Consider the following 113,161-nt stretch of genomic DNA (forward strand, 5'->3'; position numbering starts at 1 on the left):
TCCCTGCGCAGCCGGACGGCGGCGCCGATCCCGCCGAACCCGGACCCGATCACCGCCACCCGTACGTGCTCCACACGTTCGCTCCCGGCCATGCCGACGCCTCCCGAGGTGTGACTCTGCCAGTAAGTACTGGCGCAATGGGGAGAGTAGAGCAGCCTCGTACTCATGGGTAGGGGTTGGGAGCGAGAAAGTTACCGGCGGTACGCCCCCGGCGCGGCGACGCCGTCCCGACATAGGCTGCCCACGTGGCAGATCACACGGGAGACCCGGCAGAGGCGGCGGACGTACGCGAGTTCCGCATGGAGGAGCTGGCCAAGGAGGCCGGCATCACCGTGCGCACCGTCCGCTTCTACCGCGAGCGCGGGCTGATCCCGCCACCGCGCCGCGAGGGCCGCATCGCCTGGTACGACGAGCACCACCTGGCCCGCCTGCGCACCATCGCCGCCCTCCTGGAGCGCGGCCACACCCTGAACGGCATCGCGGAGCTGGCCGAGGCCTTCGAGCAGGGCCGCGACGTGGCCGAACTCCTCGGCATGGACGGCCCGTCGGAGGAGACCCCGGTCCGCCTCACCCCCGAGGAGCTGGCCGACCGCTTCGCGGGCGAGGTCACCCCGGAGAACCTGTCGGCGGCCCTCGACCTCGGCTATCTCGGCACCGACGGCGACGACATCGTCCACATCAGCCGCCGCCTCCTGGACGCCTCGGCCACCCTGGTGCGCAAGGGCATCCCGCTCGCCGCGGTCCTGGAGGCGGGCCAGCGCGTGCGCGAACACACCGACGCGCTGGCCGAGTTGTTCCTGACGGTCGTCCGCACGCACGCCCCCGACGACGCGGACGTCAGCGCCGAGATGCTGCGGCCCGTCGCCAAGGCCGTGGTGGAGGCGGAGCTTTCGCTGGCCCTCGACCGGCGGCTCGCGGGCGAGAAGCCGGACGAGGACTGATCCCCGGCGACCCGGGGCTCGGGCGGCTCCGCACCCAGCGCGGGCCCGTGCTCAACGCGGCCCCGTGCTCAGCAAAGCCCCACGCTCAGCGCGGCAGCCACCAACGCGCCTTGTAGATCCCCCCGTTGACCAGCGTGTACGTCCCCGTGGGCCGGTGCACGCCCACCTTCGTGGTCCACCAGGTCTCCTCGAGGCCCTTCTCCGGCACGGTGCTGAGGACCTGTCCGGTGCGCGGGTCGTTGCCGACGGCCTTCACCGACGCCCGGTCGATCAGCTCGTGTCCCGGGTAGTCGCGGACGAAGGTGCCGTGGCGCTGGTCGTACTGGAACACGGCCGCGTTCGTCGTCACCCACAGCCGCCCCGGCCGCCCCGCGACGGGGAACAGGTCGTGCCCGCCCGCCGTCTTTCCCGGCACCGCGACCGGCAGCGGGGTCACCGACCTGCGGGTCAGCGCGGGCCGCGCGGGGGTCCCGCCCACCTCGTACGCCACCAGGTCGTCGTCGCCGAGCGCCCACAGCACCCGCCGCGCGCGGTCCCAGTGCAGCCCGTGCGCGCCCTTCAGCCGGTCCTCGGCGTACCGCGTCGCGTCCGGGCCGAGCGAGGCGGCGTACAACCGCACGAGCGCGCCGGAGCTGCACGCCACCGCCACGTTGCCGTCCGGCAGGAGCTCCGCGCTGTGCGGGTTGAAGAGGTCGTCGCCGGGGCCGAGCGCCGCGCCCCAGTAGCGCCGCCCCGTCGGGTACTCGACGGCGGCCACGAACCCGAACGACGCCGTGGTCAGCACGAGGGTCCGCTTGCGGTGCACGCGCACCTTCGCCTCGCACGGGTAGACCCAGCTGGCCTCCGGCTGGAGGTCCCGGTAGCGGGGGTCGCCGAGGGGCGAGAACTGCCAGCGCACGACGCCCGGTTCGGCCGCCGGGTCCCAGACGCGGCGGCGCGGGTCGAGCACGAGGAGCCGCTTGCTCGCCTGCTCGGTGACGAGGACGGGCGGGGTGCCCGGGGGGACGCCGGGGCCGGTGGCGTACGGGGTCGCCGCGGCCGACGGGGAGGCCGCGTACGCCGCGGGCAGCACCCCCGCGAGCCCCGCGCCCGCCACCGCGCCCGCGGCACCGGCCAGGAGCCCGCGTCTGGAAAGACCTCCGGAAGGACCAGCAGACATGAAGTACCCCCGCACGAGCGACAGTTGGCGCGCCCATCATGAACGATGGGCGCGCCCGCAATCTGTCACGCCACGCGGCGGCCGGGACAGTCCTCTGCCGGACTTTTGGCCGCGGCTTCGCCCGCCGGTCGCCGGCCGTCCCACTCCCGGCCGACCGCGCACCGGCCCACGCCCGGCGGCCTGCTCTTAGCGGCCTACTCGTAGACGACGGTCACCGGCGCGTGGTCCGACCAGCGCTCGGCGTGCGTGGCGGCCCGCTCCACGTACCCCTTGACGGCGCGCCCGGCGAGGCCCGGGGTCGCCACGTGGTAGTCGATGCGCCAGCCCGTGTCGTTGTCGAAGGCGCGGCCCCGGTAGGACCACCAGGAGTAGGGGCCCTCGACGTCCGGGTGCAGCGCGCGCATCACGTCGTCGCCGAAGTCCTCGAAGACCTCTCCCATCCAGGCCCGCTCCTCGGGCAGGAAGCCGGAGTTCTTCTTGTTGCCCTTCCAGTTCCTGAGGTCGGCCTCTTGGTGGGCGATGTTCCAGTCGCCGCAGACCAGGACCTCACGCCCGTCGGCGGCGGCCCGCGCCTTGAGGTCCTTCAGGTACGTGAGGAACTCCCCCATGAACCGGATCTTCTCGTCCTGCCGCTCGGTGCCGACCTCGCCCGAGGGCAGGTACAGGCTCGCGACGGTGACGCCCGGCAGATCGGCCTCCACGTACCGCCCGCTGCCGTCGAACTCCTCCGACCCGAAGCCCACCCGCACCCGCTCCGGCTCGCGCCGCGTGTACAGCGACACCCCGGCGCGGCCCTTCGCGGCGGCCGGCGCGTGCGTGACGTACCAGCCCTCCGGGTCCCTGACCTCGTCCGGCAGCTGCTGCGGCTCGGCCCGCACCTCCTGCAGACACAGCACGTCCGCGCCGGTCCCGGCGAGCCACTCCACGAAGCCCTTCTTGGCGGCGGCACGCAGGCCGTTCACATTCACGCTGGTCACTGTGAGCATCCCGGCACGATACCGGCACACTGGTAGGCGCCCGGAATCCCGTCGCCACCCCAAGGCGCTGCATAGAAGTACGATGGAGAGCATGAACATACAGCCCGTCGCCTTCGACCACCCGGACGCCGTCAAGCTCAACGACCGCGTCCAGCTCGAGTACGCCGAGCGCTACGGCGACGAGGGCGACGCGACCCCGCTGGACGCGGCCATGTTCAAGCCGCCCTACGGCCTGTACCTGATCGCGTACGACGACGCGGGCACCCCGCTGGCCACGGGCGGCTGGCGCGCGATGGACCAGAACGGCGAGGGGTACTCCGACGGGGACGCCGAGATCAAGCGCATGTACGTCACCCCGGAGGCCCGGGGCCTCGGCCTCGCCCGCCGCATCCTCGCCGCCCTGGAGGCCGACGCCCGCGAGGCGGGCCGCACCCGCATGGTCCTGGAAACCGGCACCAAGCAGCCCGAGGCCATAGCCCTCTACACCTCGACCGCCTACGAGCCCTGCCCCAAGTTCGGCTACTACCGCGACACCCCCCTGAGCCTCTGCTTCGCGAAGCCGCTGCGCTAGCTATCCGGCGCCGCCCCGCACCACGGCCCCGGTCAGGTCCAGTTCCGCCAGAGCCCCGCCCTGGTCCGGATTGGCGAACCGCAAAGGCGCCCCGAGCACCTCCGCCTGCCCCACCGCAATCGTGAGCCCGAGCCCAAGACCGGTCCCCTCCGCCCCCGTGCGGAACCGCTGCGGCCCACCCGCGAGCAACCCCTCCGGAAACCCGCCCCCGGAGTCCCGCACCCGCACCACACCCCCGTCGACCTCCACCACCACCGGCTCCCGCCCGTGCCGCAGCGCGTTGCTGACGAGGTTGACCAGAATCCGCTCCACGCGCCGAGGATCGGTCTCCACGAACGCGTCCCGCACCACCTCCACCTCCACCCGCACCCCGCTCCCGGCGCCGTCCGCACCCCCGGCGACCCCCCGGACCCCCGAGACGGCCCGCCGCACCACCTCCACGACCCCGCACACCTCGGCCCGCACCTCCTCCCCCGCGCCGTCGAGCCGGGCAACCTCGATCACGTCGTCGACCAGCTCCCGCAGCCGCGCGGCGGACTCCCGCACCAGCTCGGCGGGGCGCCCGGGCGGAAGCAGCCCGGCGGCGGTGACCATCCCCGCGACCGGCGTGCGCAGCTCGTGCGCGATGTTGGCGGTGACCTCACGCTCGGCCCGCAGCCGCCCGGCGAGCGCGTCGGCCATGGTGTTCACGGCGGCGGTCAGCCTGGTGATCTCGTCCTGGCCGCGCAGCGGGAGGCGCGCGGTCAGGTCCCCGTCGGCGATGCGCTGCGCGGTGTCCGCCGACGCGGTGAGCCGCCGCCCGAGCCGGGTGGCGACGAGCAGCCCGGCGACACAGGCGAGCGCGGTCCCGATGGCGCCGGAGATCCACAGCACCCGGTCGAGGTCGCGGACGGTCTCGGCCTCCCGCTCGTAGGGCCGCTTCAGGGCGACGACCTCGTCGCGGTACACGCTGGCCGCCCACATCTGCGGCACCTTCCCGCCCCAGTCGAGATAGCTGCCCCACTTGCCCCGCCGCACGGCGTCGGCGAGCGGCTTCGGCAGGTCGGGCGGGTCGATCAGCGTGCGGTCGCCGTCGATCCCGGCGGCGTGGTCCTGGACGGCGGTCTGCAGCCGGTCCCTGGCCTGGCTGCGGGCGCTCGTGTACTGCGCCTCGACCGTGCGGTGGTGGACGAGGAGACCGATCACGACCGATACCACGGCGGCCGTGCCCGCGATGGCGATCCCGATCTTCGTCCGCAGTCCCATGGCGGCTCAGAACTCCGGCACCATCAGGCGGATCCCCTGGAACTGCACGTTCACCGCGGCGGGCGGCAGCGCCTCGGGCCGGTCCGGCTCGACGGTCGCCCGCCGGTAGGCGTACGCGGCCGCGTCCTGCCGCTCCACGCCGCTGAGCGTCAGGGTCGCGGCGTACGGCTCCCGCGAGCATCCGGGCAGACACCAGGTGCCGCTCAGCCTCCCGGTGGCGCGCGCGGTGGGCCCGCCCCAGTCCTTCCAGCGCAGCGAGGACATCGCGACGTCGTCGGTGAGCCCGATGACGGCCGGTTTCTGGAGCGGCGAGCTGAGCGCGTCGGCAACGTAGACGGGCCCGCTGATCCGCGAGGGCCGCAGCGCGGGCCCCTCGACGTACAGGCCGCCGTGCTCGGCGCAGCCACCGGCGAGCGCGGCCGTCAGGGCCGTGCCGCAGACGGCGGCGACGGTCCTGCCGGGGCTGCGGGGGCCGCTCCACATGTCTCAAATGTATCGATCACGACATTTCTCACATGTGGAGAGCGGCCGGGCGTCCGCTATGAGGACCTCGCGGCGAGCTCTGCCACCGCCGCCCGCGCCGCCGCGAGCGAGTCCGCCGCGAGGTCCTGGAACGGGGCGAGCCCGGGAATGTCCCCGGCCCGCGTCAGCTCGGCCCGCACGACGTGCACCTCCTCAGCGGCCACCCCGAGGGCACCGAAGTACGCCCGCAGGTAGGGCACCTGGAAGTCGCAGCCCTCGCGCGGCGTCCCCGGCCCGTAGCCACCGCCGCACGCGGCGACCACCACGACCCGCGTACCGCCGAGCAGCGGCCGCCCGCTGTCCGGGTCGGTGTACGCCCCCGGGAACGACACCCGGTCGATCCACGCCTTCAGCGCCGCCGGCACCCCGAAGTTGTACATGGGGACCCCGACCAGCACGGTCCCCGCCGCCCGCACCTCCTCGACCAGCGGCAACGTCAGTGCCCACTCCCGCTCCTCGTCGGCCCCCTCGGCCAGCGCGGCCACCTTCTCAAGCGGTACGACGCCCTGCCGCTCCGTGCGCGTGCCGAGCGCGACGTAGCCGGACCCCACCAGCGGCACCGGCTCGGCGGCCAGGTCCCGGTAGCGGTACCCGGCGTCCCCGTACCGCTCCCGCCAGCTCCGCGCGAACAGCCCGCTCAGCGTCCGCGTCACGGACTCCCCGCGCCGATCGGCACTGGAGTCCAGATGCAGAAGGCCGTCCCTGACCTCACCCATGTCGCTCACGTCGACCCCACTCCTGTCACATCCCCGTGGTCCGGTACGTCAAGGAGGTGACGGAACAAGCCGGGGAAAGGTGACCGATGGACGAGCCGACCGACCTCGCGGACCGCTTCGAGGCTCAGCGCGGGCGGCTGCGGGGCGTCGCCTACCGCATGCTCGGCTCGCTGCACGAGGCGGACGACGCGGTCCAGGAGGCCTGGCTGCGCCTGAGCCGCAAGGCCCACGGGGCGGGGCGCCCCGAGCCGACGGACCACGACGCCGGTCGCCCGGAGCCGAAGCCGGAGCCGGTTCCGGTGGAGAACCTGCCGGCCTGGCTGACGACCGTCGTCTCCCGCGTCTGCCTGGACATGCTCCGCACCCGCACGACCCGCCGGGAGGACTTCGTCGGCGGCCGGCTCCCCGAGCACATCGCCCACGCCGAGGCGCACACCCCCGAGGAGGAGGCGCTCCTGATCGAGTCGGTGGGCCGCGCCCTGCTCGTGGTCCTCGCCACCCTGGGCCCGGCGGAGCGGGTCGCGTTCGTGCTGCACGACTCCTTCGCCGTGCCGTTCGACCGGATCGCCGACATCGTGGAGCGCTCACCGACGGCCGCGAAGAAGCTGGCGAGCCGCGCCCGCGGCAAGGTGCGCGGCACCCCGGCCGTCCCGGACACGGATCCGGCCGGGCACCGGCAGGCCGTCGAGGCCTTCTTGGCCGCGGCCCGCGGCGGCGACATCGACGCCCTCCTGACGGTCCTCGCCCCGGACGTCGTCCGCCGCGCCGACCCGGCGGCCCTCCCAGCAGGCACCGCCGCCGAGATCCACGGCGCCGACGCGGTGGCCCGCGAGACGGTCATGCTCGCCCGCAACGCCCGGCACGCCGCCGCACTCCTGCTCGACGGCGCCCCCGGCATCGTCGTCGCCCCGCGCGGCCGCCTCCTCCTCGCCCTCACCCTCACGGTGGAGTCGGGCAGGATCACGTCGTACGAGGTCATCGCGGCGCCGTCCCGCCTGGAACGCCTGGCCCTCGCGGTGCTCCCGGACTGACGTGCCTCAGACCAGCTTGGGCAGCAGCAGCTCGACGTCCGCCGCCGACAGCTCGACCCCGAAGACCTCGGCGAGCACCCCGGGCACCTCGTGCGGCTCCAGCTCCCGGCTCTCCGGCGGGCCCGGCCGCCCCGGCGTGACCGTGGTCAGCTGCCGGTTGTCGAGGAGGTGCAGCCGGTCGGGGTGCAGGCGCTGCACGAAGACGCGGTCGCTGAAGGCGGAGTGGCGGCTGCTGGCGCCGAAGTGGTTCGTGACGCGCAGGTCGGTGGGGTACTGCGGGTGCGGCGTGAAGGTGTGCCGGACCATCCAGCCGTCGCCGGAGTTGTCGGGCTGCCCCTTGCCCGCGGGCTGGTAGAGCGCCCAGCCGTCGGCGCCGGGCGTGACCTCCCTCCGCCGCAGCCGGTACGCCCAGGTGCCGTCCGTCACGTCCGTAGCGTCGGTCAGCTCGATGGGCTCCAGCGGGCTGGCCCCGAACCCGACATCGCTGAGCCAGCGCTTCCCGTCGAGCTCCACGATCACCGCGGCGTGCGTCTCGGGCCTGATCCTGGTCTCGCCCATCTGCACCCGCCCCTGGACCACGGTGAACCGGAAGCCGAGGCGTTCCAGGGCGGCGGCGTAGAGGGTGACGTGCTCGAAGCAGGTCCCGCCGCGACGGCCGCCGATCAGCTTGGCCTGGACGGACTCCAGGTCGAGCGGCCGGTACTTGCGCAGCACGGCCTCGATGTTCTCCCAGCGCACGGAGAGCACATGCGCGCGGTGCAGGGCGCGCAGCGTCGCGAGCGAGGGCGAGCGGTCCCCCTCGTGCCCGAGGTGAGCCAGATAGGCGTCGAGGTCGAGTGCGTCGCCGTTCCACATGCGGGGGCCTCCTCGTGTCGTCACGTCAATTGCCGACGCGCGCAGGGCGCTTGGCCGGCGTACGTACGACACAACGCGAAGATCCCGCCCGATCTTTCGATCGGGCGGGATCTTCTTGTGCAGTGGACCTGAGGGGATTTGAACCCCTGGCCCCCTCGATGCGAACGAGGTGCGCTACCGGACTGCGCCACAGGCCCTTGCAACGAGTAAAACTCTAGCATCCCCATCCGGGTGCTTGGAAATCCGTTCCCGTGCTGGTCAGGGAGGCAGGTCCGGGCCGGTCGAGGAGGCGGGCCCGCGGCGCCCCACAGGAGGTCGCCGGGCCCGCCCGTCACTCGTTGGCGGCGCGCGGGCGCCCGTCGGCGCCCTCGTCGTACTGGTCGAACAGCGGGGTGCGGCCGCGCTCGCGGGAGCGGCGGGCGGAGGCCGCGCGGCGGGCGTCGCTGCGGCCGCCGTCGGCCCCGCTCTCGTCGCCCTCGCCGCCGTCGGCCCGCTGCTCGTCGGCGGGCGCCGCGGTCTCGGGCACGGACCCGCGGTCGGCGGCGGGCTCGGCGGTGCTGGACCGGGCCGAGCTCCAGGTGTCGGGCGCGCCCAGGTCGACGCTGCCGGGGGCGCGCGGGGCGACCGGCGCCGTCACGTAGGTCGGCAGCGGCACCGGGACCGGGTCCCAGCTGTCGGCGCGGCCGGGGCCGTGCTGACGTTCGCGCTGCTGGTCGACCCACTCGGCGTGGTCGGTCTGCTCGACGAGGGCGCGGCGGTCGGCGGCGAGCGCCGACAGGCCGGTCTCCGACTCTGGGGCGGGCTCCTCGGCGGCGGGCTCGGCGCTCGCCTCGCGTCCGCGCGACTGCCGCTCACGCAGCCGCCGCGCGGCGGCCTCGGCCCGGCGCCGGTCCATCGTGTACGTGAAGCGGCGGCGCTCCTGGCGACGGAGGTAGACGATGTACGCGCTCAGCAGCGCGGCCGGGACGGCGGGCGCCCACAGGAACGCGAAGCCGCCGACCGCCGCGACGATCGTGCCGACCGTGAACGTGAGGAACAGCATCACCGTGGTGCGGCGGCGACGCGCGAGCACCTTCGTGCGCCGGGCACGGGCGGCGGCGTCGGCAGCGGCGGCACGCCGGGCGGCCGCGGACGGCCCCTGGCTCTGACTCTGGCCGTGGCCCTGGCCGTGACTCTGGCCCTGACCGTGCGCCTGGCCCTGCCCCTGGCCCCGCTCCGCGCCGGAGCCCCCGGCCGTCCTGGGCCCTTGCCCGGACCCCGACTTGGCGGCCGGACGCGCGCCGACGCGCGCCTGCGCGCCGGGCTTGGCCTGTTCGGCGGCGGACGCGCGGCCCTGGGGCCTGCCGGCGGGCGGGCGGGCGCGGGAGTCCGTGGCGCACCCCTCGCGTTCGGCTCCCGGAGGCACGGCGAAGGCCCGGACGTCGACCGAGTCGGTCACGGCGTCCGGGTCGCTGCGCGACTCCTCCTCCTCAGGCGAGCGCGCTTGCAGGTCCTTGGCGTACCGGCGCTCCATTCCCGCCCGTCCGGACAGCAGCCGGATGGCGGTGCTGAAGCGTTCCGTCGGACGAGCTTCGTTGAGCTCGTCCTGCCTACGGAGCCACATCGGCACCAAGTAGGCGGCCCAGGCCCCGACGATGACTGCGTAGATGAGGCCGCTGCTGCTCACGCCTCACACGGTAGAGGGGTTTTGTCGAGGCCATCCGCCAATTGAGCCGGTGTGTCGCACGATCTGGCTGATATCTCGAACTTTTTTTGTGACTGATGCGATCAACAGGCCGACGAGGCCCCGAATTTAACGGTCACTCACCGATCAATTTCGAACAGGTATTTCATTTATGAGAGTGGCAGCATTGTGCCGCGTCGGGGGCGCGACGGTCCGTCAGGCGCCCGTTCCACGCTCCGCGGACGGCATCACGCGGTGTCACGGGGTGTTCTGCGGACATGCCTACGGGGTGTTCTGCGGACGTGCCTGCTGCCACCGGCGCAGCAGCCCCTCGGGCACCTCTTCCACGGTGAGCGCGAACACCAAGTGGTCGCGCCAGGCCCCGTCGATGTGGAGATAGCGGGGCCTGAGCCCCTCCTCGCGGAATCCGAGTTTCTCCACGACCCGACGGCTCGGCGCGTTCTCGGGCCGAATGCAGACCTCGATGCGGTGCAGCCCGACGGTGCGGAAGCAGTGGTCGACGGCGAGCGCCACGGCGGTCGGCATCACGCCGCGCCCCGCGACCGACTCGTCGACCCAGTAGCCCACATGGGCCGAGCACATCGACCCCCAGGTGATCCCGGCGATCGTCAACTGGCCGACGAGGCGGCCCTGGAACTCGATGACGAACGGCAGCATGCGGCCCGCGTTCGCCTCGGCGCGCAGGTGCCGGACCATCTGCCGGTAGGTGGGGCGGTGGGCGACCGGGCCGCTGGGGGTGGGCGGCGGGATCGTGGCCTCCCAGGGGCGCAGCCAGTCGCGGTTGCGCCGGTTGACCTCCCGCCAGGCACGCTGGTCGCGCAGTTTTATCGGCCGCAGGACGACGTCGCCGTCCGTCAGTTCGGCGGGCCAGCTGGGGCTGTTCAGCTCGCACCCCCGTCGGTTCTCGGATGGTCGCCGCCGCGCAGCTGGTCGACGGCGTGGATCAACAGGGGCGTCAGGACGGCGATTCCGTCGCGCACGCCGCCGCTGGAGCCCGGCAGGTTCACGATCAGCGTGCGCCCCGCGACCCCGGCGAGGCCCCGGGAGAGCACGGCGGTGGGCACCTTCTCGCGGCCGTACGCGCGGATCGCCTCGGAGATGCCGGGGACGTCGTGGTCGAGGACGCGGCGGGTCGCCTCGGGGGTGGCGTCGGTGGGCGAGATGCCGGTGCCGCCGGTGGTGAGGATGACGTCGTACCCGGCGGCGACGCCCTCGCGCAGGGCCCGCTCCACGGGGTCGCCGTCCGGCACCACGAGCGGGCCGTCCACGGCGAAGCCGAGAGCGGCGAGGCCCTCGGCGAGGATCGGGCCGCCCTTGTCGGCGTAGACGCCCGCGGCGGCGCGGTTGGAGGCGGTGACGACGAGTGCCCGGTACGCCGTGCCCCCGCTTCCCTCGGCCGTCGCCCCGGCGTCGGCGGGCGCGCGGTCCGTCATGCCCCCGCTCCCTGCCGGTTCCAGTCGCCGGACTTGCCGCCCGTCTTCTCCTCGACCCGCACGTCCGTGATGACGGCGCCCTTGTCGACGGCCTTGACCATGTCGATGACGGTGAGGGCGGCGACGGTGACCGCGGTGAGGGCCTCCATCTCGACGCCGGTGCGGTCGGTCGTCTTCACGGTGGCCAGGATCTCCACGGCGTCGTCGGCGACGCTCAGGTCGACCTTCACTCCGGAGACGGCCAGCGGGTGGCACAGCGGGATCAGGTCGGGGGTGCGCTTGGCGCCCATGATGCCGGCGATGCGGGCGGTCGCCAGGGCGTCGCCCTTGGGTACGCCCTCACCCCGCAGCAGCTCGATCACGCGGGGCGAGACCAGGACGCGGCCGCTGGCGCGCGCGGTGCGGGCGGTCACGTCCTTCTCGGATACGTCGACCATGCGGGCGGCGCCCGCCTCGTCGATGTGCGTCAGTCGCTGCTGCGTGCTCATGTGCTGTGGCGCTCCCGGTCCGGGCGCCGCGCGGTGCGGTGCGCGGGCCTGCTGTGCGCGACACAGTACCGCCCCGGCGGCGACCCGCCCGAGCCGCACGCCCGCCCGGACACGGGGCCCGTCAGCCGAGCAGCACCACGTCGACGTCCGTGCCCGGCTCCACGGACGTGGTGTCCTCGGGGACGACGATCAGCGCGTCCGCGTGGGCGAGGGCGGCGATCAGATGCGACCCGGAGCCGCCGACCGGCGTCACCGTGCCCGCGTCCGCGTCATGGCGTCCGCGCAGGAACTGACGCCTCCCGGCGGGCGAGGTCAGCGCCTTGTCGGCGGTGAGCCGGGCCCGGACGGTGGGCCGGTGCACGTCCGGCAGGCCCATCAGGGCGCGCACGGCGGGCCGTACGAACATTTCGAAGGAGACGTACGAGGACACCGGGTTGCCCGGGAGGGCGAGGAGCGGGGTGTGGTCGGGGCCGATGGTGCCGAATCCCTGCGGCTTGCCCGGCTGCATGGCGAGCTTGCGGAACTCCACACCGCCGCCCGCGCCCAGGCCCTCCTCGTCGTCGGGGTCGCCGATGGAGTCGAGTGCCTCCTTGACGACGTCGTACGCCCCCACGCTGACGCCGCCCGTGGTGACGAGCAGGTCGGCGCGGATCAGCTGGTCCTCGATGGTGGAGCGCAGGATCTCGGCGTCGTCGGTGACCGCCCCGACGCGGTAGGCGATGGCTCCGGCCTCGCGGGCGGCGGCGGTGAGGGCGAAGCTGTTGGAGTCGTAGATCTGGCCTTCGGCCAACTCCTCGCCGGGCTGGACCAGTTCGCTGCCGGTGGACAGGACGACCACGCGCGGGCGCGGACGCACCTTGACCGTGCCCCGGCCGATCGCGGCGAGCAGGGCGATCTGCGGGGCGCCGAGGACCGTGCCCGCGGTGAGGGCGCGGTCCCCGGCGCGGACGTCGCTGCCCCGCGCGCGCACGTGGGCGCGCGCTTCGGCGGGGCGGTGCACCCGGACCTCGCCGGAGGCGCCCTCGGGGGCCGCGCTGTGGGCACGCATGCCGCTGGCAGGGCCCTGGCCGAGCCCGCCGTCGGTCCACTCCACGGGCACGACGGCCTCGGCGCCGGGCGGCAGCGGGGCGCCGGTCATGATGCGGGCGGCCTCGCCGGGGCCGACCGTGGGCTGCTCGCCCTGGCCCGCGGCGACGTCCCCGATGACCGTGAGGACGGCGGGGAACTCCTCGCTGGCGCCCGCGACGTCGGCCACCCGCACCGCGTACCCGTCCATGGAGCTGTTGTCGAACGGCGGCAGCGAGACGGGCACCGTGACGTCCTCGATCAGGACACAGCCCTGGGCGTCGAGGAGCTGGAGCTCGATGGGCTCCAGGGGGCGGACGGTCGCGAGGACGTCGTCCAGGTGCTCGTCCACCGACCAGAGCCGGTCCCGCCCTGTGGTGTGGTGCGTCGTCGTGCCGCTGCTGCTCAAGTGCTACATCTCCTCGGTGACGTAACTGCGAAGCCAGGCCTTGAAGTCAGGGCCCAGGTCTTCACGTTCGCACGCGAGTCTGACAATGGCACGCAGATAGTCGCCGCGGTCGCCGGTGTCATAGCGGCGGCCCTTGAAGACCACGCCGTGCACGGGGCCGCCGATCTTCTCGTCGGCCGCGAGCTGCTGGAGCGCGTCGGTGAGCTGGATCTCGCCACCGCGGCCCGGCTCGGTCTTGCGCAGTATGTCGAAGACGTGGGGGTCCAGGACATAGCGGCCGATGATCGCGTAGTTCGACGGGGCGTCCGCCGCCTCCGGCTTCTCGACCAGGTCGGTGACCTTCACGACGTCGCCGTCGGCGGTGGGCTCGACGGCCGCGCAGCCGTAGAGGTGGATCTGCTCGGGCGCGACCTCCATGAGCGCGATGACGCTGCCCCCGTGCCGCTCCTGGATCTCGACCATGCGCGCGAGCAGCGGGTCGCGCGGGTCGATCAGGTCGTCGCCGAGGAGCACGGCGAACGGTTCCCGGCCGACGTGGGGGGCGGCGCACAGGACGGCGTGACCGAGTCCCCGGGGGTCGCCCTGGCGGACGTAGTGCATGGTCGCCAGGTCGCTGGACTCCTGGACCTTCGCGAGCCGGGACTCGTCGCCCTTCTTCGCGAGGGCCGACTCCAGCTCGTAGTTGCGGTCGAAGTGGTCCTCCAGGGGGCGCTTGTTGCGGCCCGTGATCATGAGGACGTCGTCCAGGCCCGCGGCGACGGCCTCTTCGACCACGTACTGGATCGCCGGCTTGTCGACGACCGGCAGCATCTCCTTGGGCGTCGCCTTCGTGGCGGGCAGGAAGCGAGTGCCAAGTCCCGCTGCTGGGATGACAGCCTTGGTGATCTTGGGGGGAGACTCAGTCATGAGCGTTACCTTAACCGGTGCCTATGTGTGGAATCTGTGGCTCCGGAATATAGGCCCACATGTGCGCACAATAGGAAGGATTTGTGAGTTGACCATGGATCAACCCGGCCCGGGCAAGGGAAACAAGCGCACATTGCGCGCGGAGATCCTCGCGGTAAGACGCGGGTTGACGCCCGGTGACACGCAGAAGGCGACCACCTCCCTCGCCGAGCGCGCCCTGGAGTTGCCCGAACTCTCCGACGCCCGCACGGTCGCGGCGTACGTCTCCGTAGGCACCGAACCCGGCACCCGTGCCCTTCTGGACACCCTCCACGCGCGCGGGACACGTGTCCTGCTGCCCGTCTTGCTCCCGGACAACGACCTGGACTGGGCCGCGTACGACGGACCCGACTCCCTCGCGCCCGTCCAACACGCGGGAAAGATGACGCTGTTGGAGCCCGCAGGCCCGCGCCTCGGCCCTGACGCCGTCCTGGAGGCCGACACCGTGCTGCTCCCGGGGCTCGCGGTGGACGCGCGCGGGATGCGGCTCGGCCGCGGCGGCGGGTCGTACGACCGGGTGCTCGCCCGCCTGGAGCGCGCGGCGGTCTCGCCCGCCCTGGTGGTGCTCCTGTACGACTCCGAAGTGGTCGCGCACGTCCCGGTGGAGGCGCACGACCGGCCGGTGCACGCCGTGGTGACGCCGTCGGCGGTGCGCCGCTTCACGTGACCGGCGGGTGTGCTCCCGGAGCTTCCGCAGGGCGTCCCGTACGGCGAGCAGGGCGTCCCGTACGGCGAAAGGGCCCTCCACGCGCGCGTGGAGGGCCCTTTCCGATGTCACCCGACCCCGAGGGGCCGCCGGTGCGTGCCCGTCAGGGCTTGAGCACCAGGGTGTCGTCCGTGCTGTCCTCGACGGCCTTCTCCGAGTAGGCCCACGGCAGCAGTTCGCCCTTGATCCACTTGCCGGTCTGGTCGGTGTAGTGGTCGCTGTAGGCGTGCCCGGAGGCGCCGGTGAGGTTGATCCAGCGGGACTTGTCGAGGTCCTTCAGGTTGACGACCATCCGCATCGACGGCACCCAGATCACTCCGTAGCCGCCGGCCGCGTTCCAGCCGGTGGCGTTGACCGTGGCCTCGCCGCCGCCGAGCTTCCAGGGGCCGCGGTTGAGCACCCACTGGAGCCAGCCGGGACCCTCGGTGCCGAGCGTCTGGTTCTTCAGCGTGAGGGTGTGCAGACGCCCCCAGCTCCAGGTGTCGATGTCCTTGCCGAGCTTCGCCGTCAGATCCCAGCGGGCGTCCTCCATGGCCCGCGCGAACAGCTGGTCGCGGTTCTTGGTCTCCTTGTCGAGGCGCGTGCCCGGCGTCTTCCACCAGTCGTTCTTCTCGTCGTCGAGGATCTTGCGGATGACCTCGAAGTAGCGGTCGCCGCCGTCGGGCTGGGCGGAGTCCGCGTCACGCTGGCCGCACTCGCGCACCCGGTTCTCCTCGTCGGCCGGGCGGGTGTTGCCCGTCGGCTCGACGGACAGGCACTGGCCCTTGACGCGCAGCTCCTTGGGCAGCTTGTTGCCGATGGCGAGCTGCAGGATGCTGCGCCAGACGGCGTTGAAGTACGCGGCGGCGGCCGAATCGGCGTCCTGGGTGTAGTCCCAGCCCTCGAGGAGCTTCTGGGCCTCACGGACGTGCTTGTCGCTGATGTCGATCTTGAGCAGCTTGGGCACGAGCAGCCGGGCGATCTCGCTGCTGTTGTCCGACTGCATCAGCCGCATGTCCTCCGTGGAGATCTTGCCGCCGTTCTTCGTCTTGGACTTGATGAGGTCCTCGATGCGCTGGCTGCGCGCGCCGTAGCCCCAGTCGGAGGTGAGCTTGTACGGGTACTTCTTGCCCCCGTCGTCGTCGATCACGGCCTGGTTGGCGGTGACGATGTAGCCGCGCTTGGGGTTGTACTCGTACGGCAGCGCGTCCTGCGGGATCGGGTCGCCCCAGCGGTAGTCGGGGTCCCAGCCGGGCGCGGGCAGCGAGCCGTCGCCCTTGCCGCGGGTGGGGATCTTGCCGGGCGCCTGGTAGCCGATGTTGCCCTCGGTGTCGGCGTAGATCAGGTTCTGCGAGGGCACCTCGAAGTCGGCGGCGGCCTTGCGGAAGTCCTTGAAGTCCTTGGCCTTGTTCAGCTCGAAGACGGCGTCCATGGACTTGCCGGGCTCCAGGGCGGTCCAGCGCAGGGCGATGCCGTAGCCGTCGCCGCGGTCCGGCGCGGAGGCGTCGACCTGGGCCTTCTTGCCGACCTTGACCAGTTCGTCGTCGCGGTCGGAGATCAGCGGGCCGTTGTTCGTCTCCCGGACGGTGATCGTCTTGGTCTTGCCGCCCGCGACCTTGATCTTCTCCTCGCGGGCCTTGAACGGCACGATCTTGCCGTCGTACTGGTAGCCGTCGGCGGTGAACTTCTCCAGGTACAGGTCGGTGACGTCGGCGCCGAGGTTCGTCATGCCCCAGGCGATGTCCTTGTTGTGGCCGATGACCACGCCGGGCAGGCCGGAGAAGGTGTAGCCGCTGACGTCGTACTGGCACTTGGCGGACACCGACTTGCAGTGCAGGCCCATCTGGTACCAGACGGACGGCAGCTGCGGCGCGAGGTGCGGGTCGTTGGCGAGGAGCGGCTTGCCGGTGATGGTGTGCGCCCCGGCGACCACCCAGCTGTTGGACCCGATGCCGTTGCCGTTCGAGCCGAGGCCCGCGTCCGGGATCTTGTCGAGGACGTCGGAGAGGCCGGAGAGCTGGGACTGCAGGCCGCTGCCGGTGTTCGGGGAGCCTCCGGTGCCCGCGGTGCCGGTTCCGGTGCCTGTGCCCGTACCGGTGCCTGTGCCCGTTCCTGTGCCGGTCCCGGTGCCAGTGCCCGTACCCGTACCGCTGCCGGTCCCCGTGCCGGTGCCCGTACCCGACTGCCCGCTCGTCGAGTCGTCACCGCTGAACTTCTCGGTGACCCCGTTGTAGCGGCCCTCCTGCACGATGGGCTTGTGCAGGTCGAAGGGGTACTCCGGGTACAGGTCCTTGATCTGCGACGGGCCGAGGCGGCTCGTCATCAGGGAGCGGTCGATCTCGTCCTGCATGTTGCCGCGCAGGTCCCAGGCCATGGCCTTGAGCCAGGCGATCGAGTCGACCGGCGTCCACCGCTGCGGCTTGTAGTCGTTCTCGAAGGAGAGCGCCGCGTACTCCACGGAGATCTCCTTGCCCTCCTTGCCGTCGAGGTAGGCGTTGACCCCCTTGGCGTACGCCTGGAGGTACTTCTTCGTCTTCGGCGAGAGCTTGGAGTCGTACTCCTTCTTGGCAACGCGGTGCCAACCGAGAGTGCGCAGGAACTCATCGGTCTTGACCTGGCTCTTCCCGAACATCTCGGAGAGCTTGCCGGAGGTCATATGGCGGCGTACGTCCATCTCCCAGAAGCGGTCCTGCGCCTGCACGAAGCCCTGTGCCATGAACAGGTCCTCGTCGGACTCGGCGTAGAGCTGCGGAATGCCGTTGCCGTCGCGCTTGACCTCGACCGTGCCCGACAGGCCCTTCAGGTCGATGGAGCCCTTGGTCTGCGGGAAGGAGGCGCGGACGGTGCTGATGCTCCAGTACGCGCCGAAACCGATGCCTCCTACGACGGCCAGGACCAGGACGATCACGATCAGTCGGGCTCGGCGCCCCTTCTTCCTACCGGACTTGCGACCGGAAGAGGCGTTGGTGTTGGAGGGCATCGCTGTCCTTGCTGTCCTTCGCGAGCGGCAGGGCGGGGCTTGTGCGGGTCCTGGAGTGCTGGAGCAACCATAGGCGCAGGGCGATACGGCCCCGGACGCGGAGTCGGAAACCGGCATCGAACGAAGGTTCGGAGATGCTAGGCGGAGTGCAGGGGCGCGCGTCAAGAGCGCGTTAAAGCTTAGGTAACGTAACGAAGCATCACGGCTCGCTCGACGGAAGGATCAGCCCCTGTCTGTCCACGACCTCAACCAGCTTCTGCTCATCAGCTCGCTCGTCCTGCTCGTCGCGGTCGTCGCGGTGCGCCTCTCCTCTCGCAGCGGGCTGCCGAGCCTGCTGCTGTACCTCGGCATCGGCGTCGCCATGGGCCAGGACGGCATAGGCAACGTCACCTTCAACAACGCCCAGCTCACCCAGGTCATCGGTTACGCGGCGCTGGTCGTGATCCTGGCCGAGGGCGGCCTGGGCACCAAGTGGAAAGAGATCAAGCCGGCACTGCCCGCCGCGGCCTGTCTCGCCCTCGTCGGCGTCGCGGTCAGCGTCGGCGTGACGGCCGCCGGAGCGCACTACCTGGTCGGGCTCGACTGGCGGCAGGCGCTCATCATCGGCGCGGTGGTGTCCTCGACGGACGCGGCGGCCGTCTTCTCCGTGCTGCGCAGAGTGCCGCTCCCGTCCCGGATCACGGGAGTCCTGGAGGCGGAGTCGGGGTTCAACGACGCCCCCGTGGTGATCCTCGTCGTGGCCTTCTCCACCGCGGGACCGGTGCACCACTGGTACGTCCTGGTCGGGGAGATAGCCCTGGAGCTGGCCATCGGAGCGGCCATCGGGCTCGCGGTGGGCTGGCTCGGCGCTTACGGGCTGCGGCATGTGGCGCTGCCCGCGTCCGGTCTCTATCCGATCGCGGTGATGGCCATCGCCGTCGCCGCCTACGCCGCCGGGGCCATCGCCCACGGCAGTGGATTCCTCGCCGTGTACCTGGCCTCCATGGTGCTGGGCAACGCCAAGCTGCCGCACTGGGCGGCCACCCGCGGCTTCGCCGAAGGCGTCGGATGGATCGCCCAGATCGGCATGTTCGTCCTGCTCGGCCTGCTCGTCACGCCGCACCGGCTGCTCGACGACATCCTGCCCGCGGTGATCATCGGGCTCATCCTGACCGCGGTCGCCCGGCCGCTGTCCGTCGTGGTGGGCCTGCTGCCGTTCCGGATGCCCTGGCAGGAGAAGGCGCTGATGTCCTGGGCCGGGCTGCGCGGCGCCGTGCCCATCATTCTCGCCACGATCCCGATGGTGAACGGTGTCGACGACAGCGAGAAGATCTTCAACATCGTGTTCGTGCTCGTCGTCGTCTACACCCTGGTGCAGGGACCGACCCTGCCCGGCCTGGCCAGGATCCTCGGCATCGGCAAGGGCACGGAGGCCTCCGACCTGGGCATCGAGTCGGCACCCCTGGAGCGGCTCCGGGGCCATCTGCTCTCGGTGCCCGTACCGGAGGGCTCCCGTCTCCACGGCGTCGAGATCAGCGAGCTGCGGCTGCCCACGGGGTCCGCCGTCACCCTGATCGTGCGCGACGGCAAATCCTTCGTACCGGGCCCGACGACCGTGCTGCGGAACGGCGACGAGCTCCTGGTGGTGGCCACGGACCCGGTGCGCGACGCGGCCGAGCAGCGGCTGCGGGCCGTCGCCCAGGGCGGCAAGCTGGTGGGCTGGCTGGGGCTGCCGGGCGGGCAGCGATGAGGGGGCCGACGGCCTGACGGTCGCGGCGGCGCAAGGCCGGGCGGGGCCCGGAGCAGGAAGACGCAGGAAGACGTGGGGGCGTCTCGGGGGCAGTGCGGGGGCAATCGCAGGTGGCGGGGGTCTCACTTCTCGTAATCCCAGGTGTGTCTTGCGTGGCACCTGTACGATGAAGGCACACTCTGAACGTACCGACTGCATCGAATCTCGATCACTCGGTACCGACACTGATCGAACCAACTCTGTCTGACGCAGAGCTGGCGCGACCGTATGGCGGCCGCGGCGCCCTCGCAGTGGGCGACCGGTATCTACCGCAGTTCTGCGCAAGAGGACAGCTCTCGGCGCCGTCGCCCTGGAAAGCGGCCGCGCTACCAGGCAGCAGAAAGGCAAGGGCCGTGGCGTCCACGGTCACCGAACCCCGCCCGGGCTACGGACAACTTCTGCGCACCCCTCGCGCCTGGACCTTCCTGCTTCCGGGATTCGCCGCGCGGCAGCCGTTCGCGATGCTCACCATCTCCATCGTGCTGCTCGTGCAGCACACCACCGGCTCGTACGGGGCCGCCGGTGCGGTGTCGGCCGTCACCGGCGTCTCCATGGCCCTGTTCGCGCCCTTCACCGGCAAGCTCGCCGACCGCTTCGGACAGCGCGCCGTCCTGCTGCCCGGCGTCCTCGTGCACACCGCGTCCGGCGTCACCCTGACCGTGCTCGCGCTGACCGACGCCCCCCTGTGGGCGCTCTTCGTGGCCGCCGTGCCGACCGGTGCGTCGACCCCGCAGATCGGGCCGATGGTGCGCGCACGCTGGGGCGTCAAGCTCCAGGGCACCCCGCTCGCGCAGACCGCGGCGGCCTTCGAGTCCGTCACCGACGAGCTGACCTTCGTCCTCGGCCCGCTGGTCGCCACCGCGCTGTGCACCGGCGTCGACCCCGCGGCCGGACTGCTCACCGAGGCGGGCCTCACCCTCGTCGGCGGTCTGCTGTTCGCCGCGCAGAAGAGCACCCAGCCGAAGCCCGCCGCCGCGGGCCACGCGCGCGTGGGGCACGATTCGGCGCTGCGGGTGCCCGGCGTACGCGTCCTGATCGTCGCGTTCCTCGGCATCGGCACCGTCTTCGGCGGCATGCAGGTCTCCCTGGCCGCCTTCACCGAGTCCATCGGGCAGCCCGGCCTGAACGGCGTCCTGTACGGCACGTTCGCCGCGGGCAACATGCTCTCCGGGATCGCCTGCGGCGCCATCGCCTGGAAGATCGCCCCGCAGCGGCGGCTCGTCCTCGGGTACGCCGGACTGACGCTGATGGCGTCCGGCCTGTGGGCCGCGCACTCCGTGCTGCTGCTCGCCGGGCTCGGCCTGCTCGTCGGCGTCTGCATCGCGCCCGCCCTGATCACCGGCTACACGCTGGTCGACAGCCTGGTCGCGCCGACCGCCCGCACGGAGGCCTTCACCCTGCTCACCGGCGCGGTCGCGCTCGGGCAGGCGGCGGCCGTCACGGTCGCCGGACAGCTGGAGGACCGCTTCTGGGACGGCGCCGGATTCCTGGTGCCCCTCGGCGGCACGGCGCTCGCGCTGGCCGTGCTCCTGTCGCTGCGCTCCCGGCTCACTCCGAAGAGCCAGGGCCGCACCGTCGCACGTGGCGTCGGTCACCGCGTGCCGGTGACGGTGGACTGATCCCGCGGAATACGTCACTATGGACCGTCGTTAGCACTCATCGAGTGAGAGTGCCAGGAGGAAGCAAGTGCCGACGTACCAGTACCAGTGCACCGAGTGCGGCGAGGGCCTCGAGGCGGTGCAGAAGTTCACCGATGACGCCCTGACCGTGTGCCCGAACTGCGACGGACGCCTCAAGAAGGTGTTCTCGGCCGTCGGCATCGTCTTCAAGGGCTCCGGCTTCTACCGCAACGACAGCCGCGGCTCGTCGTCCAGCAGCTCGCCCGCGTCGACGTCGTCCTCGACCTCCACGTCGAAGTCGTCGGACTCCTCGTCGTCCTCTTCCTCGTCGACGTCGTCCTCGTCTTCCTCCGCGTCCTCGTCGTCGAGCTCCTCCTCGTCGTCGACGAGCTCCTCGGCGGCCTGACCGGGCCCCACAGGGACCCCGGCCTCCCGCCGGACCCCAGCACTTCCCAGGACCCCGCTGTCGTACGACGGCGGGGTCCTCGGCGTATCCGGGCCCGGCTACTGTGCTGGCCATGGTGAATACGGCGAACGCGACTCAGGCCGAGATCGGCGTCATCGGCGGCTCCGGCTTCTACTCCTTCCTCGACGACGTCACCGAAGTGCACGTCGACACCCCCTACGGCTCCCCCAGCGACTCCTTGTTCCTCGGTGAGATCGCCGGGCGTCGGGTCGCCTTCCTGCCGCGCCACGGCCGCGACCACCATCTGCCTCCGCACCGCATCAACTACCGCGCCAACCTGTGGGCGTTGCGCTCCCTGGGCGTGCGCCAGGTGCTCGCCCCGTGCGCCGTCGGCGGGCTGCGGCCCGAGTACGGTCCCGGCACGCTCCTGGTGCCCGACCAGCTCGTGGACCGTACGCAGTCCCGTCCGCAGACCTACTTCGACGGCCTTCCGCTGGCCGATGGCAGCACGCCGAAGGTCGTGCACGTGTCGCTCGCCGACCCCTACTGCCCGACGGGCCGCGCCGCCGCCCTCAAGGCCGCGCGCGGCCGCGACTGGGAGCCGGTGGACGGCGGCACGCTCGTGGTGATCGAGGGGCCCCGGTTCTCGACCCGCGCCGAGTCGCGCTGGTACGCGGCGCAGGGCTGGTCCGTGGTGGGCATGACGGGTCACCCCGAGGCGATCCTCGCCCGTGAACTGGAGCTCTGCTACGCGTCGTTGACCCTCGTCACGGACCTCGACGCGGGCGCCGAGTCCGGCGAGGGCGTCTCGCACGACGAGGTGCTCCAGGTCTTCGCCGCCAATGTGGGCCGGCTGCGGACCGTGCTGTTCGACGCGGTGGCGGGGCTGCCGGCGAACGCGGAGCGGGACTGTCTGTGCGTGGGGGCGCTGGGTGGGCTTGAGACGGGGATTCGGTTGCCGTAGGGGGTTCCGCGCCGGTTTCGGCCCGGGTCGGCGCGGGTCGGCGCGGGTGGAACTTCCCCTTCGGGTGAGGGAGTTGTCCACAACCGGCAAGTAGTGCACGGGGCTCAGCGGGATCTGGCGGGGGCCTGCATCGTGAGAGCGGAATCCGGACCGGGATCAGGGTCCGGGCCTCTCACGGTGGGTGGTGGTCGTCATGCCGCAGGTCCCTTCACGTACACATACGTCTCCGCCCGGCCGGGGCAGCGGTGCGCCGCCGCCCTGCCAGGTGCCGCACTTCTCCCCGCTGCACGTGCGCGGTGGGCGGCAGCGACTGCGGCGCCTGCTGCGGCACCGACGGCGGGCGCTGGCCGTGGGCCTCGCGATGACGGCGGCGGCGCTGGTGACCGCGGGGCCGCGTGAGCCCGAGCGGCCCCAGCCCCAGGGGTCCGCGGCGCCCGTCACCGCCGGGGAGCACGGCGATGACCCGGCGCCGCACCGGACGCGGCGGGCCGCCCGGCTGGTGACGGCGCCGGTGCGCATCGCGGACGCGGCGACGGTGCGGCTCCTGCGGCCGGGCGACCGGGTGGACGTCGTGGCCGCGGGCGGCGCGGAGGTGGACGGCACGGGGGCCGGTGCGGCGAGTGCGCGGCCGGGCGGGGAGGCGCGGGTGGTCGCGGTCGGGGCGCGGGTGTCCGAGGTGCCGGACTCACCCGACGCGGTGGCCGAGGGCGGGGCCCTGGTCGTCCTCGCGGTGCCGCGCGCGACGGCGGCCAGGCTCGCCGGGGCGAGCGCGACGGCCCGGCTCGCGGTGACCCTGCGATGAGCTGGGTACATACCCGCCCGGCGGGCAGAAGTGCGTACGACACGGCTGACCGCCCGTCAAGTCGCTCGTTCGCGTTATGGAATTGGACAGGGCTGCCACGCCCTGCCGTAGGTTGCGAGGCGGTTTGCCGCACAATCCGCACATGCAACGAAAGGCTCAGTGGTGAGCGAGAAGAAGGATCCGGGCATCTGGCAGGGCTTCAAGGCCTTCCTGACGCGCGGCAATGTCGTCGACCTGGCCGTCGCGGTCGTCATCGGCGCCGCGTTCACGAACATCGTGAACTCGGTGGTGAAGGGCGTCATCAACCCGCTGGTCGGCGCCCTGGGCACCAAGGATCTCGACCACTACAGCTCCTGCCTGAAATCACCGTGCGTGGTGAAGAACGGCGAGGCGGTCAGCGGCATCCCGATCCTGTGGGGCTCGGTGCTCAGCGCCACCCTCAGCTTTGTGATCACCGCCGCGGTCGTCTACTTCCTGATGGTCATGCCGATGGCGAAGTACTTGGCCAAGGCGGCCGCGCGGCAGGCGGCGAAGGAGGGCACGCAGGAGGTCATCGAGGTCTCGGAGCTGGAGGTGCTCAAGGAGATCCGCGATGCGCTGGTCGCCCAGCGGAGCGGCGGGGACGACCGGCAGGGCGGCGACCAGACGCCCGGCGGCGAGGGCAGGCCGGGCGGCTCCGGGCTCTGACCCGGGGGCCCTGGTGGGCCCGGGGGCTCGGGCGGGCTCAGATGTGGTGGGGCGGCTTCTCGTCCAGGAAGCGGGCGAGGTCGGCGGCGCTGTCGCCGGACGACGTCGGCCGCTCACCCCACCCGCGGTCCGTGTCGTCCGAGGACTGCTGCGTCAGCGGGTCGTCGAAGACCAGCGCGTTCGCCGGCTTCTTGGCGTCCTGCCGGGGCTTCGCGTCCTTCGGATCGCGCGGTTCGGGGGCGGGGGCGGTGCTCATGACTCCAGCGTACGTCCGCGGGGAGCGGCCGGGGTGGCCGAGGCGACCGGGACGACCGGGGACACCAGGACTACCGGGGGCACCGGGGCTACCAGGGTCATCGGGGCGGCGGGAGGTGTCAGACGGCCCGCAGGCCCCGTGCGGCGAAGATCTCCCTGGCCGCCGCCAGCTGTCGCGGGGTCGGCGTGGGGGTGTCCCGGAGGGTGAAGTCCTTGCCGAGGGCGTCCCACTTCGCCATGCCGAGCTTGTGGAAGGGCAGCACGTCCACGCGGGAGACATTGCCGAGCCCGGCGGCAAAGCGGGCGACGCCGTCGACGTTGGCCGGGTCGTCGGTCAGACCGGGCACGAGGACGAAGCGCACCCAGACGTCCTTGCCGAGGGCGGCGAGGCGGTCGGCGAAGTCGAGGGTCGGCCGCAGGGGGCGCCCGGTGACCCTGCGGTACGTCTCGCGGTCCCAGGACTTGATGTCGAGCAGGACGAGGTCGACGTCGCGCAGCAGGGCGTCAGTGGCCCGGGCGCCGAGGAAGCCGGAGGTGTCGAGGGCGGTGTGCAGGCCGAGCTCGTGCTTGAGCCGGTGCAGGAGTTCGCCGGTGAAGACGGGCTGGAGGAGGGGTTCGCCGCCGCTGACGGTGGCGCCGCCGCCTGCGGCCGCGATGAACGCCGTGTACTTGGCGGCTTCCGTGAGCACGTCGTCGACGGTGCTCCGGCGCCCGGAGCGCATCCGCCAGGTGTCGGGGTTGTGGCAGTACAGGCAGGTGAGCGGGCAGCCCGCGAGGAAGGTGACGAAGCGCGTGCCGGGGCCGTCGACGCCGGTGGACAGGTCCCAGGAGTGGACGGAGCCGGTCACGGGGCGGCGGGTGACGGCGGCCGCAGGGGTTGTCGCGGGGGTTGCCGCGGGGGTCGTGTCGGGTCCGAGCAGGACGGTCATGGCGGGTCTCCCGGACTTCCGTGGACGGGACGTGGTGGCCGCGGCGCCCGGGGCCGGGGTGAGGGCCCGGCCCCGGGGCCGCGAGTCGGCGGGGCGCGGCAGGGACGTGGCCCGGGGCGCGCCCGGGGCTCACAGGGAGCCGTGGAAGGTGCGGTTGATGACGTCGAGCTGCTGTTCGCGGGTGAGGCGGACGAAGTTGACCGCGTAGCCGGAGACGCGGATGGTCAGCTGGGGGTGGTTCTCGGGGTGCTCCATGGCGTCCTGGAGGGTGGCCTTGTCGAGCACGTTGACGTTCATGTGGAAGCCGCCGCTCGCCATGTAGCCGTCGAGGACTCCGGCGAGGTTGACGACCCGCTCGTCGGGGGTGCGGCCGAGGGCGTCCGGGGTGATGGTGTTGGTCAGCGAGATGCCGTCCTCGGCGTCGTCGTAGTCGAGCTTGGCGACGGACAGGGCCGAGGCGATGTAGCCGTGTGCGTCGCGGCCGTTCATGGGGTTGGCGCCGGGGGCGAAGGGCAGGCCCGCGCGGCGGCCGTCGGGGGTGTTGCCGGTCTTCTTGCCGTAGACGACGTTCGAGGTGATCGTCAGGACGGACTGGGTGTGCACGGCGTCGCGGTAGGTCGGGTGCAGGCGGATCTTGCCCATGAAGTCGGAGACGATCCGCCGGGCGAGGGCGTCGGCACGCTCGTCGTTGTTGCCGTAGGCCGGGTAGTCGCCCTCGATCTCGTAGTCGACGGCGAGGCCGGTCTCGTCGCGGACGACCTTGACCCGGGCGTGCTTGATGGCCGAGAGCGAGTCGGCCGCGACGGAGAGCCCGGCGATGCCGCAGGCCATGGTGCGCAGGATGTCCTGGTCGTGCAGGGCCATCTCGAGGCGCTCGTAGGCGTACTTGTCGTGCATGTAGTGGATGACGTTGAGCGCGTGGACGTAGGTCTCGGCGAGCCGGGCGAGCATCGCGTCGTAGCGTTCGGCGACCGTGTCGTAGTCGAGGTGGTCGCCCTCGATCGGCTCGAAGCCGTCGACGACGAGCTTGCCGGTGAGCTCGTCCCGGCCGCCGTTGATGGCGTAGAGCAGGGCCTTGGCGACGTTGACGCGGGCGCCGAAGAACTGCATCTGCTTGCCGACGGCCATCGCGGAGACGCAGCAGGCGATCGCGGTGTCGTCGCCGTACTTGGGGCGCATCAGCTCGTCGGACTCGAACTGGATGGCCGAGGTGTCGATGGCGACGCGGGCGGCGAAGTCCTTGAAGGCGCGGGGCAGTCGGCCGGACCAGAAGACGGTCAGGTTCGGCTCGGGGGCCGGGCCGAGGTTGTAGAGGGTCTGCAGGGCGCGGAAGGTGGTGCGGGAGACCAGCGGGCGGCCGTCCTCGCCGATGCCCGCCATGGACCAGGTGACCCAGGTGGGGTCGCCGGAGAAGCCCTCGTTGTACTCGGGGGTGCGCAGGAAGCGGACGATGCGGAGCTTGATGACGAAGTCGTCGATGAGCTCCTGGGCGTCGGACTCGGTGATGAGGCCGCGGTCGAGGTCGCGCTGGAGGTAGACGTCCAGGAAGCCGTCGATGCGGCCGATCGACATGGCCGCGCCGTTCTGCTCCTTCACGGCGGCGAGGTAGCCGAAGTACAGCCACTGCACGGCTTCGCGGCCGGTGCGGGCGGGGCCGGAGATGTCGTAGCCGTACGACAGGGCCATGGCCTTCAGTTCACCGAGGGCCTTGATCTGCTCGGAGATCTCCTCGCGGTCGCGGATGACGTGCTCGGTCGGCCAGTCGAGGCAGCGGCGGGCCTTGTCGGCCTCCTTGGCGGCGATGAGGCGGTCGACGCCGTAGAGGGCGACGCGGCGGTAGTCGCCGATGATGCGGCCGCGGCCGTAGGCGTCGGGCAGGCCGGTGATGAGGCCGGCGGAGCGGCAGGCGCGGATCTCGGGGGTGTAGGCGTCGAAGACCCCTTCGTTGTGGGTCTTGCGGAGGTGGGTGTAGATGTCCTTGACGGCGGGGTCGGCCGCGTAGCCGTAGGAGTTGAGCGCGCTCTCGACCATCCGCCAGCCGCCGCCTGGCATGATGGCGCGCTTCAGCGGGGCGTCGGTCTGGAGGCCGACGATCAGGTCCTTGTGGTCGGCTGCGGTGCCGTCGACGTAGCCGGGCTTGAAGGCGTCGATGCGGGAGGGCGTCGCGGTGTCGACGTCGTGCACGCCGCGCTCGTTCTCCTCCGGGAACATCGAGAGGAGTCGCTGCCAGACGGCGGTGGTGCGCCGCGTGGGGCCGGTGAGGAAGGCCGCGTCGCCTTCGTACGGGGCGTAGTTGTGCTGCACGAAGTCACGGACGTCGATGGAGTCGCGCCACAGGCCGCCCTTGAAGCCGTCCCAGGCCCTGCCGTGCGGCGTCGGATCCGCGGGAGTCGCATCCGCAGAAGTCGCTTCCACCGGAGTCGCATCCGCAGGAGTCGCAGTCATGGCCCGCACCTTCCGAGTCGCCGTGTCGCTACGGCTCCATTCCACTCCCGCACGGGCGGTCAGGGGCGCCGCGTTGGTCCCGGCTTGAGGGCCACAAGTCCCTTCGGCGGCCCGGGTTTCGCGGGGCGATCCGGGGTGAGCTGGGGGTTCGCGGAGGACTTTGGTCCCGTGTTCGCTTGTGAAGGCATTCACAATATCTTGGCGGCCGACACTGCGGTGAGGGGGCGCCCGCACCACCCACTCGGGTGCTCCGGCCCCGACACGGCTCGCACCGGGACGGCTGGCCACCGGGCTCTGCTGTTGTTGGCCCATGACGTCGACCACTCCCCCGCCGGGTGCCGCGACCGCCCCACCCGCACCGCCTCCCCCACTGCGTCCGATGGTCGCCCGCGGCCGCGAGGAGGAGCACCGCGCCGCGACACCGCTGGAGCTCTTCTTCGACCTGTGCTTCGTGGTGGCGGTCGCCCAGGCCGGCGTGCAGCTGGTGCACGCGGTCGCCGAGGGGCATCCGGGCGAGGGGGTCCTCAACTACGCGATGGTGTTCTTCGCGATGTGGTGGGCCTGGATGAACTTCACCTGGTTCGCGTCGGCGTACGACAACGACGACACGCTGTACCGGGTCGTGACGCTCGTCCAGATCGCCGGTGTCCTGGTGCTCGCGGCCGGGGTCTCGAAGGCCTTCCAGGACCACGAGTTCCTGGTCGTCTGGCTCGGCTACCTGATCATGCGGCTCGCCCTGATCACCCAGTGGCTGCGGGCGGCGGCCTCGACGACGGGGGACGAGCGGCGCACGGCGCTGCGGTACGCGGGCGGGGTCGCGCTGTGCCAGGTCGGCTGGCTGGGGCTGCTGCTCCTGCCGGAGGGGGCGCGGGGGTGGACGTTCCTGGTGATGGCGATCGCCGAGATGGCGGTGCCGACGTGGGCGGAGCGGACCCGGACGACTCCCTGGCATCCGCATCACATCTCCGAGCGGTACGGCCTCTTCACGATCATCGTGCTCGGCGAGACGATCGCCGCGGCGACGGTCGCGGTGAAGTCGGGCATCGACGAGAACGACGCGCTCGGCGAGGTCCTTCCGATCGCCGCGGGCGGGCTCCTCCTCGTCTTCGCCGCCTGGTGGATCTACTTCGTGGTCCCGATCCACGGCCATCTGCGCTCCAACAGCCAGGCCTTCCTGTGGGGTTACGGCCACTTCGTGATCTTCGCGTCGGCGGCGGCGATCGGGGCGGGCATCGAGGTCGCGGTGGAGCAGGCCGTCGGCAAGGCGCACATCTCGGAGACGGCGGCGTCGGCGGCGGTGACGATCCCGGCGGCGGTGTACATGTTCGCGGTGTGGCTGCTGCACTCGCGCTACTTCAAGGTCGGCCTCGCGCAGCAACTGGTGCTTCCGGTGACGGCGTTGGCGGTGCTCGCGTGCACGTTCGCGGGCCGCTGGGCGGTGTTCGCGGCGGGGGTCGTGGCGGCGCTCGCGGTCGTGACCGGGGTGACGCTGACGTCGCGGATGGTGCGGGCCGAGTCGGCGTGACGCCGCCCGCGGGGCGATTCGGCGTGACATCACCCGTGGGCCGAGTCCGACGTGGCGTCGCCTGCGGGCCGAGCGGCCGGATGCCGCCGGGGTGCCGTCAACACCCGTGATACGCATGGCGCATGACGACACGTGACGTACCGAAGGAATCCGGGCGGGCCGGAGGGCTGACCGACGTGGCGGGGCTGCGGGTGGGGCACGCGGGGCGCGCCGGTGACGGCTGGCTCTCCGGCACGACGGTCGTGCTCGCCCCCGAGGGCGGGGCGGTCGCGGCCGTGGACGTACGCGGCGGCGGCCCCGGCACCCGGGAGACCGACGCGCTGGACCCGCGGAACCTGGTGCAGCGGGTGGAGGCGGTGGTCCTCACAGGCGGCAGCGCGTACGGGCTCGACGCGGCGGGCGGGGTGATGGCGTGGCTGGAGGAGCAGGGCCGCGGGGTGCGGGTCGGCCCCGACCCGGCGCACGTGGTGCCGGTGGTGCCGGCGGCGTGTGTGTTCGACCTGGGGCGCGGCGGCGACTTCGGGGCGCGGCCGGACGCGGCGACGGGGCGGGCGGCGGCGGTGGACGCGGCAGGCAGGGAGAGCGGGCACGCGGTGGCCCTGGGCGCGGTGGGCGCGGGAATCGGGGCGGTGGTCGGGCAGGTCAAGGGCGGGATCGGCACGGCGAGCACGGTGCTCGGCTCGGGGGTCACGGTGGCCGCGCTGGTGGTGGCGAACGCGGCGGGGTCGGGGATCGAGCCGCGGACGGGGGTGCTGTACGGGCAGCTCTTCGGGGCGGGAACCGGGGCTGAGGCCGGAGCCGGGGCTGAGGCCGGGAATGGGATCGGCGCGGACGCCACCACCGACACCAATGCCGACACCAGCACGGACACCGGCACCGGCCCGGACGCCGACACCGGCACGGGCACCGACGCCCGCACGGGCGCCGACGCCGACGCCGACGCCGCTGACGGTCCCCCCGGGACCACCAGGGCCGCCGCCCTCGTGACCCCACCTCCGCCCGAGGTGCACGCGGAGGCGCTGCGGCGGCTCGCCGAGGCCGCGGCGCGGAACGTGGCGCCGCCGCTGAACACGACGCTGGCCGTCGTCGCCACCGACGCGGCGCTCACCAAGGCCCAGGCGCAGAAGCTCGCGGGCACGTCGCACGACGGCATGGCGCGGGCCGTGCGCCCTGTGCACCTGCTGAACGACGGCGACACGGTGTTCGCGCTCTCGACCGGCACCCGGTCGCTGGACGAGGCCGATCCGCTGGCGCTGAACGAGATCCTGGCGGCGGGCGCGGACATGGTCACGGAGGCGATCGTCGGGGCGCTGCTCGCGGCGGAGTCGGTGGAGACACCAGCGGGAACATTCCTGGCATACCGGGATCTTTATCAGCAATAGCCCAGGCGTCGGTGAATCATCGGCAAGGGATATTAAGTCCCTTTTAATCTCGTGTTGTTAACGTCGGACGGGGGCGCTCCGGTGTGCCTGCACTCACACCCCCACACCGGAACCATTCCGTCGCCGGGGCGCTCCTTACTCGTACTGGACCAGACGACGTACTTGGAGCAGCTCGTGACAACGCCGGACATAGCAGCGCAGCAGCCTCAGCCCCGCCGCCGTCGGCGGGTACTGCTGGCGACGGCGGCGCTCGCGGCCGTCGGCGCGCTGACCCTCTCGGCCTGCAGCGGCGACGCCGACGCCAAGGATGACAAGAAGGGCGACAGCTCGACGGCCAAGGGCGCCGACATCACCATCTCCTCCAAGGACGGCGCCACCGACGCCTCGATCAACGCCACCGGCGTCAAGGTCAAGGGCGGCAAGCTGACGAGCGTGAAGATGACGTCCGTGACGTCCGGCACCGCGGTCGAGGGGACCATTTCCGGTGACGGCGCCTCCTGGAAGCCCAAGAGCCAGCTGGAGCGCGGCACGAAGTACAAGGTGACGGCCAACGCCAAGGACGCCAAGGGCAACGCGGCGACGGAGAACGCGACGTTCACCACGGTCTCCTCCGCCGACAGCTTCATCGGCACCTACACGCCGGACGACGGCACCAAGGTCGGCGTCGGCATGCCCGTCTCCTTCACCTTCGACAAGGCGATCACGGAGAAGAAGGACGTCCAGTCGGCCATCACGGTCACGTCCGACAGCGGCCAGAAGGTCGTCGGCCACTGGTTCGGCAGCCAGCGCCTGGACTTCCGGCCGCAGGAGTACTGGAAGGCCGGCTCCAAGGTCACGATGAAGATAGCCCTGGACGGCGTGAAGGGCGCGAACGGCGCCACCGGCGTGCAGAACAAGACGGTCACCTTCACCATCGGCCGCGCGCAGGTCTCCACCGTCGACGCCAAGACCCACCAGATGACGGTCGAGCGCGACGGCAAGGTCATCAAGACCATCCCGATCTCGGCGGGCAGCCCGTCGAACCCGACGTACAACGGCAAGATGGTGATCTCCGAGAAGTTCACGCAGACGCGCATGAACGGCTCGACGGTCGGCTTCGGCGGCGAGTACGACATCAAGGACGTCCCGCACGCGATGCGCCTGTCCACCTCCGGCACGTTCATCCACGGCAACTACTGGGGCGCGCCGTTCGGCAGCGGCAACACCAGCCACGGCTGCGTCGGCCTGCAGGACGCGCAGGGCGCCGGTGACCCGAGCACGCCGGGCGCGTGGTTCTTCAGCAACTCCCTGATCGGCGACGTCGTGACGGTCAAGGGCTCGCCGGACAAGACCATCGCCCCGGACAACGGCCTGAACGGCTGGAACATGTCCTGGAGCCAGTGGACGGCGGGCAGCGCCACCTGACGGGAAGGTGCCGGAAGGCACCGAAGGGGCTGAAAGGCCCGCAGCGCGGGGCGCGTTCGATGTCCCGCAAGGGCGCACATGGTGCCTTATGGGCGCCAACGGAACGAGCCGCACGGGAACTTGCCGTGCGGCTCGATCGTTTTCCCGTTCCCGGACATGATGTCGGACCCAGGGGCTACGGTATGCACGCACAAGGTGACATGCAGCAACGCCGGAAGCATCCGGGAGTATCCGTGAGCGTTCCGTACGAGACAGCGTACGAACCACCCGAGTCGCCCGAGCCAGCCTCCCCCGAGGAGCACCTCGAGCGACTGCTCAGCCGCGCCCTGAACTCCTTCGACCTGCCGGACGAGGCCGTCCGGCGCCTCGAGCGGGCGTTGGCGTACGACAGTTCGCTGCACTCCGCGCACCACAGCGCGGGCCTGCACCGCGAGACGTACCGCCACACCTGGCTGCTCGCCGACGGCCAGGCCCTCATCCTCTGGGAGTTGGCACACAACACGGGCCCCGGCAGCCACCCGCAGTACGAGCTGTATCTGGACGAGGAGGAGGCGGGGGTCGCGACCGCCCGGCTGCCGCTGCCGCTGGACGCCCCCGCGTGCGACCTGCCCACCCTGCTCCAGGCGGCCCCGCCGCCCGAGCCCCGGCACACCTACGTCCCGGACGACTCCGCCGACCACGCCCGCAGACTGCTGCGCCGCGCGGAGAACCCGGCGGGCGCGGACCGCCCCGGCGACGAGATGGCCCGCCTGCTGCGCTCGGCGTTCGCCCACCAGATCACCCAGGCGTTCGGCCGCACCGGCGAACCCCGGCTCGGCTTCTCGCTGTACGAGCACGCGTTCCTGCTGTTCGACGGCTCCGAGATCAGCCTCTGGGAGGTCGAGCACACGGCGACGACCGACGGCCGGCACATGTGCGAGGTGTACACCAGCGAGCGCGCGGCGCGGTCGGCGATGGCGCGCCGGGCCCGGGCGTATCCGGCGACCAGGTCCCGCTAGTCAGTCCCGCCAGTCACGGTCGGCCCCGGCCGAATTGACGTATCAGACCGGCGAACGCGGCGCGCTCGTCCGGGGTCAGCTCGACGGACTCCGCGCGTGGTGGCCCCGACTGGACCGGGAGCGAGCCCAGCGAGGGGCTGCTGCCGCTGGCGGGTTCCGCCGCGCGGCGTCGCTGCACATGCAGGAACGTGACGGCCCAGATGGCGGTCAGCGCGGCGAGCAGGACCATGCCTGTCTGCTGAACGATCGATGCACCCTGGAACATGCCGCTCAGTAGACAACAGCGGCCGGATCTACAACAGAGGCATTAATGGGCCTTTGGTCCTGAAGTGACGCATCTCGCACATCATGACTCACTCGTCGCGCGCGCCTTTTGTCCGTTTCTCCGGGGTCGCTTCGCGCTCTCCGCTGAGGAAACCAGCCATCCGCACGCAGATCGCGGGCAGTTCGGGCGCCTCGCGGGCCCAGTCCTCGGTGTCGACGCCCGCGAGGACGCAACTGGCCCACAGGGTGGCGAGCAGCCGGGCGGCGAGGTCCGCGTCGGCGGGACCGGCGTCGGGGGCGCGATGGCTGATGACCTCGGTGGCGTGCTCGATCAGGTCCGGTTCGAGGATCCAGCGGATGCCCGTGCCGGTCTCGATGAGGAAGCCGGAGTAGACCGCGAGGAAGACGCGTGCCGCCTCGGTGTCGTTCTCCAGGCCGGCCTGTGCCTGCTCGGTGAGCCGGCCCACCATGTCGAGCAGGCTTGTGAGGTGACTCTGCTGAAGGTGGCTCACGTTGGCCCCCGCCAGGCGCTCGTACCCGGGTTCGAACCGCAGTACCAGCAGTATGCCCACGCGTGGGGCGTCCGGGAACGTGTGAAGGGCGCGCCGGTGCCGACGCGCCCTTCACACCCCGCCCGTGCCCCGCGCCCTCAGGCGGCCACCGGCACCCGGGACTCGTCCGCCGCCGCGGCGGCCGCGCCGCCGTCACCGGTCGGGTCCGCCGTCCGGCGCGCCCCCTTCAGGAGGACGACCGCGACGGTCGACACACAGACACCCGCCGCGATGGCGACCAGGTACAGCAGCGGTTGCCCGATCAGCGGGACCACGAAGACACCGCCGTGCGGGGCGCGCAGGGTGCAGTCGAAGGCCATCGAAAGGGCGCCGGTGACCGCGCCGCCCGCCATCGACGCGGGGATGACCCGCAGCGGGTCGGCGGCGGCGAACGGAATCGCGCCCTCCGTGATGAAGGAGGCGCCGAGGAACCAGGCCGCCTTGCCGTTCTCGCGCTCGGCCTTGGTGAAGAGCCGTCCCCGTACGGTGGTCGCGAGGGCCATCGCGAGGGGCGGGACCATGCCCGCCGCCATCACCGCGGCCATGACCTTCAGCGAGCCGTCCGTCGGGTGGGCGAGACCGCCGACCGCGAAGGCGTACGCGACCTTGTTGAGCGGGCCGCCGAGGTCGAAGCACATCATCAGGCCGAGGACGACGCCGAGAATGATCGCGTTGGCGCCGCTCAGGCCCTCCAGCCAGTCCGTCAACGCGCTCTGCAGCGAGGCGATGGGCTTGCCGACGACGAGGAACATCAGGAAGCCGACGACCGCCGTGGAGATCAGCGGGATCACCACCACCGGCATGATGCCGCGCAGTACGGGCGGGATGCGGACCCGTTGGATGCCGAGGACCACCGCGCCCGCGATCAGGCCTGCGGCCAGGCCGCCGAGGAAGCCCGCCTCGATGGTGACGGCGACCGAGCCGCCGACGAATCCCGGGACCAGGCCGGGGCGGTCGGCCATGCCGTACGCGATGTAGCCCGCGAGGACCGGGACCAGGAAGGCGAAGGCGAGGCCGCCGATCTGGAAGAGGAGGGCCGCCCAGCTGGTGTGGTCGGTCCAGACGAAGTGGTCCGCCACGGACGGGGCCTTGTCGATCTTCCAGCCGCCGATGGCGAAGCCCAGGGCGATGAGGAGGCCTCCGGCCGCCACGAAGGGGACCATGTAGCTGACGCCCGACATCAGCCACTTGCGCAGCTTGGTGCCGTAGCTGTCGCCCGCGTCCCCCGCGTTGTCGACGGGGGTCGGCCCCGTGGGGGTGGTGACCTCGCCCCGGGCCGCCTTCTCCCTTGCCTCCGCGATGAGTTCCGCCGGGCGGTTGATGGCTGCCTTTACGCCTACGTCGACTGTGGGCTTGCCCGCGAAGCGGGGCTTGTCCCTCACGGGGACGTCGTGGGCGAACACGACTGCGTCGGCGGCTTCGATGGTCTCTGCGGTGAGGCGGGTGAAGCCTGCGGAGCCCTGGGTTTCCACCGTGAGGTCCACGCCTGCCTCGCGGGCCGCGTTTTCCAGGGACTCGGCTGCCATGTAGGTGTGGGCGATGCCTGTGGGGCAGGAGGTGACCGCCACCACCCGGAACGGCCTTCCTGGGCCGGGGGCTGTCTTGTCTGCGTCGGACTCACGGTCACCGGAACCGGGGGCTGTGCCCACCCTTCCCCAAGCTCTCGGCTTCGCTCGAGCAGGGGATGCCCCTATCGCCCCAGCGGAACTGCTGCCCACAGCGGTGGAGGTTGGAGTCGTGGTGCCGTCGGCGTCGCTGGGCGCAGCGGTCGGTGAGGTGGGAGCCGACGCTGGAGTGTCCCCTCGGATCAGGGTCGCTGCCGACTCCGCGTCGGGGGCCGCGCGCAAGGCGTCCGTGAACTCCGCGTTCATCAACTGGCGGGCCAGCGACGACAAGATCGTCAGGTGGGCGTCGTCCGCGCCTGTGGGGGCCGCTATGAGGAAGATGAGGTCGGCGGGGCCGTCGGGGGCGCCGAAGTCGATGCCGGTGGTGGAGCGGCCGAACGCCAGGGTGGGTTCCGTGACGTGGGCGCTGCGGCAGTGCGGGATGCCGATGCCGCCGTCGAGGCCCGTCGGCATCTGGGCCTCGCGGGCGGCCACATCGGCGAGGAAGCCGTCGAGGTCGGTCACGCGGCCGAGGGCCACCATGCGGGTGGCGAGGGCGCGGGCCGCCGCCTCCTTGGTGTCGGCGGACCGGTCGAGTTCGAGGTCGACCAGTTCGGCGGTGATCATTTCTCTGCTCATCGCGGGCTCCTTCGCACGCGTATCCCTCGGGGGGCGGGGGTCATCGGGCGGGTTCCGTCAGGGCGCGGTCCAGGGGGACTTCGGATGTGACCGTGACGGTGTCCGGGGACAGGTCGGACGGGGTGGGCATGGCGCTGCCGGGGAGTTGGACGGCGGCGGCGCCGTGGGCCACGGCCGAGGCGAGGGCGCGGGGGCCGGTGCCGCCCGCGATCAGGAATCCGGCCAGGGAGCTGTCGCCCGCGCCGACGTTGCTGCGTACGACGTCGACGTGGGCGGATCCGAAGTGCGCGCCGGAGTCGTCGACGAGGAGTTGGCCGTCCGCGCCGAGGCTGGCGAGGACGGCGCGGGCGCCGAGGTCGCGCAGTTCCTCGGCGGCCTTGACGGCGTCGCCGACGGTGGTGAGGGGACGGCCGACGGCCCCGGCGAGCTCCTCGGCGTTGGGCTTGACGACGTCGGGGCGTGCGGTGAGGGCGGCGAGGAGGGCCGGGCCCGAGGTGTCGAGGGCGATGCGGGCCCCGGCGGCGTGGCAGCGGGCGACCAGATCGGCGTACCAGGAGGGGGCGAGGCCGCGCGGAAGGCTGCCGCAGCAGGCGATCCAGTCGGCGCCCGGTGACTTCTCCCCGACGGTGGCGAGCAGCGATTCCCGCTCCTCGGGGGTCAGTTCGGGGCCCGGGGCGTTGATCTTCGTGAGGGTGCCGTCCGGTTCGGCGACGGAGATGTTGGAGCGGGTCTGGCCCGATACGCGGACGGGAGCGACCTCGATGCCCTGCTCGTCGAGGAGGCTCGCGACGAGGGCTCCGGGGGCGCCGCCGAGCGGGAGGACGGCGAGGGTGCGGACGCCCGCGGCGGCGACGGCACGGGAGACGTTCACGCCCTTGCCGCCGGGGTCCATGCGCTCGCCGGTGGCACGGATGACCTCGCCCCGGTCGAGGGCGGGGACCTCGTAGGTGCGGTCGAGGGAGGGGTTGGGGGTGACCGTGAGGATCATGCGGGTGGTGCCTTCTGCTGCTTCGGGGGTGGCGGCTGCGGCTGCGGCCTCGCGGGCGGCTGCGGCTGCGGCTTTGTGGACTGCGGCCTCGCGGGCTGCTGCCTCGCGGGGCGTCATGCGCGTACGACCTCCGTGCCCGCCTTCTCGATGGCGGCGGCCTCGGCCGCGGGCAGGCCCGTGTCCGTGATCAGCAGGTCCACGTCGGCGAGGTCGCCGAAGCGGGCGAAGTGCTCCTGGCCGTGCTTGCCGGAGTCGGCGAGCAGGACCACGCGGCGGGCCGCGGCGACGGCGGCGCGCTTCACCGCGGCCTCGGCCAGGTCGGGGGTGGTCAGGCCGTGGGCGGTGGAGAAGCCGTTGGCGGCGAGGAAGAGGACGTCGGCGCGGATCTCGCCGTAGGCGCGCAGGGACCAGGCGTCCACGGCCGCGCGCGTGCGGTGCCTGACGCGGCCGCCGACCAAGTGGAGCTGGATGCCCGGGTGGTCGGCCAGGCGGGCCGCCGTGGGCAGGCTGTGCGTGACGGCCGTCAGCTCCGCCTCCAGCGGGAGGGCGGCGGCCAGGCGGGCCACCGTGGAGCCCGCGTCGAGGATGACGCTGCCCTCGGCGGGGAGTTCGGCGAGGGCCGCGCGGGCGATGCGGTCCTTCTCGTCGGCGGCCGTGCCCTCGCGTTCCGCGAGGTCGGGTTCGAAGTCCAGGCGGCCGGCCGGGATGGCGCCGCCGTGCACCCGGCGCAGGAGGCCCGCGCGGTCCAGGGCCTTCAGGTCGCGGCGGATGGTCTCCGCGGTGACCTGGAATTCGGTGGCGAGGGAGAGGACGTCCACGCGGCCTCCCTCGCGGGCGAGGCGCAGGATCTCCTGTTGGCGTTCTGGGCCGTACATGGCTGGGGGCCTCCTGCTTCTGCCCGGTTGTGTGGGTTCACCTGGAGCGTACGACTCCATCTCCCCAAAGTAAACATGAACGGGCATGCAGCAGACATGTTCGGGCTTCGGTCCGAGGCGGCAAACGACTCCGAGGCGGCAAACGACGCAGCCCCACCCCGTGACGGGGTGGGGCTGCGTTGCCGCGAAGCGGCCGGGCCCAGAGGGTCAGCAGGTCAGGGGGTCAGTGCCGGCTCGCGGGTCTTCGCCACGTCCTCGGTCGCGGTGCCCGTCTCCTCGTCGGAGTCCTCCGCGCCCTCGATGTGCTGCTTGGGCCGCTTCGGCAGCGTGAGCATCAGGAGGAAGATGGCGACGAGGACCGCCACGACCCACCACAGGGCGTGCTCGAAGCCGTTGATGAACTCGGCCGGGATGCGGTCCGGGGTCACCTTCTCGTCGATGACGCCGTAGAAGACGACGGAGACCAGGCCGAGGCCGAACGCGTTGCCCATCTGCTGGACGGTGTTGAGGAGGCCGGACGCCGAACCGGCGTGCTCACGCGGCACCTCGGAGAGGATCGCGTCCGTCAGGGGCGCCACGATCAGGCCCATGCCGAGGCCCATGACGACCAGCGGAAGCGCCATCTGCCAGGACGCGATCCCGGCGCCGTACCGGTCGGCCTCCCAGATGTAGATGAGGACACCCGCGGCCATGGTCAGCGCGCCGGCCTGCAGGACCTTGCGGCCGAAGCGGGGCACGAGCACCTGCACGGAGAGCCCGGCCGCGGCGGACACCGCGATGGAGAAGGGCACACCCGTGACACCGGCCCGCAGCGCGCTCCAGCCGAGGCCGACCTGCATGTACATCGTCCAGACCAGGAAGAAGATGCCGAGCGAGACACCGAACACGGTCTGCACGGCGATGCCCCCGGCGAAGCTCTTCACCTTGAACAGCGACAGCTCGATGAGCGGCGAACCGTCCTTCTTGGACTTGTGCTTCTCGTACGCCACGAGGGCGCCGAAGACGACGAGCGCGCCCGCCATCATCACGTACCCCCACACCGGCCAGTCCAGCTCACGCCCGCGCGTCAGCGGGTAGAGCAGCATCAGCGCGCCCGCCGTGACCAGGACGACGCCGACCAGGTCCAGCTTGAGCGCCTTGGGGGCCTTGGACTCCTCGATGAACTTGCGGCCGAGGATCAGGCCCGCGATGCCGACGGGGAGGTTGATGAGGAAGATCGGGCGCCATTCGAGGCCGAAGAGGTTCCACTCCGTCAGGAGCGCGCCGAGCAGCGGCCCGGAGACCGCGCCGAGGCCGACGACCATGCCGAACAGGCCGAAGACCTTGCCGCGCTCGTGCGCCGGGAAGGTGGCGTGCACGATCGAGAGGACCTGCGGCACCATCAGCGCGGCCATCGCGCCCTGCAGGATCCGGGACGCCACCAGCATGTCCGGGTTGGCGGCGAAGCCGCAGAGCGCGGAGGCGATGGTGAAGCCGGTGATGCCGACGAGGAATATCTTCTTGCGGCCGTAGATGTCGCCGAGCCGCCCGCCGGTGATCAGGCCCGCGCCGAGCGCGAGCGCGTACCCCGCGGTGATCCACTGGATGTGGCTGAACGAAGCCCCCTCATCCCGCTGGATGGACGGGATCGCGATGTTCACGATCGTCACGTCGACCAGGTCCATGAAGGCGGCTGTCATGACGATGGCGAGGGCGAACCAGCGGCGCCGGTCCGTCGGGGACCCCGCTGTCGTGGGCTGGAGCCCCGGTGACGTGGAGGTGCTGCTGGGAGAAGTCATGCCGTAAGGCTAGGGGTCATATAGGTCAGGTCACGTCCTAGATGTACGGGATCCTGGGATCAGGTTCGGGATGGATCCGGGACGGGCTCGGGACCTGGTCGGGACCACGGCGTACGGGAGGCCCCTCATGAGTACGGACACACCGGCACGGCTGCTCCAGCTCCTCTCCTTGTTGCAGACCCCGCGCGAGTGGCCGGGCGGTGAGCTGGCCGACCGGCTGAGCGTCAGCCGCCGCACCGTGCGGCGGGACGTCGACCGGCTGCGGGAGCTGGGGTATCCGGTGCAGGCCACGCACGGCGCGAGCGGGGGCTACCGCCTCGTCGCGGGGAAGGCGATGCCGCCGCTCGTCCTCGACGACGAGGAGGCGGTGGCCATCGCGGTGGGGCTGCGGGCCGGGGCCGGGCATGCCGTCGACGGCGTCGAGGAGGCGTCGGTGCGGGCGCTCGCCAAGCTGGAACAGGTGCTGCCGTCGCGGCTTCGGCACCGGGTGTCCGCGCTCGGCGCCGCGACGATGTCGCTCGCCACCGGGGACGGTGTGCGGATCGCTCCGGAGACGCTGACGGTGATGGCGTCGGCGACGGCCGCGCACGAGCAGTTGCGGTTCGCGTACGAGGCGAAGGACGGGACCCCGTCGCGGCGCCTGACGGAGCCGCACCGGCTCGTGTCGACGGGGCGGCGCTGGTACCTGGTCGCGTACGACCTGGAGCGGCAGGACTGGCGGACGTTCCGGGTGGACCGGGTGTCGGAGCCGTTCGCCACGGGGGTGCGGTTCGCCGAGCGGATGTTGCCGGGTGGGAGTGCGGACGCCTATGTGCGGCGGAGCGTGCTCGCGCGGCGGCAGGAGTCCTCCGCGTACGAGGTCGACGTGGAGTTCCACGCCCCCCTCGACCGGGTGGGCGGTCGTCTCCCTTCTTCGCTGGGCGAGTTGGTCGCGACCGGTGCCGAACGCTGCCGCTTGCGTGGAACGGTGACCGAGCCCGTGGAGTGGGTGGCGGCGCGTCTCCTCTGGGTCGAGTGCGATTTCGTTGTGCACGGGCCCGGGGAACTGGTCTCGCGTGTGCGCGAGTTGGGCGAGCGTCTGCGGCGCGCCTCCGGCGTGGGGTAGGCAGGTCGTTGTCCGGCTGCCCGCCGGTGGGGGGTGCCCCGCGCTCCGCGCGGGGTTTCCTCCCACCCGCCCACCCGTTCACCGTCGAACGAAAAGCCCACCGCCGCGGCCAACCGCCGCCCCGGCCAAAGGACTCATGGCGGCTCTCCGCCACTGGGGAGAACCTCCCCAGCCGCCCCCTCTCCCTCTGTGGAGGCGGAACTCTCCCTCGGTGGAGGCGGAACCAACCCAGCCGCCGGGCGGCCATTCCAGCCCGTCCGGCGCTTGAGGACAAGGCGCGAAGCGCCGGGATCGGTGACCGGCACTACGGAAGCCGGACACCCGGCAACCATCCCAGCCCGTCCGGCGCTTGAGGACGAGGCGCGGAGCGCCGATAGGGGTGACCGGCACCACGGAAGACGGACCGCCGGGAACCGGGGCCAAGGGGGAACGAACCCCCCTGCCCGCCCGGCCGGCCTCAGGCCGCCGCGTCGAAGCCGGTGTCCCGAGCCAACTTCTTCAGCTCAAGAAGCGCGTGCTTCTCGATCTGCCGAATCCGCTCACGAGTGAGCCCGTGCTCCTTGCCGACCTCCGTCAGGGTCCGCTCGCGGCCGTCCACGATGCCGTACCGCATCTTGATGATGGAGGCGGTGCGCTGGTCGAGGCGGCCGATGAGGTCGTCCAGCTCCTCGCTGCGAAGGAGCGTGAGGACGGACTGCTCGGGGGAGACGGCGGAGGTGTCCTCGAGGAGGTCGCCGAACTGGGTGTCGCCCTCGTCGTCCACCGACATGTTCAGCGAGACGGGGTCGCGGGCCCAGTCGAGGACGTCGACCACGCGCTCGGGCGTGGACGCCAGCTCGGCGGCGATCTCCGCGGGCTCCGGCTCCCGGCCGTGCTCGCGGTTGAACTCACGCTGCACACGGCGGATCCGGCCCAGCTCCTCCACCAGGTGCACGGGCAGCCGGATGGTGCGCGACTGGTCTGCTATGGAGCGCGTGATGGCCTGGCGGATCCACCAGGTCGCGTACGTGGAGAACTTGAAGCCCTTGGCGTAGTCGAACTTCTCGACGGCTCGGACCAGGCCCGCGTTGCCCTCCTGGATCAGGTCGAGCAGGGGCAGGCCGCTGCGCGGATAGCGCCGGGCGACGGCCACAACCAGGCGGAGGTTCGAGCGGATGAAGACGTCCTTGGCGCGCTCGCCGTCGGCGACGAGGGCTTCGAGCTCCTCGCGCGAGGCGGACACCGCGGAGGCCTCGATCCCGTCGGCGTCGCGGCCCAGCACACCGTCCAGTATCTGCCGGGCATAGACGCCCGCCTCGATGATCTGGGAGAGCTCGACCTCCTTGGCGGCGTCGAGCAGGGGGGTGCGTGCGATCTCGTCGAGGTACATGCCGACCAGGTCGCGGTCGGCGATCTCGCCGCCTACGGCGCGAACACTGCGTGCCGCGTCGGTCCCGCCGGTGGCGGCGGACTTACGACGGGCGACGGCACGGGTTGCCATGCGTGCTCCCTTGCGTGGTTGTCACTGGTCGGTCCGTCATGGACCGGTGGCCCTGATGGTCCGGGCCCGGGGGCCGGGCCTGTGGTGGACGGCACACCTTCCCAGGTGCTCTGCATCCGATGGAAACAACGACTGGAATCCGGACAGAATTCCCAAGCCGCGCACCCGTTTTTGTGATCATGCAGTACCCTGTGCCGCCACAGCGGGCGGGCCGTTACCGTCGGAACGTACAGAAGTGCAGGTCAGACCGGGATCCAGGACCGGCCCCAGAGCCCTCGCCGACGGCTGCAACCACCATGCACGTGAGACCGCCGTCACATCGGCACAGGCTCTTTCCTGCCGGGGTCCCGCCGGGAGAGGGCCGCCTTTGGCCGTTCTCCCACCCAGAAGACGGCCCGCGCCGCCTGATGGTTGCCCAGCGGGACAAATCCGGCATTCCTGTATCAGGCGCCCGGCTGCCCGTACGAGGCGCCCGGCTGCCCACGATCAGGCGCTCGGCCCGGGGGACTAGGTCCGCGGACCGGGGCCAGGAGCCTAGGGCCGCAGACCGTTACGGACGCCCCGAGCCCCTGCCTAGCGTGCCGCCATGGACGACACCAGCGGAATCCTCGACGAAGCCCTGCAACGCCTGCACGCCTCCGGGCCCGAGCGGCTCGGGCGCCTCACCAACCACGGACCGATGGCCGTCGAGGCCCTGGTGCACGGCGGCCAGGCCCGCACCGTGCACCGCTGGCTCGACTACTACCGCGCCAAGCTGGAGGACATGCCCGCCCTCGACACCCGGGTCACCGACGCCAACTGGCGCACGGCCCTGGGCGACCCGCGCCGCGCCGCCGACTGGATCGGCCACTTCGAGCGCGCCCTCGCCGAACGGCCCTGGCGCGAAGTGCTCGCCGCCTGGTGGCCGGTGCTCCTGCCGGGCATCTCGGGCGGCTCCACGCACCCGGTGATCCGCGTCGGCCACGCCGTCCGCACCCTCCTCGGCCCCGGCGGCGAGACCGCGCCCCGCGTCGCCGAGCTGGCCCACGGCCTCGGCTACTGGGCGGCCCGGCACACCCCGCTGCCCGCGCGCACCCCCGTCGCCCTGCCGCCGTCGACCGGGAAACCCGGTGAGCCCGGGAAGCCCGGTGAACCCAGGAAGCCCGGTGAACCCGGGGAGCCCGGGGCGGCCGTCGCGCTCGCCGCGGTGGAGCGCGTCCCGGTGCAGGACGGCAGCCTCCCGGACCGCTTCGCCCAGCTCACCACGGTCCCGGTGTGGCCCGCGAGCACGAGCCCCGCCCCGAGCGCTAGCCCCGCCCCACACCCGACCGCCCGGCGCACCCCCACCCCGGCCCCGACCCCGAAGCCGCCCGCGCCCGCCTCGCCGACCTCGTCACCGCCGCCGTCCACCGCTTCGCCTCCCACGGCCACGGCGAGCCGATCATGCTGGTGCACGCCGCGACCGCGCCCAACGCCGTCCTGCGCACCCTGCCCGCGCTCCCCCGCGAGCTGTGGCCCGCCTCCCTGGACGCGGCCTGGGCGGCGAGCGCGGCGGTGACCGCGGCCTACTCGCCGGCCACCCCGCAGGCGTACCGCGAAGCCGACGCGGAAGCGGGCCGCAGCACCTTCGACGAGGTCTTCGCGCGCGCCGCCGCGCACGGCGACGACCACACGATCAAGTTCGCGGACACCGCCCTGGACGTGGGCGACCGCACGGCGCGGGCCGCCGCGCTGCGGGGTGTGGAGCTCAATCCGCCCGCGCTCTGAAGCAGTTGGGGTGCCCTGGCCCGGGGACACGGGCGAGCGCCGCTCCGAGGCACACAGAAAGGCCTCGTACAGTGGGATACATGGACACGCCATCCACCGCGACCGCGGATGCCGTCGACGCCTCCGGGCCGCGCTGGCTCGACGACGAGGAACAGCGCACCTGGTTGGCGTACATACACGCCTCCACGCTCCTGGAGGACTTCCTCGACCGGCAGCTCCAGCGCGACGCGGGCATGCCGCACGTCTACTACGGCCTGCTCGTGCAGCTGTCCGCCGCGCCCCGGCGGCGGCTGCGCATGACCGAGCTGGCGAAGAGCTCGAAGATCACCCGGTCCCGGCTCTCGCACGCGGTCGCGCGTCTGGAGAAGAGCGGCTGGGTGCGGCGCGAGGACTGCGCCACGGACAAGCGCGGGCAGTTCGCGATCCTCACGGACGAGGGGTTCGAGGTGCTGCGCGAGACCGCGCCGGGGCATGTGCACGCGGTGCGCCAGGCCCTCTTCGACCGGCTCAGCCCGCAACAGCAGAAGTCCCTCGGCGAGATCATGAGGATCGTCGCCGAGGGACTTCAGCCCAAGGACGTGGGGGCGGACCTGCCCTGGCTCCGTTAGGAGCGCCGGGCAGGTCCGGCCCACGGGATCTCGCGGGTCGTACGTGGCGTCAGTGCGCCACGACCGGGATCTTCACCGCGTCCTCGACGCCCTCACCATCGCTGGAGGCCGCCGCGGAGCCGTCGTCGGCATCGGTGTTGACCAGGACGAAGGCGATCGCCGACGCCGCCACGAGGATGCCGACCGCCCACCAGATGGCGGCCGTGTAGCCCTCCACCATCGACTGGGCCGCGAGCAGCTTCTGCGCCGCCGGGGTGGTGGCGGAGGCCGCGTGGTCGGTGAGGTACGCGGTGGTCGCGGAGGCCGCGATGGTGTTCAACAGGGCCGTGCCGATGGCGCCGCCGACCTGCTGCGAGGTGTTGACCATCGCGGAGGCGACACCGGCGTCACGCGGCTCGACACCGTGCGTGGCCAGGGACATGGCGGGCATGAACGCCGTACCCATGCCGAGACCCAGCATCAGCTGCGCGGGCAGGATCAGACCGGCGTACGAGGTGTCGACCTCCAGCTGCGTCAGGAGCAGCATGCCGACGGCGGCGAGCAGGAAGCCCGGAGCCATCAGGTAGCGCGGCGCGACGCGGGTCATCAGGCGGGTGCCGATCTGCGTCGAACCCACGATCATGCCGAAGATCATCGGCAGGAACGCGAAGCCGGTCTTGACCGGCGAGTAGCCCTGGACGATCTGCAGGTAGTACGTGAGGAACAGGAACAGGCCGAACATCGCGATGATCGCGAGGCCGAGCGAGAGGTAGACGCCACCGCGGTTGCGCTCGGTCAGGACGCGCAGCGGGAGCAGCGGCGACTTGACCTTGGCCTCGGTGACGACGAACGCGGCGAGCAGCACGACGGAGGCGACGAACATCGTCACGGTCACGGCGTCGGACCAGCCGTCGGACTCGGCGCGGGTGAAGCCGTAGACCAGCGCGACCAGACCGAGGGTGGACAGGACCACGCCGGGGATGTCGAGCGGCGAGCGGTTGCGGCCCTCGGAGGGCTCACGGATCACGAAGTACGCACCGGCGGCGGCGATGATCGCGAACGGGATGTTCACGAAGAACGTCCAGCGCCAGTTCAGGTACTCGGTGAGGAAGCCGCCGAGGATCAGGCCGACGGCGCCACCGCCACCGGCGATCGCACCGTAGATGCCGAACGCCTTGGCGCGCTCCTTGGCCTCGGTGAACATCACCGCGAGCAGCGAGAGGGCGGCGGGCGCGAGCAGCGCGCCGAACACACCCTGGAGCGCGCGGGCGCCGAGCATCATGGCCTCGCCGGTCGCGGCGCCGCCGAGGGCGGAGGCCGCGGCGAAGCCGATGAGGCCGGTCACGAAGGTGCGCTTACGGCCCCACAGGTCGGCGATGCGGCCACCGAACAGGAGCAGACCGCCGAAGGCGAGGGCGTAGGCCGTGATGACCCACTGCTTGTTGCCCTCGGATATGCCGAGGTCCTCCTGGGCGGACGGCAGCGCGATGTTCACGATGGTCGCGTCGAGCACCACCATGAGCTGCGCGATCGCGATGAAGGCCAGGGCCTTCCAGCGGTTTGGGTCCTTTGTGTCTGGCGCGAGTGAAGTGACGGGTGATTGAGACATGGGTGGGTCCACCTAGGAAGACAAAGAGGTGAGTACGGGGTAAACGAGACACCTGATGGGCGTGCGAGCGCATGGGCCCCTGGTCGTGAGGTCGGGTCCTACTTTTGACCCAGGCCCTCCTCGCTGTTTCGCGGTTGCCGCGGCCGCCGCTCGTCGATGTCGCGACGCAGCTCCTCCAACGTCGCGGCGTGCCCCGGGAGTTCGGAGCGCGCCGGTGCCATCAGGCCGTCCAGGAACAGCTGCAGATGGCGGTGGACGAACTGGTCGAAGTCCACCAGGCAGCCGGCGCCGGGCAGCGGCCTGGTCAGTTGGGAGAGGGCGACCATCAGATCTCCGACAGCGATGTCGGTACGCAGCTGCCCGGCGGCGCGGGCCCGCGCCATCAGCCCCTCGACGGCGTCTTCGAGCCGGATGCGGGCGGCGTGCAGATCGGGGTGGTCGGGGTCGATGGCCTCGGACAGGATCGGGCAGAGGGCGCCGATGCGCTCGTCCACCGCGGCGTGGACGAAGCCCCGCAGCGCCTCGAAGGCGGCCCCGGAGTCGGCCTCGGCGGCCGCGATGGCATCGTCGGCCTGGGCCGCGATGCGGTCGGTGACCGACAGGACGACGTGGTGCACGAGTTCGCCGCGGTCGGGGAAGTGACGGTAGACCGTGGCGTTGCCGACCCCGGCGCGGCGCGCGATCTCGTCGAGGGGCACGTCGGGGCCCTGCTCGACGAACATCTCGCGGGCGGCGGTGACGATCCGCTCCCTGTTGCGCAGGGCGTCGGCCCGCGGACGGGTTACACGGCGCTGCGCGACGGTGGCGGTTTCCACGGCGAACACTCCTCGAAGCGGTCAAAGGCCTCAGGTTCGCAGGGCCCGCGGTGACGGGTCCAACGATTTTCCCGGTGGGAGAACTGAGGTGTGCGATCCGGGGAGTGGATCCCCGTTTCACACGGACACCGGTCTAAACGGGGAAACGATCCCCGCTTATTTCCCAGCTCCGATGTGACCTGAGTCACACCAGAATCCCCCCTCTCCGCACCCCCTCCCACCGGCAGAAACCCACGATCGGTCGCGCTCAGCGAGCGCCCGCGCACACCCCGGCACAGGGTGAGCGAACAGGGTGCAGCCAGGACCGGCGGCTGCCGCGGAGTGGAGGGCTCACGCATGCAGCAGCCGACCCGGAAGCCCATAGCCCGCCCCCGCCCGCGTACCCGGGCGACGGCCCGGCGGGTCTCGCCACGCACGGCGGCCCTCGCCACGCTCACGGCCCTCGCCCTCGCGGTCACCGCCTCGGCGAGCACCGGGCGGCTCCTCGCCGAGACACCCTCGGCCGCGGGATCCACGGCGCAGGCGCGGCCGACCGCCCTCGGCCCGTGCATGATCAGTGGGGACCTCGGGGTGCAGATGCCGGAGGGCATCCCCACGGGCCCCGGCTACGCCCGCTCCACCGGCACGGTGCGCGCCCTGAACCTGATGATCGACTTCTCCGACGCCCCCGGCGAGGGCTCCGCGCTCGACCGGCTCGGGGAGTTCTTCCCGCAGACCACGGACTGGTTCCGCACCAGCTCCTACGGCCGCGTGGACTACCGCGCGGAGGCGCCCGTCCAGGACTGGCTGCGGATGCCGAAGCCCTTCAAGAAGTACGGGATAGAGCGCGGCGCCCCCTTCGACCCCGGCTACCGGGAGCTGGTCGACGACATCGTGGCCGCGGCCGACCCGGACGTGGACTTCTCCCAGTACGACCTGGTGAACATCCTCGTCACCCCGAACGCGGGCCCCTCCGCGCTCGACACCGTCCTTTCGGTGACGTTCGCGGGCAACCACGAGGCACCCGTCGCCGACGGCGTCCCGGTCGCCAACGCGTCCTTCGTCTACAGCCGCCAGGACGACGGCTCCGGCAGCTACGACCAGACCGGTTACCGCGTGCTCCCGCACGAGAACGGCCACGTCTTCGGCCTGCCCGACCTCTATACGCAGGACGGCGGGGGCGCGGTCGGCCACTGGGACATCATGAGCGAGGACTGGGGCGCGGGGAACGACCTGCTGGCCTGGCACAAGTGGAAGCTGGGCTGGCTCGACGACACCCAGGTGAACTGCGCGGCGTCCCCCGGCACCACGGAACACCTCCTCAGCCCCCTGGCCGCCGAAGGCGGCACCAAGCTCGCCTTCATCCCCCTCACCAAGAAGACCGGCTACGCCGTCGAGGTCCGCACCCGCGCCGGCAACGACGAGGCCGTCTGCCGCCCCGGCGTCCTCGTCTACCGCGTCGACGCCGACGTCGACACCGGCCACGGCCCGGTCACCGTCTCCGACTCCACCCCCGACAGCGGCGGCTGCACCCGCAGCCCCAACGTCCACGCCGAACTCTCGGACGCCCCGTACACCCCCGGCGAGACGTTCCGGGACCGGGACGCGGGGGTGCGGGTGACGGTCGCGGGGGCGGATCTGGACGGGAATTATCGGGTGCACATCACGCGCGGGGGCCGCTGAGGAAACCGTCACGAGGGCGCGATGCGGCGGACGCCGCCCGAATAGGTTGCCCCCATGGGTCTCTTCAGCCGCTTCGAACGCGTCACGCATCCACCCGACGACATCGCACCGCCCTGCACACCGGAGGAGGTCATCGAGGCGCTGCTCGATCTCAACGGGCCCGACGCCCCCTGGACCGTACGGGACGGAGATCCGGACGAGGGCGCCGACCTGGTGGCGGACTGGCACTGCACGGACCCTGTCTGGCGCAAGTACTTCCACTCGGCCACAGAGGACTCGGTCCTGCAGACGCGGATGCGTCTGATGCCGGACGAGTGCCAAGTCCGCTCCCTCGACTACCAATGGCAGCTCCCGACCACCTCGATGTCGCGCAGCGTGTACACCTCGGGCCGAGGGCAGCTCCGGTGGGCGTCCGTCTCCTGGTCGAGAGAGCTCGGACCGGACGGAAAGCGGCGCATCAAGAAGAAGGTCGAGTACGACACCGCGGACCTGAAGAACCACCTGCGGGACACCGTGCTCGACATGGGCTGGTCCTGGCGGGCCAGGTTCTCGAAGCTGTGAGCGCGCCGCGCTCCGCGTCTCGTGCGCCCTGGGACTCACGCCGCCACGGCCGCCGAAGGCACCGTCTCGCGGACCTGGCGTAGGAACACCGCGTTGCTGGGCGTCTTGCGCAGGTGGCCGAGCAGGGCCTCCACGCCGTCCGGGCCCTCTCGGCGGTCCAGTGCGCGGCGCAGGCCTCGTAGCGCCGCCAACTCGGCTGCCGGTACGAGGAGTTCCTCGCGTCGCGTGCCGGAAGGCGTGATGTCGATGGCCGGGAAGACGCGGCGGTCGGCGAGGGTGCGGTTCAGGCGGAGTTCCATGTTGCCGGTCGACTTGAGTTCCTCGAAGTAGTAGTCGTCGGCGCGGGAGCCGGTTTCGACGAGGACGGTGGCGAGGATGGTGAGGGAGCCGCCCTCCTCGGCCTGGCGGGCGGCGCCGAAGAGGCGCTTGGGGCCCTGGACGGAGGCCGCGTCGACGCCGCCGCTGAGGGTGCGGCCGCCGGACGCGGCGGAGTTGTTGTAGGCGCGGCACAGCCTGGTCAGGGAGTCGAAGAGCATCACGACGTCGCGGCCCTCCTCGACGAGCCGCTTGGCGCGTTCGACGGCGAGTTCGGCGAGGGCGATGTGCGTCTTGGGGGTCTTGTCGAAGGTGGAGGCGAGGACTTCGCCGCGTACGGAGCGCCGCATGTCGGTGACTTCCTCGGGCCGTTCGTCGAGGAGGACGACCATGAGGTGGCACTCGGGGTGGTTCTCGGTGACGGCGGCGGCGAGCTGCTGGAGCAGGACGGTCTTGCCGGTGCGCGGCGGCGCGACGATCAGGCCGCGCTGCCCCTTGCCGACGGGTGCGACGAGGTCGACGACGCGGGTCGCGACGGAGCCGTGGGGGTTGCCGGTGGTCTCCAGGCGCAGCCGCTCGCGCGGGTGCAGCGGGGTGAGGTCGGCGAACTTGGGTCGGGCGCCGGGTTCTTGGGGCGCGCGACCGTTCACGCGGGCGACCTCGGTGAGTACGCGCGGCTTCTCGCCGCAGGTTCCCTCGACGAAGTCGCCGGTGCGCAGGCCGAGTCGGCGGATGAGGGCGGCCGGGACGAGCACGTCGGCCGGGCCGGGGAGGCAATGGGCGCCGCGCAGGTGCCCGTTGGGGGCGTTGCGGTCCGCTCGGTCGGCGCGGTCGTTGCGGTCGTTGCGATGGGTGTTGGTGGGTGCGATGTCCAGGACACCGCTGTGGAGGATCTGGCTGGTCATGAGTGTGGGTCCTTTCGCGGACATGCGAATGAAGGGGGCCCGCGTGGCGGAGAGTTCACGCCTGGTACGACGGGCGGACCGGCGGGCGCGTGGCCGACGGAACGCGGACCACGGGCGAGCCGTGAAGTGGAACGAGAACCCGGTTCGGGGTGGAGCCGACGAGATGGAGCAGGTGGTGATGCGGGTGATGCGCAGTGGTACGTGGAGATGGCCTCGGCTGTGGAGTACAGCGGCCGGGAAAGCGGCACCCGAAACGGGGGAGAGAAGCACCGGCGCCCAGAGGGGGCGTACACACGTGCTGACCGCAGCGTAGCACACCGACGGCGCTCACGGCGCAATCCGCTGGGGATCTTGAGCCTCCGCACGCCTGGTGACGCTGCGTGCGTGATCCCGTACGTTCAGTACTCGTGAGGGACGCGAAGTGCGGCTCCACAGGCAGGAGGAACGCCCATGCGCCGGTTCACGCTGACCGTAGGCTCCCTGGTCACGGCGGGAGCGCCGACCCTCGCCGTCCCCGGCTCCGCCCACGCCGTGCACGCCCTGCCGGACTGCCTCGGCCCGCCCGTCGCCGTCGTCCCGTCGGGCCAGAAGCTCGACTCCCCGACCGGGGTCAGCGTCTACATCCCCTGACCCCCGCGCCCCGCGTCACCCCCACAACACCCCCGAACCAACCCCGCACCACCCCCGAACCGCGTCGGCCGATGACCCTGAGCGCGTCGGCCGGCGCCCGGACGGCCCGTCCCACAGCTGACCGCCCCGCCCGACTGCGCCCCCCACGGGCAGCCGGGCGGGGGTGGGCACGGGCGGCGGGAGGGTCGCACGCGGAGCCAGAACGCCGCGTGCGACCCTGGCTGCCGGGGCCCGTCGACGCCCCGACCAGCACCCCAGGGACGTGGAGGGCCGAACACCCATGACGGACAGCCGAGTTGTCATCGTCACCGGCGGCGGTACGAGCATCGGGGCCGCCACCGCCCGCCAGTTGCGCTCCGCCGGACACCGCGTGGTCGTCTCCGGGCGCCGCCCCGAACCGCTGCACCGGGTCGCCGAGGAGACCGGCGCCCTCGCCCACCCCTCCGACGCCGCCGACCCCGACGCGGTCGCGGAACTCGTCGTGTTCACCACGCGGACGTACGGCCGCCTCGACGGCCTCGTCCTGAACGCGGGCACCGGCCGCCCCGGCGCGGTCGGCGACATCGGCCCCGAGGACTGGGCCGCCGTCATGGACACCAACCTCACGGGCCCCTTCCTCCTCCTGCGCGCCGCGCTCCCCCACCTCCTGGAAGCGCGCGGCTCCGTCGTCGCGGTGGCGTCCGTCGCCGCGCTGCGCAACGGCGTCGGCAACGCCGCGTACGCCACCTCCAAGGCCGCCCTCCTCCAGCTCTGCCGCTCCCTGGCCGTCGACTACGGGGCGCGCGGCCTGCGGGCCAACTCGGTGTGCCCGAGCTGGGTGCGCACGGAGATGGCCGACTGGCGGATGGGCCGGTTCGCGCGGGACGCGGGGCTCGGGGACGGGCCCGACGCGGTCGACGCGGCCTACGACGAGGCCACCCGGCTCACCCCCGCCGCCCGCCCCGGCCGCCCCGAGGAGGTCGCCGAGGCCATCTCCTGGCTGCTGTCCCCCGCCGCGTCCTACGTGAACGGCGCGAGCCTCACGGTCGACGGCGGCGTGACGGCCCTCGATCCTGGGACGGCCGCGTTCAGGTTCCACCTGGAACCACGGGACTAGCGCCCGCCCGACTTCAGGTTCCACCTGGAGCCCCGGAACCAGCGCCCGCCCGGGCGGGACCCCGGCACCTCACGAGGGACAAACCCTCCCACAACCCCCCATCACCGCAAGAGAGTCGACAACTCAGGCCGATCGCCCTGCCGTTCCGGACCCGCCCCGCCGTACCGTTCTCCCATGCCCGAACTCCAGCGCCTGCGCCCAGACCACGCCCCGGCCCTGCTCGCCTTCGAACGGGAGAACCGCGCATACTTCGCCGCGTCGGTACCGGACCGGGGCGACGCCTACTTCGCCGAGTTCGACGCACGGCACGCGGCGCTCCTGGCCGAGCAGGAGACCGGGGCCTGCCACTTCCACGTCCTCGTGGGCGGGGACGGCGAGATCTTCGGTCGGGTCAACCTGGTGGACGTGGCGGACGGCTCGGCCGAACTCGGCTACCGCATCGCCGAGAAGGCCGCCCGCCAGGGACTCGCCACGTCCGCCGTGGAGAAGGTGTGCGCGCTCGCGGCGACCGAGTACGGCCTGACGTCCCTGCGCGCCTCGACGACCCACGACAACCCCGGCTCCGAGGCGGTCCTCGCCCGCTGCGGCTTCGTCCCCGCGGGCGAGATCGAGCTGGACGGCCGCCCCGGGATCACGTACACCCGGGACCTGACGGGCCGCGCCCGGACGGGGGCCGTGTCCGGGCGACGGTACACCGCGTAATGGGCATTCGGGACATTACATAGGCCCGGGGGGCCTCACAGGAAGCTGACGTTCTGCGCCAGCGCCAACCGCCCCGAGTAGTTGACGGTGTTCGTCGCGGACCGCATGTATGCCCGCCACGCGTCGGACCCGGACTCCCGCCCGCCGCCGGTCTCCTTCTCGCCGCCGAACGCCCCGCCGATCTCCGCCCCGCTCGTGCCGATGTTGACGTTGGCGATGCCGCAGTCGGACCCCTCGGCGGACAGGAACAGCTCGGCCTCGGCCTGGTCGCGGGTGAAGATGCTGGAGGACAGGCCCTGCGGCACGTCGTTGTGCAGGGCGATGGCCTCGTCGAGGGTCTCGTACGTCATGACGTACAGGACGGGCGCGAAGGTCTCCTCGCGGACGATCCCGGTCTGCGCGCCGACGCGGACGATCACCGGCTCGACGTACGCGGCGTCGGGCGCGATGTCCGCGAACCGCCGGCCGCCGCCCGCGAGCACCTTGCCGCCCTCGGCCTGGGCGCGGGCCACGGCCTCCTGCATGCGGTCGAGCGCGGCGGTGGAGATCAGCGGCCCGACGAGGGTGGCCTCGTCGAAGGGGTCGCCGACGGGCAGCTTGGCGTAGGCGGCGGTGAGCCGGGCCACGAGGGTGTCGGCGATGTCGCGGTGCACGATGAGGCGGCGCAGCGTGGTGCACCGCTGTCCGGCCGTGCCCGCCGCCGCGAACACGATGCCCTGCACGGCGAGGTCCAGGTCGGCGGAGGGCGCGACGACGGCGGCGTTGTTGCCGCCGAGTTCGAGCAGCGTCCGGCCGAACCGGGCGGCGACGCGCGGCCCCACCTCGCGCCCCATCCGGGTGGACCCGGTGGCGCTGACGAGCGCGACCCGGGAGTCGTCGACGAGCTGTTCGCCGACGGCCCGGTCCCCGATGACGAGCCGGTGCACGCCGTCGGGGGCGCCGACGTCCTGGGCGGCCCGTTCGAGGAGCCGCGCGCAGGCGAGGGAGATCAGCGGGGTCAGCTCGGACGGCTTCCAGACGACGGTGTCGCCGCAGGCCAGGGCCACGGCGGTGTTCCAGGACCAGACGGCGCAGGGGAAGTTGAACGCGGAGACGACGCCGACGACGCCCAGCGGGTGCCAGGTCTCGGTGAGCCGGTGTCCGGGCCGCTCGGAGGCGATGGTGCGCCCGTAGAGCTGCCGGGAGAGGCCGACCGCGAAGTCACAGATGTCGATCATCTCCTGGACCTCGCCGAGCGCCTCGGAGCGGATCTTGCCCGCTTCGACGGTGACGAGGTCGGCCAGGTCCTCCTGGTGCTCGCGCAGCAACTCGCCGAGTCTGCGCACCAGTTCGCCCCGGCGCGGGGCCGGGGTGGAGCGCCAGTCGAGGAAGGCCCGGTGCGCGTCGGCGACGGCCTCCTCGACGTCGGCCGGGGTGGCGGCGGGCACGGGGAAGAGGCGCTCGCCGGTCAGGGGCGTACGGGCGTGGCAGACCTCGCGCTCGGTTCCGCCATCGCCCGCGCCTTCGTCGAGCGTGACGCCGACGCGGTCGAGGGCGGCGCGGGCCCGGGTGCGGAGGTCGTCGGTGGTGGGGAGGGTGCGGGGCATGGGTCTCCTTCGGGTCGGCGGGCCGTGAGCGGGCCGGGATCGAGCGGGCCGGGGGCGAGCGGGGCCCGGGTCCGGGATGCCGATGACCCCGGGTCCGGAGTGTCGATGGCCCTCGGGTCCGGGGTGTCGATGGCCCCCGGGCCCGGGATCAGGTCAGAACCTGTCCGGGTCGGGGCGGGCGGTCAGACAGTCGACGTCACCTCTACCCGTTCGAGCCGCAGCTCCTCAGCGACCCGCCCCAGGGACTCCTCCTGCTGCCCCTCGTACAGGGCGAACGGATCGAGTACGTCACGGCCGACGGCCCCGGACAGCCAGTCGCTGTCGTACGCGGCGCCCGCCTCGCCGTCCTTGCGGGTGCCGGAGCCGTCCAGGTTGGACTGGAAGATCCCGGCGGCGGACCGGGGCAGGAAGTCCTCGTACACGATCGGGTCGGCGCGCACCCAGCCCTCGCGCAGGAGCCCGGGCAGGTCCGGCGGCGGGGTGCGGCCGTCGCGGGGCCGGTCGGCGACGACGTGGTACGTGAAGTGGGCGAGGCCGCGTTCGGCGAGGGCGTGCTCGGTGCGGGGGAAGTGGTCGGGCCAGAGGGCGCGGGCTCGGTCGGCGCGGGTGGCGGGGGTGGCGGGGGCTGTGTCGGCGCCACCGCCCTGGGTGGCGCCGCCGCCCTGGGCCGCCCCTGCCGCCCCCTCCGCGTCGAGCCGCGCGAGCAGTTCGTCGTACAGCGCCCGCCCCCGCCGACTGAGCGCGATCCCCCGCGCCTCGACCTCCCCGAACCGCACCCGCAGTGCCCCCGGGACCACGCTCCCGTCCGGCTGCCGCATGGCGCGCGGCTCGTCGAGGGCCCGGAAGGAGGTCTGGCGGAGGAGCACGTCCGGGCCTTCCCACTTCGGCGGCCCCTGGATGGCGTCGATCATCCGGACGCCGCGGTCGGTCATGCGCCGGTACAGCTCGTCGATGTCGAGGACGCGCGGCGTCAGATGGTTGATGTGCGTGCTGCGCACGCCCCCGATGTCCGCGGCGACGGCGGAGACCCGCTCCAGCGTCTCGTACCACGCCCGGTCGACCGGCTCGGGCGACAACTCGAAGGCGCCGACGGCGAGTTGGAGGAACCGCTCGGCGTGGTCGCCCGGCAGCCCCTGCTCCGCCTCGGCCCGGTCGGCGAGGGCGAGCAGCTCGGCGGGGAACAACTCCCGTTCCCCCAGGAACCGTTCGAGCCTGGCCCGCAGGTCGGCGTCGAAGAAGCGGGGGTCGGCCGGGGTGAGCAGCGAGGTGAAGACGCGGAAGGGGTTGCGGGCCAGCTCGTCGCCGTCGACCGGCCGGAAGGCGGTGGACACGACGGGCACGGCGCTCGCGGCGGCCTCGCGCAGGTCGTAGAACCCGACAGGCCGCATCCCGAGAGCGCCGAAGACCCGGCCGACCTGCGCCAGCTCGGCGGGCGTCCCGACCCGGATGGCCCCGTGCCGCTCGGCGGTCACCCGCCCGATCGCCCCGAGCCGCTCGGCGTCCGCGCCGCGCTCGCGCAGCACGTCCTCGTTCACCTCGCGCGAGACGTCGACGAGGGTGGTGTACGCGGGGACCTCGCGCCCGTACATGGTGGAGAGGCGGGCGGCGAAGGCGGCGCGGAGCTGCCACGGGGTGAGCCGGGCGGTCCCTTCGGGGATGGCTCCGGACACCTCACGCGCTGCCTGCTGATCCATCAACGTGCCTCCCTGTCCGCCAGATCCTGCTCGTCAGTTCCTGCTCGTCACACGACGTGGGCCTCGGGCCGGCCGCCGGTGGCCGTGCCGCCGTCCCGGAAGCGCTCGGCGCTCAGCGGGGTGACGTCGACGACCGGCCGCCGCCCGAGGTACAGATCCCGTACAACCTCTCCCACGGCGGGGGCCTGAAGGAACCCGTGACCGGAAAACCCGGTGGCGTAAAGGAAGTTGGAGACCCGCGGGTCCCGTCCGATGAGGGCGTTCCGGTCCGGCGTGAGCTCGTACAGACCGGCCCATCCCCCGGCGATCTCCAGGTCCGCGAGGGCGGGGGCGCGCCGTCGCGCCGCGTCCCGGAACAGTTCGACCCAGTCCTCGGTCCAGGTGGTGTCGAAGCCCTCCTCCTGGGCGGGGTCGGCGAGCCCGACGAGCAGCCCGTCGTCGCTGTTGTGGAAGTAGGCGGTCGAGGAGAAGTCGATGGTGAAGGGGATGCGCGGGGCGGGCGGGTCGAGCGGCCGGGTGAAGGCGATCTGCCGCCGCACGGGGCGTACCGGCAGCCACACCCCGGCGGCCTCGCCGACCCCGGCGGACCAGGCTCCGGCGGCGCACACGAGGGTGGAGCAGGGGATGACGCCGCGGTCGGTGCGGACGGCGGTGACGCGCCCGCCGTCGTCGTCGAGGTCCACGCCGGTGACCGTGGTGCCGGTGCGGAACCGGACCCCGGCGCGGGCCGCGGCGCGGGCATAGCCCTGGATGACGAGGCCGGGGCGGGCGTGGCCGTCGTCCGGCGAGTGGACGGCGCCGACGAGGCCGTCCTCACGTACGTACGGACACAGCTCACGCGCGCGCGAGGGGCTGATGACGCGGCTGGGCACCCCCAGGGCGTTCTGGGTGGCGACGCTCTCCTCGAAGGCCGCGAGATCCGCGTCGTCGCTCAGCAGGAACAGATACCCGACCCGCTCGAACCGGATGTCGCCGCCGGGCCGGTGCCCGAAGTCCCCGTACGCCCGCAGGCTCCGCAGCCCCAGCTCGATGTTGACCGGGTCGGAGAACTGGGCCCGCACCCCGCCGATCGGCTTGCCCGAACTGCCGCAGCCGAGCGTGCCCCGCTCGACGACGACGATGTCCTCGACCCCGGCCTCGGCGAGGTGGAAGGCGATGGAGACGCCCATGACGCCACCGCCGACGATGACGGTCGAGGGGGTGCCGGACGTAGCGGTCAAGGTGCGATCCCTCCCACTCAGCAGGGGCAATCAACAGGGGCTCGACGCGATCTACCGGTCATCGTGCAGCAGCGCGACCATTGACGTCCATGAACAGATCCTGCGCGTGACCGTTGAGCACAGCTATAGGAACTCGCCGGGGAACGAGGAGAGCGAGCCGCCCGATGCCGACCCCCGACCGCGGCCCCGCGCCGCGCCCCGGATCCGCACCGTGAACTGGACCAGCGCCCAGCTGCGCTCCCTGGTGGAACTGGGCAGAAGGGGAACGATCACGGCGGTGGCCGCGGCGCTCGGGTACACGCCGGGCGGTGTGTCCCAGCAGATCGCGGCCCTTGAGCGGGCCACGGGCCGGGAGCTGCTGCGCCGGGTGGGCCGCAGGGTGGAGCTGACCGAGGCGGGCCGCACGCTCGCCGAGCACGCGGAGCGGATCCTCGCCGCGGAGGCGGAGGCGATGGCCGCCGTGGAGCGCACCCGCACCGAGATCACCGGGACCCTCCGGGTGGCGCTGTTCGCGACGGCGGCGGCGGACATCCTGCCCGAGGCGCTGCGCCGGGCCCGCGAGGCGCACCCCGGCCTGGAGGTGCGCAGCAGGGACATGGAGGTGGACGACGTGTACGACGCGGTGGCGTCGGGGACGGTGGACCTGGCGCTCGGCCTGGACTACCCGGACGTACCGATCCCCCGGGACCCGGGCCTGCGCGTACGCCACCTGCGCACGGAACGCTTCGCGCTCGCCCTGCCGCCGGGGACGTACACGGAACGCTTCGCACCGTCCTTGCCGCCCGGGACGTACGCCGACCGCCCGCCCACCCCGCTGCCCCTCACCGCCACCGAGCCGCTCCCCTGGATCCTGCCGTCCCCGTCCACGTACTACGGCAGGGCGATCCGCACGGCCTGCCGCCGGGCGGGCTTCGAACCCCGCGTCCACCACGAGGTGACGGACACGGCGGCGACGCTGGCGCTCGTCGAGGCCGGGGTCGGCGTCGCCACGGTCACCGACCTGATGCTCCGCCTGCGCCCCTCCCGGGTGGACGTCCTCCCCCTCACCCCGCCCCCGGAGCGCCACATAGTCATGGTCTACCGCACCGCCACGGCGTCCCTGCCCACGCTGACCTCACTGATCGCACTCCTCGAAGGCGACGCGGGGTAGCACCCGCGAGCGGGCGGGCCCCACCCTCAGAGCGCCTCGGCACCCGCCCCCACCACCATCCGGCCCCACACCCCGATCCGCTACGCTGTCCTGGTCCGCCTTCGTAGCTCAGGGGATAGAGCACCGCTCTCCTAAAGCGGGTGTCGCAGGTTCGAATCCTGCCGGGGGCACCAGCCAAAAGGCCCCGGACCGATCATGGTCCGGGGCCTTTTGACGGCACCATTTGACGGCAGTCCCCCCTCAGGCTGCCGGTCGACGGCGTATGAGCAGCCTGTCGTTGTGCCTAGGGCAGGCACACGGAAGGCTCGTACAGCCTCAGTCACGTCGGTCGCGTCCACCGCGGCCGCCCCTCGTCGGCGACGAGCCGGGCCGCGCGAACAGCACGACGCAGGCAGACGCTCTTCCTGCACTCGGCACCGTTGCTGCACACCGGACACGCGTACAGGTGGCAGAGGTGGATCCGGTACAACTCCTCCGCGCGGGACGCGGCTCGGTCGGTGGCCGTCACGAGCCCTCCCCGCGCTGCGTGTTGAGGGCCTGCCGCAACGAGCCGCGCAGCTGCCCCACGTCGGTGAGCACGCGGGAACTCGACGGCTCCACCGCCCAGTGCAGGGCGGGCTCCGCCGCCCCCAACGGCGGAACCACGATGTACGTGGCCGGCCCACACGCAATGGTCTGCGGCAGCACCCACCCCTCGGTCGACCGCGGAGCCAGCAGGAAGTAGTGGATCCGCGTCCACGGATCGCAGATCACAGCCCCGCACCCGCCGCCCAGCACGTCCATGGCCCGCAGCGCGAGCGTGCGGGGCGCGCGGACAGCATCGAAGTGGACGCCCGCCTCGACGTGCCACACCGTGCCGACCGGCGGGAGCCAGGGCAGCTGCGCTCTCACGGCGGCGCTCATACGACACCTCCCCGCAGGCGCCGGCCGCACCCCACGTTGGGCCCCATGCGGCTACCGCTGCGAGACGTGAGGTGCCTGGCCGGTACGAGGCACTTGCTGACGGTGCCTCGGCACGAGCACGCCCGGCCGTGCTGACGAGCGATGCTCCCCCGCCCCACCCGGATCGCCGCGACCGTGTTCGCCCTGGCCATCCCCGCTCCCATCTGCCTGAAATCCATGGACAGGCAGATGATGGGCCGCTACAAGGGCCGCAAGGGCTACAACGTGTATCCCCTCTGCTCCCTCATCCGGGGCTCTGCACCGCGCCGATCCACTCCGCGAAGGCCGTCAGTTCCTCGGCGCCCCCGCGCCGCAGGCGCCGCAGCGTGGCCGCGGTCTCGCGGGCCCACCGGTGCCCGCGGGTGTGCTGGGGCGCGACGAGGCGGGCAACCTGCAGGCTCTCCCACGCATCGTCCGGCAGCCCGGCCCACAGCTGGGCACGCGCAAGCTCGATCCAGAAGCTGGACTGCCGCTCAGCCGGTAGGCAACGGGGAGGGGCCCACTCGTCGGCCACGCCCAGAGCGCGGCTGACGTGGTCGCTGCCGAGGCTGACGGCCACGGACACCTCATGGATGCGTACGGAGTCGGGGCCGAACGCCGTGCCCTGGTACTGGCCTTCCGGTACGTCGCGGCTGAGCCTGCGCGCCTCGGTGAGGTGGGTGTCTGCGGCGTCGGCGTCCGAGGCACGCCCGGCGATGACGGCAGCGCGCATGTGCAGCGCTCCGAGGGCTGCGTGCGCCTCCGTGCTGGTTGGTGAGGGGCTGACGTGGATGGCCTGTTCCAAGGCGCGCAGGCCCGGAGCGTGGGCGCGAGCGGCGAAGAAGACTTCGGTGCGCACGTAGGCGGTGCTGGCTTCGACGAGGGGGTCCTCGGTCTGCCGTGCTGCCCAGCGCATGAGTTCGATGAGGCGCGCGGACAGGTCGTGGTGTCCGTACTTGTAGGCGACGGCGTCGGCGGCGCGCGCGATACCGACCACCAAGCGGGCGGCTTGCTGCCGGTCGGGGCCTGTCGCGTGGTGGAGGGAGCGCAGGGCGTCGTCGAGGAGAGCGGGGGCGGCACGGGCGATGCGGGTGTACTGCGCGGCGAGGCGCCAGTTGACGGCCTCGTCGGTCGCGGCGTGCAGTTCGACGAGCGTGCGGCGGGGCGCGTCCATGGGGATGTCGTACGCGGCGATGCATGCGGCGATGGCGGGGATGGCCGTGTGAATGCGGCTCAGGGCCATGGCGTCGCCGGTGGCCAGGCGCCCAGGGTCCACACCGAGGGCGGCCGCGATGGATTCCAGCGAGTCGTCGCTCGGCGCTCGGACACCCCGCTCGATGCCTTTGATCATGGCGAGTGAGAGGTAGGCGGTGCGGGCGAGGTCGGCCTGGGTCATCCGGCGTGCGTGACGGGTGGCGGCGATGCGGCGGCCGACCTCGCGCTTGCTGTCGGCAGGCATGCTGGCTCCAGTTCCGGGACGTCCACTCCGAACCGTACCCACGCGGACACCCACCGGATACGCGAACGGCTCCACCCGCACACCTGGGTGGAGCCGGATCTTGATGGTCAGTCAGCGATGATGGACGTCAACTGTGTGAGGCCGCCGATACGCCAGTCCGCGGTCGCCACAACGTCCGGGTCGTCCGCCCACAAGTGTCCCCACGGCCCGCGCCGGATGTGCGCCGCCCGCAGACCGGCACGCTTCGCCGGATACAGATCGTTGGCGGGGTGGTCGCCCACGTACACAGTCTCGTGAGGGGCAGCCTGCGAGATCTCCAGGACCCGGGCGAAGAACTCCGGGTCTGGCTTGGCCACGCCCCACTCGCCCGAGGTCACGATGACATCGGCGGGCAGGTCCAGGCCACGCAGGAGTTCCCCCATGCGGCCTGTCTGATTCCCGGCGATGATGACGCGTACGCCGAGCTTGCGGAGCCCTGAGAGGGCCGGTCTGACGTCGTCGTAGAGGTCGCTCTCGTCGACGAACTCGCCGTGCCCAGCAGCCTCGCGGGCCGCGTACTCGGCTGTGATGTCGATGCCCGGGCGGGCCAGGCGCACGGCGTCCGCGTTGTCGCGTCCTTGCGCGACGACGGCGCCGACGAGCGCGGACAGGGTGTGGCGGGGGATGTCGAGCCAGTCCGCCCACGATCCCCAGTAACGATCGTCTCGGGTGATGGTCTCGCCGACGTCGAGGACGATGGTCTCAATCACCCCAGCGAGCTTAGGGCGTTGCGGATGCCTGGGTTCACCAGGTCAGAACAGCTGAGGCCCAGGTCACGGAGTGAGTCTCCGGGCCTGGGCCTCAGTCGTTCTGCCTGCGGGCGACAACCGGCAGGGGTCACCGCTGGTGCGCGGGCTGCTCGGGCTGCGGCTGCTTGGGGCTGTCCGAGAGTTTGAGCCAGACGACGCCGCCGATGATCAGGGTGAGCCAGAGGACCTTGACCGGGGTGAGGGTCTCGTCGAAGAAGACCGGGCCGAGCAGTGCCGCTCCCACGGCGCCGATGCCGGCCCAGACCGCGTAGCCGATGCCCACGTCGATGGTGCGCAGGGCCAGGCTCAGGGAGAAGAGCGTCAGCAGGAAGAAGACGACCGCGATCAGGGACCAGGACAGCACCGTGAAGCCCTGACTGCCTCCCACGGCCAAGGCGTAGGCGATCTCGAAGGCTCCGGCGAGGAGGAGGATCGGCCATGCGCGGGCCCGGTCGCTGCGGGATGCGTTGTTCTCGGGGGTGGTGGCGGGTGTCGTGGTGGTGGGTGTGGTGGTGGCGTTGGGCGTAGTGGTGGTGGCGGCGTTGGGGGTAGTGGTGGTGGACATGTGAGTTCCTTTCTCAGGGGCGTTCTTTGCCGGGCGGCGGGGGTTGGTCGGGTGGATTCCGGGGGTGTCAGGCCGCTCCGCTGAGCTGGAGGCCTACGACTCCGGCGATGACCGCGGCTATGCCCAGGAACTTGCGCCAGTCCAGGCGCTGCCCGAACACGAGGGCCCCGAGCACGACGATTCCCACGCCGGAGACGGCGGTCCAGATCGCGTAGCCGACGCCGACCTCGAAGGTCAGCAGCGCCTGACTGAGTAGGTAGGTGGCGATGCCGCCGCTGATCAGCGTGGCGGCGGTCCAGCCGGGGCGGGTGAAGCCCTGTGCCCGGCCTGCGGTGAGGGCGACGGTGATCTCGAAGACGACGGCGAGGGAGAGGTAGAGCCAGTGCATGACGGGGTCCTTACGTGGGTTACGTGGGGGTGGGCCATGTGGGGGTGGTGGGTCATGTAGGGGTGGGTTACGTGGTCGTGGGTGGCTAGGGGCGGGTGAAGTCGGGGCGGTGCAGGTCGCGGTAGCGGATGAAGGGGGCCAGGCCCCGGTCCACGGGGAGGTGCCGGGCCGCTGCCTCCAGGGGCGGCCGGGCGGTCGGGGCGGCCTCGTAACCGGCCCGGTAGTCGAAGCCCCACGCGGCGGCGGTGTGGCGATCGACCGCGAAGCGGACGGCGGCGATGCCGTGAGCGGCGGCGAAGCGGTAGCACAGGGCACACGGCTCGCCCGTCGCCAGCAGGGTGGCTCCCCGGAGGGGCGGGCGGCCGCGGTCCCTGACGGCCTGGCGCAGGGCGACGATCTCCGCGTGGGCGGTGGGGTCGCCGGTCTCGTGGACGAGGTTCACACCCGGGTCGGAGATCCACCCGTCGGCGGCGACGAGCAGTCCGACGAAGGGGACCCCGCCGGACTCGACCCGGCGGACGCAGGTCTCCACGGCGTCGGCCATCAGCGCGGTGAGCCGGGCCGTGTCGGCGGTCATACGGCGGCGGCCGCCTTCCTCGGTCGTACGGCGGTCGCTTCCCGCGGTCGTACGGCTGCCGCTCTCCCCGGTCATACGGCCACCGCCTCCCGCAGCGCCCGCCGGATCACGCCCTCGGTGGCGACCCCGTCGATGCGCCGGGTGCCGATGACGACCGTGGGGACCACGGTGATGTTCATCCGCGCCGACTCGGCCAGCGCCTGCCGGTGCCGCTCGGCGTACTCCGGCTCGTCGAGGGCCGCGGCGTAGGCGGTCGGGTCGAGTCCGGACTCCTCGGCCAGGCGGGCCAGGACCGCGCGGTCCCCGATGTCTAGGTCCTCGCGGAAGAAGGCCGTGAGCACGCGCCGGTGGTAGGCGTGGGCCCGCCCCTGCTCGGCGGCGTACTGGGCGCCCAGGAACGCCAACTCGGTGTAGGGCTGCGGCGAGACGGTCGGCAACCGCATCGGCACCTGGTGGTGGCGTGCCATCGGATACACGGCGCGCTCCCAGATGCCGGGCAGGTACGGGTCCTCCGGTCGCAGCGTGGGGGTCGGACGGGGACGCAGCTCGTGGGCGTGGTGGACGACTTCGACGTCGGGCCGGTCGGCGATCGCGCGCTCGATCAGCTCGTCGGCGATCAGGCAGAACGGGCAGACGTAGTCCGACCACAGATGGATCTGAGCAGTCACGGCGAGCTCCGCTTCCCCCCGGGCACCCCCGGTGGGTGCGACACCCAGATCGTGTAACTTCACACCGGCGTCAACTTCAAGGAACGAAGGAACGGAAGCCGGAGCACGGTTCAGGAGGTCTCATGCGCATCGGTGAGCTGGCGGCTGCCAGCGGCGTCAGCACCCGGTCCCTGCGGTACTACGAGCAGCACGGGCTGATCCGCTCCGAGCGCACCCCCGGCGGGTGGCGCGACTTCGACGGCTCCATGGTCGAGCGGGTCGTCATGATCCAGCACCTGTTCGCCGCAGGCCTGGGCAGCTCCACCATCGACGAGGTGCTCCCCTGCATGGAGGCTCCGCTCGACGAGCGCAACGGCGTCATGGAGCAGCTGTTCGCCCAGGAGGCCGAGCGCCTGGAGGCCAAGCGCCGCGACATCGACCGCGAACTCGAAACCTTGCAAGCGCTCCGCGCCGAAACGGCCCTGCCCGGCCAAGCCCCGTGATCACCCCGCGAGCCCGAGCAGCGTCCCACCGAGTGGTGCGGTCAGAGACCGCTCCGACCTGAGGTTCCCCCAAGGGACGCGCTCCGTTCGGCCCCGGGCTCCCGTCCGGGGCCGTTTGCGTGAGCGAGATCAACGTGCCGGGCAGCAGACAGTACGCTGGATCCAACGGGATCGGGCCCGCAGCACAGTGTCCGGGAGGCGCTTCATGACGGCCGAGATGATGGCCCCGGCGTGGATGCACAAGCAGATCACGGTGGAGGAGTACGAGTCCTGGTCCGAGGAACAGTGCGCCGGTATCGAGATCGTGGACGGGATGGTCGTCGTGAGCCCGAGTGCGTCCAAGCGGCACAACAGGCTGGCGCGAATGCTGGCGAACGCCCTGGATGCGGCCTCCGGCCCGGAGTGGAACGCCGACACGGGCTTCGACGTCCGGCTGCAGGACGTCCCGCTCACCAATCGCCGCCCGGACGTCGTCGTGTACCGCGCGGACACGATCGACATCACCCCCACCCGCCCTGAGCATGTGCTGCTGGTCGCGGAGGTGGTGTCACCAGGCTCGGAGACCACCGACCGGATCGTGAAGGTCGACCAGTATGCCAAGGCGGGCATCGGTTTCTACTGGAGGATCGAGCAGGCCGCGACAGGCGTTCCTCTCGTGTACACCTACGTTCTCGACCCCGCGACGAAGACCTACCGGGACGGAGACGTGTTCACGGGCGCCCTCAAGGCAGCGGCTCCCTTCCCGGTGGAGATCGACCTCGGCGAGATCTGACCCACGCGCTGTTCAGCGGTCAGCCGACGTCGGCACTCGCCCGGGAGTCGCAGGCGCCCGCCGCAGGCGCAGGCAGAAGGCGGCGGGCGTGGGTGCGCCCGGCTCGTACCAGGCATCGCCGTCGGCGGCGCGGGCGAGGTTGCGGACGATCCACAGGCCCAGGCCGGTGCCCTGTCGTCCGGGTGCCGTGCCGGGGATGCGGCTGAAGCGCTGGAAGAGGCGGGGGACGGCCTCCGGGGGTACGCCGGGTCCGGCGTCCTGGACGCGGATGTCGATGTGGTCCGCCGACGCGGTGACGTCGATCCGGAACGGCAGAAGACCGTAAGTGAAGGCGTTCTCCAGGTAGTTGGTGAGCATTTCCCAGAAGTCGCCGCGGTCCACGTACGCCACCACGTCGGGCTCGCAGGACACGTCCACTTCGGGGGCGCCCTCGTCGAGGGCGCCGAGTTGTTCGAGGATGAACTCCAGGACGGGGACGGGTTGCGGGGTGGCGTGGGCGGCCTTCCCGTCGATCCGCGTCGCGGCCAAGTGCCTGCGTACGAGGGTCTGCAGCCGCCCGGTGGCGTCGATGACGCGGAGCGCGATGTCCGTCCGCTGCTCGTCGGTCAGATCCGCGCCGGAGTCCCGCAGGGTGTGCGCGAGGACGCTGATCGTGGCCAGTGGACTGCGCAATTCGTGGGCGGTGACGGCGATCACGGTGTCCTGCCGGGCGAGGGCCGCCTCCAGGGCGCGCTGTGCCCGGCGCCGTTCGGTGACGTCCCGCAGCGTGGCGATGTAGAGGCGTTCACCGGACGCGTGCGTCGCCGTGACCCTCATCTCGACCACGCGTCCCGAGCCCGACGGCAGGACGAGGTCGATCTCGGCCACGCCCCTGGCCGCGAGCGGGAACCCGAAGGGTGCGGCGAGCAGTTCGCGCGCCGGCCTGCCGAACAGCTCGGCCGCGGCCGGGTTGCAGAGCCTGATGAGCCCCTCCTCGTCGACGGCGACGATCCCGTCGGGCGCCGCCGCCACGACCGCCTCGACCGGGTGGCCGTACGGCACCGCCTCCGGGGCCGCTCCCGCCGGGACGTCGAAGTCAGCCATCGGGTTCCGCGCCGGGATTCTGCGTGTTCCACAGCCCCTGCTGCCCCTCGCCCGCCAGGGACGGGCTGTGCTGCGGGGTACCGCCGCTCTGCGGATAGACCGAGCCGAGGACGCTGGACAGGCCGCGCATCGGTTCGCCGATGTGCATGCCGGTGTCGTCGATCGCGAACTGGCGGATGGTGTGGTCGTGCGTGGAGCCGCGGGTCTGCAGGACGGCGATGCCGCGCTGGATCTCGCCCTGGACCTCCACGTACCGCATCAGGATGGTCACGTCGGTGAGGCTGGCGACCTCCATCGCGATCGCCGGTGTGACGGTCGGGGTGACCCGGCCGGTGGGGGCCGAGGTGAACAGGGTCGTGATCTCGTGCTGGCGCAGGACGGCTCCCAGGGAGATGACGAAGTCGAGCAGCGCGCGCGAGGTCACGATGCGTTCGAGCGCGGAGAGGGTGTCGATGCACACGCGGGCGGGGCGGAACTCCTCGATGACGCGCCGAACCCGCAGGAAGTGCTCCTCGGGCGAGGCCACTTCGGGGTATTCGGACACGACGTGCAGCAGGCCCGAAGCCTCCATCGCGTCGAGGTCGAGGCCCCAGCTCGCGGCGTTGCGGCCGAGTTGTTCGCGGGTCTCGTCGAAGCTCTGGAGCAGACAGCGCTCACCGGCGTTGACGGCGGCGGCCGCGAAGAACAGGCTCGTCAGCGTCTTGCCGGTGCCGGTGGGGCCGGTGAGCAGCACGATCGCGTCCCGGAAGAACCCTCCCCCGCACATGGCGTCCAGTTCGGGATTGCCCGAGGAGACGCGTTCCGTCGACGCGCGCTCGCGCGGCTGCAGGAAGGCGAGGGGCATGATCACGATGCCCTCGCGCGGGCCGATGGTGAACAGCCATTCGCCGGTGCGGTGCGAGGTGCCGCGGAACTTGACGATCTCGATCGTCCTGCGGCGCCGCTCCTGGCGCAGGACGTTGCGCAGGATGATGACGTTGTCCAGGACGAACTCCTCGACGCCGAAGCGGGACACGCTGTTGTACTCCTCGGCCCGCTCCGCGGTGAGCACGGTGGTCACACCGAGGGAGTTCAGAGCCGAGACGATCCGGTACAGCTCGTGGCGCACGACTCCGATGCCGGTGAAGTTGGTCAGGACCGCGCCGATCGAGTCGAGCGCCACGCGCCGGGCACCGACCTTGCGGACCGCGTGCGTGATCCGTGCCGTCAAGGCACCCAGGTCGTACGCCCCGATCGTCGGCGCCTCCTCGACGAGACTCGCCGAGGCGTCGACGAACACCCACTTCCCGCCCTCCTCCCAATCCCCGATCGGGAAGCCCAGGGAGGCGACGTTGGTCCGGATGTCCTCGGGGTCCTCCTCGAAGGTGACGAACACCCCGGGGTCGCCGTGGTCCTGCACGCCCCGCGCGAGGAATTCGAGGGCGAACAGGGTCTTGCCGCTGCCCGTGGTCCCGACCACCAGCGTGGAGCGTTCCGAGGGCAGTCCGCCGAGCGCGATCTGATCGAACCCGTTGATGCCGGTGGGGATCCTCGGGATACCTTCGATTCCACTTCCAGTCATCTCATCCCCGCCTCTTCCGGAACAGTTCGCCCGGGTCGGGCAACCCGAGCGCGAGCGCGGCGCGGCTCTGGTCGGACAGGTCACCGATGACCCGTCGTTGAGGGAGGGGGGAGAGCCTGATCACGGTCGGGGTCGCCAGGATGCGGTTCTCCTCGGCCAGTTCGGGCTGCTGCATGACGTCGATCACTGTGAGGTCGTAGCCGTTCACCAGCAGGGATTCGCACAGCGTCCGCAGGTTCGACCGCGCGGCGTCGGACCGTTCCGTCGGTCCCGCCACGAAGAGCGTGAAGGAGTACGCGTCCGGTCCGCGGCGCGTTCGTGGGTCGTCGGCATTACCCATGGCGAAGCCCCCCACCCTACGGCTTACCCCTCTGCCTCAAGTTACGCAGCGACGCAGACGTCTTCCAGGGTCCTGCCGCACGGGGAGGGGCCGTTCTCGGACACGGCGGCGCCCCGCGCGGCTACGATCGGATGACAGGCCCGTTCGGGCTTTCCCACGAGGACTTCCCATGATCCGAGTACTTGTGGTCGAGGACCAGCGGACGCTGGCGGACGCGCTGGGGATCGCGATCGACGCTCAGCCCGACCTCACCTGCGTCGGTACGGTGGCGTCGGTCGAGGAGGCCCTTCCCCTCGTCGCCGCGCACAGCCCCGACGTGGTGCTCATGGACATCCACCTGCCGGGCGCCGACGGCATCGAGGGCACCCGGCGGGTCAGGGCGGGACACCCCCGCACCCGGGTGCTCATGCTCACCGGGGACACCGACCCCGGCCGGCTGGTGGCCGCGACCTCGGCGGGCGCGGCCGGGTTCCTCGCCAAGGACAGCGCGTTCCCCGCCGTGCTCGCGGCCATCCGGGCCCCGGCCGAGGGGCCGATGTACGTCGAGGAGTCCACCCTCGGCATCCTCGTCGCGGCGCTCGGCCCTTCGGCCGGTGACCCGGACCCGCCCCGGCGCGGCGGCGACCGGACCGGACTCACCGCGCGGGAGCGGGAGGTCCTGCGGCTGATGGGCCGGGGTCTCGGTCCCGGGGCGATCGCCGAGCGGCTCGTGGTGAGCCCGCACACCGCGCGCGGCCACGTGAAGCGCGTCATGGCGAAGCTGGGCGCGCACAGCCAGCTCGAGGCGGTCGTCGTCGCCGTCCGGTCCGGGCTGCTCCGGATGTCCGCCGAGGACCCCGAGGAGCACCGAGGGGCCCCGGAGCCTTGAGTGGACGGGCTCGGTCGGCCCGGCCGAACGGCCGACCAGAACGGCCCAAGTGAGCTGTTTCATCAGCCCACTTGGGTCTATGAAACGCGGCGCCACGCTCTCTAGCATGACTGGTGCGTGGCCGGTCATCTCGCCCGCCGACGCCGGGACTCCCCCGCTGACAAGGACAGACGAGGGCGCTGGCCCCCCGACGGCCACCACCGTGACTTCCGTGAACGGGTCCCGTACACACGCGTGTACGGGACCCGATGCATGGCCCTGGCGCGCGACAGGCGCCGAAGCGGATCCGCCCGCATCCCGCACCGCCCCACTTCTTGCTGAAAATGGGCCGCTCTCGTGCCGGGCGGGCACGGGCGGCGGCAAAGTGGCCACAGGGCGTGCGCCGTGCCCCGTCGGAGTGGGCCAGGCGCGGCCCGAGTACCGAGGGAAGTGATCGACATGGCACAGCCGAAGCGGGACGAGCAACTGGCGCGGGCCTTCTTGGAGCTGGCGGACACCCTGGTGGACGGGTTCCACCTGGTCGACTTCCTGCACGTCATGACCGACCACGTGGTCGAGCTGCTGGACGTGGCGGCGGCCGGGTTGGTCATGGTCGACGCGCAGGGACGGCTCGTGGACGTCACCGCCTCCACCCACACCGCACACCAACTCGGAGAAGAACAGGTGGAGTTCGACGAGGGCCCGTGCCGGGACTGCTGCTCGCGGCACGAGAGCGTCGGCCCCGTCGACCTGACCCGGCAGGAGGCCGTCGACCGGTGGCCGCGGTTCACCAAGGCGGCCCGCACCGCCGGGTTCGGCGCCGTGGCCGCGGTGCCGCTGCGGCTGCGTGAGGAGGTGATCGGGGCGCTGAACCTCTTCCACACCGGCCCCGACGCCCTGCACCCGGCCGACCTGCGCCTCGGCCAGGCCCTGGCCGACGCGGCGACGATCGGCATCCTGCACCAGCGCCTCGCCCACGACCAGGCCGAGCGGGTCGGCCAGTTGCAGACCGCGCTCAACAGCCGGATCGTGATCGAGCAGGCCAAGGGAGTCCTCGTCGCCCGTCTCAACCTCCCGCCCGACGCGGCATTCGGCCGACTTCGCGCCCACGCGCGAAGCAACCGGCGGTCACTGACCATGCTGTGCGCGCAGGTCGTCGAGGGCACCGCGGACATCGAGCTGTTCGCCGCGCCTCCCGACGCCCCGCAGCACCCATGACACCCGCCACCCACCGCGGCCCGCATCACCGCGCGCACTGCGTCCGTCAGCCAAGGAGCCCCGCCGTGCCCGCACCCGACCTCACCACGCTGCTCACCGCGGCCACCGGAGCCAGCCAGGGTCTCGCGGCCCTGCCGCCCGCCTCCTGCGCGGCCGCGCTCGGCCTCGACGGCCTCACCATCTCCCTGCTCAACAAGGCCGGCCTCGAACTGATCTGGCACGACCCCGCCGACACCGCCGGCATCGCCTTCGAAGACCTGCAGTACACCCTCGGCGAGGGCCCCACCGGCGACGCCGCCCGCACCGGCGAGCTCGTGATCGTGCCCGACCTGCGCGCCCTGCCGGAAGACCGCTGGCCCGCCCTGCTGCCCGCCGCCCGCCGCCTCCCGCTCCGCGCCGTGTTCGCCCTGCCGCTGCACCTGGGCGCCATCCGCCTCGGCGCCCTCACCGGCCACCGCGCCGCTCCCGGCCGCCCCACCCGTAGACACATGTCCGACGCCCTCGCCCTCGCCGAGGCCGCCACCCTCATCCTGCTCACCCCCGAGGGCACCAGGGACATCAGCAGCGACAACCCACTGCCCCTGCACCGCGCCCTGATCCACCAGGCGGCGGGCGCCATCACGGTCCGCCTCGGCATCCCCATCGACCAGGCCCTCGCCCGGCTACGGGCCTACGCCTTCACCCACGACCGCCCCCTCCTGGCCGTCGCCCATGACGTCGTCCACCATGAGTCGCACCTGGACAACTCGCCCATCTGACCGGGCTGTCGGGGTGGAACCCGGGATGGGTTCCACCCCGACGCACGGGTGGGCGGTGGAACTCGCCGCAGGCCCTCAGCGGGGGCCCGGCGAACCCGCCCGCCCCGACGTCCGTACCGCCCCCACCGTCTTCAGGAGACGGTCCGCCGGTTCGCGGAGCCGGGGGTGGGCGAGCACCGTGTTGCGCAGGCCGCGGACCGGGCGGCGCCAGAGGCGGTGGGCCACGGCGACCGGGTGCGGGCGGGTCACGAAGCCCTCGCAGACCCGCAGTTCGCGGGTCTTGAGCCAGTCCTTGTACTCCTTGTCGCCGCGCCCCAGGTCCATGATCCGCACGCCTTGGCGGCCCGCGGCCTCGGCCATCCTCAGGTGCATGATGAGGCCGGGCGAGTAGTAGCGCAGCTCCGGGTCGTAGGCCGTGAACCAGGCCGCGAACACCGTGCGCGACCTCGGCCCGAAGTGCGCGGCCACCGGCCGGTTACCGGCGTACACCACGGACAGGACGCCGGTGAAGTGCTCGTGTCTGACCTGGAACAGGTGGTTCACCAGGTCCACGATCCACGGCTTCGCGAACCGGTCCATCCGGGCCGTCCTGCGGTACTGCGCCGACTTCCAGTCCATGAGGCGGCGCAGCACCCTCGGGTCGCGGTCGTCGAAGACGAACCGCATCTCGCCGAGGTCGCGGGCGAGGCGGCGCTCCTTCTTGAGGGTCGTCTTCGCGAGTCCGGGGTACGAGGACCGCAGCCACTGCGCGTAGTCGCTGCCCCCGGCGTCCCCGGAGCCCTCGAAGTCCCCGCCGTCCTCCGCGTCCCCGTGCTTCAGATCCACCACCGGGGACGCGAACGTCCCCGTGACGTACTCGCCGAACGGTTTCTGCTCCTCGACGAGATGGTCGAACTCGAAGACGGAGAGACCACAGGCCCGCAGGAGTTCCTGCGGGTCCCAGGTGATCCCGGGGCGGTGCACCAGGCCCTGGCAGTCGGAGAGGCCGAGGCCCACCGCCCGCCCGACGCCGAAGGCGTTCCGTTCGTAGGGGAAGAAGCCGACCGGCTCCCCGCCCTCGTGCATGATCGCCACCCGTGCCCCGCCCCGGCAGTGGCCCACTCCGGCCGCGAACTCCGGTGCGAGGAACGGGTTGGCGTATTCGGGCGACTCCTCCATCGCCCGGTACCAGGCCCCGCGGAGCGACGGAGTCAGCTCCTCGGGCCTGTGGTTCGTTATGTCCACCTCAGTTCGACCGCCCTTCCACAGGCTCCGCGAGGGACGTCCCGGTCGCAGTGCGGGCCCGTAGGGCGTGTAAGACGCGTGGATCGGTGCTCGTGCGTCGCATGGGCGACTGCTCCCCCCAGTTCCCCCTGACGCGCCTCGTGCGCGTCGTGTCATGTGTGGTTCCGGTAGCGCCCTTCCTCTTCGCCGAAGTCCCTTGCTTCCCGGGCCCGTCCGGCTTGCCGATGGCCCACGCCGAGTACCCCCTCGTGGTCCGGTACACCTCAAGACTGCCGCTCATCGCCGAGGGGCGAGGGGGAAGTTCCGTTCTGTTGGTGCCTGAGGCGTCCCGTCGGGGTGTCGTGGCCGCGTGTTCACGTCCGCTTCCGCAACCCGTTCAACAGCACCGCGCCCCGCTCCGCGTCGTCCACCGACACCGCGAAGTCCTTTCCCCGGGCCCGGATCACCAGGCACTCCCCCGCCCGCAGCATCACCGTCGTACCGAGGCCGCTGAGGCGGTAGCCCCAGCCGCCCACCTGGGACGGCTTGCGGTGTTCGGCGTGGGCCGACTCGATGTCGGCGGCGCGCCAGCGGCGGGCGGGCCGGCCCAGGGGGCCGAAGGCGACCTTCAGGCCGTCCCCGGTCACCAGGACCTGGACGGAGGCGCAGCAGAGGGTCGCCACGCAGACAAGGGCGAACGGGATCGCGAGACCCCACAGGGACCCCGTCACCCCAGCGGCCGTCAGCGCGAGGGCGACCAGGGCCACCACCCCCGCGACCGCGGCGAGCGCGTACAGCCACGGGTTGGCCGTGCGGGCCGCCCAGAGCACGTCGCCCGCACGCGCCCCGCCCGTCTCCCCCACACCGCCGTCACCGATACCGCCGCCGCTGCCGTTACCGTTCATGGCGCCCCCTCGATCGACTCGGTCAAACTGTACGAGGCGGGCCTGACCTGCCCAAGTGCCCCCAAGTCACCGGGCCCTGCCCCACTGTTACGCGCCGCTGACACCTCCGCGCACAACCCTCCTTCCCCGCCGGGCACTCTCCTGGATCATGGGGACACACGCGCAACGCGTACGCGCGCACGCGAAGAGGATCACGACCCGGACGCGGCGTCGGCGGCGGCGGTTCGTCGACTATCCGCGACAAGGACGCCGGGGCGCACGGCGGTGGTTGCCGTCGTGGCGGCAGTGGCTGGGAAGTCTCCTGCTCGGCACCGGCGGACTCGCGGGGCTCTTCACGTACGTGTACGTCACCGTGGACATACCGGACGAGAACGCGGCGGCCAGCCGCGAGGCCAACGTGTACTACTGGGCCGACGGAACGCAGATGGTCAGCACCGGGGACGTCAACCGGCAGAACGTGGAGCTCGACGACGTCCCGGAGTCCGTACGGGACGCCGTCATCGCCGCGGAGAACGCGAGCTTCTACAGCGACTCCGGGGTGTCGCCGATGGGGCTCGGGCGGGCCGTGGTCAACATGGTCAAGGGGCAGGAGACGCAGGGCGGTTCCACCATCACGCAGCAGTACGTGAAGAACACCTACCTGTCGCAGGACCAGACGATGACGCGCAAGGTGCGGGAGTTCGTCATCTCGCTGAAGGTGGACCAGAAGAAGACCAAGGACGAGATCCTGCAGGGGTATCTGAACAGCAGCTGGTTCGGGCGCGGGGCCTACGGCATCGAGGCGGCGGCGCACGCGTACTACGGGGTGCCCGCGCGGCAGTTGAACGCCAGCCAGGGCGCCGTGCTCGCCGCCCTCCTCAAGGGCGCCGAGATGTACGACCCCTCCGGTGGCGCCGCCAACCACCGCCGGTCGAAGGCCCGCTGGGCCTGGATCCTGGACCGGCAGGTCGCCGTCGGCCGCATGAGCGCCGAGGAGCGCGCCCGGTACAAGAAGTTCCCCGAGCCGCAGAAGGAGTCCCGCTCGACCAGCCTGAGCGGGCACTACGGCCAGACCGGCTACCTCGTCGACATCGCCAACAAGTACCTGAAGCAGCGCACCGGCCTCACCGACAAGGACCTCGCCCGCGGCGGCTACAAGATCCACACCACCTTCGACAAGCGCCGCGTGCACCAGCTCGCCCGCACCGCCCGGAGCGCCCTCGACGGCCTCGACCCCAAGAAGCGCCCGCAGGACAAGGGCGTCCAGGTCGGCGCGGCCTCCGTGCGCACCCAGGACGGCGCGCTCCTCGCCGTGTACGGCGGCCCCGACGCCACCCGCCACTTCAGCAACAACGCCGACACCTCCGGCGTCCCCGCGGGCTCCGCGTTCAAGCCGTTCGTGCTGGCCGCCGCCCTCCAGGACGGGCTGCGCGCCGACAGCAAGGGCCCTGGCGGGCTGACTCCGGGCGAGGCCATGGTCGAGGGCGGCAACGCCACGTACCAGCAGCTCGGCAAGAAGATCGGGATGCGGCGGGTGCGGGACACGGCCGTGGACGCGGGGATGCTGGAGGCGAGCATGGCGCGGCCCGACGACTCGTTCCCGCTCGGCACGTCCACGCCGAGCGCGGTGCGGCTCGCGAGCGCGTACGGCACGTTCGCGCGCGGCGGCCTCCAGCACGACCCGTACTCCGTGACGTCGGTGACCCGGGACGGCGACGCCGAGGGGGACGGCGAGGAGCGCGAGCAGATCGAGGGGCTCGAACCGCCGCGCACCCGGCGCGCCCTGGACTCCCGCGTCGCCACGCAGGTCGACACCGTGCTCCGGGACGTCGCGAAGGACAGCCTCGGCAAGGTCTCCACCGTCGACGGCGCTCCCGTCGCGGCGGGCCGCACCAACGACCAGGACCGGCTGAAGTCGGCGTGGTTCGCCGGGTACACGCCCAAGGTGTCCACCGCCGTGACCCTGTTCCGGCTGCGCCCGCGCGACCCGCTGCTGCAGCCGCTGTCCGACGTGGGCGGCCGCGGGTCCCGGCACGGCAACGCCCTCACCGAGCGGATCTGGCGCGACTCCCTGCTCGGCGTTGACCTTGCCCCTGGGTCAGGGTCGAAGCTCGGGGCGCCGAAGGCAGCCGCCTTCGGTGACCGGTGACCGCCGGTCACGGATGATGACCACGTGGACGCAACCGGCAGAGACCCAGCACCCGGCGGAGACCCGGAGCCCGGCGGACGACGGGAGCCCGGCAAAGAGCCCGGACCCGGCAGGGAGCCCGGACTCCTGAGCATCGGCGCCTTCGCCGCCCGCACCCGTCTGTCCGCCAAGGCCCTGCGCCTGTACGACCGCCAGGGCCTGCTTCCCCCGGCGTACGTGGACGGGGCGACCGGCTACCGCTACTACCGGCCCGAACAGGTCGAGCGGGCCCGTGCCGTCGCGCTCCTCCGGCGCCTCGACATGCCGCTCGCGGACATCGGGGCGGTCGTGGGGCTCGACGGCGCGGCCGCGGCGGCGGCGCTCGGGACGTACTGGGCCGGGGTCGAGGAGCGGATCGCCGCCCAGCGCACCCTTGTGGACTACCTCCGTGGCCGGCTGGCAGGAAGGAGTCCCGCCATGTACGGCAAGTTCGAGATCCGCACCACCGACGTCCCCGAGGCGTTCGTCCTCTGCGAGCGGCGCCATGTGTTCACCCATGAGCTGTCCACCTGGATCGACGCCTCCTTCGAGCGCCTCGAACGGGTCGCCGATGAGCTCTGCGGCGGGGTCACGGCCGCGCCGTTCGTCATCTACCACTCCGAGGTCACCGAGGACAGCGACGGCCCCGCCGAGGCCTGCGTGCCCGTCGCCGACCCGGCGGCGGCCCGTGCCTGGGCCGAGGCGCAGGGGCGGCAGCGGGACGTCCGGGCCCGCGTCGAGCCCGCCCGGCGCCTCGCCTACGCCCGCATCACCAAGGCGCAGGTCGCCTACCCGCAGATCATCGGCGCGTACGACGCCGTCGAGGAGTGGATCGAGCGGGAGGGGCTGGGCCAGGCGGGCCCCTGCCGCGAGGTGTACTTCACGGACTGGGACGCGGCGGGGCCCGGGGACGACGTGTGCGACGTGGCGTACCCGGTGGCGTGAGCGGTCCGGCGCGGCGCCGGGTGGCCGCGTGCCGGACATGACGGTCAGTCACTTCCGTTACGGATTGCCGTACTTCACTTGATGCCGCACGGGCGTCAACGCCCGCCCGCCGCACCTATCCTGGTGAGACATGAAGGGGGACGGGACCGGCACCCGCCCCAACTCGACGGGGACCGAGTCGGGTTGGGGCGACGAATCGCGCCCGGAGTCGTCGCTGCCGCCCCTGTTCGTCGCCGGTCCCCCGCTGCGCGCCGCCCGGGTGGTGCTGCCCCCGGAGAGCCCCGACCCGACCGTCCTGCCGGAGATCACCCTCCTCGACCGGGCGGTCTCCCGCGGCGACGACCCGGACGCGCTCGACGGCCTGCCGCTGCCGCCGGACCGGCTGCTCGCCGGGCAGTACCGGGTGGTGCGGCCGCTCGGGTACGGCGGCATGGGCGAGGTGTATCTGGCCCTCGACACGAGGGTCGGCGGGCGCGAGGTCGCCATCAAGATCCTGCGCCCGGAGAACGCCCCGGACGTCTGCCGAGGGGGCGCCGCCCCGCGCGCCGCGCCCGACTCCTCCGAACACCCCCTCGCGCGCGAGCGGCAGGAGCTGGTCGAGCTCAACCACGAGGACATCATCCGGGTCTTCAACTACGGGCACCATCCGGACGTGGGCGACTTCCTCGTCCTGCAGTACGTCGACGGTCCGACCCTCGAGGAGGTGCGGGCCCGCGCCCAGTTGTACCCGGAGGAGTTCGGCGGCTCCCGCTTCTACGAGTTCGTGCTCGCGTACGGGGTGCGGTTCCTGGCCGGGCTCGGGTATCTGCACGCTCCCGAACGCGGCAAGGTGTACGGGGACCTGAAGCCGTCGAACGTCATGCACGACGGGTCCGCCGTCAAGTTCGTCGACGTCGGCAGCGTGCGGCGGGCCGGGGCGCCCGGGCTCACCTCCACGGACTACCGGGCGCCGACCGTCGGCCCGTGCGGCGAGTCCACCGGCCCCGACGACCTGTTCAGCCTCGGCGAGACGCTGCGCCACCTGTGCGGGCTCGGCGACCTGGACGAGCTGGCCGCGCTCCCGCCGCTGCCCGGCCCGGACGACCCGCCGGAGCCGCCGCGGCCGCCCGCGGACCACGCCACGCCACGCATGACGGTGCCGCTGCCGCCCGACGGCCTCGGCCTCGGCCTGCTCTCCCTCGCCCGCGCGCTGCGCCGGGCCACCCGCCCCGAGCGGGCCGACCGGTTCGCCACGGCCCGGGAGATGGACGAGCAACTGCGGGGCGTATTCCGCGAGTTGCGCTCCCTGCGCCTGCACACGGAGACGTTCGAGCCGTCCCCGCTGTTCCTCCAGTCGGCGTACGCGCTCGACGGCGGCCTCGGGGTGCCGCCGCCGTTGTCGCGGTGGGTGGCCCCCCACCCCGGCCCGGCCCCCTACGAGGCCCCCCGACCCGGCGACCTCGCCAAGGAGCTGCCCGTCCCCCGGCCCGATCCCGACGACGCCCACCACGCGGAGCTGAGCCGGCTCGGCGACGACGACCCGGACGCGCTGCTCCAGCACACCGCGGAGTGGCCGGGGTCGCCCGAAGTGCAGTTGCTGCGCTGCCGCCTGCTGCTGCGGGTCGCGCTGCGGCCGGGCGCGCAGGTGCCGCCGCGCCTCCACGACGCCTCCGTCGCCCTCGTCCGCGCCGAGCGGGCGATCGGGCCCCGCGCGGCCCCGTACGACTGGCGGCTCGCCTGGCACCGCGGGCTGCTCGCGCTCGCCGCCGACGACGTACCGCTCGCCCGCGGGCACTTCGACCGGGTGTACGCCGCCATTCCCGGCGAGTACGCGCCCAAGCTGGCACTCGGCCACTGCGCGGAGCGGCTCGGGCGGTGGCGGGAGGCGCTCACGTTCCACGAGGCGGTACGGGTGCGCAATCCCTCGCTGGGCGGGGCGGCGTTCGGGGCGGCGCGGGCCCGGATCGCCCTGGGCGGGCCGAGGGCGCTCGCCCACGCGGTCGAGGCGCTGGACGCGGTGGCGCAGCACTCGCGGTACCGGACGGCGGCGCGGGTCGCGGCGGTGCGGGTGTGCGCGGACCACGCGCGGGGCGCCGAGGACCTCGCGGAGGTGGTGCGGCGGCTCGGGCGGCTGTTCTACGCGCACGGGCTCACCGACGAGCAGGCGCGGCTGCGGATGCGGGCGCAGGTGTGGGAGGTGGCCCGGGCGCTGCTGAGCGGGGGCGCGGTGTCCGCCGAGGGGCTGCGGGACGTGGCCCGCGGGGCGGACGTCCGGCTGCGCTTCCCCGGGTCGGAACGGCAGGTCCGGGTCGACCTCTCCCGCTTCTGCGTGGGCCTGGCCCAGGAGGCGGCCCGCGACCCGGGCACCCCCCTGGCCGAACTCCTCCTGGACCGCGCCTACGCGATCCGCCCCTTCGGCCTGCGCCACCACAGGGGCCCTCGATGACCCCGGCCCTCCCGGCCCGCGCGGGTCCGGACGCGGGCGCGGCCGGGCCGGGCTCGGGCGCGACGGAGCCAGGCGCGGAAGCGGCCGGGCCGGGCTCGGGCCCGACACAGCCAGGCACGGAAGCGGCCGGGCCGGGCTCAGGCTCGACACAGCCAGGCACGGAAGCGACCGGACCAGACCCGAACCCGACACAGCCAGGCACGGGCGCGGCCGGGCCGGGCTCGGGCCCGACACAGCCAGGCGCGGAAGCTGCCGGGCCGGGGCGGCGGCGCGGCCGGAGGCCCGCGTGAAGGCGTCGGTCCTGTGGAAGTGGGTGTGGGCGCCCCGCGTCCGGGGTTGCCGCAACCACGCCTACCTGCGGGAGCGGCTCCTCGCGCTGCCCCTCCTCACCGCCCTCGCCTTCACCCCCTTCGCCTGGGCCTACAGCACCGTCCGGGCCGACGCCGCGTACATCCAGGACCGCGCCGCCCCCGCCCTCGGCGACCTCGCGGACGCCCGCGCCTCCCTCCAGATCGCCGACGGCGAGGCCGCCGACAGCCTGCGCGCGGGCCGCGCCGTCGAGCTCAGCGGTCTGAGCGAGCGCTACCGCACCCGCACCACCCGCGCCACCCAGCGCCTGAACCAGGTGGCCCGCAGCGGCGCCCTGTCCACCTCCGAGCGCCAGGACCTCGACGTCGTCTCCGGCCTCGTCGCCGACTACGGCACCTGGACCGCCTGGGCCCAGGCCAACGCCTCCGACCGCGCCCTGCGCGAGGCCTCCCTCGCGTACGCCCGCAGCATCCTGTGCTCCACCCGCCAGGACCCCGACACCCTCGTCTGCCGCCCCGCCACCGGCTCCACCGCCACCGCCGTCGTCGACCGCGTCACCGCCCTCGAACGCGCCCTCCAGGACCGCATCGCCGACCGCGCCGCCCCCGGCGCCGACGTCATCGCCGCCTTCGCCGTCTCCGGCGTCGCGGTCCTGTTCCTGGTCCACGGCCTGTGGCGCACCCAGGTCTTCCTCCACCACCGCTTCCGCCTCTACGTCAGCCTGCCCCTGCTAGCCGCCGCCCTCCCCCTGTGCGCCCTGCCCCTGCTCGCCACCGACGCCGTCCTGGTGCAGCGGTCCCAGCGCGCCGCCGAGTCCACCGCCCACGCCCTGTCCGCCAAGACCTCCCCGCGCATCGAGTCCGCCGCCGAGGCCCACCCCTTCACCGCCCCCGACCGGTACGTCATCGCCGCCCTGGAGGACTCCGTGGACCGCGAACTGGCCGAAGGCCGCCTCGCCTTCCTCGACGCCGCGCCCGCCTGGGTGCTCCCCGCGGGCCTGCTCAGCGCCGCCGTCACCGGCGCCACCCTGCACTCCTACCGGCGCGAGTACGTCCGCCTCACCCGCCCGGGGGCCGCCCCATGACCCGCCGCACCCGCCGCACCCGCCGTACGGCCCTCGCGTCCGGGCTCACCGCCCTCGCCCTCCTCGCCGCCCTCACCAGCGGCGGCTGCGCCACCGAGGGCCGCGACACCCTGGTCGTCCTCGGTCCGTGGACCGGCGCGGAGGGCATCGCGTTCGAGGCGATGCTGAAGCGGCTCGACGACGGCACCGGCAAGACGTACGCCTACCGCGGCACCCGCTCGCTGCGCGAGACCCTGGTCGCGCAGCTGGAGGCCGGTGACCCGCCGGACGTCGCCGTCCTCAACAGCCTGGGCGAGCTGACCGAGTACGCCCGCGGCAACCGCCTCGAACCCCTCGACACCCCCGGCCATCCGCCCTGGGCCCCCCGCGTCGACATCAACGGCTCCCGCCGCACCTACTGGGTCCCTCTGAAGGTCGACCTGAAGAGTCTGGTCTGGAGCAAGAAGGAGAAGGGGGGTGGGGGGCGGGGTGGTGTGCCCCGGTGGTGCGTGGGGCTCGCCTCGCAGGCCACCTCCGGCTGGCCCGGCACCGACTGGATCGAGGATCTGGTCCTGCACCGGTCCGGCCCCGACGTCTACGCACGGTGGGCGGCCGGCCGGCTGAGCTGGCGCAGTCCCGAGGTGCGGGGGGCCTGGACCGCGTGGGCGCGGCTGCTCGGCGAGCGGTCCAAGAAGACGGTCGACCTCTCGCTCACCACCTCGTACGAGGGGACCCCGGATCCGGACGCGGAGCGGCCGCGCCCGCGGGGGCTCCTGAACTCGCCGGAGCTGGACTGCACGCATGAGCACCAGAGCGCCTTCATTCGCTATCTGTATGCGAACGCAAAGGGTAAAGAGGGCGCAAAAGAGAGTGGTGGCGGGGGTGTGCGGGTGGACCCCTCGGCCCGGTTCCTGCCGGGACCCGCCGCCCACGACGACGCGTACGAGGTCGCGGGCGACATGGCGGCCGCCTTCCGGGGCGGCCCGGCCGCCCGGGAGCTGGTCGAGCGGCTCTCGGGCGGCGAGGCGCGGCGGCTCTGGCACGAGGAGGCCGAGCCGGAGCTGCGGCCGTTCTTCCCCGGCGCGGGCGACCCCCGGCCGACCGACCCGGGCGGCGACGAGGTCGCGGCGATCCTCACGGGCGGGGCGAAGGCACTGTGCTTCGACGCCTCGGACGCGATGCCGCCCGCGCTGCGGGACGCCTTCCACCGCGCGGTGCTCCGGTACTTCCGGGCACCCTCGGCCGCCCGCCTGGACACCCTCCTCGGCCAGCTGGACACCGTCCGCGCGGAGACCGGCGGCGGGACCCTCGCCCCGGACCTCCTCTGCGCACCCCCCGCGACGGGGTGAGCCGCCCCACACGTCCGCCCCGCGGCCCCCTCCGACCTGGCCCGGAATGACCTGCAGGAACAGACATTCGGTTGCATACTGGCGTGGACCGGGCCCACGGGGTCGCTGTCTGCCAACCATTCCGCAGCGGTTAGCGTCTACTCCGAAGGAGTTGCCCCAGCCAGCCGAACGGACCGCCGACCGTGGCCTCTGCCGAACTGTCCTCCCCGTCACTCAGCCGAGCCGACCGGGGCAGCGGCATGCGCGAACCCTGGTACGAGCGGTACCGCATGCCGCTGATGATCATGGCGGGCCTGCTGCCGCTGTACCTGCTGTGGTGGACGGTCTTCGCGACCGGCGGCGGCGACCTCGCGGCGCAGGAGGCCTGGGCGGGCTTCGCCCGGCGCTACCCGGGCTCGGCGTACAGCCTCTTCTGGTACGGCGGTCTGCACACCGCCAACTACAGCGTCATCTCGCCGTACCTCATGGCCGCGTTCGGCGTGCGGACGGTGGCCGCGGCCTCCGGGCTCGCCGCCACCTGGATGGCCATCGCGCTGATCATGCGCAGCGGCATCCGCAAGCCGCTGTGGCCCTCGATCGTCGTCGGCTTCTCGCTGTGGTGCCAGGTCGTGTGCGGCCGCGCCACCTTCATGCTCGGTGTCGCGTTCGGCGTCGGCGCGGTCCTCGCGGCCACCGGACCCACCAACCGGCTGCGGGTCGCGGCCGCCACGGCCTGCGCGGCGCTCGCGACCATGGGCAGCCCGGTCGCGGGCCTGTTCCTGGTCGTGGTGGGCGCCGCCCACCTGCTGAAACGCCAGTGGGGCCCGGCGCTCGCCCTGATCCTGCCGCCGTTCGTCGTGGTCGGCCTGACCACCTGGCTGTTCCCCTTCGAGGGCGAACAGCCGATGGCGTTCATCCGGATCTTCCCGCCGGTGCTGCTCTGCGGGGTCGTGATCCTCGCGGCGCCGCGCTCCTGGAAGCTGCTGAAGATGGGCGCGGGGGTGTACGCGGTGGGCGTGGTGCTCACCTGGCTGATCCCCACGCCGATCGGCACCAACGTGGAGCGCTTCGCCGAGATCGCCGCCCCGCCGATACTGCTCGCCGCCGTCCTGAACCGGAAGTTCCCCTCCGTGCGGCTGCTGCGGCCGAGCGGCAAACCGCGGCACATCTGGCAGCGCACGGTGCTGATCTGCGCCATCGTCCTGTCCCTCATCTGGGTGTCGGTGAAGACGACCGCCGACATAGTGGCGTACACGAAGGTGCCCACCTGGGCCGTCGAGACCGACGGAGTCGTCAAGGAACTCAACCGCCTGGGCGCCGAACGCACCCGCGTCGAGGTCGTCCCGGCCCGCGACCACCGCGAGGCCGCCGTCCTGTCGCCGTACATCAACATGGCGCGCGGCTGGAACCGGCAGGCCGACGTGGAGCGCGGCCGCCTGTTCTACGAGGGCCGGCCGGTCTCCGAGGTCAAGGAGGGCATGTTCTCGTCGTCCTCCTACCGCGCCTGGCTGAACCACTGGGCCGTCGGCTTCGTGGTGCTCTACAAGGGCGACGGCCGCCCCGACGGCGCCGCCGAGCGCGAGCACGACCTGGTGACCAGCGAGCCGAGCTATCTGGACCAGGTCTGGCACGACGACAACTGGCGGATCTACCGCGTCAAGGACGCCGTTCCGCTCGTCGACAAGCCCGGCTCCGTGGTGACCGCCGACGGCGCCCACCTCACCGTCCGCATGTCCGAGCCCGGCTCGGTCACCGTCCGCGTCGCCTACTCGCCGTGGCTGTGGGCGGAGGGCGGCTGCCTCTACAAGGAGGGCGACTTCACGCGCCTGACGGTGAAGAAGCCGGGCGACGTGCGGATCGCGTCCAACTACGGGGGCCCGTCGGGACCGCAGCCGAAGTGCGAGCCGGAGCCCGACAAGGACTAGCGCGTCAGGCGTACGAGACCGGGCGTACGGGATCGGGCGTACGACAAAGGGGGTGGGGGCAAGCCGTCCGGCTCGCCCCCACCCCCTTTTCGTCCCGCGTCAGCTCACGCGGGTCAGCTTCGCGCCCAGGCCGGGCTCGGAGAGGTTCTTCTGCAGGGCCACGGGAACCTTGATCGCGCCGCTGGTGGTGCCGTCACCGACGAGCAGGCGGCCGACGACCGTACCGGCCTTCGCGGAGTGCGGGGGCGTCTTGCCGCCGTCCGACAGCTCCGTCTTGACGGTCAGGCCGGACCAGCCGACGGCGGTGACGTCCTTGGTGGCGACGACCGGCGTGGTGCCGCCGAGGCCGTCGTCGATCTCGCCGACGACCTCGCCCTTCTTCACCACGGTCTTGGCCTTGAGGGCGTCCTGCCCGGCCGCGATCAGGTCCTTGGTGACGTTGGTGACCAGGTCGATGTTGGCCACGCCGTTCGAGCCGAACTGGGCGAGGGCCGCGCCGATGACCATGTGGGTCTTGCCGCCGACCCGCTTCTCCGCGGCGAAGAGGATGTTGCCGCCCGCGGCCGAGGTGGTGCCGGTCTTGATGCCGATGGCGACGGTCGGGACGAGACCGAAGTAGTTGTCCTGCCGGTCGCCGTTGATGTCCTCGTAGCTGCGCTGGCCCGCGATCTCCTTGAAGGTCGGGTTCTCCATCGCCACGCGGCCGAGCTTCACCAGGTCCTCGGCGGTCGACACGGTCGTCTTGTCGAGGCCGCTGGGGTCCGTGTAGTGCGTGTTCTTCATGCCGAGTTCCTTGGCGGTCTTGTTCATCTTGGCGACGAACTTGTCCTCGGAACCCTTGCCGTCCCAGCGCGCGAGCAGCCGGGCGACGTTGTTGGCGGACGGCAGCATCACGGCCTGCAGGGCCTCGTACTGGGTGAGCTTCTGGCCCTTGGTCACCTTGACCACGGACTCGTTCGCCGGCTTGCCCTTCTCGTAGTGCCGCTGCGCCTCGGCGTCGACCTCGATGGTCTTGCCGTCCCCGCCCTTCTTGATCGGGTGGTCGCGCAGGATCAGGTAGGTCGTCATCACCTTGGCGATGCTCGCGATCGGCACGGGCTTCTGGTTCCCGGACGAGCCGAAGCTGCCGATGCCGTCGACGTCCATGGCGGCCTGGCCGTCCTCGGGCCACGGGATCGACGGCTTGCCGCCCTCGAAGGAGTGCGTCGTCGCGGCCGTCAGCGTCAGCTTCGGCTCGGGAAGCGGACGCAACGCCTGTGCGACTGCGAACACAATCGCGAGGAGCACGACGAGCGGCGTCCAGATCTTGACCCGGCGCACGATGGTGCGGGTCGGGGTCTCCGGGGGCGGCGGCGTGTTCGTCAGCTCGGCGAGCAGGTCGAGCGGCGGGAGGGGCGGCAGGGGCTGCTGGCTGGTGCGGTCCTCCGGCGGGGGCGCCTGGACGGGGGTGCCCGCTCCCGGCGGGGCCTGTTCGGGCGTGCCCGCCGGGGCCGGCGTCTGCGCGGCGGCCCACGCGGGCACGGCCTTGCCCTCCCGGCCGGGCTTCGTGCCCGGCGCGGGCTGCGCCTTCGGCTCGGGCTTCACGCGGGGCTCGTCGAGCGGCTTGAGCGCGACGAACTTGCTGGTCCGCTCGGACTCCGACTCGGCTGCCCCGGGTGCACCTGCGGGCTTGGCCGCGGGCTTCGACGCGTCGCCGGACGCGGTCTTGCGCTCGGGTACGTCGCCGAGCTTGAGCATCGTGGTCGGCTGGTCCACGCCCGCGGAGCCGGGGCGGACGGCCTTGAAGACGGCGGTGGCCTGGTCGAGCCCGTTGCCGGGGGCGTCGGGCTTGTCGTCGGCGTCGGGCTTGGCGCCGGGCTTGTCGTCGCCCTTGGCCGGGGCCTTGGCGTCCGCCTTGGCATCCGCCTTCGGCTCGTCGTCGGCCTTGGCATCACCCTTGGCGTCGGCTTCGGGCTTCGGGTCGGCCTCGGGCTCGGGCTTCGGATCGGCGGCGGACTTCGGCTCGGCGGCGGACTTCGCGGTGAGCGTCAGGGTGGCGTCGGACTTCGCCGGGCGCTTCGGCGCGGCGTCGGCCTCGGCGGCGGGCTCCGGGTCGGCGTCGGAGTCCGTCCCGGCGGCGCTCCCGGGCTCGGCGTCGGCCTTCGGCTCGGCTTCGGCCTTCGAGTCGGCGTCGGCCTTCGGCTCCTCGGCGGCCTCCGGCTCGGCGGCAGCCTCCGGCTCGGCGGCGGACTTCCCGTTCGCCCCCGGCCGCACGGTCGTGAACACCGCCGTGGCCCGGTCAACCCGGGGGTCACCAGGGGCGTCCCCGGCGTCGGCGGACTCGTCGGCCTCGGCCTTCGCGCCCTCGTCGGCACCGTCAGCGTCGTCGTCGGCGTCCTCGGCGTCGTCCACCCGCGGCTCGGGCCGGGCAGCCGTGAACACGGCCGTGGCCATGTCGACCGCGGACCCCGCCGCCTCGGCGTCGTCCTCGTCGTCACCCCCGGCCACGCCGGAGGAGGAACCTTCCGGCTCGACCGGCTCGACCGACTCGACGGACTCGACCGAGGAGGAACCTTCCCCCTCAGCCGGGCCGGAACCCTCAGCGGCCTCATCCGCCCCAGAAGCGGACCCGGCCCCGGAGGCGGCCCCGGAGCCAGACCCGGACCCGGACTCAGCGTCGGCCCCGGACTCGGCGCCGGACTCGGTTTCCTCGGATCCCGCCACCCACGCGGCAACCGCCGCGCGCAGTCGTGCGTCTCCCTTGGCGTCGCCCGGCGTGGAGCCGACCGCGGAACCGGACGCCGACGAGGCGTCGTCCGCACCGTCCGAGGCGCCCCCGCCAGAAACCGTCTTAGACCCGTCGGGGAACTCGCCCGCCACCGATGCCTCCTCGTACTTGCCGTACTCGCCACGCCCAACCATGGCCCGGACCCGCTGTCCGAACCATGTCCCAGTGTCCTGTGTGAGGGCTTAACCCCCGTGGTAGACGAGAACGACATACCTACTGGTTCCCGTACGTACCGCCCACGCACTCTCGACAGACCAATGTGAGAGGGGTCACCCTGTCATTCATCCACGCGGGGAGGCATGGATGGGCAGGAGCCGCAGAACAATTCCGGAGGAGCTTCTGCTGCTCGCTCTGGACCCGGCCACGGGTACCACAGCGCAGCCGCAGTCGCTCGACCTGGGTCTGGCCGGAGCGCAGCTAGTAGAGCTGGCACTGGCCGGACGGATAGCCCCTGACGGGGATCGTATCGCCGTGGTGATGCCACGGCCGACCGGAGATCCGACTCTGGACTCCGCACTGGAACTGCTGCGCAGGCGCGGCAGCCCGGTTCGGGCCGTCCACTGGATCGGCGGGCCCCGCCTGGGGCTGCGCCAGACCTACCTTTCGCATCTGGAGCGGTGCGGCATGGTGCATGCCGTGGCGGGTCAGATGTGCGGGGTACTGCCGACGACTCGCTATCAAGCGACGGACACGGCGATCAGCCGGGAAATCAGGTCCCGGCTGGATTCGGCGATCCGCACCGGCGTCCCGCCGGACCCGCGGACCGCGGCGCTCGCCGCGCTGGCCCACGCGGTCGGACTCGGCAAGCACCTGTATCCGGGCAACGAGGGACGCTCGTCCCGCTCCCGGCTGCGCGATCTGATCAGGCACGACCCGATGGGCGGCCTCGTGGCACACGCCGTGATGGACGTCCAGAACGGTGTGGCGGCGCAACCGCGCCGCAGTCCCGCGACCGCGGGGCAGGGCGGCGGGCGTCAGCCCGCGCAGACGGCGCGGACCGCACCGGACCCCGGCAGGGTTCCGATGCAGCCACGCCGGGGTGCGGGAGCCATGGCCCGCGCCGTGGCCCACTGAACCGGCCGCGCCCGCGGCACACGCGTCATCCGCGCCACCGCACCGCAGTCCCCCAGACCCGGTTCGGGAGCCGCTGAGCCGCGCGGCCGGGGCACCGCGGCGTCCACGACGGACGCCGGTGCCCCGGCCGCGCGGCCGCAACCGCCTCATGGGGCACGCCTGTTGGGGCGTTGCGCTCGGCGCACGCCGCGCCGGCACCCCACACGCCGCTGTTCTGCTGTTTCCCAGCGCCGAGTTGACCCGTGGTGGCACTCTGCATGGCAGCAGACACGCAAAGTAGAGGCATAGTGCCGGAGGTGCACGTCCCGTGGCGTCCAACGTCAATCCCACCGTCAGGCGACGCCGGCTCGGCCAGGAGCTGCGTCGGCTGCGCGAGCTGAAAGGCATGACGGCCGAAGAGGTGGCGGAGCGGCTGCTGGTCTCGCAGTCGAAGATCAGTCGCCTGGAGAACGGCCGCCGCTCGATCAGCCAGCGCGACGTCCGCGACCTCTGCGGGGTGTACGAGGTCGAGGACCACCGGATCGTCGACTCGCTCATGCAGATGGCCAAGGACTCCCGCCAGCAGGGCTGGTGGCACTCCTTCGGCGACATCCCGTACAGCGTCTACATCGGCCTGGAGACGGACGCGGCGTCCTTGCGCGTCTACGATCCGCAGGTCGTCCCCGGCCTGCTCCAGACCAGGCCGTACGCGGAGGCGCTGATCACCGGCGCGCTGCCGGAGACCACTCCGACGGACATCGAGAAACGGGTGCAGGTCAGGATGCGCCGCCAGGAGCGCATCGCGGCGCCGGACAATCCGCTGCGGCTGTGGACCGTCCTGGACGAGTCCGCGCTGCGCCGCGTCGTCGGCACCCGGGCGCTGATGCGTGAGCAGTTGGAGTATCTGGTGGAACAGTCCCAGCTGCCGCACGTCACGGTGCAGGTGATTCCGTTCGACATGGGCGCGCATCCGGGTCTGAACGGTCAGTACGCGATTCTCGAGTTCCCGGACGCCTCGGATTCCAGCGTGGTCTACATCGAGGGCGTCACGAGCGACCTGTATCTGGAAAAGGCGAATGACGTGCAGCAATACAGCGTCATGTACGAGCATTTGCGGGCACAGGCGCTGAATGTGGATCAGTCCCGTCAGCTGATCGCGGACATCGCCAAGGAGTACGCCCGCTGAGGCCCAGCTCGTGAAAGCGCCGCACAGTACACCTTCGCCACAGCGTGATGGAAGACCCCTCTGGAATATGCCATCCGGTTGAGTGAACGACCCATCCGCCGGTCGATGTTGGCGAGTAGCGTCATTCACGCCAACAGCAAGAACGTTGGCGTATACCGCTCTCAGGCGGTTACAGCAATTCACCGACTGCGCAAAACGGAGCAAACATGGCAATCCAGCAAGGTGCCTCGCACGCTTGGACCAAGTCTTCCTACTCCACCGGGAACGGCGCCTGCGTCGAGGTCAAGTCCCCCGTGACGCACGCGATCTCCGTGCGTGACTCCAAGGTCACCGACGGCGCGGTCATCGCCTTCCCCGCGGACTCCTGGAACGTCTTCGTGGCCGAGGTCCGGGACGGTAACCACGACCGCGGGTGATACGTGCCACCGACACAACCGCATAGCACCACCGCATGAGCCCTCTCGACTGGTCCGCCGTCCTGGCCGAGGGGGCTCGGCCTTGCCCGCCGCTTGTCCGCTAGCGGAGCCGGTCCACGTACCGGTCCGTCCCCGGCACGGTCGGGACGAACGGCGCCACCAGCTCCACCCGCCCGAGGCCCGACTCGGCGACCTGCTCGACGGCCCCGGCGAACCGCCCGTCCCAGCACTCGCGCGGATCGCACTCCAGGAACCACAGCAGGGTCAGCCGGGTGTCGACGCCCTCGACCTGCTTCACGTACGTCATCCGGTCGCCCGGCAGCGGTGTCGGCCTGAAGACCGTCACCAGGGCGGCGGGTGAGCCCGCGAGGGCGCGCGGGAGCCGCCGGGCCAGCAGCCACTCCAGGAGTTCCGGGCGCAGCTCGGGGCTCTCGGCGTCGATGACTTCGAGGACGAGCCCCTGGTAGGGGTGGTCGAGGGCGTGGAAGTCGCGCGGCCCGGCGGCGCCGTCCCGGTACACGGTGGCCTCGTGGTCCTGGAAGGCCGTGAAGACGTGGGTGCGGGCCTGGTGGACGCGGCCGTCGCGGTTGAGGCGCTTGTTGATGCCGACGGTCCACTTCATGTGGTGGTCGTAGCGGCCCTCGGTGATCCAGTACGTGGAGAGGTAGCAGCCGGCCGTCACGGGCTGGGCGACCGCCGACTTCTCGGGCAGGCGCAGGAGTTGCAGATCGCGGGTCGCCACCCAGCGCCGTCCCGCGTACATCCACGGCATCGCCATCGCGCCCGCGTAGTAGTGGTCGTCCTCGTACCAGCGGTTGTAGGCGTACTCCTGGCCCGGGTGCGGCTCGACCATGGTGATCAGCGCATGGCCGGGGCGCACCCCGTAGGGACCGACGGCGGCCAGCTCGCCGTACACCTCGGCGTGGGTGTCCTCAGTCACAGATCTCCCCTTCCTTCCTCCGTTGGACGCCCATACTCTGACGCCCCGTCAGGAAAACTGCCAGAGTCCGGAGGTTCCTCATGTCACTGCTCGACGGCAGGACCGTGATCGTCTCGGGGGTCGGCGCGGGGCTCGGCCACGAGGTCGCCGCCGCCGTGGTGCGCGACGGCGGCAACGCCGTGCTCGGCGCGCGCACGAAGGAGAACCTCGCGCGGTCCGCCGCCGAGATCGACCCGGACGGCGAGCGCGTCGCGCACCGGCCGACGGACATCACCGACGAGGGCCAGTGCGAGGCGCTGGCCGCGCTCGCCGTCGAGCGGTTCGGGCGGATCGACGCGCTGGTGCAGGTCGCCGCCTGGGACAGCTACTTCGGCGGCCTGGAGGACGCCGACTTCGCCGCCTGGGACGGCATCCTGGACGTGAACCTCCTCGGCTCGCTACGGATGACCCGGGCCTGTCTGCCGCACCTCAAGGAGCGCGGCGGCTCGGTCGTCCTGATCGGCACGCAGTCGTCGGTGGCCGCGCCCTCGCAGGTGCGGCAGGCGGCGTACGCGGCATCGAAGGGCGCCCTCGTCTCGGCGATGTACTCCCTCGCGCGCGAGCTGGGCCCGCACCGGATCCGGGTGAACACCGTCCAGCCGGGCTGGATGTGGGGGCCGCCGGTGGAGGCGTACGTGAAGTTCACCGCGCACACCGAGGGGGTGCCGGAGGCGGAGGTGAAGCGGCGGCTCACCGAGCGGATGGCGCTGCCGGAGCTCGCCACCGACGGGGACGTCGCGGACGCCTGCGTGTTCCTCGCCTCCGACCGGGCGCGGGCCATCACCGGCCAGTCACTGCTGGTGAACGCGGGCGAGCTGATGCGCTGAGGCCCGGTCCCGGACACGCCCCCGAGGGGTGGCCGACAGGTCCCTCTTCGGGGGCTTTCGCCCCCCTCCCTCAGTCACGTATCTGAACCAAGGTCGTCAACTCGAACGATTTTACTTCCTCTTGACCATGCGGGCGGTTGTCCACGCCCTCCCGCCGAACCGACTATGAGCGGGCACTTCGCGGCCGTTCAGGCGTCGTCACAAGGAAGTGGGCGCCGTTTCAGCGGAGTTGACCGAGTTCACAAGTCGGACCCCTGGGAGGGGCAATGAACGGTCTCGACTGGGCCGTGCTCATCGCGTATTTCGGCGTGATGGTCGCGATCGGCGTCTGGTCCCACAAACGCGTGGACAACGTCAGTGACTTCTTCACGGCCGGCGGGAAGATGCCCTGGTGGCTGTCCGGCATCTCGCACCACATGTCCGGCTACAGCGCGGTGATGTTCACCGGCTACGCGGGCATCGCCTACACCTACGGCGTCACGTCCTTCATCACCTGGTCGTTCCCCATCGCGATCGGCATCGCCATCGGCGCCCGCCTCTTCGCACCGCGCATCAACCGCCTGCGCTCACGCCTGCACGTCGCGTCGCCCCTCGAATACCTGAAGAACCGCTACAACCTGAAGACCCAGCAGGCCCTCGCCTGGTCCGGCATGCTCCTGAAGATCGTGGACGTCGGCGCGAAGTGGGCCGCCATCGCCACCCTGCTCTCCGTCTTCACCGGCGTCTCCCTCAACCAGGGCATCCTCATCACCGGCGTGATCACCGCGATCTACTGCACGATCGGCGGTCTGTGGGCGGACGCCCTCACCGAGCTGGGGCAGTTCATCATCCAGCTCCTCGCCGGTGTCGCGATGTTCGTGGCGGTCGTCGCCAAGCTCGGACCGTACGGCGGGTTCTTCGGCGTGTGGGACGAGCCCGAGCTGGACGGCCACGCGAAACCGCTGGTCGGACCCTACGGCACCGTCTTCCTCCTGGCCTTCCTCTTCATCAAGCTCTTCGAGTACAACGGCGGCATGCTCAACCAGGCCCAGCGCTACATGGCCACGGCCAACGCCCGCGAGGCCGCCCGCTCCGCGAAGCTCTCCGCCGTCCTCTGGCTCGTCTGGCCGCTCGTCCTCTTCTTCCCCATGTGGATGTCGCCGCTCCTCGTCGACGCCAAGAAGCCCGACGGCTCCGACTCCTACGCCCTCATGACGGAACAGCTGCTCCCCCACGGCCTCCTGGGCCTGGTCATCGTCGGCTTCTTCTCCCACACCATGGCCATGTGCTCCTCCGACGCCAACGCCATCGCGGCCGTCTTCACCCGTGATGTGGCGCCCGTCCTCTCCAAGCGGGCCCGCGCCTGGACGGACCACGCCGGGCTCATCGCCGCGCGGCTCACCACCGTCGTCTTCCTCGGCCTGTCCATGGCCGTGGCCACGCAGGTCAACTCGCCCGCCTTCAAGGACATCATCACCGTCGTCATCAAGTGGGTGGCCGGCCTCATGGGCCCCATCGCCATCCCGATGATGCTCGGCCTGCTCCGCCCGTTCCGCCGCTCCGGCCCGACGGCCGCGCTCACCAGCTGGGGGCTCGGCCTGCTCGCCTTCTGGCTCGTCAACTACCCCATCCACTGGAACGTCGACGGCGGCGTGCCCCTCCAGTACCAGGTCTCGATCCCCCTGGCCGTCTCCCTGATCCTCTACATAGCGATCGGCTACATCAAGCCGGAGGACACGCCTGAGCGGGACGCGCTGATCGAGCGCATCAACACGGACGACGACGGCTCGGCCTCGGCGGTTCTTCCCACCCAGCAGGAGCCCGCCTCGCCCAAAACCGTCAGCTGACCCTGGCCCCTGGGCCTGCACCCCAGCCCCCATTACCGCAGTCCCAGCCGAACCGCCGGAGCCCCCTCAATGCCCCCGGCACCCAATTCGGTCGACTGCCCCTGGGCCAGCCCCTGCACCCCAAAAGCCCCGCCGCTACCGCGGCGGGGCTCTCTCCCACCCGCCCGCCCATTGCTGGTTGACCGGACGGTGGGCGTCGCCTGTGGGGGTGGATCGCCGTTGGCGGCTGGGGGCACACACCCTGCCCTCGACGGGGCACGACCTGCCCTCGCGGGGGGGGGCACACACCCCGCCCCCGGGGAGGGTACGCCCCGTCCTCGGCGGGGCGGGCGCCCTGCCCCCGGTCGAGGGAGAGCACGCCCCCACCCTCAGCCGCCAACGGCGATCCACCCCCCACAGGCGACGCCCACCATCCGGTCCGGTGGAAACGGGCGGGCGGGTGGGAGAGCAACCCGCCGCGATAGCGGCGGGAAACCCACCGGGCAGCCGCAGGCGCCGACGGTGGGGTGGGTCCACGGGCGGCGTCCACCGTCCGGTCGGGTGGAAACGGGCGGGCGGGTGGGAGGGGGGCGAACGGCCAGGCGCAGCCGGAGGGCAGCCGGAGGGGGCGGCTCGTGGTGGGATGCCCCCCATGCAGACCGCGAGACGCGTACTGATCGTGGCGTACGACAACGCCCAGATCCTCGACATAGCCTGCCCGAGCGGCGCCCTGGACATAGCCAACCGCTTCGGCGCGAACCCCCCGTACGAGATAGACCTGGGGACGGTGGGCCGCCGCCCGGCCCGCAGCTCGGTGGGCATAGCCCTCGCGGCGGGCCAGCAACTGGAGACGGTGACGGGCGAGTTGGACACGTTGATGGTGGTGGGCGGCGCGGGCTACGAGGAGGCGGCGGCCGACCCCCGCCTGGTCGCCCAGGTGCACCGCCTCGCGGAACACAGCCGCCGCGTGGCGAGCGTGTGCACGGGCGCGTACGTCCTGGCGGCAGCGGGCCTCCTCGACCACCGCCGGGCGACCACCCACTGGGGCTACGGCGAGAGACTGGCGGCCCGCCACCCCACGGTGGCGGTGGACGTGGCCCCGCTGTACGTGCGCGACGGCAACGTGTACACGTCCGCGGGCGTCACCAGCGCCCTGGACCTCACGCTCGCCCTGATAGAGGACGACCACGGCCCGACGCTGGCGCGCGCGGTGGCCCGCGAGCTGGTCTCGTATCTGCACCGCCCGGCGGACCAGGCGCAGATCAGCATGTTCCTGGCGGCGCCGCCCCCGGGCGACCGCCTGGTCCGCGACCTGTCGGGCCACATCAACGCGCACCTGGCCGACGACCTGTCCCCCACGGCGCTGGCCGCCCGCGCGGGCGTGAGCACCCGGCACCTGACGCGGTTGTTCTCGGCTCACCTGGGCACGACTCCGGCGCGCGCGGTGCGGGCGGCCCGCACGGAGGCGGCCGCGCACTTGGTGCGCTCCAGCGAACTGCCGTTGGCGGCGATAGCGCGCCGCTGCGGCTTCGGTTCGGCGCAGACGTTACGGCAGGCGTTCCTCGACCACTACGGCATGGGCGGGGACAGGATTCGCAGGATGCCGGACATGCCCCGCCCACACCCGCCGCGGGGAGCGGAGACTCCCGTGGCATGACACAGCCGACGACCCGCCGCACCCTCCTGCGCGGCACAGCCGCAGCAGCCACGGCCACGCTCGCCACGGCGGCCCTCGCCCCGACCGCCCACGCGGACGACACCACCCCGTACCCCTCGAAGACCCCTGCGCGATCCCGCACCGGCACTGCGCCCCAGGGCCCCCGCATCGGCATCCTCCTCTACGACGGCTACAGCCTCCTCGACCCCACGGGCCCCGCCGAGATCCTGTCCCGCGTCCCGGGCGCGAGCGTCACGATGGTCGCCGAGCGGCCCGGCCCCGTGCGTACCGACACCGGTGACGTGGCGGTCCTCGCGGAGCGTTCGCTCGACGAGGCGGGCGACCTGGACGTGCTGCTCGTGCCGGGCGCGGGCAACCGCGGCCTCATCGCGGCGATGGAGAACCGGACGCTCCTGAAGTGGATCCGGCACACGGACCGCCGGACCCGCTTCACCACGTCCGTGTGCACGGGGTCGTTGGTCCTCGCGGCGACGGGCCTCCTGGACGGCCGCCGCGCGACGACGTACTGGGCGTCGGCGCCGTACATGGAGAAGACCTTCGACATCACCTACGTGCCCGAACGCTACGTCCGGTCGGGGAAGTTCATCACGGCGGCGGGCGTCTCGGCGGGCCTCGACATGGCCCTGTATCTGGCGGCGCGGCTGACCGACGAGGACACGGCGAAGGCGATCCAGCTCGCCGTGGAGTACGACCCGCGGCCGCCGTTCGACGCGGGGAACGCGCAGGAGGCGAGCGAGGAGCTGAAGGCCCGCGCCCTGAAGATCGTGGAGGATTCGCAGGCGTGAGCGCGCGGGCCCGGACGGGGGTCGGGCCCCGACAGCTGAGGCAGCCGAGACGGTCTGGGCAGTTCGGACAGTCGAGACCAGGACAGTTCTTGTCCTGGTCTCGGCTTCAGCCGCGCGGATAGCGGGCGAGCCAGCCGGGCGCGGCGCCCGCCGGGCTGTGCAGGGCGGGCCCCTGCGTCATCTCCATGGCGAAGTCGTCGGCGAGTTCGAGGACGGTCGAGCGGCCCTCCAGTTCGGTGAGCCAGCCCGGCGGCAGCGCGGTCTCGCCGTGGAGGGCGCCGAGGAGCGCCCCGCACAGCGCGCCGGCCGCGGCGGACGCCCCGCTGTGGTTGACGGCGAGCCGCAGGCCGTGGCGGATGTCCTCGCCGACGAGGGCGCAGTACACGGCGGCGGCGAGCGCGCCGACGGCCTCGCCCTCGCCGACGAGTTCCTCCACGCGGCTCGCGGTGGGCATGCCCTGCCGGACGGCGCCGAGTGCGTGCCGCAGGGCGTCGGTGACGGGCTGGTGTCCGGGCCGGGCGGCGAGCAGGGCGAGGGTGCGCTGGATGGCGCCGTCCAGGGACTCGCCCCGGGCGAGGCCGTGCACGAGGACGGTGTGGGCCCCGGCGGTGAGGTAGGCGACGGGGTGGCCGTGGGTCTGGACGGCGCACTCGACGGAGAGCTGAAGGACGAGCTGCGGCTCCCACCCGACGAGCAGCCCGAAGGGCGCGGACCGGGTGGCGGCCTCCGGCCCCTGGTCGCCGGGGTTCTTCGGTACGTCGAGGGTGCCCATGCGGTCGTCGGCGAGCCCGGTGAGGCAGGCGCGGGCGGGGCCGCGGCGGGCGTACAGCCACTCCTCGCGGGCCAGCCACCCGTCTTCCTTGCGGCGTTCGTCGGGCCCCCAGTCGCGCTGGGTGGCGGCCCAGCGGCGGTACGCGCGGTGCAGGTCGGTCGGCGGGTGCCAGGCCCCGGTGTCGCGGCGGACCTGCGCGCGTATCAGGCCGTCGACGGTGAACAGCGTCAGCTGCGTGGCGGCGGTGACGGTGCCGCGCCCGCCGCCGTGCGCGGCGGCGAGCTCGGTGAGCCCCTCGGCGCCGTGGGCCTCACGGATCGCGCCGAGGCCGAGGCCGTCGACGGGCGCGCCGAGCGCGTCACCGACGGCGGCGCCGAGCAGCGTCCCGCGCACCCGGCTGCGGAAGTCCTGCTGCTCGGTGCGGCCCCACACCCCGGTGGCTGCTGCAGTGCTCACCGAACCCCCTTTCCCGTGCCCTGGCGTCCGACTCCGCAGCACTGTAATCGAACGGGAACGGTGGGTTCAGGGCCCAAGTGGTTTGTACGGAGGTGCCCTTTCTCTTAACTCCCGTCAGGGGTTGGCCGGTGTTCGACGTACTCGATGACGGTGCCGTCGGGGTGCCGTGCGGTGAAGCCGGTGCCGGTGGGGACGCGGTGCGCCGGTACCAGGATCTCCGTGCCCTCCTCGGCGGCGAGCCGGGTCAGATACGCGTCGGCGGAGTCGACGAGGAGCGTCCCGTCGGTGGCCCGAAATGGTTCCAGGACCTCCTCCGTGGCTTCGATGAGCAGAAAACTTCCGACGACGGCGAGGGTGAGTTCCCTGGCGGGATACGTGAAGTACATGTCCCGTTCCACGCCGAGCAGCCGCTCGTAGAAGGCGGTGACGGAGTCCAGGGTGCCGGGCGGGGTGTAGACGCGGATGAGGGTGCGGGGTTCGGTGAGGTCGGAGGAGTCGTTGTGGCGGCGGATGACCACCGGAATGTCGGAGGTGCTGGTCGCTTCGGTCATGCGGCAAGCATCCGGCGGGGAATGGGGCGCTGCCAGGCTGGCGTTCATGGGGTGAGCGGAGGTCACAGGATGACGGACACGGCCCAGCGGGCACGGGGTGCGCTGCGGCGCGAGCTGGGCGGCTTCCTGCGCGCGCACCGCGAGTTGGTCGCCCCGGCGGACGTGGGGCTGCCGCGCACCGCCCGGCGGCGCACGTCCGGGCTGCGGCGCGAGGAGGTCGCGGCGCTTTCGGGGGTGTCGGTGGCCTGGTACACGTGGCTGGAGCAGGGGCGCGTTGACACGTCCCGGCAGGTCCTGGACTCGGTGGCGCGGGCGCTGCGGATGGACGGGGCGGCGCGGGAGCATGCGCTGGCTTTGGCGGGGTTCACTCCGGACGGGCTCGAAGCCCCGGAGACCCCGCAGCCCGTGGAGCCCGTGGAGCCCGTGGAGGTCAACCACCAGCACCTGCTGGACAGTTGGCCCACCACCCCCGCCCTCCTCCTCGGCCCCGCCCTGGACCTCCTCGCCTGGAACACCGCGTACGCGACCGTCTGGCCGGACCCCGCAGCGGTACCCCCCGACCGCCGCAACCTCCTGCTCCTCCTCACCGGCGACCCCCACCACCAGCGCCTCCTGCCCGCCTGGCAGCCCCTGGCGATGGACCTCTACCGCCACTTCCGCACGCGCGCGGACCGCGACCCGCTGTCGGCGCGCTTCCGGGAGCTGACGTCCCGGCTGCGCGCCGAGCGGCCCGATCTGGAGGAGTGGTGGGACTGCCGGTCGGTGGGGGACTTCGCGCCGCGCACCGTCGAACTGGCCGTACGCGACGGCCAGTTGACGCACTACGGCGTGACGCTGCTGCTCACCCCTGAGCCTCGGGGCGGGGCGGTGCTTGTGCAGACTCCGGCTCGCCCTCGCTGAACAGGTCGGCGTACTGGGCGCGGACGGCGTCCCTGGCGGCGATCACTCGGGCGAGGCGGGGGCCGAGGCGGGCGCGGTCGGCGCCGGGGGCGTGGAGGAGGGTGGTGAGGTCGTCGGCGAGGTCGGCGAGGTCGGCCCAGTGGGGCGCTTCGGCGGCGAGGACGTGGGTGAGGCGGGCGTCCGCGTCCGTCCAGTCGGACAGGGACAAGGCGATCAGGGCGTGCAGATCGTCGTGCCAAGGGGGCGGCTCGTCGGAGGCCAGGGCGAGCCGCCGGGTCCGCTGCCACAGGGGACGTGCGGCGGCGAAGCCCTCGGCGCCGAGCACCGCGAGGGCGAGCAGGTGCAGGCCGTACACCTCGTCGTCCTCGCACTCGGCGAGCGCCACGCGGCGGGCGCGGTCCCACTGCCCGGCCATGCGGCAGGCCTTGCTCAACTCGTCGGCGGCCGCACCGTCCTTGTCGGCTTCCAGCTCGGCGAGGGCGAGGTCGGGGCGGCCGCACCACATGTGGATCTCGGCGGTGGTGCGCCGCACCCAGAGGTCCTCGCCCTCGGTCTCGACGTACCGGGCGAGGTCGGTCAGGGCCTCGTCCGTGCGGCCCATGGCGAGGTGGACGAGGGCCCGCCGCCGGTGGGCCCAGGCGAGGTCCGGGTCGAGTTCCACGGACCGGCGCAGGTCGACGCACGCCTCGCGGTAGCGGTCGAGTCGGTACAGGACGGCGCCGCGCAGGGCGAGGGCCGGAGCGGACTCCGGTTCGAGCGCCTCCGTCTTGCCCAGCTCTTCGAGGGCCTCCTGATCACGGTCCAGCTTGTGCAACACGAAGGCACGCTCGTAGAGGACCCAGCCGTTGTCCGGCAGCAGGGACTTGGCCCGGTCGACGTCGGCGACGGCCTGGTCGGGGGCGCCCAGGGCCAGGTGGACCCAGGCCCGGTGGACGAGGGCCCAGACGTAGTCCGGGTCCATCTCGACGGCCCGGTCGAAGTCCGCGAGGGCCGCCCTGTTCCGGTGGAGGAGGTACAGGGAGAGCCCACGGCTCGCGTGCGCCGAGGCGTACTTGGCGTTCAGCCCGATCGCACGGTCGTAGTCGTCGAGGGAGTCCTCGGCACGGCCCCACATCCGCAGCAGGTCGCCCCGCTCGCAGGCCACCCAGGAGGCGTCCGGGGCGAGTTCGGCGCACCGGTCCAGGTCGGCGAGGGCCTCAGTGAACTCGCCGAGGTTGCGGCGCAGCCGTGCTCTGCGGGCCCGCGCCCACACGTACTCCGGCTTGATGCGCAGGGCGCGGTTCAGGGCAGCGAGAGCTTCGTCGTACTGCCCGAGGGCGCTGTGGGTCTCGCCGAGTTCCGCCCAGCTCCCCGCGTCCTCCGGGGCGCGATCGATGGCTCGGGTCAGGTCGGCGAGGGCCTTGTCGTAGGCGCCCGTGGAGCGGTGGACCCGGCCGCGCAGGGAGAGGACGTAGTCGTCGTCGGGGGCGAGCGCGTCGGCGCGGTCCAGGTCGGTGAGGGCGTCGTCGTACGCCCCCATCAGGAACCGGGTGTAGGCCCGGCCGTACCAGGCCCGCACCAGGGCCGGATCGGCCGCGAGCGCCAGGTCGTATTCCGCGATCGAGGCCGGGTGGTCCCCGCCGACACGCAGCTCCCGCCCCCGCACGGCATGCGCGAGCGCCCGCACCGCCGATTCGAGCCCACCCCGATCGAGCAACACCTCAAACGCACCCAGCAACCCACCGCCCTCAAGGCCCCGCAGCAGATCGCTCCCCCACCCCCCGACGTCCCGCGCGTCGGCGTCCTCCCCAGCCACCACCAGCACATCAGCGCACCCCCGCGCGGCCTCCTCGTCCCACCCGCCCGCCTCGACCACACTCCGCAGAGCAGCCGACAGCGCACCCCGCTCCCCCGAGCAGAGCAGGTGATACATCTCCGCGAGCCGCAGCTCCCGCCACCGCTCGTCGCCCCAGAGGCCTTCGGGGTCGAGCCCGGTCCCGGCCTCGGCGCGCCACTCGCCGTACGCCTCCGCCAACTGCCGGTGCGTACCGGCCCACCAGCGGGGCGAGCGGCACCGCTGGAGCCGCAGCATGGGGGCTCGTACGACGTCGTGGTACTGGAGCCGGTTGCCGCGCTCGCTCACGAAGGGCAGGCCTCGCAGCCACGCGAAGAGCCCCGGCGCGTCGCTCTGCGCGCACACGCCCGCGACGGCGGCGGCGAACACGTCGGCGTCGAGCCTGCGGGGCAGCGCGCACGCAAGCGCGACGGCCTGCCGCACGGGGTCCTGTTCCCACTTCAGGAACCGTTCGACGGCGGAGGCGCAGGGATCACCGACGTCGTCGACGCTCTCGGGCCGGTTCTCGGCGAGGGTGGACACGAGGACGGGCAGCCCGCCGGAGAGCCTCAGCACTTCCTCGACGACGGCCTCGGCGACGACCCCCTTGCCCGCGAGGAGTCCGCGCGCCTCCAGCTCGGTGAACGGTTCGAGGGGTACGTCGGCCATGAAGTCGGCGTAGTCGCCCCAGCGGGCGGTGTCGAATCCCTGCTGCCCGGCGGTGACGGCCACGACGTTCGCGGGCAGTTGCCCGTACTTCTCGCTGGTCATGAGGTCGCACAGCCACCCGTCGAGGAAGGGCGCGGTCCTCTCGTACGTATCGAAGAAGAGCACGACCCAGGGCACGGAGGCCGCGACGCCCTCCAGCTCCTTCAGGAACACGGGCGTGAGGACCCGCTCCGGGGAGAGGACCAGCTGCACGTCGTCCTGGTTCCGGAAGCGGGCACCGAGCCCGGCTCGCAACCGGTCCGCGCCGTGGGCGAGTTGGGCGGGGTCGACGGCACCGGCGAGCATTCCGACGCCGGGCAGCAGCCCGAGCCCGGCGAGGCCGGCGCGGGCGGCGGCCATGCTTCCGGCGGACGGGTCAGGCGCCTGCATCGCCTGGAGGGCCTGCTCCTCCTGCGGCCCGCCCAGCGCCGCGAGGGCCGCCGACTCGGCTTCGTGCCGCCGCTCCCGGTGGGTGACGAGCAGCCGGTCCAGCTCCTTGAACTTGCCGCCCTTGCGCCCGAACTCGGCGCTCAGGGCCCCCAGCGCGTCCGCGACACTCCCCACGGACTCATCCACGTAGGCGGTCAAGGCGCCTCGCTCATCGGCGAGTTGCCGCCATTCCCGTACGAGGGACGTCTTCCCCACGCCCGCGTTGCCGTGGACGTGGAACAGGAAGCGGTGCCGCTCGTCCTCGGGCGCCAGGTCGAAGTTCTCTCGGAACGCCGCGAGTTCGTGTCGCCGCCCCACGAATCCGGCGCGCTTGCGCAGCCGGATCAGTTCCTGCATGGACGGCTGCCTGCCCGCGTCCGACGCCATCGGCTCCACTCCCGCATGGTGCGCGTTCCCGTGCGGGCAAGTGTTCCATCACGGGCGGGGGCGCGGGGCCGGTCACGCCCATGAACACGATGAAGGCCCCCTCGTCATCGACGAGGGGGCCTTCACCTTTACGGAGCGCCCGGCAGGCCTTGCACCTACATTTCCCATCGGATGATGGGCGTCTTTCCTTGGACCACAGACGCGTGACTTCCGTGCGCTGCACCGAAGTTACGTATTGATCGTACACCCTCGTGAGGGTCCGTCACGCCACGTCTGGCACTCCGGGGTCGGAGGGGCTGCCGCGCAGCCCCGGTATCAGCACAGCCGCCACGGCCAGGTGCATCAGAGCGAGGGACACCCGGGTGCCGCCGTCCATTCCGTCGCCGATGAACGGCAGGAAGGACACGGCCAGTCCGGCGCAGGCCGCCCAGGTCCAGAGGGCGCGGGCGCGCCGAGCCGTGAACCGCTCCAGGGCGGCGAGCAGTCCCCAGCCGGAGAGCGACGCGAGCAGTGCGACAGCCGCGACCGGCACGGCCCCGATGTCGAGCGTTTCCCCGCCGTCGGCGATCCGCGACCGGTGCCCCAGCAGCGGGTCGGCGACCAGCCACACCAGGACGGGGGCCAGGACGGCCAGGGCCGCGACCCCCAGACGCCTCCTCCGCACGCTCACTTGGCGCCGCCCCCCGAAACCGCCCCGTGCAGAAAGACGTCCACCAGTTCCTGCGGGGTCAGGTCGGGCTCGTCGTCCGTACGCGGCTGGGTGAAGAGCTGCCCGAAGAAGAGGGCCGCGATCTGCTCCGGCGGTCGGCGCAGCGTGGCCTTGTCGGGTTCCAGCAGATCCACGAGGGCCGCGCGGATACGGGTCATCGACTCGTCGCGGCCCGCGCCGCGCACCGTGCCGGGGTGCTTGCCGCCGCCGTGCCCCAGCGAGCCGAGGATCGCGCCCATCCTGGACATGTGCGCCTGCAGCGCCTCGGCCGCCTCCGCGAGCCGGTCGGGCAGCGGCTGGGACGCGTCGATCGCGTCGAGCTCGCGGACCGCGTGCTCGGGGGAGAGCGCCTCGGCCACGCAGGCCTGCAGCAGTTCGTCCTTGTCGGCGAAGACCCGGAAGATCGTGCCCTCCCCGATGCCCGCGGCGCGGGCGACCTTCGCGGTCGTCACGGCGGCGCCGTACTCGGCGATCAGCGGGATCGCGGTCTGGATGATCATTTCGCGGCGCCGCTCCGGCGACATGGCGGGGGCGCGGCGACGGGCGGTCTGGTTCGTCTGGGGCGCCTGGGCCGTCTGGTTCTCCTTGGGTGCTGTCATGACTCCGAGAGTACGGAGTGAGCACTCACTCCGTCAATGAGTGACGACTCACTCCGTTAGTTCCCTCCGTCGCGCCTACGCCGCCGCTCGACTCGGGCGGCAGTCCCTGCACCGCCCCGGCCGCTCCCCCCGGAAAGCCCGTTCGCACCCGTCACAGGTCTGCATCGGCAGGGGTCTGCCGACCGCCCTCTGCGGCTCCGCCCCCTCGGGCAGGGGTGGCGGCATCCGCTCCGTGAGCCGGTGCGCGAGGAGGGCGGCCGGGTGCCGGTTCGGGGGCAGGTGTCGCGGCTGGCCTCGCGGCTGGCGTCGGCTGCGGTACCGGCACCGGCACTGGCACCGCCGCCTGTGACCGGACGTACACCTGCGGCATGTTGTACGAAACCGTGCGCGTGACGATGCGGCCGGAGGGGAGGCGCTCCTTGGTGCGGGCGAGGTAGCCGTGGGCCTCCAACTCCCGCAGGGCGGCGGCGATGCGCATCTCACCCTCGGGGAAGCGCTGAGCAAGCACCTTCACCCCGATCCGCGATCCGGCGGGCAGCGACTGGATGTGGACGGCCAGGCCGATGGCGGTGAGGGACAGCTCGTGGTGCTGGGCGAGGTGGTTTCCGACCACGGTGAAGCGGTCGGGGTGGCGCTCGGTGACGTGGTGGAGTCCGGCGCTGAAACGTCCGGCCGAAGGGCCGGACTGCGCGCGCGTGGGCGCGCTAGGCTGCCGTGCAGTCATCAGGAAGGTCTCGGCTTCCTCGGTGAACAGGCCCTCGCACTGGGATTGCCGTCCCGGCGGGGGCCGTTTCATGTCTTGGGTTGTCGCCGCTGACGCTGCACCATCGACTGCCGTATATGCCAGCGGAGTTGGCCATGTTCACTCGCGAGGGTGAGCGACGGGGCTGGTGGGGTTGGGTAGGTAATTTCCCCGGTCTTTTTCTTGAGGCGTCGGGACTGTCCGGGTCCTGGATTCGCGCGACCCGGTCAGAAGCTGTCCGGGTCGCGGAGAGGCACGACTCGGTGTGACTTCGGGGTTGGGATCACTCAGCGCGGGAGGTGGACCGCATGGAGGACGAGGAAGCCGCTGGCGGTGCTCAAGGCGGTGGGCCGCCAGATCAAGGCGTGGCGCGAGGCGGCGGGGATGCGCAGGTCGGAACTCGGCGCGGCCATCGGGTACGGAGAGGAGATGGTGTCGTCGGTGGAGCGGGGGCGGCGGATCCCCAAGCCGGAGTTCCTCGACAACGCGGACGAGGTAGCGGCGGCCCTCGTACACGGAGGATGAGATCGAGCGCCACGTTGCCGCACGCATGGCGCGGAAGTCCGTCTTCGATCGCGTACCGAGGCCCCTGGTCACTTTCGTCCAGGAAGAGTCGACGCTCAAGCGTCCTCTCGGGGGCAAACTGGTCCTACGGAAGCAGCTCGAACACCTGTTGGAAGTCGGCAAGTTGCGGCATGTCCAGATCCAGGTGATGCCTACGAACCAGGAGGACCACGCGGGGATGATGGGCCCGTTCCGAGTACTGAAGCTCCAGGACGGCACAGCGTTGGGACACTCGGCAGGCCAGCTGTACGAGCGGCTGATCACAGACCCGCGGGAAGTCCAGACCCTGGAAATGCGCTACGGCATGATCCGGGCGCAGGCTCTCACGCCCCGGAGTTCCCTGGCCTTCATCGAAAAAGTACTGGGAGAGAGATGACCCCCGACGCCCGCACCGCACTGACGTGGTTCAAGAGCAGCCATAGCGGCAACGACGACGCAGACTGCGTCGAGATAGCCATAGCCCCGACCCACACCACCGTCCACATACGCGACTCAAAAAACACGGCAGCCCCCCACCTCACCGTCGCCGGAGCTGCCTGGGCGGACTTCGTCGGGTTCGCGGCGACGTGCTGACCCGGCGCGGCGGTCGTGTCAGTCGCTCTGATCGACGCTCTGAGAGACCCGGAAGGTGATGAACTCCGCCGGGCGGACGAGGGCGACGCCCACTTCGACGTTCAGCTTGCCCTGCGACACCTCTTCCTCCGAGTTGTTGGACTCGTCGCACACCACGTAGAACGCCTGCTCGGTGTTGGCCCCGACCAGCATTCCGCGCCGCCACAGCCCGGTGAGAAAGCTGGTGATCATGGCGGTCACGGAGGTCCCGAGGCGGTCGTCGTTCGGCTCGAAGACCACCCACCGCGTGCTCTGGAGGATGGACTGCTTGATGAAGTTCACCGTGCGCCGCACGTTGAGGTAGGAATTCTCGACGTCGGAGGGATCGGCTGCGGCCAGCGTGCGAGCACCCCAGACCAGGGGGGCCGTGCCGGGGAACTTCCTGAGTGCGTTCACCCCTTGGTCGTTCAAGACCTCCTGCTCGGGGTCGTCGAGCTCACGGGTCAGGCCGACCACACCGCGAAGGTCTTCGTTCGCCGGTGCCTTGTGCACGCCCCGACGCGCGTCCACGCGCGCCCAAACACCGGCCACGTGCCCGGTCGCAGGAACCGCCGACGTCTCTCCGTCCGCGTCAAGGACGTTGATCCATGGGTAGTAGACCGTGACATACGGAGCCGCGTCGGCATCGATTCCCAGCATCTCGGCGGCGCTCTCCAGCGGGGCCCCGTCCGGCACGTGCAGGACCGCGACCCGGTTACCCGTCCGCTGACAATGGTCCGCGATCAGACCGGCCGCCGCACGAGAGTCCTCCGCCGTGGCCTCGCTCCACAGATCCGGGGCGACGACGATACTGATCTCCTCGACGCGCTCCAGGACTTCGAGCGCACCCGCGATCCCGCCCTTGCCACCTAAAGGGGCCAGATAGCACTCGCCGCCCCCGTTGGCGAACCACCCATACACCGCGGCCCAGAGCGCCCCGGACACCCGGACCCGCGACGCCTCTCGCTCCCCGTCCGGAGAACCGCCGGTGATCGCGGCGCAGTCATGGAACTCCTTCCACGACCTGATCCGCCGCGCCGACGGCTCCCCCGCCTCCTCCGCGTCGACGGACTGCGCGAGAAACGCCGCGACAGACGTGCGCGCACCGCTCATGACGCGCGTGCCGGACGACGCCTCCTGCACTTCCACGGTCTCCTCGGGCCTCTCAGACATGGCTCCCCTCCCACTCTCAGACCAGCAAAGACAGGGAGACCTACCCAGCGCCCCTCCCACCACCTCCCGCCCACGGCGAAGTTCCCTCGAACGAGAAGCCGGGCCGAAGCCGAAGCGAGATCGAGCCAACCCACGCGCTTCCGGCCGCCGTTCGCGGGCGGATGTCCGCGTACTTCCCCGGAATTGTCCGTGATCCGTAACAGACGGATCCCCCGGCCCATCCGCCTCATCCTGCCTGGTGGCCGGGGAGCGGCCGGGGCGCACTGAGGGACTTCGCAAAGGGGCGGACATGGCACGGCACAGCGGTGGGCGGGGCTGGTACGGCAAGGTCATCGGGGCCGCGCTCGGGGTGATGATGCTCGCCACCGGCGCGTCGGTGTGGACCGCGCAGGCCGGGGACGCGGACGAGCCTTCGCCGAAGAAGCCGGGCGCGCCGAGTGCCGTGAAGCCGGTCGACGACACCATCGTGCACGCCTCCGACGCTGGCAAGCGCGGCGTGAACATCACCATCGACGACGGCCCCGACCCCAAGTGGACCCCGCAAATGCTGGACCTGCTGCGGCAGTACAAGGTGAAGGCCACGTTCTGCATGGTCGGCACGCAGGCGCAGGCCCACCCCGACCTCGTGAAGAAGGTCGTCGCGGAGGGGCACCGGCTCTGCGACCACTCGGTGTCGCACAACACCGCCATGGACAAGGAGTCCGCGGCCTACCGGTCCAAGCAGATCCTCGACGCCGAGCGCATGATCACCAAGGCGTCCGGCGGCGTACGGCCGATGTACTACCGGGCACCCGGCGGCGCCTTCACGCCCGACAGCCGCAAGCTCGCCGCCTCCCGGGGCATGCGCCCGCTCGGCTGGAACGTGGACAGCAAGGACTTCGAGCTCCCCGGTACGAACGCCATCGTCTCCACCGTCCAGCGCGAGGTGTCCAACGGCCCGACGATCCTGTTCCACGACGCGGGCGGCGAGCGCGCCCAGACCGTCGAGGCCCTGCGTCAGCTCCTGCCCTGGCTGAAGCAGCAGGGCTACTCGTTCGGGTTCCCGGTGCGTTGAGGCTCGCCTTCCGCCCCCTGCTCCACCCCGAGGCGTACGCCCCGTACACCTCCGGCAGTATCGCCGCGGAGGGCCCAGGACCCTGGTCCCTGGGGATGCCCCCAACTCAAGTCGGCAGCTAGCCGGATCGCCCCGAACGATCGCTTCCGGAAATTCTTGGGATCAGCACTTACCGGCGATATGGCAGCGATTTCCCAGGGGATGACTCGTGCGCGAACAGGCAGGACAGAACTTCCGCTCTTCCGGACGGCAGCGGAGCGGCGGCCGACGCCGCGTCGTGATGGCCGCGGCCGCCGTGGCCGCCGGCGTGGTGTCTCTCGGCACCCTGGCCCCGTCGGCGGCGTCCGCGGCGTCGGGGGCATCGGCATCCGCGTCATCGGCGGCCACCGCGGCCCGACCCGACGCCGTGCAGAAGGGGCTGAACTCGCTGGTGCGCGACGGCGGTCCGCCCGGTGCCCTGGCGAGCGTGAAGGACCAGGAAGGACGCACCCGCAGCTACACCGCGGGCGTCGGCGACCTGGCCACCGGTGCGAAGGTGCCCAAGGACGGGCAGGTGCGCATCGGCAGCAACACCAAGACCTTCACCGCGGTCGTCGTGCTCCAGCTGGTCGCCGAGAAGAAGGTCCGCCTCGACGCCTCCGTCGACACCTATCTGCCCGGCCTCGTCCGCGGCGACGGCATCGACGGCCGCCGCATCACCGTCCGCCAACTCCTCCAGCACACCAGCGGACTGCCCAACTACACCGACCACCTCGACTTCCCGGCCATCCAGCACCGGTACTTCGAACCCCGCGAACTCCTCGACATCGCCCTGAAGCACAAGGCCCACTCCGCCCCCGGCAAGAAGTGGGAGTACAACAACACCAATTACGTCCTGGCCGGGCTCATCATCCAGAAGGTGACCGGACGCCCCCTGGCCGAGGAGATCGACAAGCGCGTCGTCCAGCGCGTCGGGCTGCGCCACACCTACTTCCCCACCGTCGGCGACCAGACCATCCGGGAACGACACCCCAAGGGCTACGTCGCCGACCCGCAGGGCGGGCCGCCGCGCGACTTCACCACCATGGATCCCTCCTGGGGCTGGGCGGCGGGGCAGATGATCTCCACCAACGCCGACCTCAACCGGTTCTTCGGCGCACTGCTCTCCGGCCGCCTCCTGCCGAAGGCCCAGCTCGACCAGATGCGCACCACCATCCCCGCCGAACGCCTTGGCCCCGGCGTCGGCTACGGCCTCGGACTCGTCAGCAGGCCGCTGTCCTGCGGCGGCGTCTCCTGGGGCCACGGCGGCGACATCGACGGCTACGAGACGCGGGGCGGCGTCACCAAGGACGGTCGCGCCGCCAACGTCGCGGTGACGAAGATGCCGGGGAGCGAGGCGGAGATGAAGCGCGTGGAGAAGGTCGTCGACACCGCTCTGTGCCGCTGAGACCCCCTGCGCCGGGGCGCCCTTGACCTCAAGTTCGCTTGAGGTACGAGGCTTGATCTCGAAGCCGGAGCACACAGTCCGGAGCACATAGTTAGGGGTTTCCGATGACGACCATGTACGGGCAAGAAGAGACCGGTGCCTCAAGCGGCGAGGCAGAGATCGCCGAGGTCGTGGCACGCTACGAGGCCGCGTTCAATGAGAACGACGCCAGGGCGATGAACGCCCTCTTCTCGCCGGACACGGTCTTCGTCAACTTCAGCGGCACCCTCGTGCGCGGCGCCGAACGCCTCTACCAGGCGCAGTCCTTCGTCTTCGCCGAAGGCGGCCCCCTGGCCGACATCACGGTGCGCTACACCGTCGAGAACATCGCCTTCCTCACCCCCGGGGTCGCGGTGGCTCACGCTCGCCAGAGGTCCGCCGGAGCGGACGGGCAGGCGGAGCAGTCCCGCGATCCCATGGAGGGCATCCTCTCGATGACGCTGATGCGGGACGCCACTGGGCAGTGGCGCATCCGCATGGCTCAGAACACGCCGGTCACCGCGCCGTAGCGGGGAACCGGACAGGCCCTAGCCCCACGTGCGTTCGCACAGGACCAGGCGGTAGCCGTCCGGGTCCTCGACCGTCACCCCGTACTCGTCCCAGTAAGGGTTGTGTGCGGGGACGCGCGTTCCGCCCCTGGTCGTCAGGCGGGTCACCAACTCCTCGTCCACGGGGGCCCCGAGGTACACCACGAACAGGTCGTCCACCGTCGGCGTCGGGTCGAGGGGGGCCTCGGGGTCGTGCGTCAGCTCGAAGTGCCAGGCGCCGCCGCGCGGGCCGACCATGATGAGGTCGTGCTTGCCCGGGACGCGCTCGGTGGTCCGCCACAGGACGTCGAGGCCGAGGCCGTCCACGTAGAAGCGTTCGGCGGCCGCGATGTCACGGGACGGGCGGGCCACGCGGACGTGGGTCGTGGAGTCGATCACTTCGCGGCCTCCGCCTTCTTGGCCTCGGAGTTGGCGTTCGCCGGCTTCGCGGCCTCCGCCTTCGCCGACTCCAGGGCCTCCCGCCACACCGGGCTGTCCACGTAGTGGTTGTCGAAGCGCTCCGACGACTCCGCGATCTCCTTCGGGTCCGCCTCGCCGCGCAGCACCCTGCCGAGCAGGCGCAGGTAGTCGAAGCGGTCCATGCCCGGCGTGAACACGAACAGGACGTCCGCCTCGCAGCCGGGGGCCGCGGCGAAGGCGTGCGGGGTGTGCGGCGGCACCGCCAGGAAGTCGCCCGCGTTCAGGACCTTGACCTCCTCGTCCACGAGGACCTGGAGCGAGCCGCTGATGACGAAGAAGAGCTCCGTCGCCTTGGTGTGGAAGTGCGACGGCGCCCCCACCGCGCCCGTGGCGAAGGTCGACCGGTAGCTCGTGAAGCCCACGGCGCCGGACGACTCGCCGAGCAGGGTCATTACGCTGCTCGGGTCGGCACAGGTCTCGGCCTCCGCGCTGCGGGTCAGGACGGCCTGGAGGGCATTGCCGCTGGTCGTGGCGCTGGCCGCCGCGTTGCTCGTGGTCTCGTTCGCGTTCTTGTCCGTGTTCATGACCATGACTCTATGCGCCCAATGACCTGGGCTTTAGTTCAATTTCGTAACGGAATCATGGGTCAATTTCGGATCCGTCGCCACCGCCGACGCGGCCGCGAGCGTCGCACCCGCCAGGCTGCCCCACAGCGCCGTCGGGCCGTACGGGGCGAGCGCGGTGATCGCCGCCGGGGACACCGCGAGGCCGAATCCCGTGGACAGTTCGAAGCGGGCGAGGGTGCGGCCCAGGGCGTGGGGCGGGGCGAGCGCCGTGACGAGCGCGGTGGCGCTGCCCGCGTAGACGATCTCGCCGAGCGTGCAGACCACGGACACCGCCGCGACGGCCGGGGCGCCCCAGCCGCCTCCCAGCGATGTGGCCGCGAGGAAACCGGCGTACGAGACGGTGAGTACGACACCGGCGAGGGCGAGGACGGTGCGCCTCGGGAAGCGGCGCGACATCAGGACGGTGACCGGTACCTGGAGGGTGACCACCAGCACCGTGTTGGCGACGAAGATGATCGCCGACCAGACCGGGGACGCGTGCAGTTGGGTCACCAGGACCAAGGGGAGGGCGATTTCGGGGACGTTGAGGCAGAAGACGTAGATGATGTTGGCGGTGAGGAGCTTGCGCAGGCGGGGGGCGGGGGCGTTGGCCTCGCGTGGGACGTTGCCGTGGCTCTGGCCTCCGCGTCCGGCGTTGGCCTCGTGTCCGGCGTTCGCGTAACTCTGGCCTCCGCGTCCGGCGTTGGGCTCGTGTCCGGCGTTCGCGTAACTCTGGCCTCCGCGTCCGGCGTTGGCCTCGCCTCCGGCGTTCGCGTAACTCTGGCCTCCGCGTCCGGCGTTGGCCTCGCCTCCGGCGTTCCCGGTCGACTCCCTCGCGTCCACCCGTACCGACCACGCCAGCCCCGCCGCGCACAGGTACGCCGCCCCCGTCAGCCCCGCCAGCACCTGCAACGCCCCCGCCCCGCCCGCCAGGCACGCCGTCGCGACGAGCGCACCCACCCCCATCCCGGCGTTGCGCAGCGCCCGGCCCGCCGCGAGCGCCGCGTCCCGTTCGCTGCCGTGGGCCACCGTCGCCACGAGTGCCGCGTGGGCCGCCGGCCAGGCCTGGTTGCCGACACCCAGGACGAGCGCCGCCGCCCCGAACAGCCAGACGTGCCCCGTCGGAGTGGCGAGCAGCAGCACCACGCCCGCCGCCCGCACCAGCATCGACGCCGCCACGACCGCGCTGCGCGCGCCCCGGTCCAGCCAGTGGCCCACCGCGGGCATGCAGCCGAGGCCCACGACGATGCCGGCCGTCATGGCCATGCCGGTGGCCGGGGCGGACAGGTCGAGGACCGTCACTCCGTAGAGCAGGAGGAAGGGGCGCAGGAGGCCGGTGCCGAGGGAGTCCACGGCCAGGGCCACGGCGTAGCGGGGGCCGCCGGAGGCCCTGATCAGGGCTTGGTGGCGGGTCTTGGTGGTGGTTGGCATGGGGGCAACGGTGCGGTGGGGTGCCGGTACCGGCCCGTGGGTTGACGGACACCGTCAATCGGCGGGGATGGGGGGTGTCTGGCCGGGTAGGCCCTGCGGGGCTTTCCCCAATCCCGCCCCTTCTCCGAGACCGGGGCTGCGCCCCTGGACCCCGGGGGTGGGTGTTCCCTTCGGGTGGCCGTGGTCACCCCCGATCGGCGCTCCGCGCCTCGTCCTCAATCGCCGGACGGGCTGAAAACCACGTCCCCGGGCGGGCCGGAGAGGCGCTGCGGGACGGCCCTGAAGGTGCCGACTGCCCGACCGAACGAACAGGTGGGGGCGGGCGGGTGGGAGAAAGCCCGTCCGGCGCTTGAGGACGAGGCGCGAAGCGCCGATACAGGGGCGACCCCGCAGGGCCGAAGGTGCCGGGCTGTCGGCCAGGCCGGTGCAAGTACGGGCGGGCGGGCGGGAGAAAGCCCGTCCGGCGCTTGAGGACGAGGCGCGGAGCGCCGATTCGGGGGCGCCCCCGGCCGGGCTCAAAGTGCCGGCAAGTTCGAGCAGCCGAGGCATGAGCACAACCTGGGGCGCCCCCGCCAGAAACCTCAGTGCCGCCCCACGTCCTGCCCGAACGTCGCGTTCCGCTCCGGCGCCCCCAACCCCTTGGGCCCGAAGGACACGACCCCCGTCGTGGTGAGCCCGCCCCGCGCCCCGGGGAACACCCAGGCAGCCCCGGAGTCCTTGTACGTCCCGTCCTCCCCGTGCGCGGCCACGGTCAGGTCGGCCTTCTTGTCCCCGTCCACGTCGGACAGCAGCACCCGATGCCCGAACCAGTCCTTGGCCTCGGAGGCCCCCGGCACCCCGGGCTTCGACTGGTCGAAGGCCTGCGCCCCGGCCCCGCTCAGCCCGGCCCGAGCCCCCTTGAGCAGGACGAAGGCACCGGCGTCGGCGACCTTCGCGGAGCCGCTGCCGATGTCCTCGTTCGGCACGCCCACAGCGACGTCGGCGTACCCGTCCCCGTTCACGTCCCCCGCACTGATGTCGGCCCCGAACTGGTCCCCGGTCTCCCCGACGCCGGGCACCCCGGCCGTGTCCTGGGTGATCTTCGCGGTGCGCCCGGCACCGGGCCCGTCCTTGCTGCCGTAGTCGACGCAGACGGTGCCCTTGTCGCTTTCGTTGTCGTCGTTGTTGGAGCCGTTGTCGCGGGTGACGAAGTCCCCGTACCCGTCCCCGTCGACGTCGGCGATCGCCCCGCCCAGCGACGACTTGAGCTTCTTCGTGTCCTGGCTGAGCCCGTCCTTCGTACCCTTCCAGACCCGGCTCGGGTACGCGGACTCCTCGAAGCCGTGGCTGGTGACGAGGTCGTCGACGCCGTCGCCGGTCACGTCGCCGGGGATCAGGTCGATGGGTCCGAAGGTCTGGCCGGTGTAGACGGCCTCCTGCCGCTCGGGCTTGCCGCCGCGCGTGAACGGTCCGTACGACACGGTCATCCCGGCCCGGTCGTCCTCGTTCTCGGGGAAGTCGTGGGAGACGAGGTCGCGGTGGCCGTCGCCGTTGAAGTCCCCGGTGCTGAACCCGGCGGAGGTGGCGGGCAGTTCGGCGGCCCCCGCCCCGCTCAGCCCGTCCCGCGATCCCCACAGCACGAGCAGCTCGTCCCCGTACCCGCTGCCCACGGCCAGATCGCTGAACCCGTCCCCGTCCAGGTCCCCGACGCTCACCTGCGACCCGAAGTTCCCGTCCTGAGTGATCTCGCCGGGCACCCCGGCCGTACCGCGATCGATGACGGTCGGGCGCGCGTGGTCGGGGCCGTCCTTGGACCCGTAGACGACGGTGACGTACCCGGCGTTGGTCTTGCCGCCGAGGGTGGCGTACGGGGCGGAGATCGCGAGGTCCGCGTAGCCGTCGTGGTTGAAGTCGGTGAGGGGGGTGCGGGGCGGGACGGGGGCGGCGGGTGCGCCGGATGCGCCCGGTGCGGCCGCCGCGGTGCCGCTCGCCGCGAGGGGCACGGCGAGCGTGGCGGCCGCCGTGGCCGCGGTGATCGCGAGGGCTGTCCTGAGGGAGCGTCGCACTGATCCTCCTGTGGCGGTGGTGGCTTCTGTGGGGACGGGGGCCGCGGGGGCTGCCACTTGAGGAGACGTGCGGGGCGAAGGGACGGTTGTACGGGGGTGAAGTCGGGGTGTACGGAGTGGTGTCGGCCGGGTCGGTCAGCGCAGTACGGCCGACAGGAGGTCGCTGCCCAGGGTCGTCAGGTCGGGCAGATTGAGGCTGTAACGGACGTAACGGCCGTGCCGCTCGGGCGTGAGCAGGCCCGCGCGGCGCAGCACGGCGAGGTGCCGGGAGACCTCGGGGGGCGAGAGCTCCCAGGCGTGGGCGAGCTCGCGGGTGGTGTGCGGGCCGCGGGCCAGGGTGCGCAGGAGCCGCAGCCGTACGGGGTGGTTGAGCGCTTCGAGGCGCAGGGTGACCGTCTCCAGGGACACCGGCTCCGCCGGATCCGGCTCGGCCACGGGGTACTGCACCACCGGCTGCCACCCGGGCGCGTGCACCACGACCAGGTGCGGGCGGCCGAAGACGCTGGGGATGAAGGTGACGCCCGTGCCGTGGGCGGACGTCGCCTTGTCCTGCAGCTTGTCCACGACGACGCAGTCCCCGTCCGGCGCGAGGGCGA

The 113,161-nt window shown here is 72.2% G+C and carries 101 protein-coding genes, 2 tRNA genes and 3 pseudogenes (2 of these 106 cut by a window edge); 48 read left to right on the plus strand and 58 right to left on the minus strand.

Features of this window, described 5'->3' with window-relative positions; genetic code table 11:
- Positions 1-92, minus strand: partial view of a flavin-containing monooxygenase gene (locus ACFVHO_RS18510; RefSeq protein WP_385715304.1) — the 5' portion only. It extends 1,456 nt beyond the left edge of the window; only the first 92 of its 1,548 coding nucleotides appear in the window; it begins with the start codon at positions 90-92; its stop codon lies beyond the left edge, outside the window.
- Between the two features lie 207 nt (positions 93-299).
- Between ACFVHO_RS18510 and ACFVHO_RS18515 the strand changes: the two genes are divergently transcribed.
- Positions 300-941 carry a MerR family transcriptional regulator gene (locus tag ACFVHO_RS18515; RefSeq protein WP_385715560.1) on the plus strand — a complete coding sequence of 214 codons (642 nt, stop codon included), beginning with the start codon at positions 300-302 and terminating at the stop codon, positions 939-941.
- Positions 942-1,026: 85 nt separating this feature from the next.
- Here the strand turns inward: ACFVHO_RS18515 and ACFVHO_RS18520 are convergent, their stop codons facing one another.
- Both ACFVHO_RS18520 and ACFVHO_RS18525 read right to left on the minus strand, forming a co-directional pair.
- Positions 1,027-2,100: a DUF6528 family protein gene (locus ACFVHO_RS18520; protein ID WP_385715307.1), complete on the minus strand. Its 1,074-nt coding sequence runs from the start codon at positions 2,098-2,100 to the stop codon at positions 1,027-1,029.
- 194 nt (positions 2,101-2,294) lie between these two features.
- Positions 2,295-3,086: an exodeoxyribonuclease III gene (locus ACFVHO_RS18525; protein ID WP_385715310.1), complete on the minus strand. Its 792-nt coding sequence runs from the start codon at positions 3,084-3,086 to the stop codon at positions 2,295-2,297.
- 82 nt (positions 3,087-3,168) lie between these two features.
- Between ACFVHO_RS18525 and ACFVHO_RS18530 the strand changes: the two genes are divergently transcribed.
- Positions 3,169-3,648: a GNAT family N-acetyltransferase gene (locus ACFVHO_RS18530; protein WP_385715312.1), complete on the plus strand. Its 480-nt coding sequence runs from the start codon at positions 3,169-3,171 to the stop codon at positions 3,646-3,648.
- Here the strand turns inward: ACFVHO_RS18530 and ACFVHO_RS18535 are convergent, their stop codons facing one another.
- From ACFVHO_RS18535 to ACFVHO_RS18545, 3 genes are read right to left on the minus strand one after another with little or no spacing between them, the layout of a single operon-like run.
- Positions 3,649-4,893 (minus strand): ATP-binding protein, encoded by a 1,245-nt coding sequence (locus ACFVHO_RS18535; RefSeq protein ID WP_385715315.1) that lies wholly within the window; start codon positions 4,891-4,893, stop codon positions 3,649-3,651. It abuts the gene before it with no gap.
- 6 nt (positions 4,894-4,899) lie between these two features.
- Complete coding sequence (locus ACFVHO_RS18540) at positions 4,900-5,376, minus strand: hypothetical protein (protein WP_385715317.1); 477 nt, start codon at positions 5,374-5,376, stop codon at positions 4,900-4,902.
- 56 nt (positions 5,377-5,432) lie between these two features.
- Positions 5,433-6,131 (minus strand): FMN-dependent NADH-azoreductase, encoded by a 699-nt coding sequence (locus ACFVHO_RS18545; RefSeq protein ID WP_385715563.1) that lies wholly within the window; start codon positions 6,129-6,131, stop codon positions 5,433-5,435.
- 86 nt (positions 6,132-6,217) lie between these two features.
- On the opposite strand from ACFVHO_RS18545, the gene ACFVHO_RS18550 reads away from it, so the two are divergent.
- A complete protein-coding gene (locus ACFVHO_RS18550) occupies positions 6,218-7,162 on the plus strand; it encodes a sigma-70 family RNA polymerase sigma factor (protein ID WP_385715318.1) in 945 nt (314 codons plus the stop codon).
- A gap of 6 nt (positions 7,163-7,168) precedes the next feature.
- Here the strand turns inward: ACFVHO_RS18550 and ACFVHO_RS18555 are convergent, their stop codons facing one another.
- The 8 genes from ACFVHO_RS18555 to galU form a co-directional block, all read right to left on the minus strand.
- Entirely contained in the window at positions 7,169-8,017 is an 849-nt protein-coding gene (locus ACFVHO_RS18555) for an arylamine N-acetyltransferase (protein WP_385715321.1), read from the minus strand.
- A 123-nt stretch (positions 8,018-8,140) separates the two neighbouring features.
- Positions 8,141-8,214: transfer RNA gene (locus ACFVHO_RS18560), tRNA-Ala, on the minus strand.
- Between the two features lie 134 nt (positions 8,215-8,348).
- Entirely contained in the window at positions 8,349-9,683 is a 1,335-nt protein-coding gene (glpR, locus tag ACFVHO_RS18565) for a gephyrin-like molybdotransferase receptor GlpR (RefSeq protein WP_385715324.1), read from the minus strand.
- Positions 9,684-9,962: 279 nt separating this feature from the next.
- Entirely contained in the window at positions 9,963-10,586 is a 624-nt protein-coding gene (locus ACFVHO_RS18570; protein ID WP_385715566.1) for a GNAT family N-acetyltransferase, read from the minus strand.
- Entirely contained in the window at positions 10,583-11,134 is a 552-nt protein-coding gene (locus ACFVHO_RS18575; protein WP_385715326.1) for a molybdenum cofactor biosynthesis protein B, read from the minus strand. The genes ACFVHO_RS18570 and ACFVHO_RS18575 overlap by 4 nt, the downstream gene beginning before the upstream one ends.
- Positions 11,131-11,622, minus strand: a complete 492-nt coding sequence (gene moaC / locus ACFVHO_RS18580) for a cyclic pyranopterin monophosphate synthase MoaC (protein ID WP_385715329.1) — start codon at positions 11,620-11,622, stop codon at positions 11,131-11,133. Before moaC ends, ACFVHO_RS18575 begins: the two co-directional genes overlap by 4 nt.
- 121 nt (positions 11,623-11,743) lie before the next feature.
- Positions 11,744-13,096: a gephyrin-like molybdotransferase Glp gene (gene glp, locus ACFVHO_RS18585; protein WP_385715332.1), complete on the minus strand. Its 1,353-nt coding sequence runs from the start codon at positions 13,094-13,096 to the stop codon at positions 11,744-11,746.
- 3 nt (positions 13,097-13,099) lie between these two features.
- Positions 13,100-14,002 carry a UTP--glucose-1-phosphate uridylyltransferase GalU gene (gene galU, locus ACFVHO_RS18590; protein ID WP_030359420.1) on the minus strand — a complete coding sequence of 301 codons (903 nt, stop codon included), beginning with the start codon at positions 14,000-14,002 and terminating at the stop codon, positions 13,100-13,102.
- A gap of 94 nt (positions 14,003-14,096) precedes the next feature.
- Between galU and ACFVHO_RS18595 the strand changes: the two genes are divergently transcribed.
- Positions 14,097-14,708, plus strand: a complete 612-nt coding sequence (locus tag ACFVHO_RS18595; RefSeq protein WP_385715334.1) for a 5-formyltetrahydrofolate cyclo-ligase — start codon at positions 14,097-14,099, stop codon at positions 14,706-14,708.
- A 142-nt stretch (positions 14,709-14,850) separates the two neighbouring features.
- Here the strand turns inward: ACFVHO_RS18595 and ACFVHO_RS18600 are convergent, their stop codons facing one another.
- A complete protein-coding gene (locus ACFVHO_RS18600) occupies positions 14,851-17,706 on the minus strand; it encodes a penicillin acylase family protein (protein ID WP_385715337.1) in 2,856 nt (951 codons plus the stop codon).
- A 229-nt stretch (positions 17,707-17,935) separates the two neighbouring features.
- Between ACFVHO_RS18600 and ACFVHO_RS18605 the strand changes: the two genes are divergently transcribed.
- The 6 genes from ACFVHO_RS18605 (at position 17,936) to mscL (ending at position 23,952) form a co-directional block, all read left to right on the plus strand.
- Positions 17,936-19,435: a potassium/proton antiporter gene (locus ACFVHO_RS18605; RefSeq protein WP_385715569.1), complete on the plus strand. Its 1,500-nt coding sequence runs from the start codon at positions 17,936-17,938 to the stop codon at positions 19,433-19,435.
- A gap of 392 nt (positions 19,436-19,827) precedes the next feature.
- The gene (locus ACFVHO_RS18610) at positions 19,828-21,093 is read left to right on the plus strand and encodes an MFS transporter (RefSeq protein WP_385715339.1); all 1,266 of its coding nucleotides are present in this window, start codon (positions 19,828-19,830) and stop codon (positions 21,091-21,093) included.
- Between the two features lie 67 nt (positions 21,094-21,160).
- On the plus strand, positions 21,161-21,499 hold the full coding sequence (locus ACFVHO_RS18615) for an FmdB family zinc ribbon protein (RefSeq protein WP_385715342.1): 339 nt from the start codon (positions 21,161-21,163) through the stop codon (positions 21,497-21,499).
- 112 nt (positions 21,500-21,611) lie between these two features.
- Positions 21,612-22,463 carry an S-methyl-5'-thioadenosine phosphorylase gene (locus tag ACFVHO_RS18620; protein WP_385715344.1) on the plus strand — a complete coding sequence of 284 codons (852 nt, stop codon included), beginning with the start codon at positions 21,612-21,614 and terminating at the stop codon, positions 22,461-22,463.
- A gap of 193 nt (positions 22,464-22,656) precedes the next feature.
- The gene (locus ACFVHO_RS18625) at positions 22,657-23,265 is read left to right on the plus strand and encodes an RcpC/CpaB family pilus assembly protein (protein WP_385715347.1); all 609 of its coding nucleotides are present in this window, start codon (positions 22,657-22,659) and stop codon (positions 23,263-23,265) included.
- A 162-nt stretch (positions 23,266-23,427) separates the two neighbouring features.
- The gene (gene mscL / locus ACFVHO_RS18630) at positions 23,428-23,952 is read left to right on the plus strand and encodes a large conductance mechanosensitive channel protein MscL (RefSeq protein ID WP_385715350.1); all 525 of its coding nucleotides are present in this window, start codon (positions 23,428-23,430) and stop codon (positions 23,950-23,952) included.
- 37 nt (positions 23,953-23,989) lie between these two features.
- On the opposite strand, the gene ACFVHO_RS18635 is transcribed toward mscL, so the two are convergent.
- The 3 genes from ACFVHO_RS18635 to pflB all read right to left on the minus strand — a co-directional run bounded on the left by ACFVHO_RS18635 (position 23,990) and on the right by pflB (position 27,581).
- Positions 23,990-24,208 (minus strand): hypothetical protein, encoded by a 219-nt coding sequence (locus tag ACFVHO_RS18635; RefSeq protein WP_385715353.1) that lies wholly within the window; start codon positions 24,206-24,208, stop codon positions 23,990-23,992.
- Between the two features lie 118 nt (positions 24,209-24,326).
- A complete protein-coding gene (gene pflA / locus ACFVHO_RS18640) occupies positions 24,327-25,136 on the minus strand; it encodes a pyruvate formate-lyase-activating protein (protein WP_385715356.1) in 810 nt (269 codons plus the stop codon).
- A 129-nt stretch (positions 25,137-25,265) separates the two neighbouring features.
- Positions 25,266-27,581: a formate C-acetyltransferase gene (gene pflB, locus ACFVHO_RS18645; protein ID WP_385715359.1), complete on the minus strand. Its 2,316-nt coding sequence runs from the start codon at positions 27,579-27,581 to the stop codon at positions 25,266-25,268.
- A gap of 310 nt (positions 27,582-27,891) precedes the next feature.
- On the opposite strand from pflB, the gene ACFVHO_RS18650 reads away from it, so the two are divergent.
- The 4 genes from ACFVHO_RS18650 (at position 27,892) to ACFVHO_RS18665 (ending at position 32,890) form a co-directional block, all read left to right on the plus strand.
- On the plus strand, positions 27,892-29,106 hold the full coding sequence (locus tag ACFVHO_RS18650) for a low temperature requirement protein A (protein WP_385715362.1): 1,215 nt from the start codon (positions 27,892-27,894) through the stop codon (positions 29,104-29,106).
- Between the two features lie 122 nt (positions 29,107-29,228).
- On the plus strand, positions 29,229-30,488 hold the full coding sequence (locus tag ACFVHO_RS18655) for a P1 family peptidase (protein ID WP_385715365.1): 1,260 nt from the start codon (positions 29,229-29,231) through the stop codon (positions 30,486-30,488).
- Between the two features lie 174 nt (positions 30,489-30,662).
- Positions 30,663-31,892: an Ig-like domain-containing protein gene (locus ACFVHO_RS18660; protein WP_385715368.1), complete on the plus strand. Its 1,230-nt coding sequence runs from the start codon at positions 30,663-30,665 to the stop codon at positions 31,890-31,892.
- A gap of 233 nt (positions 31,893-32,125) precedes the next feature.
- Positions 32,126-32,890, plus strand: coding sequence for a DUF6227 family protein (locus ACFVHO_RS18665; protein WP_385715370.1), 765 nt, complete (start codon positions 32,126-32,128; stop codon positions 32,888-32,890).
- A 13-nt stretch (positions 32,891-32,903) separates the two neighbouring features.
- Here ACFVHO_RS18665 and ACFVHO_RS18670 read toward each other — a convergent pair whose 3' ends face one another.
- The 6 genes from ACFVHO_RS18670 to ACFVHO_RS18695 all read right to left on the minus strand — a co-directional run bounded on the left by ACFVHO_RS18670 (position 32,904) and on the right by ACFVHO_RS18695 (position 39,490).
- Positions 32,904-33,155 (minus strand): hypothetical protein, encoded by a 252-nt coding sequence (locus tag ACFVHO_RS18670; protein WP_385715373.1) that lies wholly within the window; start codon positions 33,153-33,155, stop codon positions 32,904-32,906.
- An 88-nt stretch (positions 33,156-33,243) separates the two neighbouring features.
- The gene (locus tag ACFVHO_RS18675; protein WP_385715376.1) at positions 33,244-33,726 is read right to left on the minus strand and encodes a hypothetical protein; all 483 of its coding nucleotides are present in this window, start codon (positions 33,724-33,726) and stop codon (positions 33,244-33,246) included.
- A gap of 77 nt (positions 33,727-33,803) precedes the next feature.
- Positions 33,804-35,948: a fructose-specific PTS transporter subunit EIIC gene (locus ACFVHO_RS18680; protein WP_385715378.1), complete on the minus strand. Its 2,145-nt coding sequence runs from the start codon at positions 35,946-35,948 to the stop codon at positions 33,804-33,806.
- A gap of 40 nt (positions 35,949-35,988) precedes the next feature.
- Entirely contained in the window at positions 35,989-36,936 is a 948-nt protein-coding gene (pfkB, locus tag ACFVHO_RS18685) for a 1-phosphofructokinase (protein WP_385715571.1), read from the minus strand.
- Positions 36,937-37,049: 113 nt separating this feature from the next.
- Positions 37,050-37,811, minus strand: a complete 762-nt coding sequence (locus tag ACFVHO_RS18690) for a DeoR/GlpR family DNA-binding transcription regulator (RefSeq protein WP_385715380.1) — start codon at positions 37,809-37,811, stop codon at positions 37,050-37,052.
- A 215-nt stretch (positions 37,812-38,026) separates the two neighbouring features.
- Complete coding sequence (locus ACFVHO_RS18695; protein ID WP_385715574.1) at positions 38,027-39,490, minus strand: MFS transporter; 1,464 nt, start codon at positions 39,488-39,490, stop codon at positions 38,027-38,029.
- Between the two features lie 226 nt (positions 39,491-39,716).
- Between ACFVHO_RS18695 and ACFVHO_RS18700 the strand changes: the two genes are divergently transcribed.
- Complete coding sequence (locus ACFVHO_RS18700) at positions 39,717-40,694, plus strand: helix-turn-helix transcriptional regulator (RefSeq protein ID WP_385715383.1); 978 nt, start codon at positions 39,717-39,719, stop codon at positions 40,692-40,694.
- Positions 40,695-41,151: 457 nt separating this feature from the next.
- Here ACFVHO_RS18700 and ACFVHO_RS18705 read toward each other — a convergent pair whose 3' ends face one another.
- Positions 41,152-42,174, minus strand: a complete 1,023-nt coding sequence (locus ACFVHO_RS18705; protein ID WP_385715386.1) for an RNA polymerase sigma factor RpoD/SigA — start codon at positions 42,172-42,174, stop codon at positions 41,152-41,154.
- Between the two features lie 586 nt (positions 42,175-42,760).
- On the opposite strand from ACFVHO_RS18705, the pseudogene ACFVHO_RS18710 reads away from it, so the two are divergent.
- Positions 42,761-43,920, plus strand: a pseudogene (locus ACFVHO_RS18710) (questin oxidase family protein).
- Between the two features lie 80 nt (positions 43,921-44,000).
- Positions 44,001-44,528, plus strand: coding sequence for a MarR family winged helix-turn-helix transcriptional regulator (locus tag ACFVHO_RS18715; protein ID WP_385715389.1), 528 nt, complete (start codon positions 44,001-44,003; stop codon positions 44,526-44,528).
- A gap of 49 nt (positions 44,529-44,577) precedes the next feature.
- On the opposite strand, the gene ACFVHO_RS18720 is transcribed toward ACFVHO_RS18715, so the two are convergent.
- Positions 44,578-46,116, minus strand: coding sequence for an MFS transporter (locus tag ACFVHO_RS18720; RefSeq protein ID WP_385715392.1), 1,539 nt, complete (start codon positions 46,114-46,116; stop codon positions 44,578-44,580).
- Between the two features lie 98 nt (positions 46,117-46,214).
- Complete coding sequence (locus ACFVHO_RS18725) at positions 46,215-46,931, minus strand: TetR/AcrR family transcriptional regulator (protein WP_385715395.1); 717 nt, start codon at positions 46,929-46,931, stop codon at positions 46,215-46,217.
- A 336-nt stretch (positions 46,932-47,267) separates the two neighbouring features.
- Here ACFVHO_RS18725 and ACFVHO_RS18730 point away from each other — a divergent pair, with 336 nt between their 5' ends.
- Positions 47,268-48,593 carry a M6 family metalloprotease domain-containing protein gene (locus ACFVHO_RS18730; RefSeq protein WP_385715397.1) on the plus strand — a complete coding sequence of 442 codons (1,326 nt, stop codon included), beginning with the start codon at positions 47,268-47,270 and terminating at the stop codon, positions 48,591-48,593.
- A 54-nt stretch (positions 48,594-48,647) separates the two neighbouring features.
- Complete coding sequence (locus tag ACFVHO_RS18735; RefSeq protein ID WP_385715400.1) at positions 48,648-49,154, plus strand: hypothetical protein; 507 nt, start codon at positions 48,648-48,650, stop codon at positions 49,152-49,154.
- 35 nt (positions 49,155-49,189) lie between these two features.
- Here ACFVHO_RS18735 and rho read toward each other — a convergent pair whose 3' ends face one another.
- Complete coding sequence (rho, locus tag ACFVHO_RS18740) at positions 49,190-50,374, minus strand: transcription termination factor Rho (protein ID WP_385715403.1); 1,185 nt, start codon at positions 50,372-50,374, stop codon at positions 49,190-49,192.
- Between the two features lie 450 nt (positions 50,375-50,824).
- On the opposite strand from rho, the gene ACFVHO_RS18745 reads away from it, so the two are divergent.
- The 3 genes from ACFVHO_RS18745 (at position 50,825) to ACFVHO_RS18755 (ending at position 52,802) form a co-directional block, all read left to right on the plus strand.
- Positions 50,825-51,004 carry a hypothetical protein gene (locus tag ACFVHO_RS18745; RefSeq protein ID WP_385715406.1) on the plus strand — a complete coding sequence of 60 codons (180 nt, stop codon included), beginning with the start codon at positions 50,825-50,827 and terminating at the stop codon, positions 51,002-51,004.
- A gap of 280 nt (positions 51,005-51,284) precedes the next feature.
- Positions 51,285-52,100, plus strand: a complete 816-nt coding sequence (locus tag ACFVHO_RS18750) for an SDR family NAD(P)-dependent oxidoreductase (RefSeq protein WP_385715409.1) — start codon at positions 51,285-51,287, stop codon at positions 52,098-52,100.
- 174 nt (positions 52,101-52,274) lie between these two features.
- A complete protein-coding gene (locus tag ACFVHO_RS18755; protein WP_385715412.1) occupies positions 52,275-52,802 on the plus strand; it encodes a GNAT family N-acetyltransferase in 528 nt (175 codons plus the stop codon).
- 35 nt (positions 52,803-52,837) lie between these two features.
- On the opposite strand, the gene ACFVHO_RS18760 is transcribed toward ACFVHO_RS18755, so the two are convergent.
- From ACFVHO_RS18760 to ACFVHO_RS18770, 3 genes are all read right to left on the minus strand, one after another.
- Positions 52,838-54,388: an aldehyde dehydrogenase family protein gene (locus ACFVHO_RS18760; RefSeq protein WP_385715415.1), complete on the minus strand. Its 1,551-nt coding sequence runs from the start codon at positions 54,386-54,388 to the stop codon at positions 52,838-52,840.
- 182 nt (positions 54,389-54,570) lie between these two features.
- Positions 54,571-56,082 carry a 2-oxoadipate dioxygenase/decarboxylase family protein gene (locus ACFVHO_RS18765; RefSeq protein WP_385715418.1) on the minus strand — a complete coding sequence of 504 codons (1,512 nt, stop codon included), beginning with the start codon at positions 56,080-56,082 and terminating at the stop codon, positions 54,571-54,573.
- Between the two features lie 47 nt (positions 56,083-56,129).
- Positions 56,130-57,302 (minus strand): NAD(P)/FAD-dependent oxidoreductase, encoded by a 1,173-nt coding sequence (locus ACFVHO_RS18770; protein ID WP_385715421.1) that lies wholly within the window; start codon positions 57,300-57,302, stop codon positions 56,130-56,132.
- 106 nt (positions 57,303-57,408) lie between these two features.
- On the opposite strand from ACFVHO_RS18770, the gene ACFVHO_RS18775 reads away from it, so the two are divergent.
- On the plus strand, positions 57,409-58,452 hold the full coding sequence (locus tag ACFVHO_RS18775) for a LysR family transcriptional regulator (protein ID WP_385715424.1): 1,044 nt from the start codon (positions 57,409-57,411) through the stop codon (positions 58,450-58,452).
- Between the two features lie 97 nt (positions 58,453-58,549).
- Positions 58,550-58,625 (plus strand) — tRNA-Arg (locus ACFVHO_RS18780).
- 146 nt (positions 58,626-58,771) lie between these two features.
- Here ACFVHO_RS18780 and ACFVHO_RS18785 read toward each other — a convergent pair.
- The 8 genes from ACFVHO_RS18785 to ACFVHO_RS18820 all read right to left on the minus strand — a co-directional run bounded on the left by ACFVHO_RS18785 (position 58,772) and on the right by ACFVHO_RS18820 (position 63,818).
- On the minus strand, positions 58,772-58,960 hold the full coding sequence (locus ACFVHO_RS18785) for a hypothetical protein (RefSeq protein WP_385715427.1): 189 nt from the start codon (positions 58,958-58,960) through the stop codon (positions 58,772-58,774).
- Complete coding sequence (locus tag ACFVHO_RS18790; RefSeq protein WP_385715430.1) at positions 58,957-59,355, minus strand: hypothetical protein; 399 nt, start codon at positions 59,353-59,355, stop codon at positions 58,957-58,959. The genes ACFVHO_RS18785 and ACFVHO_RS18790 overlap by 4 nt, the downstream gene beginning before the upstream one ends.
- Positions 59,356-59,638: 283 nt before the next feature.
- On the minus strand, positions 59,639-60,832 hold the full coding sequence (locus ACFVHO_RS18795) for a helix-turn-helix domain-containing protein (RefSeq protein ID WP_385715433.1): 1,194 nt from the start codon (positions 60,830-60,832) through the stop codon (positions 59,639-59,641).
- A gap of 107 nt (positions 60,833-60,939) precedes the next feature.
- The gene (locus ACFVHO_RS18800; protein ID WP_385715436.1) at positions 60,940-61,581 is read right to left on the minus strand and encodes an HAD family hydrolase; all 642 of its coding nucleotides are present in this window, start codon (positions 61,579-61,581) and stop codon (positions 60,940-60,942) included.
- A 127-nt stretch (positions 61,582-61,708) separates the two neighbouring features.
- The gene (locus ACFVHO_RS18805) at positions 61,709-62,185 is read right to left on the minus strand and encodes a DMT family transporter (RefSeq protein WP_385715438.1); all 477 of its coding nucleotides are present in this window, start codon (positions 62,183-62,185) and stop codon (positions 61,709-61,711) included.
- A 67-nt stretch (positions 62,186-62,252) separates the two neighbouring features.
- Positions 62,253-62,573, minus strand: a complete 321-nt coding sequence (locus tag ACFVHO_RS18810) for a DMT family transporter (protein WP_385715441.1) — start codon at positions 62,571-62,573, stop codon at positions 62,253-62,255.
- A gap of 85 nt (positions 62,574-62,658) precedes the next feature.
- A complete protein-coding gene (locus ACFVHO_RS18815) occupies positions 62,659-63,225 on the minus strand; it encodes a nucleoside deaminase (RefSeq protein ID WP_385715444.1) in 567 nt (188 codons plus the stop codon).
- The gene (locus ACFVHO_RS18820) at positions 63,222-63,818 is read right to left on the minus strand and encodes a DsbA family protein (RefSeq protein WP_385715447.1); all 597 of its coding nucleotides are present in this window, start codon (positions 63,816-63,818) and stop codon (positions 63,222-63,224) included. Before ACFVHO_RS18820 ends, ACFVHO_RS18815 begins: the two co-directional genes overlap by 4 nt.
- Positions 63,819-63,940: 122 nt before the next feature.
- On the opposite strand from ACFVHO_RS18820, the gene ACFVHO_RS18825 reads away from it, so the two are divergent.
- A complete protein-coding gene (locus ACFVHO_RS18825) occupies positions 63,941-64,300 on the plus strand; it encodes a MerR family transcriptional regulator (RefSeq protein WP_385715450.1) in 360 nt (119 codons plus the stop codon).
- A gap of 205 nt (positions 64,301-64,505) precedes the next feature.
- Positions 64,506-65,072 (plus strand): Uma2 family endonuclease, encoded by a 567-nt coding sequence (locus tag ACFVHO_RS18830; protein WP_385715453.1) that lies wholly within the window; start codon positions 64,506-64,508, stop codon positions 65,070-65,072.
- A 12-nt stretch (positions 65,073-65,084) separates the two neighbouring features.
- Here ACFVHO_RS18830 and ACFVHO_RS18835 read toward each other — a convergent pair whose 3' ends face one another.
- Genes ACFVHO_RS18835 through ACFVHO_RS18845 form a run of 3 tightly spaced genes read right to left on the minus strand, consistent with a single transcriptional unit; the run spans position 65,085 to position 68,056 of the window.
- The gene (locus ACFVHO_RS18835; RefSeq protein ID WP_385715455.1) at positions 65,085-66,155 is read right to left on the minus strand and encodes an ATP-binding protein; all 1,071 of its coding nucleotides are present in this window, start codon (positions 66,153-66,155) and stop codon (positions 65,085-65,087) included.
- Positions 66,148-67,716, minus strand: a complete 1,569-nt coding sequence (gene kaiC, locus ACFVHO_RS18840) for a circadian clock protein KaiC (protein WP_385715458.1) — start codon at positions 67,714-67,716, stop codon at positions 66,148-66,150. The genes ACFVHO_RS18835 and kaiC overlap by 8 nt, the downstream gene beginning before the upstream one ends.
- A gap of 1 nt (position 67,717) precedes the next feature.
- Complete coding sequence (locus ACFVHO_RS18845) at positions 67,718-68,056, minus strand: circadian clock KaiB family protein (RefSeq protein WP_385715461.1); 339 nt, start codon at positions 68,054-68,056, stop codon at positions 67,718-67,720.
- A gap of 169 nt (positions 68,057-68,225) precedes the next feature.
- On the opposite strand from ACFVHO_RS18845, the gene ACFVHO_RS18850 reads away from it, so the two are divergent.
- The 3 genes from ACFVHO_RS18850 (at position 68,226) to ACFVHO_RS18860 (ending at position 70,879) form a co-directional block, all read left to right on the plus strand.
- Positions 68,226-68,924: a response regulator gene (locus tag ACFVHO_RS18850; protein ID WP_385715464.1), complete on the plus strand. Its 699-nt coding sequence runs from the start codon at positions 68,226-68,228 to the stop codon at positions 68,922-68,924.
- 438 nt (positions 68,925-69,362) lie between these two features.
- Complete coding sequence (locus ACFVHO_RS18855; protein WP_385715467.1) at positions 69,363-70,121, plus strand: GAF and ANTAR domain-containing protein; 759 nt, start codon at positions 69,363-69,365, stop codon at positions 70,119-70,121.
- A 65-nt stretch (positions 70,122-70,186) separates the two neighbouring features.
- Complete coding sequence (locus tag ACFVHO_RS18860; protein ID WP_385715470.1) at positions 70,187-70,879, plus strand: GAF and ANTAR domain-containing protein; 693 nt, start codon at positions 70,187-70,189, stop codon at positions 70,877-70,879.
- A 75-nt stretch (positions 70,880-70,954) separates the two neighbouring features.
- Here ACFVHO_RS18860 and ACFVHO_RS18865 read toward each other — a convergent pair whose 3' ends face one another.
- Positions 70,955-72,103: a GNAT family N-acetyltransferase gene (locus ACFVHO_RS18865; protein ID WP_385715473.1), complete on the minus strand. Its 1,149-nt coding sequence runs from the start codon at positions 72,101-72,103 to the stop codon at positions 70,955-70,957.
- Between the two features lie 353 nt (positions 72,104-72,456).
- Entirely contained in the window at positions 72,457-72,987 is a 531-nt protein-coding gene (locus ACFVHO_RS18870) for a hypothetical protein (protein WP_385715476.1), read from the minus strand.
- Between the two features lie 148 nt (positions 72,988-73,135).
- Between ACFVHO_RS18870 and ACFVHO_RS18875 the strand changes: the two genes are divergently transcribed.
- The 6 genes from ACFVHO_RS18875 to ACFVHO_RS18900 all read left to right on the plus strand — a co-directional run bounded on the left by ACFVHO_RS18875 (position 73,136) and on the right by ACFVHO_RS18900 (position 83,128).
- On the plus strand, positions 73,136-75,115 hold the full coding sequence (locus ACFVHO_RS18875; protein ID WP_385715479.1) for a transglycosylase domain-containing protein: 1,980 nt from the start codon (positions 73,136-73,138) through the stop codon (positions 75,113-75,115).
- A 126-nt stretch (positions 75,116-75,241) separates the two neighbouring features.
- Positions 75,242-76,078, plus strand: a complete 837-nt coding sequence (locus ACFVHO_RS18880; protein WP_385715577.1) for a MerR family transcriptional regulator — start codon at positions 75,242-75,244, stop codon at positions 76,076-76,078.
- Positions 76,079-76,208: 130 nt separating this feature from the next.
- Positions 76,209-78,503, plus strand: coding sequence for a tetratricopeptide repeat protein (locus ACFVHO_RS18885; protein WP_385715480.1), 2,295 nt, complete (start codon positions 76,209-76,211; stop codon positions 78,501-78,503).
- 286 nt (positions 78,504-78,789) lie between these two features.
- Positions 78,790-79,896 carry a hypothetical protein gene (locus ACFVHO_RS18890; protein WP_385715483.1) on the plus strand — a complete coding sequence of 369 codons (1,107 nt, stop codon included), beginning with the start codon at positions 78,790-78,792 and terminating at the stop codon, positions 79,894-79,896.
- A complete protein-coding gene (locus tag ACFVHO_RS18895; RefSeq protein ID WP_385715486.1) occupies positions 79,893-81,224 on the plus strand; it encodes an alpha-glucoside ABC transporter substrate-binding protein in 1,332 nt (443 codons plus the stop codon). Before ACFVHO_RS18890 ends, ACFVHO_RS18895 begins: the two co-directional genes overlap by 4 nt.
- Positions 81,225-81,463: 239 nt before the next feature.
- On the plus strand, positions 81,464-83,128 hold the full coding sequence (locus tag ACFVHO_RS18900) for a hypothetical protein (protein WP_385715489.1): 1,665 nt from the start codon (positions 81,464-81,466) through the stop codon (positions 83,126-83,128).
- A gap of 99 nt (positions 83,129-83,227) precedes the next feature.
- On the opposite strand, the gene ACFVHO_RS18905 is transcribed toward ACFVHO_RS18900, so the two are convergent.
- Entirely contained in the window at positions 83,228-86,029 is a 2,802-nt protein-coding gene (locus tag ACFVHO_RS18905; protein ID WP_385715492.1) for a D-alanyl-D-alanine carboxypeptidase, read from the minus strand.
- 169 nt (positions 86,030-86,198) lie between these two features.
- On the opposite strand from ACFVHO_RS18905, the gene ACFVHO_RS18910 reads away from it, so the two are divergent.
- The 3 genes from ACFVHO_RS18910 (at position 86,199) to ACFVHO_RS18920 (ending at position 88,550) form a co-directional block, all read left to right on the plus strand.
- On the plus strand, positions 86,199-86,969 hold the full coding sequence (locus ACFVHO_RS18910; RefSeq protein WP_030359361.1) for a GPP34 family phosphoprotein: 771 nt from the start codon (positions 86,199-86,201) through the stop codon (positions 86,967-86,969).
- 307 nt (positions 86,970-87,276) lie between these two features.
- Complete coding sequence (locus tag ACFVHO_RS18915; RefSeq protein ID WP_385715495.1) at positions 87,277-88,134, plus strand: helix-turn-helix domain-containing protein; 858 nt, start codon at positions 87,277-87,279, stop codon at positions 88,132-88,134.
- Between the two features lie 206 nt (positions 88,135-88,340).
- The gene (locus ACFVHO_RS18920) at positions 88,341-88,550 is read left to right on the plus strand and encodes a DUF397 domain-containing protein (RefSeq protein ID WP_385715498.1); all 210 of its coding nucleotides are present in this window, start codon (positions 88,341-88,343) and stop codon (positions 88,548-88,550) included.
- Positions 88,551-88,650: 100 nt separating this feature from the next.
- Here the strand turns inward: ACFVHO_RS18920 and ACFVHO_RS18925 are convergent, their stop codons facing one another.
- The gene (locus tag ACFVHO_RS18925) at positions 88,651-89,490 is read right to left on the minus strand and encodes a hypothetical protein (protein ID WP_385715500.1); all 840 of its coding nucleotides are present in this window, start codon (positions 89,488-89,490) and stop codon (positions 88,651-88,653) included.
- 80 nt (positions 89,491-89,570) lie between these two features.
- On the opposite strand from ACFVHO_RS18925, the gene ACFVHO_RS18930 reads away from it, so the two are divergent.
- From ACFVHO_RS18930 to ACFVHO_RS18945, 4 genes are all read left to right on the plus strand, one after another.
- Complete coding sequence (locus tag ACFVHO_RS18930; protein WP_385715503.1) at positions 89,571-90,356, plus strand: SDR family oxidoreductase; 786 nt, start codon at positions 89,571-89,573, stop codon at positions 90,354-90,356.
- Positions 90,357-90,622: 266 nt separating this feature from the next.
- A complete protein-coding gene (locus ACFVHO_RS18935) occupies positions 90,623-92,182 on the plus strand; it encodes a sodium:solute symporter family protein (RefSeq protein ID WP_385715506.1) in 1,560 nt (519 codons plus the stop codon).
- A gap of 631 nt (positions 92,183-92,813) precedes the next feature.
- Entirely contained in the window at positions 92,814-93,818 is a 1,005-nt protein-coding gene (locus ACFVHO_RS18940) for a GlxA family transcriptional regulator (RefSeq protein WP_385715509.1), read from the plus strand.
- Positions 93,815-94,624 (plus strand): DJ-1/PfpI family protein, encoded by an 810-nt coding sequence (locus ACFVHO_RS18945; RefSeq protein ID WP_385715512.1) that lies wholly within the window; start codon positions 93,815-93,817, stop codon positions 94,622-94,624. The genes ACFVHO_RS18940 and ACFVHO_RS18945 overlap by 4 nt, the downstream gene beginning before the upstream one ends.
- 106 nt (positions 94,625-94,730) lie before the next feature.
- On the opposite strand, the gene ACFVHO_RS18950 is transcribed toward ACFVHO_RS18945, so the two are convergent.
- Together ACFVHO_RS18950 and ACFVHO_RS18955 are read right to left on the minus strand one after the other, a co-directional pair.
- The gene (locus ACFVHO_RS18950; RefSeq protein WP_385715515.1) at positions 94,731-95,852 is read right to left on the minus strand and encodes an ADP-ribosylglycohydrolase family protein; all 1,122 of its coding nucleotides are present in this window, start codon (positions 95,850-95,852) and stop codon (positions 94,731-94,733) included.
- 104 nt (positions 95,853-95,956) lie between these two features.
- Complete coding sequence (locus ACFVHO_RS18955) at positions 95,957-96,403, minus strand: VOC family protein (RefSeq protein ID WP_385715518.1); 447 nt, start codon at positions 96,401-96,403, stop codon at positions 95,957-95,959.
- A gap of 69 nt (positions 96,404-96,472) precedes the next feature.
- On the opposite strand from ACFVHO_RS18955, the gene ACFVHO_RS18960 reads away from it, so the two are divergent.
- Positions 96,473-97,303: a helix-turn-helix domain-containing protein gene (locus ACFVHO_RS18960; protein WP_385715521.1), complete on the plus strand. Its 831-nt coding sequence runs from the start codon at positions 96,473-96,475 to the stop codon at positions 97,301-97,303.
- Here ACFVHO_RS18960 and ACFVHO_RS18965 read toward each other — a convergent pair.
- From ACFVHO_RS18965 to ACFVHO_RS18980, 4 genes and pseudogenes are all read right to left on the minus strand, one after another.
- Positions 97,245-100,640 (minus strand): tetratricopeptide repeat protein, encoded by a 3,396-nt coding sequence (locus ACFVHO_RS18965; protein WP_385715524.1) that lies wholly within the window; start codon positions 100,638-100,640, stop codon positions 97,245-97,247. The two genes, ACFVHO_RS18960 and ACFVHO_RS18965, sit on opposite strands and share 59 nt — an antisense overlap.
- Before the next feature lie 262 nt (positions 100,641-100,902).
- Positions 100,903-101,310, minus strand: a complete 408-nt coding sequence (locus tag ACFVHO_RS18970) for a DUF6069 family protein (RefSeq protein WP_385715527.1) — start codon at positions 101,308-101,310, stop codon at positions 100,903-100,905.
- On the minus strand, positions 101,307-101,849 hold the full coding sequence (locus tag ACFVHO_RS18975) for a TetR/AcrR family transcriptional regulator (RefSeq protein WP_385715580.1): 543 nt from the start codon (positions 101,847-101,849) through the stop codon (positions 101,307-101,309). The genes ACFVHO_RS18970 and ACFVHO_RS18975 overlap by 4 nt, the downstream gene beginning before the upstream one ends.
- Positions 101,850-102,023: 174 nt before the next feature.
- Positions 102,024-102,672 (minus strand): annotated as a pseudogene (locus ACFVHO_RS18980) (helix-turn-helix domain-containing protein).
- Between the two features lie 326 nt (positions 102,673-102,998).
- Here ACFVHO_RS18980 and ACFVHO_RS18985 point away from each other — a divergent pair.
- A pseudogene (locus ACFVHO_RS18985) lies at positions 102,999-103,630 on the plus strand (helix-turn-helix domain-containing protein).
- On the plus strand, positions 103,627-103,827 hold the full coding sequence (locus ACFVHO_RS18990; RefSeq protein ID WP_385715530.1) for a DUF397 domain-containing protein: 201 nt from the start codon (positions 103,627-103,629) through the stop codon (positions 103,825-103,827). The pseudogene ACFVHO_RS18985 and the gene ACFVHO_RS18990 overlap by 4 nt, the downstream one beginning before the upstream one ends.
- 18 nt (positions 103,828-103,845) lie before the next feature.
- Here the strand turns inward: ACFVHO_RS18990 and ACFVHO_RS18995 are convergent, their stop codons facing one another.
- Entirely contained in the window at positions 103,846-105,018 is a 1,173-nt protein-coding gene (locus ACFVHO_RS18995; RefSeq protein ID WP_385715532.1) for a phage tail sheath family protein, read from the minus strand.
- Positions 105,019-105,307: 289 nt separating this feature from the next.
- On the opposite strand from ACFVHO_RS18995, the gene ACFVHO_RS19000 reads away from it, so the two are divergent.
- The 3 genes from ACFVHO_RS19000 to ACFVHO_RS19010 all read left to right on the plus strand — a co-directional run bounded on the left by ACFVHO_RS19000 (position 105,308) and on the right by ACFVHO_RS19010 (position 108,046).
- Positions 105,308-106,072, plus strand: coding sequence for a polysaccharide deacetylase family protein (locus tag ACFVHO_RS19000; RefSeq protein WP_385715535.1), 765 nt, complete (start codon positions 105,308-105,310; stop codon positions 106,070-106,072).
- 208 nt (positions 106,073-106,280) lie between these two features.
- Entirely contained in the window at positions 106,281-107,498 is a 1,218-nt protein-coding gene (locus ACFVHO_RS19005; protein ID WP_385715538.1) for a serine hydrolase domain-containing protein, read from the plus strand.
- A 104-nt stretch (positions 107,499-107,602) separates the two neighbouring features.
- Entirely contained in the window at positions 107,603-108,046 is a 444-nt protein-coding gene (locus ACFVHO_RS19010; RefSeq protein WP_385715541.1) for an SgcJ/EcaC family oxidoreductase, read from the plus strand.
- 18 nt (positions 108,047-108,064) lie between these two features.
- Here ACFVHO_RS19010 and ACFVHO_RS19015 read toward each other — a convergent pair whose 3' ends face one another.
- From ACFVHO_RS19015 to ACFVHO_RS19035, 5 genes are all read right to left on the minus strand, one after another.
- Positions 108,065-108,463: a VOC family protein gene (locus ACFVHO_RS19015; RefSeq protein WP_385715544.1), complete on the minus strand. Its 399-nt coding sequence runs from the start codon at positions 108,461-108,463 to the stop codon at positions 108,065-108,067.
- Positions 108,460-109,068: a cupin domain-containing protein gene (locus tag ACFVHO_RS19020; protein ID WP_385715547.1), complete on the minus strand. Its 609-nt coding sequence runs from the start codon at positions 109,066-109,068 to the stop codon at positions 108,460-108,462. Before ACFVHO_RS19020 ends, ACFVHO_RS19015 begins: the two co-directional genes overlap by 4 nt.
- Positions 109,069-109,101: 33 nt before the next feature.
- Positions 109,102-110,520, minus strand: a complete 1,419-nt coding sequence (locus ACFVHO_RS19025; RefSeq protein ID WP_385715549.1) for an MFS transporter — start codon at positions 110,518-110,520, stop codon at positions 109,102-109,104.
- A gap of 581 nt (positions 110,521-111,101) precedes the next feature.
- Positions 111,102-112,565: an FG-GAP-like repeat-containing protein gene (locus ACFVHO_RS19030; RefSeq protein ID WP_385715551.1), complete on the minus strand. Its 1,464-nt coding sequence runs from the start codon at positions 112,563-112,565 to the stop codon at positions 111,102-111,104.
- Between the two features lie 135 nt (positions 112,566-112,700).
- Positions 112,701-113,161 carry the final stretch of a DUF5937 family protein gene (locus tag ACFVHO_RS19035; protein WP_385715554.1) on the minus strand. 625 nt of this gene lie beyond the right edge of the window, so only the last 461 of its 1,086 coding nucleotides appear in the window; the start codon falls outside the window, past its right edge; the stop codon is at positions 112,701-112,703.

Source organism: Streptomyces sp. NPDC127108, from assembly GCF_042677545.1.
In the GTDB taxonomy this organism is placed as follows: domain Bacteria; phylum Actinomycetota; class Actinomycetes; order Streptomycetales; family Streptomycetaceae; genus Streptomyces.

Coding starts and splice junctions, on each gene's coding strand:
- moaC (WP_385715329.1), bottom strand. CDS start 11,622: ATGAGCACGCAGCAGCGACTGACGCACATCGACGAGGCGGGCGCCGCC.
- ACFVHO_RS18760 (WP_385715415.1), bottom strand. CDS start 54,388: ATGCCCCGCACCCTCCCCACCACCGACGACCTCCGCACCCGGGCCCGC.
- ACFVHO_RS18525 (WP_385715310.1), bottom strand. CDS start 3,086: ATGCTCACAGTGACCAGCGTGAATGTGAACGGCCTGCGTGCCGCCGCC.
- ACFVHO_RS18795 (WP_385715433.1), bottom strand. CDS start 60,832: ATGCCTGCCGACAGCAAGCGCGAGGTCGGCCGCCGCATCGCCGCCACC.
- ACFVHO_RS18990 (WP_385715530.1), top strand. CDS start 103,627: ATGACCCCCGACGCCCGCACCGCACTGACGTGGTTCAAGAGCAGCCAT.
- ACFVHO_RS18700 (WP_385715383.1), top strand. CDS start 39,717: ATGAGTACGGACACACCGGCACGGCTGCTCCAGCTCCTCTCCTTGTTG.
- ACFVHO_RS18650 (WP_385715362.1), top strand. CDS start 27,892: ATGACGTCGACCACTCCCCCGCCGGGTGCCGCGACCGCCCCACCCGCA.
- ACFVHO_RS18930 (WP_385715503.1), top strand. CDS start 89,571: ATGTCACTGCTCGACGGCAGGACCGTGATCGTCTCGGGGGTCGGCGCG.
- ACFVHO_RS18885 (WP_385715480.1), top strand. CDS start 76,209: ATGAAGGGGGACGGGACCGGCACCCGCCCCAACTCGACGGGGACCGAG.
- pflB (WP_385715359.1), bottom strand. CDS start 27,581: ATGACTGCGACTCCTGCGGATGCGACTCCGGTGGAAGCGACTTCTGCG.
- ACFVHO_RS18805 (WP_385715438.1), bottom strand. CDS start 62,185: ATGTCCACCACCACTACCCCCAACGCCGCCACCACCACTACGCCCAAC.
- ACFVHO_RS19000 (WP_385715535.1), top strand. CDS start 105,308: ATGGCACGGCACAGCGGTGGGCGGGGCTGGTACGGCAAGGTCATCGGG.
- ACFVHO_RS18550 (WP_385715318.1), top strand. CDS start 6,218: ATGGACGAGCCGACCGACCTCGCGGACCGCTTCGAGGCTCAGCGCGGG.
- ACFVHO_RS18855 (WP_385715467.1), top strand. CDS start 69,363: ATGGCACAGCCGAAGCGGGACGAGCAACTGGCGCGGGCCTTCTTGGAG.
- pfkB (WP_385715571.1), bottom strand. CDS start 36,936: ATGATCCTCACGGTCACCCCCAACCCCTCCCTCGACCGCACCTACGAG.
- ACFVHO_RS18960 (WP_385715521.1), top strand. CDS start 96,473: ATGACGGACACGGCCCAGCGGGCACGGGGTGCGCTGCGGCGCGAGCTG.
- ACFVHO_RS19010 (WP_385715541.1), top strand. CDS start 107,603: ATGACGACCATGTACGGGCAAGAAGAGACCGGTGCCTCAAGCGGCGAG.
- kaiC (WP_385715458.1), bottom strand. CDS start 67,716: ATGACTGGAAGTGGAATCGAAGGTATCCCGAGGATCCCCACCGGCATC.
- ACFVHO_RS18695 (WP_385715574.1), bottom strand. CDS start 39,490: ATGACAGCCGCCTTCATGGACCTGGTCGACGTGACGATCGTGAACATC.
- ACFVHO_RS18735 (WP_385715400.1), top strand. CDS start 48,648: ATGGGTCTCTTCAGCCGCTTCGAACGCGTCACGCATCCACCCGACGAC.
- ACFVHO_RS18905 (WP_385715492.1), bottom strand. CDS start 86,029: ATGGTTGGGCGTGGCGAGTACGGCAAGTACGAGGAGGCATCGGTGGCG.
- ACFVHO_RS18715 (WP_385715389.1), top strand. CDS start 44,001: ATGGACACGCCATCCACCGCGACCGCGGATGCCGTCGACGCCTCCGGG.
- ACFVHO_RS18910 (WP_030359361.1), top strand. CDS start 86,199: ATGGGCAGGAGCCGCAGAACAATTCCGGAGGAGCTTCTGCTGCTCGCT.
- ACFVHO_RS18815 (WP_385715444.1), bottom strand. CDS start 63,225: ATGACCGGGGAGAGCGGCAGCCGTACGACCGCGGGAAGCGACCGCCGT.
- ACFVHO_RS18535 (WP_385715315.1), bottom strand. CDS start 4,893: ATGGGACTGCGGACGAAGATCGGGATCGCCATCGCGGGCACGGCCGCC.
- ACFVHO_RS18520 (WP_385715307.1), bottom strand. CDS start 2,100: ATGTCTGCTGGTCCTTCCGGAGGTCTTTCCAGACGCGGGCTCCTGGCC.
- ACFVHO_RS18755 (WP_385715412.1), top strand. CDS start 52,275: ATGCCCGAACTCCAGCGCCTGCGCCCAGACCACGCCCCGGCCCTGCTC.
- rho (WP_385715403.1), bottom strand. CDS start 50,374: ATGACCAGCCAGATCCTCCACAGCGGTGTCCTGGACATCGCACCCACC.
- ACFVHO_RS18790 (WP_385715430.1), bottom strand. CDS start 59,355: ATGAGCGCCGCCGTGAGAGCGCAGCTGCCCTGGCTCCCGCCGGTCGGC.
- ACFVHO_RS18515 (WP_385715560.1), top strand. CDS start 300: ATGGAGGAGCTGGCCAAGGAGGCCGGCATCACCGTGCGCACCGTCCGC.
- ACFVHO_RS18540 (WP_385715317.1), bottom strand. CDS start 5,376: ATGTGGAGCGGCCCCCGCAGCCCCGGCAGGACCGTCGCCGCCGTCTGC.
- pflA (WP_385715356.1), bottom strand. CDS start 25,136: ATGACCGTCCTGCTCGGACCCGACACGACCCCCGCGGCAACCCCCGCG.
- ACFVHO_RS18955 (WP_385715518.1), bottom strand. CDS start 96,403: ATGACCGAAGCGACCAGCACCTCCGACATTCCGGTGGTCATCCGCCGC.
- ACFVHO_RS18765 (WP_385715418.1), bottom strand. CDS start 56,082: ATGGATCAGCAGGCAGCGCGTGAGGTGTCCGGAGCCATCCCCGAAGGG.
- ACFVHO_RS18635 (WP_385715353.1), bottom strand. CDS start 24,208: ATGAGCACCGCCCCCGCCCCCGAACCGCGCGATCCGAAGGACGCGAAG.
- ACFVHO_RS18690 (WP_385715380.1), bottom strand. CDS start 37,811: ATGTACGGCCCAGAACGCCAACAGGAGATCCTGCGCCTCGCCCGCGAG.
- ACFVHO_RS18835 (WP_385715455.1), bottom strand. CDS start 66,155: ATGGCTGACTTCGACGTCCCGGCGGGAGCGGCCCCGGAGGCGGTGCCG.
- ACFVHO_RS18655 (WP_385715365.1), top strand. CDS start 29,229: ATGACGACACGTGACGTACCGAAGGAATCCGGGCGGGCCGGAGGGCTG.
- ACFVHO_RS18545 (WP_385715563.1), bottom strand. CDS start 6,131: ATGGGTGAGGTCAGGGACGGCCTTCTGCATCTGGACTCCAGTGCCGAT.
- ACFVHO_RS18745 (WP_385715406.1), top strand. CDS start 50,825: ATGCGCCGGTTCACGCTGACCGTAGGCTCCCTGGTCACGGCGGGAGCG.
- ACFVHO_RS18810 (WP_385715441.1), bottom strand. CDS start 62,573: ATGCACTGGCTCTACCTCTCCCTCGCCGTCGTCTTCGAGATCACCGTC.
- ACFVHO_RS18625 (WP_385715347.1), top strand. CDS start 22,657: ATGCCGCAGGTCCCTTCACGTACACATACGTCTCCGCCCGGCCGGGGC.
- ACFVHO_RS18875 (WP_385715479.1), top strand. CDS start 73,136: ATGGGGACACACGCGCAACGCGTACGCGCGCACGCGAAGAGGATCACG.
- ACFVHO_RS18870 (WP_385715476.1), bottom strand. CDS start 72,987: ATGAACGGTAACGGCAGCGGCGGCGGTATCGGTGACGGCGGTGTGGGG.
- ACFVHO_RS18750 (WP_385715409.1), top strand. CDS start 51,285: ATGACGGACAGCCGAGTTGTCATCGTCACCGGCGGCGGTACGAGCATC.
- ACFVHO_RS18850 (WP_385715464.1), top strand. CDS start 68,226: ATGATCCGAGTACTTGTGGTCGAGGACCAGCGGACGCTGGCGGACGCG.
- ACFVHO_RS18935 (WP_385715506.1), top strand. CDS start 90,623: ATGAACGGTCTCGACTGGGCCGTGCTCATCGCGTATTTCGGCGTGATG.
- ACFVHO_RS18705 (WP_385715386.1), bottom strand. CDS start 42,174: ATGGCAACCCGTGCCGTCGCCCGTCGTAAGTCCGCCGCCACCGGCGGG.
- ACFVHO_RS18595 (WP_385715334.1), top strand. CDS start 14,097: ATGGATCAACCCGGCCCGGGCAAGGGAAACAAGCGCACATTGCGCGCG.
- ACFVHO_RS19025 (WP_385715549.1), bottom strand. CDS start 110,520: ATGCCAACCACCACCAAGACCCGCCACCAAGCCCTGATCAGGGCCTCC.
- ACFVHO_RS18945 (WP_385715512.1), top strand. CDS start 93,815: ATGACACAGCCGACGACCCGCCGCACCCTCCTGCGCGGCACAGCCGCA.
- ACFVHO_RS18940 (WP_385715509.1), top strand. CDS start 92,814: ATGCAGACCGCGAGACGCGTACTGATCGTGGCGTACGACAACGCCCAG.
- ACFVHO_RS18830 (WP_385715453.1), top strand. CDS start 64,506: ATGACGGCCGAGATGATGGCCCCGGCGTGGATGCACAAGCAGATCACG.
- galU (WP_030359420.1), bottom strand. CDS start 14,002: ATGACTGAGTCTCCCCCCAAGATCACCAAGGCTGTCATCCCAGCAGCG.
- ACFVHO_RS18530 (WP_385715312.1), top strand. CDS start 3,169: ATGAACATACAGCCCGTCGCCTTCGACCACCCGGACGCCGTCAAGCTC.
- ACFVHO_RS18670 (WP_385715373.1), bottom strand. CDS start 33,155: ATGTTCCAGGGTGCATCGATCGTTCAGCAGACAGGCATGGTCCTGCTC.
- ACFVHO_RS18730 (WP_385715397.1), top strand. CDS start 47,268: ATGCAGCAGCCGACCCGGAAGCCCATAGCCCGCCCCCGCCCGCGTACC.
- ACFVHO_RS18825 (WP_385715450.1), top strand. CDS start 63,941: ATGCGCATCGGTGAGCTGGCGGCTGCCAGCGGCGTCAGCACCCGGTCC.
- ACFVHO_RS18920 (WP_385715498.1), top strand. CDS start 88,341: ATGGCAATCCAGCAAGGTGCCTCGCACGCTTGGACCAAGTCTTCCTAC.
- ACFVHO_RS18600 (WP_385715337.1), bottom strand. CDS start 17,706: ATGCCCTCCAACACCAACGCCTCTTCCGGTCGCAAGTCCGGTAGGAAG.
- ACFVHO_RS18895 (WP_385715486.1), top strand. CDS start 79,893: ATGACCCGCCGCACCCGCCGCACCCGCCGTACGGCCCTCGCGTCCGGG.
- ACFVHO_RS19020 (WP_385715547.1), bottom strand. CDS start 109,068: ATGAACACGGACAAGAACGCGAACGAGACCACGAGCAACGCGGCGGCC.
- ACFVHO_RS18900 (WP_385715489.1), top strand. CDS start 81,464: ATGCGCGAACCCTGGTACGAGCGGTACCGCATGCCGCTGATGATCATG.
- ACFVHO_RS18555 (WP_385715321.1), bottom strand. CDS start 8,017: ATGTGGAACGGCGACGCACTCGACCTCGACGCCTATCTGGCTCACCTC.
- ACFVHO_RS18995 (WP_385715532.1), bottom strand. CDS start 105,018: ATGTCTGAGAGGCCCGAGGAGACCGTGGAAGTGCAGGAGGCGTCGTCC.
- ACFVHO_RS18680 (WP_385715378.1), bottom strand. CDS start 35,948: ATGAGCAGAGAAATGATCACCGCCGAACTGGTCGACCTCGAACTCGAC.
- ACFVHO_RS18975 (WP_385715580.1), bottom strand. CDS start 101,849: ATGATCATCCAGACCGCGATCCCGCTGATCGCCGAGTACGGCGCCGCC.
- ACFVHO_RS18620 (WP_385715344.1), top strand. CDS start 21,612: ATGGTGAATACGGCGAACGCGACTCAGGCCGAGATCGGCGTCATCGGC.
- ACFVHO_RS18965 (WP_385715524.1), bottom strand. CDS start 100,640: ATGGCGTCGGACGCGGGCAGGCAGCCGTCCATGCAGGAACTGATCCGG.
- ACFVHO_RS18720 (WP_385715392.1), bottom strand. CDS start 46,116: ATGTCTCAATCACCCGTCACTTCACTCGCGCCAGACACAAAGGACCCA.
- ACFVHO_RS18575 (WP_385715326.1), bottom strand. CDS start 11,134: ATGACGGACCGCGCGCCCGCCGACGCCGGGGCGACGGCCGAGGGAAGC.
- ACFVHO_RS18845 (WP_385715461.1), bottom strand. CDS start 68,056: ATGGGTAATGCCGACGACCCACGAACGCGCCGCGGACCGGACGCGTAC.